General features: G+C 59.6%; 102 protein-coding genes, 1 pseudogene and 1 riboswitch (2 of these 104 running past the window's edge). Of the genes and pseudogenes, 83 read left to right on the forward strand and 20 right to left on the reverse strand.

Annotated elements, in window-relative coordinates:
- The 7 genes from SHEL_RS15420 to SHEL_RS02420 all read left to right on the forward strand — a co-directional run.
- Positions 1-919: the 3' portion of a methyltransferase domain-containing protein gene (locus SHEL_RS15420; RefSeq protein ID WP_012797656.1), read on the forward strand. It extends 299 nt beyond the left edge of the window; 919 of the gene's 1,218 nt are visible here — the last part of the coding sequence; the start codon falls outside the window, past its left edge; its stop codon occupies positions 917-919.
- A gap of 196 nt (positions 920-1,115) precedes the next feature.
- Entirely contained in the window at positions 1,116-3,377 is a 2,262-nt protein-coding gene (locus SHEL_RS15425) for a GNAT family N-acetyltransferase (RefSeq protein ID WP_012797657.1), read from the forward strand.
- Positions 3,378-3,398: 21 nt separating this feature from the next.
- Entirely contained in the window at positions 3,399-3,836 is a 438-nt protein-coding gene (locus tag SHEL_RS02400) for a PaaI family thioesterase (RefSeq protein WP_012797658.1), read from the forward strand.
- 398 nt (positions 3,837-4,234) lie between these two features.
- Positions 4,235-6,886: a Cna B-type domain-containing protein gene (locus tag SHEL_RS02405; RefSeq protein ID WP_012797659.1), complete on the forward strand. Its 2,652-nt coding sequence runs from the start codon at positions 4,235-4,237 to the stop codon at positions 6,884-6,886.
- A gap of 118 nt (positions 6,887-7,004) precedes the next feature.
- Positions 7,005-7,268 (forward strand): PaaI family thioesterase, encoded by a 264-nt coding sequence (locus tag SHEL_RS02410; RefSeq protein WP_169304494.1) that lies wholly within the window; start codon positions 7,005-7,007, stop codon positions 7,266-7,268.
- Between the two features lie 206 nt (positions 7,269-7,474).
- Entirely contained in the window at positions 7,475-8,452 is a 978-nt protein-coding gene (locus SHEL_RS02415) for a hypothetical protein (protein ID WP_012797661.1), read from the forward strand.
- Between the two features lie 108 nt (positions 8,453-8,560).
- On the forward strand, positions 8,561-9,889 hold the full coding sequence (locus SHEL_RS02420) for a M18 family aminopeptidase (protein WP_012797662.1): 1,329 nt from the start codon (positions 8,561-8,563) through the stop codon (positions 9,887-9,889).
- A 196-nt stretch (positions 9,890-10,085) separates the two neighbouring features.
- Here the strand turns inward: SHEL_RS02420 and SHEL_RS02425 are convergent, their stop codons facing one another.
- Together SHEL_RS02425 and SHEL_RS02430 are read right to left on the reverse strand one after the other, a co-directional pair.
- A complete protein-coding gene (locus SHEL_RS02425) occupies positions 10,086-11,141 on the reverse strand; it encodes a cation diffusion facilitator family transporter (RefSeq protein WP_012797663.1) in 1,056 nt (351 codons plus the stop codon).
- 75 nt (positions 11,142-11,216) lie between these two features.
- Positions 11,217-12,311 (reverse strand): aldo/keto reductase, encoded by a 1,095-nt coding sequence (locus SHEL_RS02430; RefSeq protein WP_012797664.1) that lies wholly within the window; start codon positions 12,309-12,311, stop codon positions 11,217-11,219.
- A 332-nt stretch (positions 12,312-12,643) separates the two neighbouring features.
- On the opposite strand from SHEL_RS02430, the gene SHEL_RS15555 reads away from it, so the two are divergent.
- The 5 genes from SHEL_RS15555 (at position 12,644) to SHEL_RS02455 (ending at position 15,813) form a co-directional block, all read left to right on the forward strand.
- Entirely contained in the window at positions 12,644-12,862 is a 219-nt protein-coding gene (locus tag SHEL_RS15555) for a hypothetical protein (RefSeq protein ID WP_012797665.1), read from the forward strand.
- Entirely contained in the window at positions 12,831-13,442 is a 612-nt protein-coding gene (locus SHEL_RS15730) for a cell wall-binding protein (protein WP_012797666.1), read from the forward strand. The genes SHEL_RS15555 and SHEL_RS15730 overlap by 32 nt, the downstream gene beginning before the upstream one ends.
- Before the next feature lie 99 nt (positions 13,443-13,541).
- Positions 13,542-13,904, forward strand: a complete 363-nt coding sequence (locus SHEL_RS02445) for an L-2-amino-thiazoline-4-carboxylic acid hydrolase (RefSeq protein ID WP_169304495.1) — start codon at positions 13,542-13,544, stop codon at positions 13,902-13,904.
- Positions 13,905-14,095: 191 nt separating this feature from the next.
- On the forward strand, positions 14,096-15,268 hold the full coding sequence (locus SHEL_RS02450) for an NAD(P)-dependent malic enzyme (protein WP_012797668.1): 1,173 nt from the start codon (positions 14,096-14,098) through the stop codon (positions 15,266-15,268).
- A 218-nt stretch (positions 15,269-15,486) separates the two neighbouring features.
- Positions 15,487-15,813 carry a hypothetical protein gene (locus SHEL_RS02455; protein WP_012797669.1) on the forward strand — a complete coding sequence of 109 codons (327 nt, stop codon included), beginning with the start codon at positions 15,487-15,489 and terminating at the stop codon, positions 15,811-15,813.
- 51 nt (positions 15,814-15,864) lie between these two features.
- Here the strand turns inward: SHEL_RS02455 and SHEL_RS02460 are convergent, their stop codons facing one another.
- Positions 15,865-17,238: a radical SAM protein gene (locus tag SHEL_RS02460; protein ID WP_012797670.1), complete on the reverse strand. Its 1,374-nt coding sequence runs from the start codon at positions 17,236-17,238 to the stop codon at positions 15,865-15,867.
- Between the two features lie 166 nt (positions 17,239-17,404).
- Between SHEL_RS02460 and SHEL_RS14200 the strand changes: the two genes are divergently transcribed.
- Positions 17,405-18,298: a LysR family transcriptional regulator gene (locus SHEL_RS14200; RefSeq protein WP_012797671.1), complete on the forward strand. Its 894-nt coding sequence runs from the start codon at positions 17,405-17,407 to the stop codon at positions 18,296-18,298.
- Positions 18,299-18,513: 215 nt separating this feature from the next.
- On the opposite strand, the gene SHEL_RS02470 is transcribed toward SHEL_RS14200, so the two are convergent.
- Both SHEL_RS02470 and SHEL_RS02475 read right to left on the reverse strand, forming a co-directional pair.
- On the reverse strand, positions 18,514-19,131 hold the full coding sequence (locus SHEL_RS02470; RefSeq protein ID WP_012797672.1) for a 4Fe-4S dicluster domain-containing protein: 618 nt from the start codon (positions 19,129-19,131) through the stop codon (positions 18,514-18,516).
- A gap of 3 nt (positions 19,132-19,134) precedes the next feature.
- Positions 19,135-21,708, reverse strand: coding sequence for a molybdopterin-containing oxidoreductase family protein (locus SHEL_RS02475; protein ID WP_012797673.1), 2,574 nt, complete (start codon positions 21,706-21,708; stop codon positions 19,135-19,137).
- A gap of 706 nt (positions 21,709-22,414) precedes the next feature.
- Between SHEL_RS02475 and SHEL_RS02485 the strand changes: the two genes are divergently transcribed.
- From SHEL_RS02485 to SHEL_RS15735, 5 genes and pseudogenes are all read left to right on the forward strand, one after another.
- The gene (locus SHEL_RS02485; protein WP_012797675.1) at positions 22,415-22,870 is read left to right on the forward strand and encodes a low molecular weight protein-tyrosine-phosphatase; all 456 of its coding nucleotides are present in this window, start codon (positions 22,415-22,417) and stop codon (positions 22,868-22,870) included.
- Positions 22,870-23,031 (forward strand): hypothetical protein, encoded by a 162-nt coding sequence (locus tag SHEL_RS15220; protein ID WP_012797676.1) that lies wholly within the window; start codon positions 22,870-22,872, stop codon positions 23,029-23,031. The genes SHEL_RS02485 and SHEL_RS15220 overlap by 1 nt, the downstream gene beginning before the upstream one ends.
- 265 nt (positions 23,032-23,296) lie before the next feature.
- Complete coding sequence (locus SHEL_RS02490) at positions 23,297-24,067, forward strand: SDR family NAD(P)-dependent oxidoreductase (protein ID WP_012797677.1); 771 nt, start codon at positions 23,297-23,299, stop codon at positions 24,065-24,067.
- A 224-nt stretch (positions 24,068-24,291) separates the two neighbouring features.
- A pseudogene (locus SHEL_RS15565) lies at positions 24,292-25,104 on the forward strand (aldo/keto reductase); the annotation flags it as partial.
- A 30-nt stretch (positions 25,105-25,134) separates the two neighbouring features.
- Positions 25,135-25,401 carry a 4Fe-4S dicluster domain-containing protein gene (locus SHEL_RS15735; RefSeq protein WP_269471200.1) on the forward strand — a complete coding sequence of 89 codons (267 nt, stop codon included), beginning with the start codon at positions 25,135-25,137 and terminating at the stop codon, positions 25,399-25,401.
- A 120-nt stretch (positions 25,402-25,521) separates the two neighbouring features.
- Here the strand turns inward: SHEL_RS15735 and SHEL_RS02500 are convergent, their stop codons facing one another.
- Positions 25,522-25,890, reverse strand: coding sequence for a hypothetical protein (locus SHEL_RS02500; protein WP_012797678.1), 369 nt, complete (start codon positions 25,888-25,890; stop codon positions 25,522-25,524).
- Positions 25,891-26,652: 762 nt separating this feature from the next.
- Entirely contained in the window at positions 26,653-27,024 is a 372-nt protein-coding gene (locus SHEL_RS02505; protein ID WP_012797679.1) for a phage holin family protein, read from the reverse strand.
- Positions 27,025-27,182: 158 nt separating this feature from the next.
- On the opposite strand from SHEL_RS02505, the gene rlmD reads away from it, so the two are divergent.
- The 20 genes from rlmD to SHEL_RS02605 all read left to right on the forward strand — a co-directional run bounded on the left by rlmD (position 27,183) and on the right by SHEL_RS02605 (position 44,002).
- The gene (gene rlmD, locus SHEL_RS02510; protein WP_012797680.1) at positions 27,183-28,388 is read left to right on the forward strand and encodes a 23S rRNA (uracil(1939)-C(5))-methyltransferase RlmD; all 1,206 of its coding nucleotides are present in this window, start codon (positions 27,183-27,185) and stop codon (positions 28,386-28,388) included.
- A 99-nt stretch (positions 28,389-28,487) separates the two neighbouring features.
- Positions 28,488-29,798 carry an AAA family ATPase gene (locus SHEL_RS02515; RefSeq protein WP_012797681.1) on the forward strand — a complete coding sequence of 437 codons (1,311 nt, stop codon included), beginning with the start codon at positions 28,488-28,490 and terminating at the stop codon, positions 29,796-29,798.
- A gap of 51 nt (positions 29,799-29,849) precedes the next feature.
- Positions 29,850-30,248: a hypothetical protein gene (locus tag SHEL_RS02520; protein ID WP_012797682.1), complete on the forward strand. Its 399-nt coding sequence runs from the start codon at positions 29,850-29,852 to the stop codon at positions 30,246-30,248.
- 421 nt (positions 30,249-30,669) lie between these two features.
- Positions 30,670-30,948, forward strand: a complete 279-nt coding sequence (locus tag SHEL_RS02525) for a hypothetical protein (protein ID WP_012797683.1) — start codon at positions 30,670-30,672, stop codon at positions 30,946-30,948.
- A gap of 27 nt (positions 30,949-30,975) precedes the next feature.
- Positions 30,976-31,638: a hypothetical protein gene (locus tag SHEL_RS02530; protein ID WP_012797684.1), complete on the forward strand. Its 663-nt coding sequence runs from the start codon at positions 30,976-30,978 to the stop codon at positions 31,636-31,638.
- Between the two features lie 96 nt (positions 31,639-31,734).
- On the forward strand, positions 31,735-32,391 hold the full coding sequence (locus tag SHEL_RS02535) for a DUF3267 domain-containing protein (protein ID WP_050749509.1): 657 nt from the start codon (positions 31,735-31,737) through the stop codon (positions 32,389-32,391).
- A gap of 144 nt (positions 32,392-32,535) precedes the next feature.
- Positions 32,536-33,369 carry a 4Fe-4S binding protein gene (locus SHEL_RS02540; protein ID WP_012797686.1) on the forward strand — a complete coding sequence of 278 codons (834 nt, stop codon included), beginning with the start codon at positions 32,536-32,538 and terminating at the stop codon, positions 33,367-33,369.
- A 105-nt stretch (positions 33,370-33,474) separates the two neighbouring features.
- A complete protein-coding gene (locus tag SHEL_RS02545) occupies positions 33,475-34,350 on the forward strand; it encodes a DMT family transporter (protein WP_012797687.1) in 876 nt (291 codons plus the stop codon).
- A 166-nt stretch (positions 34,351-34,516) separates the two neighbouring features.
- Positions 34,517-35,209: a DUF5714 domain-containing protein gene (locus SHEL_RS02550; protein WP_012797688.1), complete on the forward strand. Its 693-nt coding sequence runs from the start codon at positions 34,517-34,519 to the stop codon at positions 35,207-35,209.
- Between the two features lie 131 nt (positions 35,210-35,340).
- Positions 35,341-35,748: a DUF3795 domain-containing protein gene (locus SHEL_RS02555; protein WP_012797689.1), complete on the forward strand. Its 408-nt coding sequence runs from the start codon at positions 35,341-35,343 to the stop codon at positions 35,746-35,748.
- Between the two features lie 499 nt (positions 35,749-36,247).
- Positions 36,248-36,568: a DUF6442 family protein gene (locus SHEL_RS02560; protein ID WP_012797690.1), complete on the forward strand. Its 321-nt coding sequence runs from the start codon at positions 36,248-36,250 to the stop codon at positions 36,566-36,568.
- Between the two features lie 3 nt (positions 36,569-36,571).
- Entirely contained in the window at positions 36,572-36,778 is a 207-nt protein-coding gene (locus SHEL_RS02565) for a helix-turn-helix transcriptional regulator (protein ID WP_012797691.1), read from the forward strand.
- A 156-nt stretch (positions 36,779-36,934) separates the two neighbouring features.
- On the forward strand, positions 36,935-37,942 hold the full coding sequence (gene ansA, locus SHEL_RS02570; protein WP_012797692.1) for an asparaginase: 1,008 nt from the start codon (positions 36,935-36,937) through the stop codon (positions 37,940-37,942).
- A gap of 290 nt (positions 37,943-38,232) precedes the next feature.
- A complete protein-coding gene (locus SHEL_RS14205) occupies positions 38,233-38,859 on the forward strand; it encodes an L-2-amino-thiazoline-4-carboxylic acid hydrolase (RefSeq protein WP_012797693.1) in 627 nt (208 codons plus the stop codon).
- 56 nt (positions 38,860-38,915) lie between these two features.
- Positions 38,916-39,665, forward strand: coding sequence for an alpha/beta fold hydrolase (locus SHEL_RS02580; protein WP_012797694.1), 750 nt, complete (start codon positions 38,916-38,918; stop codon positions 39,663-39,665).
- 21 nt (positions 39,666-39,686) lie between these two features.
- Positions 39,687-40,403 (forward strand): MBL fold metallo-hydrolase, encoded by a 717-nt coding sequence (locus tag SHEL_RS02585; RefSeq protein ID WP_012797695.1) that lies wholly within the window; start codon positions 39,687-39,689, stop codon positions 40,401-40,403.
- A 45-nt stretch (positions 40,404-40,448) separates the two neighbouring features.
- Entirely contained in the window at positions 40,449-40,943 is a 495-nt protein-coding gene (locus tag SHEL_RS02590) for a hypothetical protein (RefSeq protein WP_012797696.1), read from the forward strand.
- Between the two features lie 155 nt (positions 40,944-41,098).
- On the forward strand, positions 41,099-41,530 hold the full coding sequence (locus tag SHEL_RS02595; protein WP_012797697.1) for a GNAT family N-acetyltransferase: 432 nt from the start codon (positions 41,099-41,101) through the stop codon (positions 41,528-41,530).
- A 212-nt stretch (positions 41,531-41,742) separates the two neighbouring features.
- A complete protein-coding gene (locus tag SHEL_RS02600) occupies positions 41,743-42,876 on the forward strand; it encodes an aminotransferase (RefSeq protein WP_012797698.1) in 1,134 nt (377 codons plus the stop codon).
- Positions 42,877-42,931: 55 nt separating this feature from the next.
- Positions 42,932-44,002, forward strand: coding sequence for a pyridoxal phosphate-dependent aminotransferase (locus SHEL_RS02605; RefSeq protein WP_012797699.1), 1,071 nt, complete (start codon positions 42,932-42,934; stop codon positions 44,000-44,002).
- Positions 44,003-44,300: 298 nt separating this feature from the next.
- Here the strand turns inward: SHEL_RS02605 and SHEL_RS14210 are convergent, their stop codons facing one another.
- On the reverse strand, positions 44,301-45,347 hold the full coding sequence (locus SHEL_RS14210) for a PDDEXK family nuclease (RefSeq protein WP_126513728.1): 1,047 nt from the start codon (positions 45,345-45,347) through the stop codon (positions 44,301-44,303).
- Between the two features lie 649 nt (positions 45,348-45,996).
- On the opposite strand from SHEL_RS14210, the gene SHEL_RS02615 reads away from it, so the two are divergent.
- The 13 genes from SHEL_RS02615 (at position 45,997) to groL (ending at position 58,258) form a co-directional block, all read left to right on the forward strand.
- Positions 45,997-46,446: a hypothetical protein gene (locus SHEL_RS02615; RefSeq protein ID WP_126513729.1), complete on the forward strand. Its 450-nt coding sequence runs from the start codon at positions 45,997-45,999 to the stop codon at positions 46,444-46,446.
- Positions 46,446-46,871: a PPC domain-containing DNA-binding protein gene (locus SHEL_RS02620; protein WP_012797702.1), complete on the forward strand. Its 426-nt coding sequence runs from the start codon at positions 46,446-46,448 to the stop codon at positions 46,869-46,871. Before SHEL_RS02615 ends, SHEL_RS02620 begins: the two co-directional genes overlap by 1 nt.
- Positions 46,872-46,946: 75 nt before the next feature.
- Positions 46,947-48,311 (forward strand): CCA tRNA nucleotidyltransferase, encoded by a 1,365-nt coding sequence (locus SHEL_RS02625; protein ID WP_012797703.1) that lies wholly within the window; start codon positions 46,947-46,949, stop codon positions 48,309-48,311.
- 176 nt (positions 48,312-48,487) lie between these two features.
- Positions 48,488-49,270: a CPBP family intramembrane glutamic endopeptidase gene (locus SHEL_RS02630; protein WP_012797704.1), complete on the forward strand. Its 783-nt coding sequence runs from the start codon at positions 48,488-48,490 to the stop codon at positions 49,268-49,270.
- Positions 49,270-50,208 (forward strand): DMT family transporter, encoded by a 939-nt coding sequence (locus SHEL_RS02635; RefSeq protein ID WP_012797705.1) that lies wholly within the window; start codon positions 49,270-49,272, stop codon positions 50,206-50,208. Before SHEL_RS02630 ends, SHEL_RS02635 begins: the two co-directional genes overlap by 1 nt.
- A gap of 102 nt (positions 50,209-50,310) precedes the next feature.
- Complete coding sequence (locus SHEL_RS02640; RefSeq protein ID WP_012797706.1) at positions 50,311-50,949, forward strand: Maf family protein; 639 nt, start codon at positions 50,311-50,313, stop codon at positions 50,947-50,949.
- Positions 50,950-50,952: 3 nt separating this feature from the next.
- A complete protein-coding gene (gene tilS, locus SHEL_RS02645) occupies positions 50,953-52,038 on the forward strand; it encodes a tRNA lysidine(34) synthetase TilS (RefSeq protein ID WP_012797707.1) in 1,086 nt (361 codons plus the stop codon).
- Positions 52,039-52,376: 338 nt separating this feature from the next.
- Positions 52,377-53,435 (forward strand): MBL fold metallo-hydrolase, encoded by a 1,059-nt coding sequence (locus SHEL_RS02650; protein ID WP_012797708.1) that lies wholly within the window; start codon positions 52,377-52,379, stop codon positions 53,433-53,435.
- Positions 53,436-53,486: 51 nt separating this feature from the next.
- Positions 53,487-53,759, forward strand: coding sequence for an ACT domain-containing protein (locus SHEL_RS02655; protein ID WP_012797709.1), 273 nt, complete (start codon positions 53,487-53,489; stop codon positions 53,757-53,759).
- 37 nt (positions 53,760-53,796) lie between these two features.
- Positions 53,797-55,161 carry a PFL family protein gene (locus SHEL_RS02660; RefSeq protein ID WP_012797710.1) on the forward strand — a complete coding sequence of 455 codons (1,365 nt, stop codon included), beginning with the start codon at positions 53,797-53,799 and terminating at the stop codon, positions 55,159-55,161.
- A 74-nt stretch (positions 55,162-55,235) separates the two neighbouring features.
- The gene (locus SHEL_RS02665; protein WP_012797711.1) at positions 55,236-56,096 is read left to right on the forward strand and encodes a TrmH family RNA methyltransferase; all 861 of its coding nucleotides are present in this window, start codon (positions 55,236-55,238) and stop codon (positions 56,094-56,096) included.
- A 198-nt stretch (positions 56,097-56,294) separates the two neighbouring features.
- Complete coding sequence (locus SHEL_RS02670; RefSeq protein WP_012797712.1) at positions 56,295-56,585, forward strand: co-chaperone GroES; 291 nt, start codon at positions 56,295-56,297, stop codon at positions 56,583-56,585.
- A gap of 41 nt (positions 56,586-56,626) precedes the next feature.
- Positions 56,627-58,258, forward strand: coding sequence for a chaperonin GroEL (gene groL, locus SHEL_RS02675; RefSeq protein WP_012797713.1), 1,632 nt, complete (start codon positions 56,627-56,629; stop codon positions 58,256-58,258).
- A gap of 558 nt (positions 58,259-58,816) precedes the next feature.
- On the opposite strand, the gene msrB is transcribed toward groL, so the two are convergent.
- Together msrB and SHEL_RS02685 are read right to left on the reverse strand one after the other, a co-directional pair.
- Positions 58,817-59,974, reverse strand: coding sequence for a peptide-methionine (R)-S-oxide reductase MsrB (msrB, locus tag SHEL_RS02680; RefSeq protein ID WP_012797714.1), 1,158 nt, complete (start codon positions 59,972-59,974; stop codon positions 58,817-58,819).
- A 364-nt stretch (positions 59,975-60,338) separates the two neighbouring features.
- Positions 60,339-61,949, reverse strand: coding sequence for a sodium/proline symporter (locus SHEL_RS02685; protein WP_012797715.1), 1,611 nt, complete (start codon positions 61,947-61,949; stop codon positions 60,339-60,341).
- A 218-nt stretch (positions 61,950-62,167) separates the two neighbouring features.
- On the opposite strand from SHEL_RS02685, the gene SHEL_RS02690 reads away from it, so the two are divergent.
- From SHEL_RS02690 to SHEL_RS02715, 6 genes are all read left to right on the forward strand, one after another.
- Positions 62,168-62,710 (forward strand): metallophosphoesterase, encoded by a 543-nt coding sequence (locus SHEL_RS02690; RefSeq protein ID WP_012797716.1) that lies wholly within the window; start codon positions 62,168-62,170, stop codon positions 62,708-62,710.
- 330 nt (positions 62,711-63,040) lie between these two features.
- Positions 63,041-63,787, forward strand: a complete 747-nt coding sequence (locus SHEL_RS02695; protein ID WP_012797717.1) for a (Fe-S)-binding protein — start codon at positions 63,041-63,043, stop codon at positions 63,785-63,787.
- Between the two features lie 2 nt (positions 63,788-63,789).
- Positions 63,790-65,256, forward strand: coding sequence for a LutB/LldF family L-lactate oxidation iron-sulfur protein (locus SHEL_RS02700; protein ID WP_012797718.1), 1,467 nt, complete (start codon positions 63,790-63,792; stop codon positions 65,254-65,256).
- Positions 65,253-65,939 carry a LutC/YkgG family protein gene (locus SHEL_RS02705; protein WP_012797719.1) on the forward strand — a complete coding sequence of 229 codons (687 nt, stop codon included), beginning with the start codon at positions 65,253-65,255 and terminating at the stop codon, positions 65,937-65,939. The genes SHEL_RS02700 and SHEL_RS02705 overlap by 4 nt, the downstream gene beginning before the upstream one ends.
- A gap of 135 nt (positions 65,940-66,074) precedes the next feature.
- Positions 66,075-67,511: an aldehyde dehydrogenase gene (aldA, locus tag SHEL_RS02710; RefSeq protein WP_012797720.1), complete on the forward strand. Its 1,437-nt coding sequence runs from the start codon at positions 66,075-66,077 to the stop codon at positions 67,509-67,511.
- A 145-nt stretch (positions 67,512-67,656) separates the two neighbouring features.
- Positions 67,657-68,820, forward strand: a complete 1,164-nt coding sequence (locus SHEL_RS02715) for an FIST signal transduction protein (RefSeq protein ID WP_012797721.1) — start codon at positions 67,657-67,659, stop codon at positions 68,818-68,820.
- Between the two features lie 452 nt (positions 68,821-69,272).
- Here the strand turns inward: SHEL_RS02715 and SHEL_RS02720 are convergent, their stop codons facing one another.
- Positions 69,273-70,811: a helix-turn-helix transcriptional regulator gene (locus SHEL_RS02720; RefSeq protein ID WP_012797722.1), complete on the reverse strand. Its 1,539-nt coding sequence runs from the start codon at positions 70,809-70,811 to the stop codon at positions 69,273-69,275.
- A 367-nt stretch (positions 70,812-71,178) separates the two neighbouring features.
- Here SHEL_RS02720 and SHEL_RS02725 point away from each other — a divergent pair, with 367 nt between their 5' ends.
- The 13 genes from SHEL_RS02725 to SHEL_RS02785 all read left to right on the forward strand — a co-directional run bounded on the left by SHEL_RS02725 (position 71,179) and on the right by SHEL_RS02785 (position 92,203).
- Positions 71,179-71,952: a hypothetical protein gene (locus tag SHEL_RS02725; RefSeq protein WP_012797723.1), complete on the forward strand. Its 774-nt coding sequence runs from the start codon at positions 71,179-71,181 to the stop codon at positions 71,950-71,952.
- A 56-nt stretch (positions 71,953-72,008) separates the two neighbouring features.
- On the forward strand, positions 72,009-74,948 hold the full coding sequence (locus tag SHEL_RS02730; RefSeq protein ID WP_012797724.1) for a molybdopterin-containing oxidoreductase family protein: 2,940 nt from the start codon (positions 72,009-72,011) through the stop codon (positions 74,946-74,948).
- Positions 74,948-75,574 (forward strand): 4Fe-4S dicluster domain-containing protein, encoded by a 627-nt coding sequence (locus SHEL_RS02735; RefSeq protein WP_012797725.1) that lies wholly within the window; start codon positions 74,948-74,950, stop codon positions 75,572-75,574. The genes SHEL_RS02730 and SHEL_RS02735 overlap by 1 nt, the downstream gene beginning before the upstream one ends.
- Positions 75,575-75,759: 185 nt before the next feature.
- Positions 75,760-76,488: a TorD/DmsD family molecular chaperone gene (locus tag SHEL_RS02740; RefSeq protein WP_012797726.1), complete on the forward strand. Its 729-nt coding sequence runs from the start codon at positions 75,760-75,762 to the stop codon at positions 76,486-76,488.
- Complete coding sequence (locus SHEL_RS02745) at positions 76,489-77,187, forward strand: ferric reductase-like transmembrane domain-containing protein (protein ID WP_012797727.1); 699 nt, start codon at positions 76,489-76,491, stop codon at positions 77,185-77,187. It begins immediately after the preceding gene.
- Between the two features lie 243 nt (positions 77,188-77,430).
- A complete protein-coding gene (locus SHEL_RS02750) occupies positions 77,431-78,156 on the forward strand; it encodes a TetR/AcrR family transcriptional regulator (protein WP_126513732.1) in 726 nt (241 codons plus the stop codon).
- A gap of 295 nt (positions 78,157-78,451) precedes the next feature.
- Positions 78,452-81,901: a SpaA isopeptide-forming pilin-related protein gene (locus tag SHEL_RS02755; RefSeq protein ID WP_126513733.1), complete on the forward strand. Its 3,450-nt coding sequence runs from the start codon at positions 78,452-78,454 to the stop codon at positions 81,899-81,901.
- A 305-nt stretch (positions 81,902-82,206) separates the two neighbouring features.
- A complete protein-coding gene (locus tag SHEL_RS02760; RefSeq protein WP_012797730.1) occupies positions 82,207-82,953 on the forward strand; it encodes a hypothetical protein in 747 nt (248 codons plus the stop codon).
- 73 nt (positions 82,954-83,026) lie between these two features.
- Positions 83,027-84,649, forward strand: a complete 1,623-nt coding sequence (locus tag SHEL_RS02765) for an isopeptide-forming domain-containing fimbrial protein (RefSeq protein WP_012797731.1) — start codon at positions 83,027-83,029, stop codon at positions 84,647-84,649.
- 79 nt (positions 84,650-84,728) lie between these two features.
- The gene (locus SHEL_RS02770) at positions 84,729-85,739 is read left to right on the forward strand and encodes a class C sortase (RefSeq protein WP_012797732.1); all 1,011 of its coding nucleotides are present in this window, start codon (positions 84,729-84,731) and stop codon (positions 85,737-85,739) included.
- Positions 85,732-86,598: a class C sortase gene (locus SHEL_RS02775; RefSeq protein WP_083762200.1), complete on the forward strand. Its 867-nt coding sequence runs from the start codon at positions 85,732-85,734 to the stop codon at positions 86,596-86,598. The genes SHEL_RS02770 and SHEL_RS02775 overlap by 8 nt, the downstream gene beginning before the upstream one ends.
- 21 nt (positions 86,599-86,619) lie before the next feature.
- Positions 86,620-87,363, forward strand: coding sequence for a pilin N-terminal domain-containing protein (locus SHEL_RS02780; RefSeq protein WP_012797734.1), 744 nt, complete (start codon positions 86,620-86,622; stop codon positions 87,361-87,363).
- Between the two features lie 247 nt (positions 87,364-87,610).
- Positions 87,611-92,203 (forward strand): VWA domain-containing protein, encoded by a 4,593-nt coding sequence (locus SHEL_RS02785; RefSeq protein ID WP_083762201.1) that lies wholly within the window; start codon positions 87,611-87,613, stop codon positions 92,201-92,203.
- 173 nt (positions 92,204-92,376) lie between these two features.
- Here the strand turns inward: SHEL_RS02785 and SHEL_RS02790 are convergent, their stop codons facing one another.
- The gene (locus SHEL_RS02790; RefSeq protein WP_012797736.1) at positions 92,377-93,204 is read right to left on the reverse strand and encodes a M15 family metallopeptidase; all 828 of its coding nucleotides are present in this window, start codon (positions 93,202-93,204) and stop codon (positions 92,377-92,379) included.
- 156 nt (positions 93,205-93,360) lie between these two features.
- On the opposite strand from SHEL_RS02790, the gene SHEL_RS02795 reads away from it, so the two are divergent.
- Complete coding sequence (locus tag SHEL_RS02795) at positions 93,361-94,089, forward strand: response regulator transcription factor (protein ID WP_012797737.1); 729 nt, start codon at positions 93,361-93,363, stop codon at positions 94,087-94,089.
- Positions 94,086-95,303, forward strand: a complete 1,218-nt coding sequence (locus SHEL_RS02800) for a sensor histidine kinase (protein ID WP_012797738.1) — start codon at positions 94,086-94,088, stop codon at positions 95,301-95,303. The genes SHEL_RS02795 and SHEL_RS02800 overlap by 4 nt, the downstream gene beginning before the upstream one ends.
- Positions 95,304-95,470: 167 nt before the next feature.
- On the opposite strand, the gene SHEL_RS02805 is transcribed toward SHEL_RS02800, so the two are convergent.
- Both SHEL_RS02805 and SHEL_RS02810 read right to left on the reverse strand, forming a co-directional pair.
- Positions 95,471-96,733: a sensor histidine kinase gene (locus SHEL_RS02805; protein WP_012797739.1), complete on the reverse strand. Its 1,263-nt coding sequence runs from the start codon at positions 96,731-96,733 to the stop codon at positions 95,471-95,473.
- Positions 96,730-97,437 (reverse strand): response regulator transcription factor, encoded by a 708-nt coding sequence (locus SHEL_RS02810; RefSeq protein ID WP_012797740.1) that lies wholly within the window; start codon positions 97,435-97,437, stop codon positions 96,730-96,732. Before SHEL_RS02810 ends, SHEL_RS02805 begins: the two co-directional genes overlap by 4 nt.
- A gap of 166 nt (positions 97,438-97,603) precedes the next feature.
- Here SHEL_RS02810 and SHEL_RS02815 point away from each other — a divergent pair, with 166 nt between their 5' ends.
- From SHEL_RS02815 to SHEL_RS02825, 3 genes are read left to right on the forward strand one after another with little or no spacing between them, the layout of a single operon-like run.
- Complete coding sequence (locus SHEL_RS02815; RefSeq protein WP_012797741.1) at positions 97,604-98,503, forward strand: ABC transporter ATP-binding protein; 900 nt, start codon at positions 97,604-97,606, stop codon at positions 98,501-98,503.
- Positions 98,503-99,249, forward strand: coding sequence for an ABC transporter permease (locus SHEL_RS02820; RefSeq protein ID WP_012797742.1), 747 nt, complete (start codon positions 98,503-98,505; stop codon positions 99,247-99,249). The genes SHEL_RS02815 and SHEL_RS02820 overlap by 1 nt, the downstream gene beginning before the upstream one ends.
- Before the next feature lies 1 nt (position 99,250).
- A complete protein-coding gene (locus tag SHEL_RS02825) occupies positions 99,251-99,985 on the forward strand; it encodes an ABC transporter permease (protein WP_012797743.1) in 735 nt (244 codons plus the stop codon).
- A 108-nt stretch (positions 99,986-100,093) separates the two neighbouring features.
- Here the strand turns inward: SHEL_RS02825 and SHEL_RS02830 are convergent, their stop codons facing one another.
- Both SHEL_RS02830 and SHEL_RS02835 read right to left on the reverse strand, forming a co-directional pair.
- A complete protein-coding gene (locus SHEL_RS02830) occupies positions 100,094-100,993 on the reverse strand; it encodes a M15 family metallopeptidase (RefSeq protein ID WP_012797744.1) in 900 nt (299 codons plus the stop codon).
- Complete coding sequence (locus SHEL_RS02835) at positions 100,993-102,006, reverse strand: NADase-type glycan-binding domain-containing protein (protein ID WP_041422472.1); 1,014 nt, start codon at positions 102,004-102,006, stop codon at positions 100,993-100,995. Before SHEL_RS02835 ends, SHEL_RS02830 begins: the two co-directional genes overlap by 1 nt.
- A 257-nt stretch (positions 102,007-102,263) precedes the next feature.
- Between SHEL_RS02835 and SHEL_RS14215 the strand changes: the two genes are divergently transcribed.
- Positions 102,264-102,944 carry a PrsW family intramembrane metalloprotease gene (locus SHEL_RS14215; protein WP_012797747.1) on the forward strand — a complete coding sequence of 227 codons (681 nt, stop codon included), beginning with the start codon at positions 102,264-102,266 and terminating at the stop codon, positions 102,942-102,944.
- A gap of 102 nt (positions 102,945-103,046) precedes the next feature.
- On the opposite strand, the gene SHEL_RS02845 is transcribed toward SHEL_RS14215, so the two are convergent.
- Positions 103,047-105,143: a HelD family protein gene (locus SHEL_RS02845; RefSeq protein ID WP_012797748.1), complete on the reverse strand. Its 2,097-nt coding sequence runs from the start codon at positions 105,141-105,143 to the stop codon at positions 103,047-103,049.
- 568 nt (positions 105,144-105,711) lie between these two features.
- A riboswitch (Lysine riboswitch) is annotated at positions 105,712-105,880 on the forward strand.
- A gap of 63 nt (positions 105,881-105,943) precedes the next feature.
- On the opposite strand from SHEL_RS02845, the gene SHEL_RS02850 reads away from it, so the two are divergent.
- Positions 105,944-107,521: a Na+/H+ antiporter NhaC family protein gene (locus SHEL_RS02850; RefSeq protein ID WP_012797749.1), complete on the forward strand. Its 1,578-nt coding sequence runs from the start codon at positions 105,944-105,946 to the stop codon at positions 107,519-107,521.
- 90 nt (positions 107,522-107,611) lie between these two features.
- Here the strand turns inward: SHEL_RS02850 and SHEL_RS02855 are convergent, their stop codons facing one another.
- The 3 genes from SHEL_RS02855 to SHEL_RS02865 all read right to left on the reverse strand — a co-directional run bounded on the left by SHEL_RS02855 (position 107,612) and on the right by SHEL_RS02865 (position 109,690).
- Positions 107,612-108,463, reverse strand: coding sequence for an IS3 family transposase (locus SHEL_RS02855; protein ID WP_012797750.1), 852 nt, complete (start codon positions 108,461-108,463; stop codon positions 107,612-107,614).
- Positions 108,460-108,975: a helix-turn-helix domain-containing protein gene (locus tag SHEL_RS02860; RefSeq protein WP_012797751.1), complete on the reverse strand. Its 516-nt coding sequence runs from the start codon at positions 108,973-108,975 to the stop codon at positions 108,460-108,462. The genes SHEL_RS02855 and SHEL_RS02860 overlap by 4 nt, the downstream gene beginning before the upstream one ends.
- Positions 108,976-109,189: 214 nt before the next feature.
- Positions 109,190-109,690 (reverse strand): nitroreductase family protein, encoded by a 501-nt coding sequence (locus SHEL_RS02865; protein WP_012797752.1) that lies wholly within the window; start codon positions 109,688-109,690, stop codon positions 109,190-109,192.
- 84 nt (positions 109,691-109,774) lie between these two features.
- Here SHEL_RS02865 and SHEL_RS02870 point away from each other — a divergent pair, with 84 nt between their 5' ends.
- The 6 genes from SHEL_RS02870 to SHEL_RS02895 form a co-directional block, all read left to right on the forward strand.
- The gene (locus tag SHEL_RS02870) at positions 109,775-111,193 is read left to right on the forward strand and encodes an MATE family efflux transporter (RefSeq protein WP_012797753.1); all 1,419 of its coding nucleotides are present in this window, start codon (positions 109,775-109,777) and stop codon (positions 111,191-111,193) included.
- A gap of 466 nt (positions 111,194-111,659) precedes the next feature.
- Positions 111,660-112,751, forward strand: a complete 1,092-nt coding sequence (locus SHEL_RS02875; protein ID WP_012797754.1) for a putative NPN-dependent ornithine cyclodeaminase — start codon at positions 111,660-111,662, stop codon at positions 112,749-112,751.
- An 83-nt stretch (positions 112,752-112,834) separates the two neighbouring features.
- The gene (locus SHEL_RS02880) at positions 112,835-113,320 is read left to right on the forward strand and encodes a HEAT repeat domain-containing protein (RefSeq protein WP_012797755.1); all 486 of its coding nucleotides are present in this window, start codon (positions 112,835-112,837) and stop codon (positions 113,318-113,320) included.
- A 281-nt stretch (positions 113,321-113,601) separates the two neighbouring features.
- Complete coding sequence (locus SHEL_RS02885; protein WP_050749617.1) at positions 113,602-113,943, forward strand: ArsR/SmtB family transcription factor; 342 nt, start codon at positions 113,602-113,604, stop codon at positions 113,941-113,943.
- A 30-nt stretch (positions 113,944-113,973) separates the two neighbouring features.
- Entirely contained in the window at positions 113,974-114,192 is a 219-nt protein-coding gene (locus SHEL_RS02890) for a heavy-metal-associated domain-containing protein (RefSeq protein ID WP_012797757.1), read from the forward strand.
- Between the two features lie 9 nt (positions 114,193-114,201).
- On the forward strand, positions 114,202-115,343 hold the 5' portion of the coding sequence (locus SHEL_RS02895; RefSeq protein WP_012797758.1) for a heavy metal translocating P-type ATPase. 775 nt of this gene lie beyond the right edge of the window; only the first 1,142 of its 1,917 coding nucleotides appear in the window; the start codon lies at positions 114,202-114,204; its stop codon lies off the right edge, out of view.

The raw sequence follows: 115,343 nt of genomic DNA on the forward strand, positions 1-115,343 counted from the left end.
CCAGGGCGACGTGTCGGCGCTGCCGTTTGAGGACGGCGCCTTCGACGTGGCCACCGCTTTCGAAACCGTATATTTCTGGCCGAACATCTCGCAGGCGTTCGGCGAGGTGTTCCGCACTCTTGCCGACGACGGCGTGTTCATGGTCGCCAACGAGGTGGACGGATCGCTTCAGTCGGATTACGATGTGCTGGAGCAGGTCGAAGGCATGAGCATGTACGCCCCCGACCAGCTGGAAGCTTTCATGAGGGGCGCCGGATTCACGGACGTCCAGGTCGACGTTCACCCCGACGAGCGTTGGACCGTTGTTATCGGGCATAAACGCGTTGCCAGCGAAGGAGCAGCCATGAGCCTTAACGAACTCTACCGCACGTGCCGGACCTACCGCCTGTTCAAGCAGGATCCGCTTCCCGAGGGCCTGATGGGCGACATTATGGAGAACGTCCGCATAGCCTCGTGCGCGTCCAACGCCCAGAGCCTGAACTACATCGTGGTGACCGACCCCGACATGGTGGCGAAGATGCAGCCGCTGGTGGCTTGGGCGGCCTATCTGCCCCGCGACGTGGCCAATCCCCGTCCGGGCGAGGAGCCCGTGGCGTTCATCGTTGTGGTGAAGAAGGAAGGTTCCGGACGCTTCGCCGACGTGGACGCGGGCATTGTGGCGAACACCATCGCAACCACGGCATGGGAGGCCGGCGTCGGCAGCTGCATTATGGCCGCCATCAGGCGCAAGGCACTCGCCGAGCTGTTGGATGTGGCCGAGAACGACGAAGTACTGCTTGCCGTGGCGCTGGGTTATCCCGCTCACACCAGCACCATCGTCGATATGCCCGAAAGCGGATCGGTCGAATACACCGTCGACGACGACCGCAACTACTACGTTCCGAAGCGCGCGCTTGAGGACATCGCCCGATTCGTCTAACCTGACCAGCGGTTTCGTCTGTATTCCGAGCTTTCGAAGAGCCGGATGCCCGTACGGGGTCCGGCTCTTTTCGACTCACGGGGCACTAGGCCGCACGCCTGGGTTTCTGTTAGCTTGGCGCAGTTCCGCCGCCTGCAGCAAGGTCGCGGTACAATGATTGCTTACCTGTCCGACTCCGTTTCATGGGAGCTCACGTATGATGAATGTGAAGGACATATCCTTCGACGAACTTACCGCTCACGCCGCCAGGCTTGGGCTTGCCTTGCCTATCGAGCAGACCGAAGTGTGGGCCCGCTATCAGGAAACGATTCCCGGTCGCACGCCTTGGGGCGTAATCGCCGTGTGCGTGGGGGACACCCCCATCGCCTTCGCGTCCCTGTTCAAGTACGCCATGCGCGGCTACACGTTCCTGCGTTCGCACCATGGCCTGCTGTGGGCCTACGAGCCCTCCGAACAGGAGGAGCGTGACGCGCTTGAGGCCGTGGCGAAACACGTGCATGCCCGGGAGCGCGGCTTGGCGTTCATTCGTTTCGGGGTGCTGCATGACCTGGACATATGCCGTCCAGTGCTTTCATCCATCCCATACGACACCACCGTGGTAATGGACATTTCCGGCGACCAGGACGAAATTATCGGCCGCATGAAGAAACGCGGCCGCCGCGACGTGCGCAAAGCGCTGCGTGAAAGCCCCATCGTCTGCACCGACGAAACCGAAGCGGGCATGCAGGACTTTTCCGAGTACTACGACGTCATGCGCGAAACCGCCGAGCGCGACGGGTTCTCGCCGTCACCCATGAGCGACTACCAGGACATGCTGCGCATTCTGGGGCCCGACCACGTCCGCCTGTTTGTTGGCCGCATCGAAGGCAAGGTTGTGAATTGGGAAATCGACACCATGAACGACGGCCATGCGGTGCGCTACTACGCCGCCAGCCGCAGCGAGTTCGCGCGTCTGCTGGTGGCCGACCGCCTGCTGCTGCACGCCTGCGTGGAGCTGTCCCGCCTGGGATGCACCACTTTGGACCACATGGGCATGGGCAGCGACGCCTTCCCAGGTCTGAACAGCCTCAATACCTTCAAGACGAAATTCAGCGAGAACGTGGCGCACGTGGCGCCCGACCGCGACCTTCCGCTTCGAAAGGGGTTCTATACCATGCTGAGCACTGCCAAATCCACCGTCGCGAGCCATCGCGAGAAGGCTGCCGCCGAAGCGGCCGCGCCCGCCGCGAAGGGTCCCCGCGAAGATTTGATCTCCGTCATCATCGGCGGCGACATCGGAGCCTACGCCCTGGGCCGCGAGATGCATGAGGCCTTCGGCATCAAGAGCATCTGCCTGGCATCCGCTCCCATCGGAGCCATCAGCCATTCGAAGATCTTCGACGTAAAGTTCATCGAGCGCATCAGCCCCGAAAACATCATTGCGGCGGCCACCGAGATCGCCGAGGCCAATCCGGACAAGAGCATCTTCCTGTACGGCAACACCGATTCCACCATTGTGGCCATCAACGGCGCCCAGGACCGTCTGCCCGCCAACGTGTACAGCCCCGTGCCGCCTAACGACGTGGTTGAGCAGGTGTCCGACAAGGTCACCTTCCATACGCTGTGCCAGAACGTGGGTATCGACGTGCCCAAGACCGAAGTGGTCAAACTGGCCGGCACCGACGCCATTCCCGCATCCGAAATCCCCTTCCCGTCGGTGGCCAAGCCGGCCGCCTCGGCGAAGTACGACCACCTGTACGCCAAGGGCTTCAAGAAGGTCTATTACGTACATGAGCAGGCAGAACTCGACCAGCTGTGGAAGGATCTGCGTGAGGTCGGCTTCGAAGGCGACTTTTTGGTGCAGGAGCTCATCGGCGGCGACGACACCTGGATGGACTCGCTGTCGCTTTACGTTGCCGAAGACGGAACACCCATCATGTTCGGCTCCTCCCAGGTGCTTCTGGAAGATCACGCGCCCACCATGCTGGGCAATCCCGTGGCCATGATCACACGCCCCATGCCCGAGCATTGGGAAAAGGCGGCGCGCCTGCTTACCAGCATAGGCTACAAGGGCTTCTGCAATATCGACATCAAGCGCGACCCAGCCACCGGGCGCGTGCTGTTCCTGGATCTGAACCCCCGCATCGGACGCAATTCCTATTACAACTGCGCTGCGGGCGTCAACCCCATGGAGGTGGCGGTGCTCGACCTGATCGACCATGCGGCCGCCAAGCGGTACGAGGTCAAGGAGCGCATCCTGTATACCCTGGTGCCCCTGTCGCTATTGGACGACCGCTACCTGTCGCCTGAACTGGTGGCCGAGGTCAACCAGCTTAAGGCCGAGGGCAAGGTCTTCGACCCGCAGCGCTACGACAAGGACGCCGGTATCCGCCGCATGATTGACGTCGAGCTTACGGAACGCAACCAGATCCGCAAGTTCGGCCAGTTCTACCCGAAGGCAACCGAGACCTCGTTCTAGTCGCAACCGAAAGGATGCCGCATGCCCCAGCTCGACCTGACCAATGCCGCTCTTCCCGAAGGTGCCACCCTCGAAGAGGTGCAGGCTGTGTTCGTTCGCGACCGCTTCGCGCAGACCGCCTGCAACGAACCGGAGATCCTTATCGCCGAGAAGGGCCACGCCAAGGTGCGCATGGACGTAACAGAGGACCACGTCAACGTGAAGCGGACCGTCATGGGCGGCGCCATGTTCACGCTGGCGGACTACGCCTTCGCCATCGCATCCTGCATCGGCCAGGCGCCCACGGTGTCAGTAACCTCCACTATCGAGTTTCTGAACGCCGGCACCGGCAACGAGATGTATGCGGAATGCACGATGGACAAGATGGGCCGCAGCATGTGCTACGCCGATGTCAAAGTGACCGACGAGAACGACCGCGTGCTGGCCATCGTGAAGATGACCGGGTACCGCCTAGGCTAACGGCTCCTATTCCGCAACCCGAACACCGATCAGCAGCCCCGCAGCCGCGGGGTTGCTGCTTTTTGGGACAAAGGGGACAGTCCCCATTGTCCCACTAGACACATCGAGGGATAGGGGGCGGTTCCCCTCCCTTTGCCCCAATTGCATAAAGAACGATACCGATGTGTCAAAAGGAAACGTACCTATTGACACATTGCCGACACGGTGGGGCATGTCTGTTGTGTGGTGTTTTGCCCGGTTGGGCGCACGCTACGAATGGCGGGGTTGGTGAGCGATTCGTATCCCTTTGGTAATTACTCTTGTTTGCGGGCTACGCATGCAGGCTGGTCCGCAGGGCATGGCGAGCGCCTAAAACAGACGCGAAGCCAGGGGTAAAAAAGACCACAACGGAGGAATACATGAACACAAGGAAACGGGGACCGCGCCTTGTCGCGTCGCTGCTCAGCGTTCTGCTTGCGGTAAACTGCCTGAGCGTTGCAAGCTTGGCATTCGCATCCGAACCGCTTGATTCGGAAGAGCCTGCGGCTGTCGTACAGCCTGTCGATGGGGATACTGCTGTTTCGACGCTGGAAACGGCCGAAAGTGACGAGGCCGAGCAGTCTGCAGCCCAGGACCAGCCGGTTGGAGCCGAGGTCGAGGCTGACACCGACGCCGCAGCCGCAGCCGCTGCGGAAGGCGATTCCCGAAGCCAAGAGGCCGCCGACGAGCAGCCCAAAGCGGAAGCGTCCGACGCCTCTGATGCAAACGACGAGGCCGTGACCGTGCAGGCGGAAGGAACCGACGATTCCGCCGTTGTGACGCTTGCGGTTCAGAACAACGTCATCACCAGTTTCGAAGCTTTGCTTCAGGACGGAAGCGGGCCTGTCGGCAACGTGAGCCAGTGGCAGGTCTTCCGCATGAAAGGCAACTTCGAGCTGCCTAACGGGCAGGTGCATGCAGGCGACACTACCACCATCACCCTTCCCGAAAAGCTGAAATTCAATCAGACCGCGGCATTCGACATCACCGACGAGAACGGCAATGTCATCGGCCAGGCCGTTATTGACGGAGCGAACAAAACCGTGACGATCACCTGGACCGATTTCGCCGAAACGCATTCCGATGTGTCGGGCGACTTTTATTTCTACGTCCAAATTGACCGCAATATGGTGGATGAGGCGGAGGACATCCCGCTGAATTTCGACGTGAGCGGCAACGTGGTGTACGGCGGCGACATCCACTTCATCGGCATTCCCGATCCTGCTCCGTATTACATGAGCAAGAACGGATATCAGGTCCAGGGCAAGCCCAGGTACATCCATTTCCAGATTCCGATCAACACTATCGGTGCAGATATCCAGAACGCGAAGCTGACCGACGGGGTAGTGAACCCCGGCCTGACCATCGACGCGAGTTCCTTCAGGATTCTGGAAGGCACGTGGGTCAAGATCAAGGGCGACTGGGAACTGCAGAACAGGACCGATGTCACGTCCAACTACACGGTTCAGTTCTCCGACGATATGAGGTCATTCACCCTCGACATGGGTACCATTTCCGCCAGCCAGGGCTTCTACGTCATCTACGATACGGTGGCATCCTACGACCTGGTAGACGGCGAGGTCATCCGCAACGACGCGACCTTCACCGGCAACGGCTCGGAGCTGCGTCACATATCTGCAACGGCCACGTACTTTGAAGCCGGCGGATCGGCTGTCGGATACGTGTACGCCATCAACGTGCGCAAGGTGGACGAAGACGGAGCCGCGCTTGCGGGAGCCCAGTTCAACGTGGTGCGCGTAGCCAACGGAGCCGTCGTGGGCACCATCACCACCGACGCGAGCGGCAACGGCTCGCTTTCCGGCCTGCTGAAGGACGACTACCAGCTGGTCGAAACCGTGGCGCCTGTGGGATACACCCTGCTGAGCGAGCCGGTCGACGTGTCGGCAGGTTCGTTCGACAGCAACAAGACGGCCAACGTGGTTGTCGAGAACAGCCTGGAGAGGACGTCCATCCCCGTTTCGAAGGTGTGGGTCGGACCCGCAGCGGGTTCCGTCACCATGAGGCTGATGGCCGACGGTGTCGAAACGGACTCTCTGGTCCTTTCCGAGCGGAACAACTGGCAGGGGTCCTTCGACGACCTGCCGGTGTACGACCCGGTGGACGGGCATGAGATCACCTATCTGGTGACCGAAGACGACGTGGACGGCTATTCGCAGGAATTCACGGTGGCCGAAGATGGCTCGTACGTGTTCACCAACACGAATAACGAAATCGTAATTGTGAACGGCACGAAGACCTGGGACGACGCCGACGACCAGGACGGCATGCGCCCCGAAAGCATCACGGTCCGTCTTTTGGCCGACGGAGTTGAGATAATGCAGGATACCGTTGGCGCCGAGGACGACTGGTCCTGGGAGTTTGCGGCTCTGCCCAAATATGATCTGGTCGACAATCACGAGATTGCCTATACCGTGACCGAAGACGCAGTTGAGGGGTATTCCCCCGAATACAACGGGTTCAACGTTACGAACAAGCACACCCCGGACAAGACCAGCGTCACCGTTGTGAAGGCGTGGGACGATGCGGACAACAAGGACGGCATCAGGCCTGACCAAGTGACGGTGCGCCTGCTGGCCAACGGTGAGGACACGGGCAAGAGCGTCGTGCTGAACGCCGAGAACAACTGGGAGGCCAGCTTCGGCGACCTGGACCTCAAGGCCGGCGGCACGGCCATCGTCTACACCGTGGCCGAGGATGAGGTCGACGGCTACACCGCTGTCATCACGGGCGATGCGCAGACCGGATTCGTTATCACGAACACCCATGAGCCGGTTGTTCCGCCTACGCCGCCGAGTGTGGAGAAGCCGACGGACACGCCGAAGGATACTCCGAAGGACATGCCGAAGAAATCGGTCGAGCAGCCGAAGACCAAGTCCAAGGCAAAACCGTCGATTCCCAAGACCGGCGATGATCTTGCACCCGGCATGCTCGCCCTTGGTGCATTGGCCGTGGCTGGAGCCGGTTGCCTTGTTTGGGCTCGCAGAACGAAGCGCAACCTGCAGGATAGGTAGGTGCTGCGAGGCGTAGATCGCTTTGCGCCCGGCGCTTGAAGCCGACCGAAGGCTGCATCCCCTGAACGAACGGGGGATGCAGCCGTTTTGCATGTTGCCGGCAACGCCAATGGGGCCAGTGCGTTGTCGGACCGTCATGGGCGGCGCCATGTTCACGCTGGCGGACTACGCCTTCGCCATCGCATCCTGCATCGGCCAGGCGCCCACGGTGTCAGTAGCCTCCACTATCGAGTTTCTGAACGCCGGCACCGGCAACGAGATGTATGCGGAATGCACGATGGACAAGATGGGCCGCAGCATGTGCTACGCCGATGTCAAAGTGACCGACGAGAACGACCGCGTGCTGGCCATCGTGAAGATGACCGGGTACCGCTTGAAATAGCGGCTCCTATTCCGCAACCCGAACACCGATCAGCAGCCCCGCAGCCGCGGGGTTGCTGCTGTTTGGGGGCATTTCAGGTGCGCCATGCGTCTCGTTCTGCCGACATGGGCACGTCCGGGCATGCGAGCCGTGCCAGCTTGCGATACACTGATGGATGTGCAAGGGGATATATATTTCGATACTGCCACGTGAGAAAGGGCATGCCCATGAAAGCCGTGCATATCATCATGAAAGTTGTCGGGGCGTTGGTTGCCGTCATCTGCCTGCTGGGTTTCTTCGGCGGTGTGGGAACCATGGTGCAGGGCGATACGGATTTCGATGTTGTGATGCTTACGGCGATGCTTTTCGTCGGCGTGGTCTGCGGTGTCGTGCTGTTCCTGCACGAGCGCATAGGGAACGCGGTCGCTTCGAAAGGGGCATCGAACGCGACGCCGAATGCGGCTCGGGCGCAGAAGCAATCCAAATACCCCAGCGGCATGCTGTTCTTCTCCCTGTACGGCCTGGTTCTCGGTGTGGTGTTGTTCTCGACGCTGGCCATACTTGCCGTCGTGAACCCCGACGCCATCGCGGCACCGATTGCGGTGCTGGTCATGATGGCCATAGCGGTGCTCCTCGTAATCCTGGGCATCCGAGGCGTCCTGAGCTACAGGAACCAGAAGCGGATGAACCCCTCCATGAAGCTGCATCCGTTGGCGATTTTCTTTATCGCGTTGCTCGGCATCGGCACGGTGGTTTCCATTCCCTCTGCACTGTTCGGCACCTTTGAGGAAGCGAATCTGGGCCGGGCGCTGGGCCCTTACGTACAGGAGTCATTCTCCGACGAGGGCATCCCTATGCCGGATGACCCGCATTTCGTGTTCTACGATGCGGACACGCATTCCTTCAGTGTGCCGAACCGAAACGCATTTCCACAAGGAACCGACGACCCGGACGAGGTCAACGTAGTGGTCGTCTACGATGTGGGATTGACCACCATCGGCGAGTGGGTGACGGCGGATACCGGCGAGTACGTGAAGGATGCGGAGGCCCAATATGCCACCATCCAAATCGTTCGGTTGGAAGACTGGGCGCTCATCAGCGAAACCACCGTGTATGAGGACAAGGACTTCGACGAAGGCCAGGGAACCTATTCCCTCGAAGGTATGCACGAAGCGGTGCGGTACATCAACTCGGCCATGGAGTAGCACGGCGCCTTCCGCGAGGTGTCCGGCGTGCATGCGGGAACGGGCCGTTCCGATGTGGCATAATGCACGATGCGACAGCATATTCGAAACGATGCGGAAGGACGCGCCATGGACGCTTTGCAGACTACTCAGGAATTGATTCGGTTCATCGAGGAGTCACCGACGGCGTTTCATGCGGTTGCTGCTATCCGGCAGCGCCTTGACCAGGCGGGGTTCGTCTATCTGTCCGAATGCGACCCGTGGGGTGTCGTGCCGGGCGGCCGGTACTACACGGTGCGCAACGGCTCCAGCCTTGTCGCGTTCGCGGTAGGCGAAAGCGTCCGGCCCGACGATTTCCACTTCCAGATGACCGCGGCCCATACCGACAACTGCACCTACAAGGTGAAAGCGGTGCCTGAGCTGGAAGGCCCCGAAGAATATCTGCGCTTGAACGTCGAGGCCTACGGCGGGATCATCGACGGCTCTTGGCTGGACCGGCCGCTGGGGCTGGCGGGACGCGTCATGGTGCGCGAGGACGGTCGCGTGGTCAGCCGTCTGTTGGACATCCGCAAGGACGTGGCCATCATCCCGAGTGTGGCCATCCACATGAACCGCGACGTCAACAAGGGTGTGGCCTTCAACCGCCAGGTGGATCTGTGCCCGCTGTTTTCCGCAGGTTTGTTGAAAAAGGGCGCGTTCCTGCAGATGGTAGCCGGCGAGCTGGGTGTCGCGCCAGACGATGTGCTGGGTTTCGACCTGTTCCTGGTGAACCATCAGCCGGCCAGCGTGTGGGGCTGGGCGGGCGAGTTCGTCTCGGCGCCGAAGCTGGACGACTTGCAGTGTGCCTATGCCTCGCTTGTGGCTTTCACGGAGACGGATGCGCCTGCCACCTCGATAAACGTGTATGCCGCCTTCGACAACGAAGAGGTCGGCTCCAATACCAAACAGGGGGCCATGTCCACGTTTTTGGTCGACGTTCTGACCCGCGTCAACGCCGCGCTGGGCGGAGCAGATGAGCAATACCGCCGCGCTGTCGCGAAATCGTTCCTCGTGAGCTGCGACAACGCCCATGCGGTGCACCCGAACCACCCCGAGAAGACCGACGCCGAGAACAAAGCGCTGCTCAACAGCGGTATCGTCATCAAGGAGGCGGCCAACCAGAAGTACACCACCGATGCGTTCGGGCGGGCGGTGTTTATGGACATCGTCTCCAGGGCGGGCGTGCCGGTGCAGGTGTTTGCCAACCGCAGCGATTCCGTAGGTGGGTCAACTTTGGGAAATCTGTCGAATATCCAGGTCAGCGTGCATGCGCTGGACATCGGTATCCCTCAGCTGGCCATGCATTCGTCCTACGAGACGGCAGGCGTGGCAGATACCCGTTATGCCGTCGAGGCGCTGGCGGCTTTCTTCGGCGCGGACATCCAGATCGAGTCTGCAGATTTCGCTGTCATCGGCTAGCTGCCGGACATAGGATGCCTTGCGGTCCTGGACACGGTCGCCGTGTCCAGGACCTTTTTGCTGGATGGGCTGTTGCATCTGTAGTCGATTTGGTTTTGGGATTGGCGTGAGGGGTTGTTGGCAAGCGGCATCATACACAAAGAGGGCGTCGGCATATGCCGACGCCCTCTTGGGATTGCGCATGTGTGCGGACGGGCTACATCAGGTCGACCGCACGGGTGTAGCGCAGGCTCTCGGTTTCGATGAAGACGCGGGTCACGTCGGGGAAGCGTTCCACGATACGGCCCTCGATCTCGTCGACGGCATCTACGATGTCGTCGCGGCCGGCGGTTTCGACGAAGGTGGCGTCGATGGTCAGCAGCACGTCATGGGGACCCATGTACAGCGACAGCACGCGGCCGCACTCGATGACCTGGTCGTTGGCCTCGACGATGGCCTCGATTTCGCGGACCTCGGAGCTCTTCATGCCCTCGCCGATGAGCAGGCCCTTCGTCTCGCGTAGCAACACGATGGCGACGGTGCAGAGCAGAAGGCCGATGAGGATGGATGCGGCGCTGTCCAGATACGGGTTGTCCAGCAGGTGGCTGAAGAAGACGCCCGCCAATGCGATGACCAGGCCCAGGAGGGCGGCGGAGTCTTCGAACACCACGGTGAACAGGCTCGGGTCCTTCGCCTCACGGATGAACTGCATGGGCTTGATGTCGCCGCGGGCCTTGTTGAAGTTGCGCAGCGCCACGGAAAGCGATGCGCCTTCTAGAATGATGGAGGCGCCGATGACGATGTAGTTCATGGTGGGGTTGCCCAGCACGGTGTCGGGGCCGACTTCGCGCAGATGGGTGTAGCCCTCGTAAATGGAGAAGCCGCCGCCCAGGGCGAAGATCATGATGGCCACGACCAGCGTCCAGAAGTAGAGCTCGGTGCCGTAGCCGAAGGGGTGTTCCTGGTCGGCTGCGCGTTGTGCTTTCTTCAAGCCCAACAGGATGAGCATGCCGTTGCCGGAGTCGACGATGGAATGGATGCCCTCGGAAATCATGGCCGAAGACCCGGAGATGCCGGCGGCTATGAACTTCACGATGCCGATAAGGATGTTGGCGGCGATGGCGGCCAGGACGGACGACGTGCTTTCGACGTGCTCTTCGGCGTTCGGATTGCGGTGCGACTGCCCGTCGGGGGCCTCGTAGTCGGCGTCGGCGACGGCCTTGGCGGCGGCAGCTTTGGCCGCGGCTTTGGCGGCGGCGGTTGGCGTGGTCATGATGCTCCTAACATCGGGGTTTACATGCCATTATTGTAACGTTTGTTTCGTCTGCGCGCAGGGGCGGACGGACAGTTACGCGAAGTTGTTGATGCCCTCCATGATGCCTGGGATGTCGATGCCTTGCGGGCAATGCTCGGTGCAGGCGCCGCAGCCGATGCAATCCTCGGCGGTGTTGGGGCCCAAAGCGGCACGCACGTGGCGGGAGCGCTGCGCGGGCCGCATGGGAAGAGCCTCGTTGTACAGGTCCATCATCGCGGGGATGTCGATCTGAGCAGGGCAGTTGTCCGTGCAGTAGCGGCAGCCCGTGCAAGGTGCGAGCTTCGGGTTGTGCGAGGCGCGGAAGGCCTTCTCTAACAGCTCCAACTCGTCTTGGTCCAAAGGTCCAAGCTCGGAGAAGGTGTGCACGTTGTCTTGGATCTGCGACAGGGCGCCCATGCCGCTCAGGATCACTTTGACCTGAGGCTTCGACATAAGGAAGCGGAACGCCCAGGAGGGGATGCTGTTTTCGGGCTCGCGGGCGCGCAGCATGGCGTCGCCCGCCTCGCCCAATGTGACCAGCTTGCCGCCGCGCAGGGGCTCCATCACCATGATGGGCAGATTGAATTCGCAGGCGATGTCGTAGAGCTGGGCCGCCGTGCCGTCGAACCAGTCCTGGTAGTTGAGCTGCAGCAGCACGAAATCCCAGTCGTGGTGAGCGGCGAACTTGCGCAGGTTCTTCGGGCTCATGTGGGAGGAAAAGCCCAGGTGGCGGATGCGTCTGGCCTCCTTCTGCTTCATCAGGTACTCGATGGCCCCGGAATGGGTGTAAATGCCGCGGGTCAGGTCCATGACGCTGTGCACCAGGTAAAAGTCCAAGTAGTCGAGCTGCATCTTGCGCAGCTGCTTCTCGAACACCGATTTGGCGGTCACGCCGGTGGCAATCATGAACTTGGTGGCGATGTGGTAGCTGTCCCTCGGATATTTCCGCAGGCAGCGGGCCAGCACGGTTTCGGAATTGCCGCCGTGGTAGATGTAGGCGGTGTCGAAGTAGTTCACGCCGTGGGCCATGGCGTAGTCGATGATCTCCTGAGTGGCCTCCTCGTCGATTGAGCCGCCTTTCGTGGGCAGCCGCATGGCGCCCATGCCCAGTCTGGAAAGGCTTTCGCCCTGAATGTCGGTGTACTGCATCAAACCCCCTCAATATATAAATGATTCCGTAGGGTAGCGCATTGCGGCTGGCCAGGGGTTCGCGGCGGGCGTCTGTCACCAAACGGTATTGTCTGGCTGACCGCAGGCATGCGTCCTGTTTGCGCTCCCGGATTCCGGAGCGGATCGCGAACCGTCGGCCCCGGAAGCTTCGGCGGATATGAAATAAGTTAACTTTGACATACTTTAACCTTGTTCGGGTTCGGCCAATAAAGTAAACTAGGGCTAACTATTGTCAGATCACGCATCAACAACTGGTCACGAAGGATGCTGCGCCCGTGGTGTAGGATCCGAAGGCAACCATCGACGGCGTTGTGACCGCCGAATCCACACAGGTGGACTTCACGCTGGCCAACCTTCCCGAAAATGCGCTCGCGTTCGTGAAGTCGTTCGCGCCTGATGAGGAAGTCGCGTACGGCAACGGCGAGAACCTGGCCGTGTTCAGCCCGTACAACGGCTCCGCGCCGGCCGAAGGTGCGCGAGGGCGTTCCCGCATCCCAGTTGGGTGTTCGCAAGGCGTATGCGGCATCTGACAAGGGCTTCGGCTACGTTGAAGGTCAGCTATCCATTCCCGCAACGCTCAAGGATCTGAAGGCGCAGGCCGCCGGCGATACGCTTACCGTCACGTGGGCCGCTCCGCAGTCCGAATTCAACGTGCCTGATTCCGCTTCTTACACCGTTGAGCTGCTGAAAGACGGCGCTGTGGCGAAAACCGTCGTGGTGGACGCTGCCGAAGGCACAGCCAAGGCCGAGTTCTCCGGGCTCGCAAAGGGCGACTACACCGTGAAGGCGTTCGCAACGAACATCGTCGGACGCAGCGACAAGGTGTCCGTCCAGGCGCATGTGCCCGGTAAGGCGGCGACCCCCGAGAACGGTTGGGCAAAGCAGGACGGCGTATGGTACTACTTCAAGAACGGCGCCAAGGCCACAGGCTGGCAGAAGGTGGGCAACGACTGGTACTACTTCGCCGGCAGCGGCGCCATGAAGACCGGATGGCTGAAGGTCGGCGGCAGCTGGTATTACCTGAAGTCCTCGGGCAAGATGGCCACGGGCTCCCAGGTGATCAACGGCAGGGCGTACTACTTCGCCTCCAACGGCGTGTGGCGCGGATAGTTTTCTAACGTACGGACGGCGGGCTGCGTTTCCGCCGTCCGTTTCCCGTTTGGCCCCAAGCGGCAGGCGGGGGTCTCCTTCGAGGACTGCTACGCCATCTTGAAGGAGGGATTTGAAAACAAGCGGGGCTTGGCGTCGATGTTCTTGGGCACCGGCGAGGCCTATGTGAGCAAGAAGAAGCTTCCTGGCCGCCTGAAGTGGGCCGAAAAGACCCACCGTCGCGAATATCCCAACGACTGGGTGGTGGACATCCGCCAAGACGTGACCGACGCCGATTACGCCATGGACTATACGGAATGCGGCATTTGCAAGCTTTGCCGCGACGAAGGCGTTCCTGACCTGGCGAAATACCTCTGCAAACTGGATTACGTGTTGGCGGACCTCATGGGTCTTGCGCTGACGCGGACCACGACCATAGCCGAAGGCGGCACCTGCTGCGACTTCCGTTACAACCTCCGCTAAGCCGCGAGGCACTTTCGCCTGGCGCCTGTGCGCTACATCTCGAGTACTCATATATAATGAACGCCGCATGTGGTAACTTTTGTCGCAGGATTTCGGAACTGAAACCCAGACGCATAACGACGGGCATATCGCGCGGCTCGGCAAACCGGGCTGCGTACGATATTGCCTTGCACAACAAGGAAAGAAGCACTATGGACACGAAAGAAATCGCCCTGAAGCGGCATAAGGAGTGGCGCGGCAAGATCGAAGTCGCCAGCCGGGTTCGGGTAACCAACGCCGAGGAGCTCGCCGTCGCCTACACCCCAGGCGTGGCGGAGCCTTGTTTGGAAATCGCCAAGAACGTGGACCTGTCCTATGTGTACACGCGCCGTCACAACCTGGTGGCGGTTATTACCGACGGATCGGCCGTACTGGGTTTGGGCAACATCGGGCCCGAGGCGGGCATGCCTGTAATGGAAGGAAAATGCGCCCTGTTCAAGGAGTTTGCGGACGTGGACGCCTTCCCCTTGTGCATCCGTTCCAACGATGTGGACGAAATCGTGCAGACCGTGTCGCTTTTGGCGGGCAGCTTCGGCGGCATCAATCTGGAAGACATCGCAGCACCGCGCTGCTTCGAGATCGAGGCCAGGCTGAAGGAAATCTGCGACATCCCGGTGTTTCACGACGACCAGCACGGCACTGCCGTGTGCTCGGCGGCTGCGTTGCTGAACGCCTGCAAGTTTACCGGTCGCAAGCTCGAGGACTGCAGGGTGGTGTTCAGCGGAGCTGGCGCGGCGGGCATCGCCATTGCCAAACATTTCATGCGCCTGGGCGTGAAGGACATCGTCATGGTGGGCCGCCACGGGGCCATTTACCAGGGCAATCCCGCCAACACCGAGCCTCAAGAGGAAATAGCGAAGGTCACCAACCTGGATCGGCGGCACGGCTCGCTGGCCGACATGCTGACAGGCGCCGACGTGTTCGTGGGCGTAAGCGCGCCGAACTTGGTCACCGAGGAGATGGTGGCCTCCATGGCAAACGACCCCATCGTGTTCGCCATGGCCAACCCCGTGCCGGAGATCATGCCTGACCTGGCACTTGAGGCGGGTGCGGCCGTTGCGGCCACGGGACGTTCCGACTTCCCCAACCAGATCAACAACGTGCTGGCGTTCCCCGGTATCTTCCGCGGCGCGCTGGACGTGCACGCTTCGGACATCAACGAGGACATGATGGTTGCTGCGACGTATGCCATCGCGGGCCTTATTGCCGAGGCGGACGTTTCCTCAACGAACATCATCCCCGAGGCCTTCGACCCCCGCGTGGTGCCTGCCGTGGCTGCGGCCGTCGCCCAAGCCGCCCGCGATAGCGGAGTGGCCCGCATCTAAGTTCCAGCTGCTGTGCGCAGCGCGCATTCGGTTGCCGTGCACAGGGAAACAACCAGACTAGAAAAGCCGTCCATGTGGCGGCTTATTCTGGTCTGACGCTGCATTCGCTCCCGTCGACCTGGTCGACCATGCCGAGCACCTTGCATTGTTTTTTAAGTTGGCGCGATAGCTCGGACATGGGACAATGGCGACGAGGCCGTTGTTGCGGAGGAGTTGAAATGTACAAGCCAAAAGAGAGCGACTGGAAGTTATTGCGGAAGAACCTTCCTGACTGGCAGGAGGCATGCATGGATAAGCTCCTTAAGGAGTACGCCCAGATCATCGCGAAGGACAGTTTGCCGTCCGAGCGTTGGTGGGAGCTGGAAAAGCGGGTCCGGAAAGACAAAAGGAATAGCGGCGTGATCGTCGAAGGCCTGAGCCGCTCAAAGCTTCTTTCTATTCTGCAAAATCTATATGCGGATGGCGTCATCGGCGACGAGGACCTGAAAGAGTTCAGCGACGAGCTGCAAGAGACGATGAGGACTTGGGCAAACTTGGGCAGATAGCTCCGGCGCCGTTCATCTGGCATTCAACAAGCCTTGGCTCGGTCGAGGCTGTTAGATGTGGCAAGTGTCGTCGAAGTCGGTTGCGTCGACAATGTCAAGAGCAAGCTCGCGGAGGCGCGACGGTCGACCAGATTGCCCCCTTTCGTCAATGTTGTAAGAAATGGCCAGCTCGGCGTCGGGGACTACCGGGCACAGCATACGGGCCAGCGAGGGATGGAACGTCACGATGCCGTCGTCAAACGCCCATCGGTCGCATCGTATGCCTTCATATCCAAGCTTCGCCGCTGCGCGCTGCGCGTCCTCGCCGAACAGCTTGCAGGTCTTCAGGAAGAAGTCATGTTCGGATAGCTGGTGCATGGGCGTCGCTTCGGCCATGGGGCGGTTCGCAAGGTTCACCTGGCTGGAGAACTTGTTCTCCAGCGAGCAGTAGTGCACGCCCATGCGCAGGTTTGCGTCCGTTGCGAATTCCAGCAGATCAAGACAGGTATCTTCGCTGCCGGCAATGGGCAGTCCGCCAGCGTACTCCCAGTTGTAAGCAATGCGGTACGGCGGATTTTTCACCTGATAGCCGCGATGTGCGAACGCCTCCCAGTTGTGCATGGGAAAACACAGCTCCAGCAAGTTGATGCCATCGCAGCCCCGCCCGTCCAGCGCTTGAAGCAGCTGCTTCATATTCTCGACATCGCCGGGGAGCACCGGCATCTCAACCATAACGCGAGGAAGATAGCGCCTCGCCTCGGAAATGCGCTCGAGCACGGGGTCGCCCATGTAGCCCTCGGGGTCGTCCTGTTTCACGCTGAAGCGGATCTCCTGCAGCCCCGCCTGCGCCAGCGACGCCAGCACGCCTGCGTCCGCGAAGTCGCCGTTCGTATATAGCCTTGTGTACGCATCAGGAAACAACTGGTTTGCCAAACGGAAAAACTCGATGGTCTCTGAGCGATGCAGCAGGGGCTCTCCACCTGTCAGCGCGATGTCGCGCAGCTTCTCGCTGCGTTGGGCGCGTAGACGCAGCTGGGTGGCCAAATCGTTCGTTTCACGACATTGCTTCTGGTAGTTGCGCTGGTTTGGGTTGAAGCAGAAGAAACAGTTGCGGTTGCATGCCACATCGAACAGAAACGTGGTAGTGCCTTCGCCCTTTCGACAAGCCTGGCATGACGGGGAAAGCCAGCCGCAGCACAGGCTTCGACGGTTGTTGCGCACGGCGATGCCGCGTTCCGTCATTTGCGCCTCATCGTCGGTGAAGGCAAGAATCGGGCTGGGGCGTTCGGGCTCGATGTCGACGCCCATGTTGCGGATCTGCTGCACCAGGTCGTGTTCGATGTCTACGTAGGTTTGTGCGTATCGGGCCAGTTCGGGCGTTTGGATTTGTGCAATGGTTCTCGCACTTGCGCGATACGGCAAACGTTGTCGGCTATCGGTCTTCATACAATATCTCCCCTTGAAGACGATGGCGCATCGTTCGGTCTGTTTGCGTTAAATCCGACCAATGCGCTTTTGTCTGCTTGTTCCAGCGTACTTTCGTCTTGACATACAGATTATCTGCCTCGGATAATAAATTCAAATACATTTGTTCATAGGAGGTAATAACCTAATGTCTATGATTAGCAACAATGTGAAGGTGTTCGTGGCCGTGGCGGAAGCCAAAAGTGTCACTGTGGCGGCAAAGCGCCTCTATATCTCGCAGCCAGCAGTGAGCAAAGCGGTCAAAACTTTGGAAGACGATCTGGGCACCAAGCTGTTTCGCCGCAGCAAGCGTACTGGGCTTGCGCTTACGACTGCCGGCGAGGACATCTTGAAACTTGCATACGCGCTTATACGCACGGAAAACGATATGTATCAAACCGCGTTTCGCGAGAACAACGTCATCGGCGGTCGCGTGACCGTGGCATCGCTTCCCATTACCACCACCATGTGGCTCGCACCCGCTCTTCAGCGATTCAAAGCGCGGTATCCGCAGGTCGCAGTTGCTATTCGCGAGGATGGGGTGGAAGAGATCGAAACCATGGTAAAGGACCAGGTGGCCGATTTCGGTCTGGTGGATTACACCGATCAGGAGCTCGAACATCGCACATTGCTGCCTGAGCAGTTTTGCGGCGTTGTTTCGTCGAAATCGCAGGTGACGAGCGTGAGCCTGGTTGACGACCAAGATCGTCTGATCATGAACGACATGTCACGCGACTTCCTGATTCCGCTTCTGCCGCCTGACGCCGGGCATTTCGAGACAAGCCTCATTGTGCGCGAGCCCGAATCGGTCATACGCTTGGCCGAGCACGAGTGCGGCATAGGCATCGTGGCGCCGTTCGTTATCGCTGCGTCGGGGCGTGACGTGAGTGCTATACCTATCACTCCGGCTGTGTACATGGATTTCGGTATTGTGGCGAACTCGTTCGAGTCCTTGAGCCCGGCAGCTGCCGAGTTGGTGCGTTTTATCGAGGAGGTTGCGACCGAACAGCTTGAAAGCGGTCTCATCCAACGGCTTGGCTGACGTTTCGTTCGGCCGGGCTGGCGTCGCGAAAAGTCTGCACCGGGCATCGGCAAGCATGGACCCAACGCCCCATGTCATCGAGGTGGCGTGGGGCGATTTGTGCCCGTTGCGCCAACCGAAGCGAAGGTTTGGACACTCGATATGTTAGAGCCCGAAGCCAGGCTTTTGCCAGGAGCTTCGGGCTCTTTGGGGAGGGGATTTGTGCTAATCGCAGCTTACAGCAGGTAGAACACTGAGGGATTCGTGCCGGCCTCGGGCATCAGCTGCTCGTTTTCGCGTTCTGCGATAGCGCGGCTCACGGCGCTATCAGGATCGTCCAAATCGCCGAAGATGCGAGCGCGCGCCGGGCAGAGCACCATGCACGCGGGCTCTTCGTCACGTTCGAGGCGCTGGTGACAGAACGAGCATTTCTCGACGGTGTTCTCACGATGCGTCGGGGCGTCCGCGAAGCCGGTTGCGACGTCGATGTCCCATGCGGGAGGTTCGGCCAGGTAGGTGCGCACATTGTAGGGACATGCCTGGATACAGCTTTGGCAGCCGATGCACAGCTCGCCGTCGACGATGACGACGCCGTCCTCAAGCTTCTGGGTGGCGCCGACGGGGCACACGGCCTCGCACGCGGGGTTCTCGCAGTGTTGGCACGCTACCGGGCGAAACGCCATGGCGGGTTCGTCCGTCGTGCCGCCAGCGGCGTCGGTGTAGCTGCCCGCTTCGTTGTCGATGCGGTTATACCACACGTTTTTGGGCAGGTTGTTAGCCGATTTGCAGTACACGGCGCAGGTTTGGCAGCCCATGCAGCGGGCAAGGTCGATGACCATTCCGTAACGAGTCATGGTTTAAGCCTCCTGGTACTTCTCGATTTGGCACAGGCAGTCGTAGTAGTTCTCGCTGGCGTCCAGTTGGTGCGTGGCGCGCGAGGACAGGTTGGAATAGTGACCCTTGATAAAGTCGCCCTCCTGCCAGCCATGGGGCACGTTCACCGTGCCAGGGAACAGGCCGGCGTCGAAATGCGCGGTCAGCACCACTTCGCCGCGATCGTTGAACGCGCGGACCACGTCACCGTCGGCAATGCCGCGGGCTTCGGCGTCGTCGGGGTTCACGTAGATCACGGGCTCGGGGTACAGCTCCTTCAGCCACGGGGAGTTGCTGTACGTGGTGTGGATGCGCCAGCGGGAATGGCACGACAGGAAGATGAGCGGGTACCGTTCGGCCAGCTCGTTGGCGGGGAAGTCTGCCGATCCCACGTTCCAGGCCTCGGCCGGCGGCGCGAAGTAGGGAAGGTGCTCGTCGGGCATCTCCTCGCCCCAATCCAGACGCGGCGCCGGGTTCTCGACGTAGAAGTTGAAGCGACCCGTGTCGGTGGCGCACACGTCCGTTCCGTCGTAGTCGTCGTCCTTGGCCAAGCGGATCTGGCCTTCGGCAGCCAGGCGGTCGAAGGTGATGGCCTCGCCGTTCACGTCAACGGCCTCGGCACCGTCGATCATGTTCTTCAGGACCTCTTCCTGGGTCTCGTCGTAGAACTCGCCGAAGCCCATCTGCGTGCCGATAAGCTTGCAGATGTCGAAGTCGCTCAGGCTCTCGCCAATGGGGTCGATGGCCGCGGGCCCGTAGTGCACGTAGTGCTGGCGGTTGGGCTTGAACTCTTCGGGCTGCTCGAACCAGAAGGAGCAGGGCAGCACGATATCGGCGTAGCGGGCCGTTTCGCTCATGACGAAGTCGACGACGACCAGGTAGTCGAGCTTCTGCACGGCGCCCAAAATGGCCTGACGATCGGGGATGTTGGCCAAGGGGTTGGCGGAATGCACGATGGCGCCGCGGATGGTTGCGGGCTGTCCGCCGTAGGTGCCCTCGCTCATGATTTCGGGGAACTTCAGGACCGAATAGGCGGGGCCGCGACGGTTCTCGGTGGCGCCTTCGATGGTGACGGCGCCGGTCTCGTCGGTGACGACGTTGCTGGCCTCGGGGTATCCGTAGTAGTCCTTCGCCATGAAGCGCTCGTCGGAGCTGTAGAACGAAAGGCCGGTGCCGGGCTTGCCGATGTTGCCGGTCAGCGTTACGAGCGTTGCCATGGCCTGAATGGCAGTATGGCAGTTCAGTGAGTGCGACATACCCAGACCGGGCTTGATGAGCGTGGGCTGCTCGGCAATGATGTCGGCCAGCTGTTTGATCTCGTCTTCGGTCAGGCCGCACACGTCGGAGGTACGGTCCAGCGGCCACTCGGCGGCGCGGGCGGAATACAGGCTGAACGCGGTGGTGCACTCGATGCCTTCAACCGTGTAGGTGCCGGTCAGCGCCGGGTCGGAGGCGTCGCTGGCGGGCGCGGCGGCGTCGGCTGCGGCGTCCCAGACCACGTAGTCCCAGTCGTGGCGCGGGCTGCCGTCGGGCTCGGTGTTCGCGGCGGTCAGATTCACGTCGGCTGCGCGCAGGTAGGCACCGGTGTCGCTGCGGACCAAGAACGCCCCGTCGGAGTACGATTTCATGAACTCGGCGTCGTACTTCTCGTTTTCAATCAGGTAGTTCGCAATCCCTAAGCATAGCGCGGAGTCGGAATTGTAATGCGGGCGCAGATGGATGTCGCCCTGAGCTGCGGTGCGGGTGAAGCGCGGGTCCACGACGACGATCCGGGCGCCAGCCTCCTTGGCATCGCAGATGTAGCGCCAGGTGTGCTGGTAGCAGACCGAGGTGTCCTCGCCCCAAATGACGATGTTCTTGCAGCGGTGCAGGGCCGACGTGCTGTCGCCGTAATGCCACTTGCTGACGTTGAAGCCAACGGGGTACATGAAGCCCCAGTCGGCGCCGGTGGTCAGCTGCGAGCAGCCGGTGAAGAACGCCAGGCGGCTCCAGCAGGAACCGAATGCGCCGTTGAGCTGGCCGAACTGTCCGAAGTTGGTCCACTTCGCAAAGGCGGCGGGGCCATCCTCGTCAATAATCTGCTGCCACTTTTCGACAACTTCGGCAATGGCTTCGTCCCAGCTGACGCGCTCCCATTCGCCCGCCCCGCGCTCGCCGGTGCGGCGCATGGGATAAAGGATGCGCTCGGGGTCGTATTCGCGCTGCACGTTGGACAGGCCGCGCAGGCAGATGCGCGAACGCCCCTTGGTTTCTGCGTCAGCGTCAGCATAGATCTTCGGCTCGACGAACGTCACGTTGCCCTCGCGCACGGTGAGCTTGTAGGCGCAGCCGGAGTCGCCGCAGTTACAGCGGCAGAACGAGTCGTAAGTCTCGCCCTCGTCGACCGGCGCGGCAGCGGTTCCGGTACCAGGTTCTTCTGCATTGACACTCTCGTCATCTGCCTGGTCGGGTGCACAAGCGGCAACGCTCGCCAAACCAGCGAGTGCGACCGTCGCTGCAGAGCCCTTCATGAACGAGCGCCTGGAAACAGCGCGCTGAGGTATTGCAGTATGCGTCATGGTCTCCCTTTCTAGAATTACGCAAGCCCTGATCGGCGCCGATACATAATCTCTGTGCTTGCGTTCCCCCTGCAAAGGCCTGTTTAACCTTTGCGACGGGAAGAAGGTACCAAGTGAAGAACATCACATCAAATACATAAGCATCTATTAGTTCATAACCAGTAAGTTAATTTTTTTAGTGAATTGGGCAATGTGCCGAAAGTAATCCTCTGACGTCGTCTTTTCGCCGTCGGGAAACACAGGTTCAAGCTTCTTGTATATGCGCCTCGAGCAGATGGGGCTCGTGAGCCACCTCTGCTCCTGGATCCACAGACGCGTGAGCAGTTCGCATGTGTGAAATCGGGCAATTTGCAAGCCTGTCTGGACCGGTTCGTCTGCCTGCATCGCGTTCAAAGGGAAGAGGAGAAGTGCTGGTGACCGCGAACAGCACCGCGACCAACGTGATTGCGTCCATGGGGACGAGGGGAAGTGGCCCGTTGAGGAAAGGGTAGTTCGCCACTTGGCCTTATCGGGCGGCGCTTGCTTGCGCAAATGGTAATAATTCATCACCCGACTCGCAGTCCCTTATATTTGGGGCATAATGACGCCTCGAGGTTTGAACTACTACGCGCTTGATTGACCAGGCGATGTTTGCAACCATATCCGAGTGGTTCAAAATATATGCAGGCCATTGCCCTGAAACCTATGATGCTCAAGGAGTTTGAGAATGATCCGTATCCTGTTCGTGTGCCACGGCAACATCTGCCGGTCGACGATGGCCCAGTACGTTTTGCAGGATATGGTGGACAAACGCGGTCTGACCTCGCAGTTCGCCATCGATTCCGCAGCCTGCCGCAACGACGAGATAGGCTCGCCCGTGGACCCGCGCACCCGCCGCATGCTGGAATCGCAAGGCGTGCCCTGCGGCAACCATATCGCCCGCCGCCTGCGCCGCGACGAGGCCGCCGACTGGGACATGGTCGTCGGGATGGACGGCGAGAACATGCGCGACTTGAAGCGCCAGCTTCCTTCCGACGCTCAGGCGAAGTGCTTCAAGCTTATGGAATTCGCAGGTCAGAGCCGCGATGTGGCCGATCCTTGGTATACGCTGAACTTCGACGAAACCTACGACGACGTAGTCGCCGGCTGCCAGGGCCTGCTGTCCTACCTGGGGATCAAGTAGTGCGCCCGGAACGTGACAAGAAGGCGTGGCTCGAAGCCGCCCGCGGCAAGGCGGCCGGCTCCCGCGGTCCTGCGGCGGGCCGAAACGCCAAGGGCATCGGCCCCAACAAGGCATCGGGACATAAGGGCGGCATCTCGCGCCAAGGCTCGAAGCGCGGCTGATTCGCGTTTATCATTGCGACACAAATGGTCAGGCGATTGGTTTCCTTCGGCATGAGGCCTTCGTTGCGTGTCGCCCTATAGTATACCTATAAAGCATAGTAAGCTATCAAGTATAAGTATTTGTTTATACAAGCGCTTGGGATTACGATGATGTTGCGGCTCGAATCGAGCTGAAGCCGGTGAGATGCACCGGCGCGACTCGGGTCCTGGTAAGAACCCGATTCAGATTCACGCATGCATACGCAATCGAATGAAAGGCGCGACAATGGAAGCGAAAATGCTTGATGGCAAGGTAGCAATCATCTCGGGGGCCAGCTACGGCATGGGATTGACGATGGCGGAGCTGTTCGCCAAAGAGGGGGCGAAGGTCGTCATGACGGCTCGCGGCCCCGAAAAACTGGACGCGGCCGTGAATAGCCTGCGTGAACAGGGGCTTGAGGTTACCGGCGTTGTGGCCGACAACAAGAACCTCGATGATGTGAAGAAGGTCATCCAAACAGCCCTCGACGTGTACGGCGACTTGGGCATCGTCATCAACAACGCCGCCATCGGCGAGCAGAAGATGATTGACGAAACCGATGACGAGTGGCTGGAGCACGTGTATCAGACCAACGTGTTCGGTCCCTTCCGTTTCATCCGCGAAGCCTTGAAGGTATTCATGCCGAAAAACGAAGGCTGCATCATCAACATCTCGTCGGTCAACGGCGAGCGCCCGTTCTGCGGTGCGTCGTACACGTCTTCGAAGGGCGCCATCAACACCCTGACCAAAAACGTGGCGATGCGCCTGATCGACACGAATATCCGCATCAACGCGGTAGCTCCCGGTGCAACGGTCACGCCTGCGCACCTCGCGAACAAGGCGGGGGAGCAACCTGGCGGTGCGAAGATGCTCGAGTACAGCAAGCATTTCGTGTACTTCCCCGGTCCCGAATGCGACCCCATCGACCAGGCGAACGCATGCCTGTTCCTGGCGTCTGACATGGGCAAACATGTAAAAGGCCAGGTTATTCAGGTGTGCAACGGCGCTTTCCTGTAAGGTGTACGGGGCTTCGAAGCGCCTTTCCGTCAGGTGAATTCGTTGCTCCATTGGCGATATCCTGGGTCTGAGGGTAGAATGCATTGCATGATCGGCGAAAGCGGGCTCACGGACGCGATGCGTGAAAGCCGCAAGAAGGCGGACCGCACGGTCTTTTATGGTCCACGAGCGAAACGTATAAGATATCAAGGGGGAACTTTATGATCTACAGGGATTTTCAGGGGATGAAGCTGTCTGAGCTGGGCTTCGGCGCTATGCGTCTGCCGGTTATCGACGGCGACGACAGCAGGATCGACGAGGCTGCAACCCTGCGCATGGTCGATACGGCCATGGAAAACGGGATCAATTACTTCGACACCGCATGGGGTTATCACGGGGCGAACTCCGAGCCCGTCATGGGCAAGGCGCTGGCCCGCTATCCGCGCGACAGCTACTACGTGGCCACGAAATTCCCCGGATACGATTCCGCCAACTGGGGCAAGGTGGAGGAGATCTTCGAGCAGCAGTTGGAGAAGCTAGGCGTCGACTACTTCGATTTCTACCTGTTCCACAACGTATGCGAGATGAACATCGACGCATACCTTGACGATGAATAATACGGTATTTACAGCTACCTGATGGAGCAGAAGCGCAACGGACGTATTCGTCACCTGGGCTTTTCCTGCCACGGTAGCATGCCTGTGCTCAAGCGTTTTCTGGACGCCTACGGTAAGGACATGGAGTTCTGCCAGCTTCAGCTGAATTATCTGGATTGGACCTTCCAGGACGGTCGTGAGAAGGTGGCCCTTCTCGATGAGCTGCAGATTCCCGTGTGGGTGATGGAGCCTTTGCGCGGCGGGAAGCTGGCGGGTTTGGCTCCAAAGGCCGAGGCGCAGCTGAAGGAGCTTCGTCCGGACGAGGAAATTTACGCATGGGCGTTCCGATTCTTGCAGAGCATTCCTTCGGTTACGGTCGTCCTTTCGGGCATGTCCAACCAGGAGCAGCTGGAAAAGAACCTGGCCACGTTCGCGGAAGACAAGCCGCTGAGCCAGACGGAGATGTCCGCGCTGCTCGGCATTGCCGACGAGATGCTCCACGAAGGCACGGTGCCTTGCACGGCATGCCACTATTGCGTGAGCCACTGTCCGCAGGAACTGGACATTCCCACCCTGTTGAACCTGTACAACGAGCATGTGTACACGGGCGGCGGGTTTATCGCGCCTATGGCGCTCGGCGCGCTTCCGGCCGACAAGCGGCCTGAAGCCTGCATCCAGTGTCGGAGCTGCGAAGACGTTTGCCCGCAGCAGATCAAGATTTCGGAGGTTCTGGAAGACTTCGCCGCGCGGCTCGGATAGGATCGTCGGACGGAAGACGTCGGGCCGGAATCCGTCGGTTACAGCCATCGGAATCCTGAACAACGAAAAGCCCCCGGCCAGCCGGTCGGGGGCTTCGCTTTGCGGAGTTGTTCGAAGCGCTTATTGCTTCTCGAAGTGGATGACCACGCCGTCCTGGTCGATGGTCAATCCACCGTTGCCGTCGTCGGTGAACTCGATGCTCTCGTCGGTGTTGTCGGTCACGATGACGCCGGATTCGGTCTCTTCCCACTCGCCGGTGGCGTTTTCGCCATCGACCACGACGTCGACGGAGCCGTCGGCATTCAAGGTGAGCTCGAAGGTGCTCATGACTTCGGCCACATCGACGCTCATGCCCTCATACTCGGCGGTCGTTGCGGCCCAGTCGCCGACGTAGGGGCTGTCGGCGTACTTGTCGCCACCGCAGCCGACCAGGCAGAACGCCATGACGGACAGGCACACGGCCAAAGCGAGAATCAGCTTGTTCTTCATACATACCTCCTTGTGTATTTTCAAGACAACTTCATTGTAGCGTCAACACGAAGCCAATCCGGGGGACATGTGGCGCATTTTGGGGAGCGGACCGTCTGGTTCGCTTTTCATCCTCGCGAAACGCCGAAAAGAGCAGGTTTAATTAGGCATTTTGGCAACAGTGTCGTACGAAACGGCTCTCGGCAGCGTGGGACGGGCACCGAGGTATGCGGCCTGCAAGCGATTCGACTGCGAGACGGCGGCAGGCTGCTCAGCGTTCGCAAAGACGCCGGTACCAACTCGGAAACGACGTTTTGTCATGCCGACCAGGTCGTCGGCGGGGCTTCTGCAATCCGATCGGCGCTTGGGAGGCTGCCGGGGGAATGCGTTTCCGTCCGATCGGCGCCATGGAGGACATAGGCAATGCTCCTCATCCCGAAAATCGCCTTTTGTGCCAAGAATTTCCCGTCATGTACGACTTGGGAGAGGCCATGTGGCGTGGGTTCTCTGGCTGCCAAAGTAGTCGTATGCAAAATACCAGTTCAGGGGCTCGATGCAGTTTAGGCGCGAAACGGAGCGTTCGCGAAGTCGTGCATAACTCGATTTTCTTGGCGCAAAAGGCCCTTTTCGGGAAAAGTTGCAGGCATGCCGGGCCCACGGCGCCGTTACGAAGGAGGCGCGTCCGTAAAGGTTCGGGAACGTGCTGCGCGCGAACGAAAAAGGCCCCGCCGTAACGGGACCTTGGAGGATGTGCCGAGAGGGCTCGGGCGGGTGCCGAAGGGGCTACTCGTCGAGGCCGGCCACACTGTTGACGATGGCGCTCACGATGCTGATGACGATGGCTGCAAAGAACGCCGAGCCGAACGAGTTGATGTAGATTCCGATGCCGAACATGCCGTTGGACAGCCAGCCTGCAAGCATGAGCACCAGCGCATTGATCACGATAGAGAAAATTCCCAAGGTGAGCAGCGTCAACGGGGTGCCCAGAAACTGCATGATGGGTTTGATGGAAACGTTCAAAAGTGACAGCACGAACGCCAGAACGCCTACGGCGACCAGCGTGTCGGTGGTGGCCGCAACGGAGATGCCGGGCACGATCCAAATGGCGGCGGCAACCGCGATTGCGGTAACAAGCCAACGTACGATGAAGCTCATGGCGACTCCTATCAGGAGGTGCGCGCGAGCAGGAAACAATCGCGACGCACAGTGAATCACAGGTTTCCTGCATGCATAGCATCTCATATTCCGATGATTTCGCGGGGCGGTTTTGCCGAGCCGTTACCGATGCCGCCATCTCGTTACAATGCTGAACCATGAAGAAGAAGCCGACATACTCCTGTCCCATCGACAACCGCTGCGGCGGGTGCTCTTGGCTGCGCGTGCCCTACGGCCAGCAGCTGGCCCGCAAGCAGCAACATGTCGACGAGCTGTTCGCCGACCTGATTGATGACGGGACCCAATGCCTGCCCATCTTGGGGATGAAGGTGCCGCTGCACTACCGCAACAAGGTGGTGTCGCCCTTCGTGGGCATCTACGACAAGCGCACCAGACGCCGCCGCATCCTGTGCGGCATGTACGAGCGCGGCACCCACTGGGTTATCGACTCCAGCGAGTGCCTGATTGAAAACGCCCAGGCCAAAGCTATCATCCTGACGATTCGCGACCTCATGCCGAAGTTCCGCATCGAGCCGTACGACGAGGACCGCGACGAAGGCTTCCTGCGTCACGCCCAGGTGCGCGTGGGGCACAATTCCGGCGAGGTCATGGTCACGTTGGTGACCCGCACCGAGCAGTTCCCGACCGCGAAGAAGTTCGTGCGCGCCCTGGTGTCGCGCCATCCCGAGATTACCACCGTGGTGCAGAACGTGAATTCGCGAAAGACCAACGTCATCATGGGAGACAAGGAACGCAAGCTGTACGGGCCGGGGTTCATCCTAGACACGCTGTGCGGGCTGTCGTTCCGCATTTCATCTACGTCTTTTTACCAGGTCAACTCTACACAGACCGAGGTGTTGTACAGCACGGCCATCCGTATGGCGAAGCTGACCGGCACCGAAACCGTCATGGACGCGTACTGCGGCACGGGCACAATCGGCCTGGTGGCGGTCCGCGGCATCAATGGCGAGCCGGGCGCGGCGAAGCTCATCGGGGTGGAGGAGCGGGCCGACGCCGTGGCTGACGCTCGCAACAACGCGCGCCACAACGGCATCGACAACGCCGAATTCGTGGCGGCAGATGCGGGCGCCTACATGCGCGAGCAGGCCGAACAGGGACGCAGCGTCGACGTGCTGTTCATGGATCCGCCTCGTGCGGGTTCCACGCCCGACTTCCTGAAGGCCGCCTGCAGCATCTCGCCGAAACGCATCGTATATATCAGCTGCAACCCCACGACGCAGGCCCGCGACGCGAAATACCTGATCGAGCATGGGTATCGCATCGACGTGCTGCAGCCTGTCGACATGTTCCCCCATACCGACCATGTGGAGTGCGTCATCTCGATGTCACGAAGTGCGCTGTAGTCGCGGCAATTTCGGAAGTTCTACCGCCATTCGATAGCCGGCCGGTTGTGGAGCCGCCGGCCGAGCCCTACAATTCCAGATGTGAGGAGCGTGGTGGCAATGAACGATTATGCATTCGGGAACTACATCTTCCATCTGCGGAAACAGGCGGGACTGACACAGGCGGAACTCGCCAAGCTGGTCGGGGTGACCAACAAGGCGGTATCCAAATGGGAGGTCGGCAAATCGAAGCCGAGCGTCGAATCGGTTCGGAAGCTGTCGGGGCTGTTCCACGTCAGCGTGGACGAGCTGCTGAGGCAGAGGGACGCCGGGCGCAGGGCGGAAATAACCAAGGTCGTCATCACGGGAGGTCCCTGCGCGGGCAAGTCCACGGCTATGAGCTGGGTGCAGAACGCGTTTACCCAGATGGGGTACGTTGTGTTGTTTGTTCCGGAAACCGCTACCGAGCTGATTACGGGCGGCGTGGCTCCCTGGACCTGCGACTCGAACAGCAGCTATCAGAAGTGCCAGCTCCGTTTGCAGTTCGAGAAGGAGAAGGTTTTCGAGCAGGCGGCGGAAACGATGGATGCGGACAAGGTGCTGATTGTGTGCGACCGCGGCACCATGGACAACAAGGCCTACATGGATGATTTGGAGTTCGCCCAGGCCCTCGAGCACTTCGGCACGAACGAAGTTCAGCTGCGCGACAGCTATGACGCTGTGTTTCACCTGGTGACGGCAGCAAAAGGTGCAGAGGAGTTCTATACGAAGTCGAATAACGCCGCCCGTACCGAAACGGTGGAAGAGGCGGCGGACCGTGATGACAAGCTGATCGCGGCCTGGACCGGCCATCCGCACCTGAGGGTCATCGACAACTCCACGGATTTCGAAGACAAGATGCGGCGGCTGGTCGCGGAAATCTCGTCGTTTCTCGGTGAGCCGGAGCCTTACGAGATCGAACGCAAGTTCCTGATCGAATACCCCGACGTCAAGTGGCTGGAATCGCTGCCGAATTGCCAGCGCGTGGAAATCATCCAAACGTACCTGCGGTCGGACAGCGACAAGGAGGTCCGCGTCCGCCAGCGGGGATTCGAGGGGCATTACATATATACCCAGACCACGAAGCGGACCATCAGCGACGTGAAGCGCGTGGAGGTGGAGCGCAGGCTTTCGGAGGGGGAGTACATTCGCCTGCTGATGAGCGCGGACACGAGCCGGCGCCAGATTCGCAAGGACCGGTATTGCCTGACGTACGAGAACCAGTATTTCGAGATCGACATTTTCCCGTTTTGGCACGACAAGGCGATTGCCGAGATCGAGCTCAGCGACGAGAACGCGGACATCGCATTCCCAAAGCAGATCAAGGTGATCAGGGAGGTTACCGACGACGAGTCGTTCAAGAACGCTTCGCTGGCGAAAATAGCCGACTAGGGTTCGGAGGTGCGGTTCGGTAAGGCAAGCGGCGGGAGACCGGGGGCGAATGTGGAGCAGAGAAAAGAATACAACGACCTGTGGATGATTCTGCAGCATATGGATAAGGCCGAGGTCGATCTGCTGCCGGACAGGTATCTCGCGTTTGTCGAAAAAGCCATGGTGCCCGGCTGGAAATCGGACATCGATCCGGACATCCCTATCGACCACCAGCCGATCTCGTCTAAGACCAGGGACGTTTTGGCATGTCTGAACTTGACGTACTGGGCGAAAAGTCCCCAAGAACGTCGCGAGTTCGCCGAAAGGCTCAACGCGAATGAACGGGCGTATGCCGGCAAGGAGCCCGGTCCGATGACCGAAGAGGAATACCAGGACCTGTTGGAGGTTTTCGACGACTGGAACGACATGTTCGGCCCGATTCCCTTCTGGTCTGAGAGCCGAGGTCGGTAGCCGGCGTTTCGTCGGTGTGGCGTTCGCGGGCGGGCGTCGTTCGAGAAGTCGGCGATTTGTCGGTTCGGACGCGTCGAATCTTAGTTCAGGTGCTCCAAGGATTGAAATTTCGTTGCAGGATGGGATTGCCGGTGCTTGATAAGGCCATGCGGCATGGTGATATGCAACGCAGCTCGGGTTCATGCAGCCCGCGCGCGGTTCCGTACGACGCGAAATATCCGGCGAGCATCTTGCCGAAGCCGGGTTGTTTAGTCATGGGGCGCATTCGCTTGAGCTGGGTGTTCGGTCTGCGTTCGGCGCAAACAGCAGCTCATCTTCCGGGGTGCATCCGTAAGCGGTATTGTTTTGACAGGCTCGGTCTCGTAGAATTGACCGAATACGCCAGTCCGACGTTGGCGAATCGGAAGGGGATAGAAGCGCAATGGACGAATATACCGAATGCGACCAATGTAACAGACGGTGTCCTGTGGACGCGCTGCGGTGCGGACGCGGCCGTGCGCGCTATACAGAACTAACGGGGAAGGAATACACCCCGACCAAACCCATCGAAGAGGACGACGGCGAGGCGTACCGTCGCATGATTCGTGAGCGGCGTGCCCGCAGGATGAAGAAAGCCCAGGTCGGACAGCAGGCAGACAATGCCGATTTGGTTGTGCGGGACGTGGCCGAGGCCGCATCTTCCCAAGGCGATTCGGCGTAGGAGAGCAAACGCGGGAAGGCGAGCGGCATGCGGGATGCAGCGAACAGGATCGTGTCTGAGTGGCGGAGCAGCTATCTGTTCCAAACGCTGCTGTCCTCGTCGTTCTCCACGGCAGCTACCGCGGGGTTCGCCCTGTTCAACGGCGCCCTGGGTGTCATGCACCAATCAGCCTGGTGCTATGCCATCGCACTGTATTACTTCATCCTGACCGTCATCAGGCTGGGCATCCTGCGCTGCGAGGTCAAAGGCCGCAGTGAGACCGCCCGCCATTTCGAAACCAGGCAGAGGCGCACCTTCTTCCGTACGCACATTGCATTGCTCCTGATGAACGTCTCGATGTTCGGGCCGGTCATCCTTATGGTGAAGGGTGACCACACCTTCACCTTCGGCCTGATACCGGCCATCGCCATGGCTACGTACACGACTTACAGGGTCAGCAAAAGCATCTTCCACCTGCGCAAAGCGAAGCGGTCGGACAACATTATGGTTGCCGTGCTGCGGACCATCGACTTTCTCGACTCGATGGTCGCCGTGTTGGCGCTGCAGAACGCGATGATTTACGCAACGGAAGGCATGAACGCTGAGATGCAGACGCTCTCGGGCGGGACGAGCACGGGCATCCTGCTGGTCATGTTCGCGATGACGGTGCTGTCGTTTCTGAAATACCGTAAGCTCTGGGCGACTCGATAACGGCGCGCCGCGTGCGGTCGCGGACCGTTTTTTGCAGGTCTGAGGTCTGCGTGGTATGGTTCGTCCGAGCACGAATCTGACGAAAGGAGTCTGGGCGTGGGTACACGTCAATACGGAAACCAAGATGAGCGGGAGAAGTCGCGGCCGTTGTCGCAGGCGGAACAGAAGAGGCTCCAGAAGTTCGAGGCACTGTCCGATCAGATGGTGGGCCAGGGGTTTCGTCGCGTGAATCTGACTATCAGCATCGTGAAGGCGAACATGTTCGCCATCGTGTTCCTTATTCCGGTGGCGATTGTCGGCATGGTGCTGTTCTTCCTGGTCAACAAGGAATCCGCCAATTTCGACGGCATCCCGTTTCTCGTGTTTATCCTGCTGTTCCTGGTACTTGTCGTGGTGCACGAGCTCATTCACGGGGCCAGCTGGGCGCTGTTCACGAAGGGGCACTTCAAGGACATCGAGTTCGGGTTGATGAAGAAGTACCTGACGCCGTACTGCACCTGTACCGTGCCGCTTGAAAAGGGACAATACATCTTCGGTGCGCTCATGCCGTTGGTGCTGGTGGGCCTTGTGCCGCTGGCAGCGGGCGTCATTTCGGGTAGCTTTCAGGTGTTGCTGCTGGGTATCATCATGACGGATGCCGCGGCGGGCGACATCATGCTCGTTTGGGAGCTGCTCAGGTACAAGACCCAAGCTGCCGAACTGGTATGCATGGACCATCCGACCCAAGCAGGCTGCGTCGTGTTTGAGCGTTAGCTTCCGTCGCTTTGCCTTGTCGACAATTCGGCTCCATTGACGCAGGTCCGATGCGCAGGCGCGTGCATCCGTGGTACAAACGAGCAGGCAGGCCGGCATCTTTAGGCTGCTTCACCATTGGACACCCAGGGGATGGACGGTGCTATGGACAAAGAGCTGATCCGCCAGGCTGCGGCGGAGCTTTACAAGCAGCTGCCAGGCAACATTCTTGACGAAGCCATGGACATCTTGCCCGAGCATGTGGGCACCCGCATGTTCGACGAGCCCCTCGTGGGGTTCGGCGGGGCGGACGACGCTCTGTTCGACGAGTACAAGAAAGTCGGCGTCATCGGGCCGTGGCACATGAGCCCCGCCGAATGGCTGCCCCAGGCGAAAACGGTGGTCTCGCTGTTCTTTCCCGCAAGCCTCGAGGTGCGCCAAAGCAACCGACGCGCCAAAGAGAAGGCTTCCGACCTGTGGGCGTACGCCCGCATCGAGGGGCAGGCGTTCATCGGGTCGTACATGGCCGCGCTGCAAGGGTGGTTCCGGGAGCTCGGCGTCGAAGCCTGCGTGCCTGCGCTTGATCCGCGGTGGCTGGCCGTGCGGGCAGGCGAAGGCATCGAGGGCTATCCGGAGATTCGCGAAGACACTTACGGCAGCAACTGGTCGGAGCGCCACGCGGCGTACGTGTGCGGGCTGGGCACCTTCGGTCTGTCCAAGGGCCTCATTACGGAAAAGGGCATGGCGGGCAGGTTCGGAAGCATTTTGATAGATGCGAAATTGGCTCCTGACCTGCGGCCTTACTCGGGTATTTACGATTACTGCACCCGGTGCGGAGCCTGCATCAAGCGCTGCCCCGTTGCGGCCATCGACTTGGAGCACGGTAAGGACCACACGGTCTGCGGGCCGTTTCTTGCGCTGTCGCGCACCCTGCTGGCGCCCCGCTACGGATGCGGATTATGCCAGACCGGCGTGCCCTGCGAGACCCGGATTCCATAAGATTCGCGGCGGCGTGGGCACCTTGTAGCCGTCGATGCGGGTGTTATAATCGCGTTTATGCAATCGTGCCGAAGGCGCGGCGCCAGGGAATCGGAATGCCGGGAGATGGATCGTTTGGACAAGAAAGCCCTCGTCAAGTACCTGTGCGCCCTTCTGCTGTTCGGTTCCAACGGCGTCGTGGCCAGCCGTATCGCAATGGGCAGCCACGAGATAGTCTTCCTGCGAACGCTCATCGGCAGCGTGTTCCTGATTGCCGTGTTCCTTCTGGGCAAGGGCACCTTCCATATTCGGGAATACAAGCGGGACGCCCTGTTCATCGTGCTGTCAGGCGCCGCCATGGGCCTGAGCTGGCTATTCGTGTTCGAGGCGTATCGCCTGATCGGCGTTGGGTTCAGCACGCTGCTTTACTATTGCGGTCCGGTCATCGTGATGATCCTTTCGCCGGTCATCTTCAGAGAGAGACTTACGAAGCCGAAGGTCGTCGGGTTCGTCATCGTGCTGGTTGGCCTGGTGCTCGTAAACGGAAAACTGGTCGGGACGGGCAATGTCTGGGGGCTGTTCTGCGGCGCCATGTCCGCGGTCATGCTGTTCCTCCTTATCACGTTCAACAAGCAGAGCACGCACATCGTGGGGATGGAGAATTCGGTCATCCAGCTGACGGCGAGTTTTCTGACCGTGGCGGTGTTCGTGTGGGCCAAACAGGGCTTCGCCTTGGACGTACCTGCCGGATCGTGGCTCTGGGTTTTGATGTTGGGCCTGGTCAACACAGGGCTCGGATGCTATCTGTACTTTTCGGCGCTGTCGAAGCTGCCGGTGCAGACGGTGGCGGTGTGCGGCTATCTGGAGCCGCTGTCGGCAGTGGTGTTCTCGGCGGTGCTTTTGGGCGAGCGCATGACCCCGTTGCAGGTGGTCGGCGCGGTCTGCATCATCGGCGGCGCCATGATCGGCGAGCTGGTGAAAGAGCGGGCGAAACGACCGTAGACTCGGTCGCGGCGCCTGCGGTGCCTGCCGGGGCGTTTTCCGCACCTTGCGTCAATCGGCATCGGGGCGCTGGTATCATGGTGTCGTGCTTTATGGAAATGCCGCTCAGGCTTCTGGCTTCGGCGGTTTTCAAGGGGAATCGCACGCGACCGCAAAGAGGTGACGCATGAAAGAAGAATGCCTGATCTGCAAGGCGCCGCTGGAATATCTCGAGGCCGACGAGCTGATGGAGTGCGCTATCTGCCACAAGCAGGAACCGAGCAAGACCCGCTGCGTCGAGGGCCATTACGTGTGCAACGAATGCCATACCGCCGGGCTGGATTCCATCGTCGGGGTGTGTTTGGACGAAACGTCGAAGAACCCCATTGAGATTACGAACAGGATGATGGCCCTGCCGTTCTGCCATATGCATGGGCCCGAACACCACGTCATGGTGGGTGCGGCGCTGCTGACGGCGTACCGCAACGCCGGCGGCGATATCGACCTGCCGCAGGCTCTAGGGGAAATCATGAGCCGCGGCCGGCGCGTGCCTGGTGGCACCTGCGGGTTCTGGGGCGCGTGCGGTGCGGGCATCAGCTCCGGCATGTTCGTGTCTATAGTGACGAAATCCACACCCCTGGCCGAAGAGCCTTACGTGCTGTGCCATCGAATGACGGCAAAATCGCTGGATGCCATAGCCGACATGGGCGGTCCGCGCTGCTGCAAGCGGAATTCGTACATAGCCATCCAACAAGCCATCGATTTCGCGAAAGAGCAGCTCGGGATTGAAATGGAGTCGCAGAAGGTCGTTTGCGAGTACTCGCGGCAGAACAACCAGTGCATCGGGAGGCGCTGCCCGTTCTCGAAGGCCAATGCGTAGCAAAGGTCCTGGTAGCGGGCCTTTCCGATTGACGTTCGGGGTCTGGCGGCGGTGCCGCCCGTTTCCGCAGGAATGGGTCGGCGTACACGCAACCTGCGCCAAGATGCGCAGGCGAACAAGAGGGGGAATCCATGTTGTTTACGCCCGAGATGGTGGCGCCATGCGGTTTGGACTGCAGCCTATGCGCCCAGGCCCAGCTCAAGGACGGTCCGTGTCCGGGTTGCAAAAAGGATGACGACAACAAGCCGTATTTCTGCGCGGTGCTGTGCGAGATCATCAACTGCGAAAAGCGCATTCAGAGCGGGTACGCGTATTGTGACGAGTGCCCTGATTTTCCATGCGAGCATGTGATGGAGAAGGAGACGCGCTACACGTCGGCGTATCCGCGGCGCGAGTCTCCCCTTGAGAACCTGCAGATCATTCGCGAACTGGGGATGGATGAATTCTTGCGGCAAGAGCGGGAGCAATGGACCTGTAAGTCCTGCGGCGGACCCATCAGCGTGCACACGGGGGTCTGCTCTGCCTGCGGCGGCAAATAAGCGCGCCACGTGCGCCTGCGGCGGAAACCGAAACGATGATGCATAAGCTGCGGCGTCGGTCGGCTGGGGCTGACGCGGCATCGCTTCGGCGCGCCGGCTTTGGCGCCTTCGCCCGAGTATGTTGACGATATCGTAGGATTGTCCATCCAACCAAGGTATGCGGTCTTACTGTGCAACGAGATTTCGATTTCGTGCGCACTTAGGGGGATAATCTGCGCAATTCGGTCTGTTTCTTGCCGCCTGCAAGAAACCTATTTTTTCGTGACCTGGGATTATGTAAAAACGGAAACTTGTGTTTCTGCCGAGAACCCGTAAAAAACCGTTTCGCAGGGGCGTTTTCGGCGGATTATCCCCCTAAGTGCGCACGAATTCGCATCCCCGTTGCAAGTGCGGTTGAATCTGACAAGAAAACTTGGCAAATTGTATTGACAAGTGTACTTGGCATGCCTATGATGCAAACTGTGACAAGTTTACTTGGCAAATCGTAGGAGGTGTCATTATGGATAAAGAGCAGATTCTAGAAATGAGCCGACAAGAGAACAGGAACCGAGATGAGATGGAGCAGGCCACATTCCATAAAGCCGGGCAACGGGCGGTGGCCGTCGGCGGCCTGGTGTGCGCGGTCATCATCGTTCTGGAGTGGCTGCTGGCCAATCGCGTCAGCCTCAGCATTTGGGCGGTGTACCTGTCCATGACGGGCACCATTCTCCTGACCAAGTACTTCACCCTGAAAAAGCCCCATGAACTGGTGTTCGGCATCGTGCAGTTGGCGTTGGCGGCAGTGTTTCTAGTCCTGCACGCCATGCAGATGGCGGGGTAGGCCATGGACGACAAATTGGTTCTCAAAAACCGGTTGAAGGAAATCCGCGCCGAGCAGAAGTTGTCGCAAGCGCAGCTCGCCGCAATGGTGGGCGTTTCCCGCAACACCATTAGCTCCATCGAAACGGGCCAGTTCAACCCCACAGCGAAGCTTGCCTTGGTCCTATGCATTGCCTTGGACAAGAAGTTCGAAGACATCTTCTACTTCTAGCGGCTTCTGCAGGGCAGCCGTGTAAGCGTCGGCCGGATCGTTTCCAGACGCAGGCAACGGCGTTTCAACTGCCAAGGAACCTGGCGCGCTGCTATACTTTTGCGTTGGATATATAGGCTTGCCGCCTTGCGTTTGGCATGGCTGATCGGAGACGTTATGAAGAACATCCTCATCATCTACACCGGCGGAACCATCGGCATGGTGCGCACGCCCAACGGCTACGCGCCGCAAAGCGGGTATTTCCTGTCCGAGCTGGAGGCCATACCAGCGCTGCGCTCGCCAGAAATGCCCAGGTGGGAGCTGCACGAGATGTCGCCGCTACTGGATTCGTCGAACATGACGGTGAAGGAATGGAACGAGGTGGCCCAGCTCATCTACGACAACTACGGCGCCTACGACGGCTTCGTTGTGCTGCACGGCACCGACACCATGGCCTATACCGCCTCGGCGCTGTCGTTCATGCTTGAGAACCTGGCCAAGCCCGTGGTGCTGACCGGTTCGCAGATTCCCCTGTGCGAGGTGCGCAGCGACGGCGCCGACAACCTGATAACGTCGCTGCTCATTGCGGCGGACGATCGCGTCCACGAGGTGTGCCTCTACTTCGGCGGCAATCTGATGCGGGGCAACCGCACGACCAAATATTCCGCCGACGGGCTGGCCGCGTTCCATTCACCCAACTTCCCGCCGCTGGCGGAGGCAGGCATCACCATCCGTTACAATCCGACCGCGCTGCGCCCAGAACCCGAGGGTGACCTGCGGCTTCAGCTTATGGAGAACGTGCCTATCGGCGTTATCAAGGTGTTCCCGGGCATCCAGTTCTCGCTGTTCGAGCAGATCATGACTGAGAAGCTTCGGGGTATCGTCATCGAGACGTTCGGCGCTGGCAACATCCCTGGCGATGGAAGCGCGCTGCTGCCCATCATTCGCCGCGCCTTCGAGAACGGCACGGTGCTCACGGTGTGTTCGCAATGCCCGCAAGGCGCGGTGTCGCTTGGGGCCTATGAGGCCAGCAGTTCCCTTAAAGGCGCGGGTGCCGTCAGCGGTTTGGACATGACCACCGAGGCGGCCGTAGCCAAGCTGTATTACCTGTTCAGCTGCGGTTACGACAAAGACACGGTCAAACAGATGATGGGTTGCGACCTGCGCGGCGAGATGACCGTGTAGGTTCTGCCGACAGATTTCGCGGCGTTCGACGTACACAGGGGCGGTCATCTGCGAGCCAGATGGCCGCCTTTTTTGCGGTTGACAATTAAATCGCGTGCAGATGCATCCGAACCCATGGCAACTGCGGTTTCGACATGCCCCGCATGTCGTTCTAGACGCTTGCCGGGTGCTTGTCGTGCCGTCGCATGCTCCCGCCGTGGCGAACCTCGGGTCAGAATATGGTATAACGTGAAAAGTAAGTCGAGACATACAACTTACACCAAAACCGGTACGGAATGAAAGGACGGGTCATGAAGTACGGTTTGATTGGGTCGTTGGTTCCGATGCTGTTCGACAGGACGGCCTACGGCTACACGCAGCGTGTGCTTCCGGAACTCGACATGAAGGCGTTCAAACGGGCGCATCATCAGGAGTATCGCGAAATGGTCGAACGGACGCCGGGCGTGGGCTCGATGAAGGACAATATGTTTGCCATGGTGATGTACATGGCGTGCTACGGATTCAGCTATTACAAAGCCTCGCCCGACGTCATGACGCTGGAAATCTTCGACGGCATGATCGATGCGCTCTGCACCAGCGACATCATGAAGCGGGCGTACAAGAACAAGGACTGTTTCGACCAGAAGGAAATCGACAAGTACTTGCGCGGCGCGGCTCGGTCGCAAAAGCGGGAATACCCGATGGACTGGGTGTTCGACTTCTCGTACGACCTGTCGGTGCCGGAGTATTTCGTGACGCATCGCGAATGCGGCATCTGCAAAATCGCGCAGCAGGAGAACATGACGTTCCTGACGCCGCACATGTGCGTGATGGACTATCCGACCATCGAGTACAAAGGCGGCCGCCTCATCCGGACGAAAACCCTGGGGCAGGGCGACGACTGCTGCGACTTCCACGTGGTGCGCAAAGCAGATTAGCTGCAGATCAGGGGTTGGAAGCGCATCATTCGGAGTTTTGAGAAAGGCTCGGCGCTATGAACGTGCATGAATTCGGACAGAAAAACGAAAAGGTCGTGGTCCTTATCCACCCCTCGATGGTGGCGTGGGATTATTTCGAGCGGGTTATCCCTTTGCTCGAGGATGAATTCCGCGTGATGGTGCCGGCGGTGCCTGGCATGGACCTGACCGACGACTCGGAGTTCACATCCGTCGAGGCCATCGCGACGGATCTCGAAAACTACCTTTTGAACAGGGGCATTCGTGACGTGCGCGCGTTGTACGGGTGCTCCATGGGTGGAAGCATGGTGCTGCGCATGGCCGCCAACGGCCGTCTGAACGTGGCCCACTACATTATGGACGGCGGCATCACGCCGTACCAGCTGCCCAGGATTTTGACCCGGTTCATCGCGGTCCGAGACTTCTGCACGATTTACTCCGGCAAGCTCGTGAGCGAAAAGATGCTCATGCGGGCGTTCAGCTCCACAGAGTACAGCGACGAGGATGTCAAATACATCGCAAACGTGCTCAAGCACTGCACCGCGAAAACCATCTGGCGGGTTTTCGATTCCTGCAACAATTTCGCGATGCCTAAGGAGCCGATGCGTTTCGACGGTGTCATGCACTATTGGTTCGGCGAAGGGGAGCGGAAGGCCCGCGACTGGGACATCAAATACATGCGGAAATTCGTTCCCGACACGATGTTTCATGAGATGAAGGGCGTCGACCACGGTGATTTCGCATACTTCCAGGCCGAGCGGCTGGCCGAGGCCATTCGGCAGCTGTAGACGCGCACGGAGGTTGGGCCCATGAAGATCATCAACGCCGGCGATCGCATCATGAACACTTGGGTTTACAGCATTCCCGAAGGGTTCGTCATGGTGGACACGGGCTATCCAAACAAGCTGAGCAACGTGGAGAAACGGCTGGCTTCGCATGGTATATCCTGGCCAGACGTCAAATACGTGTTCGTGACCCATGCCCACGACGACCACGTGGGCTTCCTGAACGAGCTGCTTGGGCGCTGCCCCGACATCAAGGTGATTTTGAACCCGGCGAGCATGACGGTGCTGCGTCGCGGTCAGAATTCCTTCGAAGGCGGTTACAGCACGTTGGGCGCGTACCTGTTCAGCGGGGTGCTGGCCTTGTGGGGTAAGGGAAAACACCTGTTCCCGCCGCTGGAAGAGCGCTTCGACGACCGGCTGCTGTTCATTACGGACGAGAGCAGGCGGGCGCTCGAGGGGCTTTTGCGCGGTAGGATTCTTTTCACGCCAGGGCATACGGGAGATTCCGTATCGCTGCAGGTCGGCAATGTTGTTTTCTGCGGCGACGCGGCAATGGAGGGCTATCCGAGCAGCCACCACGTGACCATTTGGGTGGAAAACGTGGCTCAGTTCGGACGGTCTTGGGACACGTTGTGCGAAGGCGGAGCCGAAACGGTGTACCCCGCGCACGGCAAGCCTTTCGACATGGGCGAACTCGCCGAGTGCCGGAGCTTTGTCGACAGCGTGAAACTGCGGAGTTAGGCGCGCGATCCCATTGGTTCGGCCCGTGTTCGGAAAGGATATCTCATGCTGGCGTTAAGAGTTGTGATTGAGGGACTTGGCCTGGGATTTCTGCTCTGGCTTGTGTGCGCCGCGGGCATTCGCAACGGCGCGGTTGGCATGGTCCACCTGTACGGGCAGGACGTGCAGGACCGTGTGGTGGCGTTGGGTCTGACGACAGCGGAGGCTATCCGCAGGCGCGGCATTGCGTTCAGGTCCTTGTGCCTGCCCGGCTACATCATCTACGTGCTGACCTGCGTGTATGCCTTCAATGGGGCGCACGGGTTCTTCGCCGGCTTTTGGCAGATGTTCGCGATTCTTTCCATCATGAACCTGATCGACCGCTTGCTGATCGACGATTACTGGGTGGGCCGCACCGACGCCTGGATCATCCCGGGGACGGAGGACCTGCGCCCTTACATCACGGTTCAGGACAAGAAGCAGAAGTGGGTTATGGGCACGGTGGGCATGGCGGCGGTCTCGGCGCTGCTTGCAGGCGTGATGTGCCTGTTCGTCGGTTAGCGCTGGCGTTTGGACTGCGTGCGCGGCAACCTTCGCCGAGCGTTCATGCGGCCGCTTGCGTGGATTTGCGGAAACGGGGATGATAGGATACCCTTGTGAGGAAGGGCCGCCGAACGGCTCGGCTGCCGAACGGTTCGATGGAAGCGAGGGTTGCCATGGAGCTGGTTTCGAAGTACTTCAACGAGCTCACAACGACGGAACTCTACGAGATTCTGAAGGCTCGCGTGGCCGTGTTCGTCGTGGAGCAGACCTGCCCTTATCAGGAGGTCGACGGCAACGATTACGATAGCCTGCATGTGTTTTATGAAGAAGAAGGCCAGGTCAAAGCCTATCTCAGGTCGTTTTTCATTTCGGACGACGTCGTGCAGATGGGCCGTGTGCTGACAATCGACCGCGGTACGGGGCTTGGCGGCAGGCTTCTGCGGGAAGGCATCGAGCAGATTCGCGAGAAGCAGCATCCGCGGCGAATCTACATCGAGGCCCAGCGCTACGCGACGGGATACTACGAGCGGGAAGGGTTCGAAATCTGCTCGGAGGAGTTTCTCGAAGACGGCATTCCCCATGTCCAGATGATATTGGATTTGTAAATAAAACAGCATACAAGTATTGTTCGTACGAACATGCGAACTACAGATATGTGTGCATACGCTTGATTAGAGTGCCAAAACAGATTAAATGATTTGTAAATCAGTCTAAAGATATACCTTTGAACCTCGGTACGTTCTCACGTAGTATGAACCCATCGGAAAACGCGACAGCAGGCGAGGGAGTGCTCGCTACGAGAGATGAGGAATGCGCCATGAAGATTGCTGATTTCAAAGTTGAACAGTGGATGAACGAATGGGAAACCAAGTGCACCTACAATGTGGCTGAAACTTGCACGTACTCGGTAACGCTGGATCAGCTGTTCGAGATTTGCGGGGGCAGTCGCGAGGAGTTCATGGACCGTTTTGCCGAGCGTCGCCTGACCTACGGCGACATTGAGGGCAACCCGAAATTCCTCGAGGGCATCTGCGGGCTGTACGAAACCGTCAAGCCTGAGCACGTCATTCCCACCCACGGAGCCGCCGGCGCCAACCATCTGGTGCTGACCACCCTGGTCGAGCCTGGCGACGACGTCGTCTCCATCATGCCCACCTACCAGCAGCTCTATTCCATTCCCGAGATGTGCGGCGCCAACATGCACATCCTGCACCTGGAGAAGGAAGACCACTACCACGTGGACGCCGCCAAGTTGGACGCGATCTGCGACGAGAACACGAAGGTCATCTGCATCAACAACCCCGACAACCCCACGGGCGCGCTGCTGTCCAAGGAGGAGATCCAGACCATCGTGGACATCGCCCGCAAGTACGACGCCTGGCTGGTCTGCGACGAGGTGTACCGCCTGCTGGTTCAGGATTCCGACGCCTTCACCACCAGCCCCGTTGACCTGTATGACAAGGCTGTGGTCGTGTCCTCCATGTCCAAGGTGTGGAGCCTGGCTGGCATCCGTTTGGGTTGGTGCATCACCAAAAGCCAGGAGCTGCGCCACGACCTGCTGAGCCACCGCGACTACGATCTCATTTCCTGCGGCATGTTCGACGAGGAGGTCGCAGCCTACGCCCTTGAGCACGCCGACAAAATCCTGGAGCGGAGCCGCCGCATCGTGCGCCAGAACCTGGCTGCCGTCGACGAATGGATCGCGTCCGAGCCGCACCTGTCTTACGTCAAGCCCGAGGCCGGCACGACCTGCCTGGTCTACTACGATTACGACATAGACTCCTACGATTTCTGCATCAACATGATGAAGACCACGGGAGCTTTGGTCACGCCGGGCGACGCCTTCGAAGAGCCCCGGTCTTTCCGCCTGGGCTACGCCTACAGCGACAACACGGACGACCTGAAGCAGGGTCTTGCCGCCATCAGCGCGTTCTGCCGCACGTTGGAATAGACGATTCCTGCCCCGGGGGTGAGCCTTCGGGGCCGATGATTTGAAAGGAGTTGTTGTGGCCAGCCCGTTTCTGAACAGCCGTTATGCCGACATTACTCCGTATGTGCCCGGCGAGCAGCCCAAAGATCGCGCGTATGTGAAGCTCAACTCCAACGAGACGAGCGTGGCGCCGTCGCCTGCGGTTCGCGCCGCCTTGGACGACGCCTTGGTGCGCGGGCTCGGTCGTTACGCCGACCCCCATTGCATGCCGCTGCGCGCGGCGGTTGCGGAGCATTTCGGCGTCGATGCAGCGAATGTGTTCGTGGGCAACGGTTCCGACGAGGTGCTCGGGTTTATCTTCTTGGCGTTCTTCGGCGGCGACGCGAAGGTGTGTTTTCCCGACGTGACCTACGGTTTCTATCGCGATTACTGTGGCACGTTCGGGGTGGATTACCGCGAGGTGCCTCTGCGCGAGGATTTTTCGCTGGACGTCGAGGCGTTTGTCCAGGCTGAAGAGCATGTGGTCATCGTGAATCCCAATGCCCCGACAGGCCTCGCCATTTCGGTGGCCGACATCGCGCGCATCGCCGAGGCGCACCCCGACCGCCTGCTGGTGGTGGACGAGGCCTACGTGGACTACGGTTGCGAGACCTGCGTGCCACTGGTGGCAACCCATCCGAATCTGATTGTGGTGCAGACTATGTCGAAGTCCCGTAATCTGGCCGGCGCGCACATTGGGTACGCCATCGCAAGCTCCGAAATCGTGAGCGACCTGAACGATGTCAAGTTCAGCTTCAATCCTTTCAACATGAGCGATCCCACCATGGTCATCGGTATTGCCGCCATGAAAGACGTCGATTACCTGCGGGAATGCACGAGCCGTGTCATCGACGAGCGCCAGCGAACCACAGCTGAGCTGGAGCGGCGAGGGTTCACTGTGCTACCTTCGCTCACGAACTTCGTTTTCGCGACGCATCCGACGCTGCGCGCTGCAGACTGGAATGACGGCTTGCGGCAACGCGGTGTGCTGTGCCGCTACTATGCGCAGCCGCGGATCGACAACTGGCTGCGCATAACCATCGGTACGACCGATGAGATGGATGTATTTCTCGCCGCCACCGACGAGGTGCTCGCGACGCTTGCGTAATGCGGTTCAATCACAATCAAACGAGGGCCGAGGCAATGTCTCGGCCCTCTTTTTGTCTCCCCGTGCAACGAAAATCTGGTTTCGTGTGCACTTAGGCGGATAATCTGTAAAATCAGACGCCCTCAGATGCTGTATGCTCCCGCAATTCACCTCACTATGGTTAAATATGTGGCGTAACTCACGCTCAAACTCCATGCGAGCCCTCGATGGTGCGCCTCAAAGTGGTCTTGGATTGCAGATTATCCCTCTAAGTGCACACGAATTGGATTTCTCGTTGCACAAGTGACCTTGGAAACTCTCATATGACGAACGAGGGTGCCTGATACAAGGGGAACGAGCCCGGAGTCAAGAGGTCCGGATGGACAAACTCCTGTTTTGGGAGGATGAGCTCGCGCAGGTCGTCGCGCATCATCAAGGACGCGTGGGATGGTGTACGCTTTCTTAGCTGCAGGGCGTTGAAAAGATCCCGCGCTGCAAGGTCCATTGCCTTTCGGTTGTACACGTCTGCTGAGGTGACTCGCTGCACGATGCATCCCTTGGAGGTGAGAATTCTGTCTTTTCGTCCGTCGCGGATGCTGGCATCTTTCGTGAAGTGCTGTCCGCCGTCAAACTCCCAGATGGCAATGATTTTGGTGCCATCCGGCAAAGTCCGCTCCCATACGATGTCCCCGTCGAATCCGGTGCGTCCGTCGTAGGGCCGCTCCGACTCGCTCAGGCCAAACCATTTGTTGCACACCGGGATGGGTGCGCCGTAGCCTCCCATTCTGACCGGAAGGCAAACGATGATTATGACTTTGGTTTCCATGGGTGACCAGGAGTTCTTAACTACGAACTTCAGGGCATGCATGGCCCTGGTACTTCCTCTTGTGCCCGGGAATCGCTTGATGAACGCCTCGATCTTGGCGGGTGTTGTCAGCGGGGCGGGCCTGGGTCCGTTGGGAAAATAGTATGGGCCAACAGTGTACGACCCGCACAATTCCATGCCAAGCTCAACAAGTTTTGCTTCGGGAAGCTTCAGCGCATATAGCAGATAAAGGAACTCGGGCGTAGGAATGCAGAGGTCATTGTCTACAATGCGGATCATGTCTCCTGTGATTTCTCCTGTCCAAAGACGATATTTGAAATCGTCGCTTTTGCGTATGGCAGATTCATCCGTGACAAGGACGGTCGTGTTGGGGAAATCACAGATGGCATTGTGTCTGGCAAGGTTGACATCCGACAGTTCGGACAGCGTTGCGTGTGCGTTGATATCCTTCATGAGGAGGCGGGCCTCGCGGCCATGCAGCGGCGCATCGAACGTCGCGAAGCGATTGGCTCGATACACATCTAGAGCGGTATGGTACACATCTAACCTCATGGAAAGTAGCGTACGCCCCAAACCTTGCCGATTTGTATGTAGACTTTGCATCAAAACATGCCCAAAACCTGGACTGAATCTGAGCCAAGCCTGAATTCTTCCTGAGTATTAAAAGAAAGCCCCAGGTCAAATTGCTATAGTCTCTACGTCTCTCAAATTGTATATCGTCGGTGCCGTTTGGGAGGTCTGCTATCTCGGTCGGAGGGGCTATGCGGCGTCTTTTCTGCTGGGACCCCGCCGAGCGACCTTTGCGTGGGCTTGTGCAACGAGAATCGCAAATCGTGTGCACTTAAGGGGATAATCTGTCGGAATGGACCCCATCTGATGGTATTTCAGACGACACTCAGCTATCTTTGAACAAAGATATGCAACATAATGCAATGAAATGTGGCGTAAAATGCTTGCCAATGACTGAGATGAACTAGCGGTATTGCAGACTATCCCCTTAAGTGCACGCGAACATGATTTCTCGTTGCACGGCGGGGGAATTGGGGCCGAATCGCGTGGCGGGCGGCGACCGACGGCGGGTATATAATGCATGAAATAGGCTGGCGGGCCGCGCAGATACCTGCAGGCACCCCATGAACACGGGTTTGCTCAGGCGGGCATTTCGGCGCTGCGAAACGAACGGCGGTGTGTGATGGAAAACATGGTTGATGAGCTGCTGAACAGTCAGTATTGGGTTATCGACATGCTTCCGAAACAAGTGCCGTCGAACTCGGGCGGCCAGTTTTTCGAGGTGGAGCGCCTGGTGCTGAACTCGTCGCGCATAGCCGCTCTGCACGACCGGTTTGCCAGCATATTGCTGAAACTGAACTGCTACTATGACATCGATGTGAACTGGGGTGCGGATGACGGATGGCAACACAATCCCGAGCCGTCGCAGCTGGCGGAACGGATTGCGACAATGCCGTCGAACGGATACGTCCGTATGGTGCTCCCTGCGGAGCCCGCGCTGATCACCATCAGCGGCGACGACATGTGCATGACGTTGTACGGCGCGTCAAAAACCCTTGTTGAACTGGTAAAACCGTTGGCTCAGGCCGAGGGGCTGTTCGTGTGGCAGCCCAACGTCGAGGAGGCATGATGCAATACAGAAGAGAAGGCGACCGCATTCTGATCAGGGTCGACAAAGACGAGGAAATCGTCCAGACGATTCTGGACGTGTGCCGAAAAGAAGCAGTACGCGGAGGTGTCTTCGTCGGCATCGGCGGATGCGACTGGGCCAACGTGGGGTCGTACGTTCCGGAAAAGGGCACGTTCAAGGACCACGAAGTGGCGGGCGTGCTGGAAATGGTCTCCCTGAACGGCAATGTGACCGAAGAGGACGGGGAGCTGGCCGTCCACGCCCATGTGGCGTTCTCGTCGTTTGAAGGCGATGCGTGCACGACGGTCGCGGGGCATCTGCTGAGCGCGCACGTCTGCTTTACGGCCGAAATCCTCCTGACCGTGACCGGGCCGATCGGAAAGGTGCTCGACCCCCGTGCGGGCATCATGGTGTGGGATCTGTAGCGGAATCCGAAAGGCTTGGCGTGGTCTGCGGCGGCACCCTGTGCGCGCCAGCGGACAACGCAAAAGGTGGTGTGCATGCAGTACGACAACGCCGAAATGGCACGCAAGATTGCGGAGCAGGTCGACCGGCATGGCGGTCGGACGTTCTACGTCGGCGGCATGGTGCGCGACCGCCTGCTGGGCCGCGAGAACAAGGACATCGACATCGAGGTGCACGGCATACCCGCCGATGAGCTGGGCCGTATACTGTCCGAGCTGGGCGAAGTGACCGCGATGGGCGCAAGTTTCGGAATCTTCGGACTGAAGCATTACGATGTGGACATCGCCATGCCTCGCAAGGAGAATGCGACGGGGCGCGGGCACAAGGACTTCGAGGTGTTCACCGATCCGTTCCTCGGGCCCGAAAAGGCGGCCATGCGTCGCGACTTCACGATGAATGCCCTGATGGAAGACGTGCTGACCGGCGAGGTGCTGGATTTCTTCGGTGGGCAGGAAGACATGCGGCGCGGCGTCATCCGCCACGTGAACGACCGCACCTTCGCGGAGGATCCGCTGCGCGTGCTGCGGGCGGCCCAGTTCGCGGCGCGGTTCGGCTTCCGCGTGGCGGACGAAACCGTGGCCCTGTCCAGCCGGATGGACCTGTCGGCGCTGTCCAGCGAGCGCATCGTCGGCGAGATGGACAAGGCCATGCTGAAGGCGGCCAAGCCGTCCATCTTCTTTAACGAGATGCGCGCCATGGACCAGCTGGATGTGTGGTTTCCCGAACTGAAGGCCCTCATCGGCGTCGAGCAGGAGCCGGCGTTCCATCCCGAAGGCGACGTGTGGAACCATACGATGCGGGTGGTCGATCTGGCTGCGGGGTTGCGCGGCCAGGCGTCGAACCCGAGGTATTTCATGTATGCGTCTTTGGTGCATGACCTGGGGAAAATCGTGACAACCCAGGTGATTGACGGGCGCATCCGCGCGTTCGGGCACGAATACGAAGGCGTCCCCATCGCCAAGACGTTCCTCGGCCGGCTGACGAACGAATCGGGACTGATTCGGTACGCGACCAACATGATGACGCTGCACATGCGGCCCAACATGCTGGCGGCGCAGCACGCAGGCCGAAAGCCGTACATGAAGCTGTTCGACGAGTCGGTATCGCCCGAAGACCTGTTGCTGCTGTCCGAGGCGGATTTCTGCGGCAGAGACGTCGATTCCAGCACGTATACGTACGGTGCGATTCTCCAGGAGAACCTGGCGTTTTACCGAGATGCGATGGCGAAGCCCTTCGTGCAGGGCCGCGACTTGATCGATGCGGGTTTCGAGCCCGGGCCGGATTTCGGCGAGGCGCTCGAACTAGGCCATAAGCTGCGGATATCGCTGGTGTCGAAGGAGCATGCGTTGCCGCAGGTGCTGGCGTTCCTGCGCAGGTCGCGGGGCATTCGAAACGACTGATACGGACGCGTGGGGGCGCAACGGCGCAACGGCGAAGCGCCCGGTTTGGGTCCGGTCGTGAGGGCGGCCCGGCGTAGCCCCGGCGCAACGGCGAACGCGCCAATGCGGGAAACTGTTTGAAGCGTCGGATGCATCTGCATTGCGCAGGTATAATGCCCACTATGAAAAAACTGCTCATGACAATTCTGAAGTTCACGGTGTTCTTCATCGGCTGGGCCGTGATGGCGGCCTTGGTGCCTGTGCCCGATGTCGGCGACGCCGCGCTGTGGCGCCTGTGCGCCGAAGCCGAACCCTTGGGCGTCCTAATCGTGTTCACGCTGGCGTTTTGGCTGATGGAGCGTCGGCGCGTGAAGCTGCACCTGATAGGCGAGGCGTCTCGGGCGACGCTCGTGGGCGTGCTCGGCGGCGTGATTTGGACGGGCATCGTCGTGAACATGCTGTTCGCGTTGGACGCCATATCCATCGATACGGCCGACGGGGCGTCTCCGCTGGTCGTTTGGGCGGCGGCGCTGCTGCTCAACACCGTAATGCAGGAGCTGCTGATTCGCGGATACCTTTACCGCATGCTGGACGCTTCATACAACAAAGCAGCGGCCGTGCTGGTCACCACGGCGCTGTTCACGTTCCTGCACGGCGGCGCCATCGAAGCGGGGCCGCTGGCGGTGGCCAACGTGGTGGCCATGAGTTTGCTTATGTGCGCGGTGCTCGAATGGACTGGGTCGCTCATCGCGCCCATCTGCATGCATTTCATCTGGAACTTCGTGTGCGGTCTGGTGCTGGGCGGCATTTCTCTGGCCGACGACTACCCGAGCATATTCGTTATGGCCGCAACGGGCAACCCGCTGCTGTCCGGAGGTTCGTACCTGATTGAAGCCAGTGTGGTGACGCTGGCAACGAGCCTGGTCATGGCCTTGGTGTTCGCCATTCTGACTTTCGTGCGCGTTCGGAAGGGGAATTAGTGTCAAACGGGGCTGAGCACACGCAGGCTGCAGGCGCGATTGAGAAGGTGGCTCCGCTGTTCGTCTTGTTGGCAGCCACGTTGTGGGGCACTATGGGCATCTTCGTGCACGGTCTGGACGAGGCGGGCCTGCAAACCATGGACAAGGTTTTCCTGCGGTCGCTTGTGGCAGTCGCCATGATTGCGGCGTACATGCTCGCCTTCGACCGTTCGGCGTTCAAGGTCCGGCCGCGCGACCTGTGGTGCTTCTTCGGGACGGGCATCTGCAGCATGGTGTTCTTCAACTTCTGCTATTTTCAGACCATCATGCACGTGTCCATGTCGTTGGCAGCGGTGCTGCTGTATACCGCGCCGGCGTTTGTGCTGGTCATGTCCCATTTCTTGTTTAGCGAAAGCCTTACGGGGCGAAAGATTCTGGTGCTGGCCATCGTGTTCGTCGGGTGCGTGCTGGCAACAGGCGCGCTGGGTGGCGACCTGTCGGTGGCGCCGCAATGGGTTCTGGTCGGCCTAGGCGCGGGCTTCGGGTATGCACTCTATTCGATTTTCGGCCGGTTCGCTCTGGACAAAGGCTACAGTTCGGCGACCATCACCCTGTACACGTTCGTTTTCGCCACGGCGGGCTCGGCTCTGGGCGCCCATCCCGTACAGGATGTGGCGCTGGTGGCGTCCGACGGGGGCCTGTTCCTGCTGATTTTGGCATTAGGCCTGGTCAACACCGTGTTGCCGTACATTCTCTACAACAATGGCCTCAAGCATATGGACACGGGTAAGGCGGCCATTCTTGCGACGATTGAGCCAGTGGCGGCCACTTTGTTCGGCATCGCGTTTTTCGGAGAAGTTCCCTCGCTGGCAGGCGTTATCGGCATGGCAATGGTCATCGGCGGCATCGTGCTACAGTCTTTGTCCGAAGGCCGCGACGGCGAAGCAATCAATCGGTAACAGCCTGCCCAAACCCTGGCGTATTCATGGTGAAGGGCTGACGCGCTGTTGCGGCGGGTACAATGATGTACGTGTGAAGAACCGAAATGCAATCGAGGACACATGGCACAGAGTTTCGATATCTTTCTGGCAAGCGGCAGCCCGCGCCGCCGCGAGCTTCTGACGCGCGAGGGCGTGGACTTCTCGGTCCGCACTGCCGAGGTTGACGAGTATTTGACCATCGACGAGCGTCGCGATCCTGAACAGGCTGCAAAGTCGTTGGCCGAACGCAAGGCCCGCGCATCGGTGGAAGCCCTGCTCAACCAGGACGGATACACCGGCATGGCGGCGGTCATCGCGGCGGACACCATGGTGGTGCTCGACGGCGAAATTTACGGCAAGCCTGTCGACGAAGACGACGCCATGCGTATGCTGGGCGAGCTGTCCGGACGAACGCACCAGGTCATTACGGGCGTTTCGGTGTGGCTGATGCATGCGCCGGCAGATAATCCCGAGGAGCTGTCGCTGGGCTTCCGCAGTTTCGCCGAAACGAGCCACGTGCGTTTCAAAGACCTGGACGAAGGGATTATCGCTTGGTACGTGGGTACGGGCGAGCCCATGGACAAGGCGGGTGCCTACGGCATCCAAGGTCTCGGCGGCGATTTGGTGGCCGATGTCCGCGGCGACTTCGACAACGTGGTCGGCCTGCCGGTAAAACGGCTGGTGGCGGACTTCGCCGACGTGTTCGGATTGGAGGAATAAGGCATGGCCGAACGGATGGCGCTGATCGACCGCGTCCGTACGCTGATCGACGATCGGTCTATGGTAAGGACGGGCTCGCCAGTGCTGCTTATGGTAAGCGGCGGGTCGGACTCGACGGCTCTGGCCTACGCCGCCGCCGAGCTGCGCGACGAAGGCCGACTGGGCACGGTGACCATGCTGCACGTGAACCACAAGCTGCGGGGCGAAGCCTCCGACGGCGATGCTGCGTTCACCCGTAGACTTTCCGCTCACCTGGGCATTCCTCTGTTCGATTGTGAAATCGACGTGCCGGCGCTGCTAGCTAACGGCGGCAATATGGAAGCCACCGCGCGCGAGGAGCGTTACCGCGCCGTGCGGGAGGCCCTGGAAAGCACCTGTTCACACACGGGGTATGACCTGGAGGACGCCAGCGCGTTCACGGGACACACCGCTGACGACAGGGTGGAAAGCTACTTCATGCGGACCATCGTGGGCACGGGACCCGGCGGGTTGCGCGCCATGAGCCACGTCTCGTGGGTCAACGGCTGTCGCATCTGCAGACCGCTGCTGGAGTGTTCCCGTGATGAGCTGCGGGAATACATTCGCAGCCGTCCGGGTGCCATCGCCGACGAACTGGGCAACCTATGGCGCGAGGACGCCACCAACGGCGATACGGACCATTTCCGCTCGTACGTGCGCCATGAGCTGGTGCCGCGTGCCATGGAGCGCAATCCGCAGCTGCTGGCCACGCTGACGCGCACGATGAACCAGATCGCCGACGAAGACGACATGCTGATCGCCCGCACGAAGGACCTTCTGGTACGTTTCGGAGTGCCGCTGGGGTCGAGCCCCAGAGAAGGGTTCATCATGTCGCCCGAAATCGGAATGGAGCCGAAGGCCATGCAGCGCCGTGTGGTGTATCGCCTGCTCAGCCTCATGCTGCCTCCTACGGCGCGCATCGAATCGGCCAGCGTGGAAGCCTGCGTGGAGGCCATCGGAAACCACGGGTACGTGGCCAACATCCAGGGCGACATCGCCGTCTCCTTCAACAAGCACGGCCTGCGCCTGGAACCCATGGCGGCCTTCCGAGCCCGTCGCAATCGCGTCTAACCTGGGGCAACGAACGCGGGACATCGGGGACGGAGGGTATTGTCCCTTCGTTGACACGCGTCGGTGGGACAATGGGGCATCGTAGCCCTTTGTCCCGAAAGACAGGGCGAGGACCGTTTCCCTTTGCCCGGCATTGCGGCAGAATGGGACAAAAGGGACTGCCCCATTGTCCCAAAGAGCGGGATGAGGGTCGGCCACTTTGCCCGGCATTGCAGCAGCCGTTTCCCCTTGGAACCCCGCATATGATACGTGCATGCTCGCTGGCGGGATGATTTCTCGAATTGCGTCCTGCAATCGGATATGATTGTTGGCGGAATTCGACCGGAAAGAAGCAAAACATGTCTGAGTCTGAAAACATGCCAATCAAAGTCGGCGATGCCGGTGCGCTCGAGGTGATCGACGAGAACATCGTCAAACTGTGCGCCGACCCGGAAATATACAAGATTATCGTTCCCTTCGAGAACTATTCGACCAGCGCGACGAACTGCTATGTGATTCGCGACGCAGGTGAGGTCCTGATTGTGGACACGGGCGCCCCCACCGACGAAGCGTGCGAGGTGCTCGTCGAAAGCCTGGGCAAACTGGGCGTAGACCCTCACAAGGCGTCGTATTTCCTGACCCACTTCCATCTGGACCACGCTGGCCTGGTGGACCGCCTGGTCGACCGCAGTATGCCGCTGTACCTGAGCTATGCCGACTTCATCCACATGGTGCGCGCCCGCACGGTTTCGTACCGCAACGAGGTTATCGAGCGCATGGGTAAGGAAAACATCGCCGACAGCCACGAGGAATACACCATGCGGTTCGGTGTTGGCCTGGACAGCTTTGACGAACACGGCCGCAACCTGCACCTGATGGAGGAAGGCGACGTCATCAAGGTGGGCACGCTAGAACTGCAGGTCATGCTCACGGCTGGCCACACGCCGGGCCACTTGTCGCTTTACGAGCCTAAGAGCCGCAGCCTGTTCTGCGGCGATCACATTCTGTTCGTCATCTCGCCGGGCCTGGCCCTGCGACCCGATTTCGACAACACGTTGGATACCTACATCTCCAACCTGCGCCGCGTGCAGGAACTGGCTCCGGTCCGGCTGCTGTACTCACACGGTCGCCTGCGGGGCGACTGGAACGAACGCATCGAGTGGCTGATCAAGCACCATCTGGACCGCGTCGAGGAGGCACAAGGCATTATCGAGCGTGCGCCTGGCATGTTCGGCAAGCAGATCATCCAAACCATCAAATGGAACGTGCCTTACGACAACTGGGAAGACATTCCTGTCATGCAGCGCTGGTGCATCCTGGAGGAAGGCATCGTTTTTCTGGATTATCTGGTCAATCGGGGGAGTATCATCCGCGAGGAAGACGAATCGGGTTTGTACCGTTATTATGCATCACATTAGTTTCATGCACCACATTCTTACTGTACGGGCTGTCAACTGAAAAGGGGCATTATGAACAAGGCCATCATCACGGTCGTCGGCAAGGACACGGTGGGCATCATCGCACGTGTCTGCACCTATCTCTCCGAGCACCAAGTCAACGTTCTGGACATCTCCCAGACCATCATCGACGGGTTCTTCAACATGATGATGATCGTTGATTACACCAATGCCACTGTCGAATTCGCCACCATGGTCGACGAGATGGAAGAGCTGGGCGAACAGATCGGCGTGCGCATCCGCTGCCAGCGCGAGGAAATCTTCACGAAGATGCACCGCATTTAGATTTCGCCGCTGACGTGCGAAGATAAGGAACCGTTACATGCTGAACATAATGGAGGTCCACGAGACCAACAAGATGATCGAGCAGGAAAAGCTCGACGTCCGCACCATCACGATGGGCATCAGCCTTCTGGATTGCGAGGGCAGCACCGTCGATGAGCTGTGCGAATCCATCTACAAGAAGATCACCACTTACGCGAAGGACCTGGTCTCCACGGGCCAGGCCATCGAGCGCGAGTTCGGCATTCCCATTGTGAACAAGCGCATTTCCGTCACGCCCATCTCGCTGGTGGGCGCCCGCGTGTGCAAATGCCCGGAGGACTTCGTCAAGATCATCCACGCGCTGGACCGTGCCGCATGCGATATGGGTGTGAACTTCCTCGGCGGCTATTCAGCCCTGGTCAGCAAGGCCATGACCCCGGCCGAACGCATGCTGATCGAGTCGATTCCCCAGGCTCTGGCCGAAACCGAGCGTGTGTGCGCCAGCGTCAACGTGGGCTCCACGAAGACCGGCATCGATATGGATGCCGTGCGTCTCATGGGCGAGATTGTGAAGAAGACTGCCGAAGCCACCGCCGACCGCGACTCGCTGGGCTGCGCCAAGTTGGTTGTGTTCTGCAACGCGCCTGATGACAACCCGTTTATGGCGGGTGCTTTCCATGGTGTGACCGAGGGCGACGTCGTCATCAACGTGGGCGTTTCCGGCCCGGGCGTTGTGAAGAAGGCTCTGGAAGCCGCCCGTGGCGAGAGCTTCGAGGTGCTGTGCGAAACCATCAAGAAGACCGCGTTCAAAATCACCCGCATCGGCCAGCTGGTCGCCCAAGAGGCGAGCCGCAGGCTGGGCGTGCCTTTCGGCATCATCGACCTTTCGCTGGCGCCGACCCCTGCCGTGGGCGACTCCGTCGGCGAAATCCTCGAGGAAATCGGCCTGGAGCAGGTGGGCGCACCCGGCACTACCGCGGCGTTGGCCCTGCTCAACGACCAGGTGAAAAAGGGCGGCATCATGGCGTCCAGCTACGTGGGCGGCCTGTCTGGCGCGTTCATCCCCGTGTCCGAGGACAAGAACATGATCGACGCCGCCACCGCCGGCGTGCTCACGCTGGAGAAACTCGAGGCCATGACCTGCGTGTGCTCTGTGGGCCTGGATATGATCGCTGTTCCCGGTGACACGCCTGCGACCACCATCGCCGGCATCATCGCAGATGAGGCCGCCATCGGCATGATCAACCAGAAGACGACCGCGGTCCGCCTGATTCCCGTTATCGGCAAGGGCGTCGGCGAGGTCGCCGAATTCGGCGGATTGCTCGGCTGGGCTCCCATCATGCCGGTGAACCCGAAGGGCTGCGAGACTTTCGTCACCCGCGGCGGACGCATCCCGGCGCCGGTCCACAGTTTCAAGAATTAAGTTCCGAACACATAGTGCGGAGCATGTGCGGTTGACGCATGTGCTCCGTTTTTTATTGCGAGAAAGGTTTCAGCATGTCGTTTGTCGAGGTAGAAACGTTGGACGACCCTCGGTTGGACGCCTATGCGCGTTTGACCGAGGCGCAGCTGCGCAACAAGCTGGAACCTGAAAAAGGCATCTTCATCGCTGAAAGCCTCAAGGTCATCGACCGGGCACTTGCGGGCGGTATGGTGCCCCTGTCTGTGCTGATGACGCCCGAGTGGATGGACGCCGCCGCCGACATGCTCGAACGTATCCAGCAGGCGGGGGAGGGCGGCGCCGACGTACCTATATATGTAGGGCCTGCCGATGAACTGCAGAAACTGACTGGCTTCAAGCTGACTCGGGGTATTCTGTGCGCCATGCGGCGTCCGAAGATGCCGAGTGCCGAAGACCTGCTTGCCACCTGCAGAAACGGAGGACCGGCCCGTCGGGTGGCGGTGCTGGAAGGCATCGTCGACCACACGAATGTCGGAGCCATTTTCCGTTCGGCGGCCGCGCTCAACGTGGATGCGGTTTTGGTCACGCCGACGTGTTGCGACCCGCTTTATCGTCGTGCCGTGCGCGTTTCCATGGGTACTGTGTTTCAGGTGCCATGGACCCGTTTGGGTGAAGATGTGCACGATTGGCCTGGTCAGGGACTTGAACGGCTGCATGCTTTGGGGTTCAAGACGGCTGCCATGGCCCTGTCCGACGATTCCGTATCCTTGGGAGATCCCACCTTGGCTGCCGAGGAGAAGCTGGCATTGGTATTCGGGACCGAAGGGGACGGGTTGAGTCCTCGCACGATTGCGACCTGCGATTATACGGTCCGCATTCCGATGTCGCATGGTGTGGACAGCCTCAATGTGGCTGCCGCCAGCGCTGTGGCGTTCTGGGAACTCTGCGCACGGTAAATAAATCGAAAATCTAGCCGTTGATGCCCAAAGATGACGCGAAAGCAACATTTAGTCTTAGGCACTTAGATTTTCTGAAAAGGCTCTTGCAACTCATCCAACGGGTGCTAGACTGTAGCACTGTTAGCAGTCGAGCACGTCGAGTGCTAGCACTCTGAACATTTGGTAATTAAGGTTTTACTAGAAAGGTGAATCCTCATGAATCTGAAACCTTTGGGAGATCGCGTTATCGTCAAGCGCGACGAAGCTGAAACCGCTACCGCCTCTGGCCTGCTGATTGCTTCTTCGGCAAAGGAGAAGCCCCAGACCGGCATCATCTTGGCTGTCGGCGAAGGCAAACTGGACAAGGACGGCAAGCTCATTCCTGTTCCTGTGAAGGAAGGCGACCGCGTTCTGTACGGCAAGTTCGGCGGCTCCGAAATCACCGTTGACGGTGAAGAAGTCCTGATTCTGAGGGCTGACGACCTGTACGCCGTGTACACCGACTAACTGTTCTTTGGTATCAAGCCGCTTGAAAGGAAGCAACTCCAATGGCTAAAGAGATTAAGTACAATACCGACGCGCGCAGCAGCCTTGCCGCCGGCGTCACCAAGCTTTCCGACGCCGTCAAGGTCACCCTTGGCCCCAAGGGCCGTTATGTCGCCCTTGAGCGTTCCTATGGTGCTCCCACCATCACCAACGACGGTGTGACGGTCGCTCGTGAAATCGAACTCGAGGATCCCGTGGAGAACATGGGTGCCCAGCTGGTCCGTGAAGCTGCCACCAAGACCAACGATGGCGCTGGCGACGGCACTACCACCGCAACGCTCCTGACCGACGTCATCGTCACCGAGGGCCTGCGCAACGTTACCGCCGGTGCAAACCCGCTGGCTATCCGCCGCGGCATCGACAAGGCCACCGAGGCCATCGTCAACCAGATCAAGGCTGACGCAATTGAGATTTCCGACCAAGAGCAGATTGCCAACGTCGGCACCATCTCCGCAGGCGACGCAGCCATCGGTCAGAAGATTGCCGAGGCCATGCAGATCGTCGGCAAGGACGGCGTCATCTCCGTTGAGGATTCCAACACCTTCGGCATCGACATCGACACCGTCGAGGGCCTGCAGTTCGACAAGGGCTACATCTCTCCCTACATGGCTACCGATATGGAGCGCATGGAGGCTGTTCTGAAGAACCCTGTCATCCTGCTCACCGACCAGAAGATCAGCAACATTCAGGAGATTCTGCAGCTGCTCGAGCAGGTCATGCAGTCCGGTCATCCGCTGCTGATCATCGCTGAGGACATCGAGGGCGAGGCTCTGGCCACCATCCTGTTGAACAAGCTGCGCGGCACCTTCCAGTGCGTTGCCGTCAAGGCTCCTGGCTACGGCGACCGTCGTAAGCGTATGCTCGAGGACATCGCCATCGTCACCGGTGGCACGGTCATCACTGCCGACTTCGGCATGACCCTGTCCGAGGCCACCGTCGACATGCTCGGCAGCGCCAAGACCGTCAAGGTCAGCAAGGACAACACCACGATCATCGACGGTTCCGGCGACGCAAACGCCATCAAGGAGCGCGTTGACCAGATCAAGGCCGAAATGGATGTCACCGAATCCGAGTTCGACCGCAGCAAGCTGCAGGAGCGCCTGGCCAAGCTGGCCGGCGGCGTGGCCGTCCTGAAGGTCGGCGCTGCAACCGAGTCTGAGCTCAAGGAGAAGAAGTCCCGCATCGAGGACGCTCTGCAGGCAACCCGTGCAGCCGTCGAAGAGGGCATCGTCGCTGGCGGCGGCGTGGCTCTACTGGACGCTCTGCCGGCTCTGGATGCCGTCGAGTGCGAGAACCATGACGAGGAAGTCGGCGTTGCCATCATCCGCAAGGCTCTGGAGGCTCCGCTGCGCACCATCGCTCAGAACGCTGGCTACGAAGGCAGCGTTATCGTCGAGCGCATCAAGGGTATGGAGAAGGGCCAGGGTCTGAACTGCGCCACCGGCGAGTATGGCGACCTGGTTGCCATGGGCGTCGCCGATCCTGTGAAGGTCACCCGCACCGCTCTCCAGTCCGCTGTTTCCGTTGCCGGCCTGATCCTCATCACCGAGGCAACCGTCAACGAGATTCCGAAGGACGGTCCGGACCTGTCCGCTCTCGCTGGCGCTGCCGGCGGTATGGGCGGCATGATGTAATCAAGCCCAAAAGAAACGAGCCCCTTCGGGGGCTCGTTTCTTTTGGAGCGAAGTTGACGCTGCGGGGCGGCACGGCCACCGATATTCTCCCTGCGAGCAGCCCTCACGTACGCCAGTACGCTACGGGCTGCTCTCGGGGAATCTCGGTGGCCGTGCCGCCCCTCGCTGTCTCACCATGGGCGTTCCGCAACAAACGGAGACCGTCCCGCCGGGGCGCTGTTGCTTCGCAAAGCGCGCCCCTTCACTGCCTTGCTCGCGGAGACCGTCCCGCCGGGGCGCTGTTGCTTCGCAAAGCGCGCCCCTTCACTGCCTTGATCGGGGAAGGCCGTCCCGCCGGGGCGTTGTTTGCCTTCGGCAAAAGCACGCCCCTTTGGTGCCTTGCTCGCGGGGGCCGTCCCGTCGGGGCGCTGTTGCTGCGCAAAGCGCGCCCCTTCGGCGTCCCGATCGCGGAAGGATGTTCCGTTCGCAGAGGCTGTTCCGGTGGGGTGGGTTCGCTGAGATGTGTCCCTAGTGGCACAGTTTTGTGTCAGAAGGACGCGTCCCTAGTGACACACGGGGCTATTCCCAGCTGTAGGTTTCGCAAAGGGGCATGTATTCGGCGTAGCCTTCGGCTTCCATTTCCTCGTACGGTATGAAGCGGAGGGCGGCGCTGTCAATGCAGTAGCGTAGGCCACCTTGGCTTGCAGGCCCGTCGTTGAACACGTGGCCCAGATGGGAGTCGCCGACTCGGCTGCGCACCTCGGTGCGGTTCAGACCCCAGCTATTATCAGGCACTTCGACGAGAACGTCGGGATCGATGGGCTTTGTAAACGCCGGCCAACCGCAGCCTGAATTGTATTTGGCAGACGATGCGAACAAGGGCTCGCCGGTCACAATATCGACGTAAAGGCCGGGTGCCGTGTTGTCGTGGTAGTCGTTCTGGAAGGCGGGCTCGGTACCATTATTCTGGGTCACCTCATACTGCATGTCGGTCAGATTGTCCTGAATCTCATCATCGGACGGACGCGAATACAGGCTGGGATCGACCTTGATTTCGGAGGGCTGTGTCTCGTCGGCCCCTTCTTCCAGCTCAACCTGGTCAAGCGAGCTGAAGTCGATGTGGCAGTATCCGTCCGGGTTCTTCTGCAGATAATCCTGGTGGTACTCCTCTGCCAGATAGAAGTTCTCAAGCGGACCGAGCTCCGTTGCCAAGGAGCTTTCGTATTGCTGCTCGACCTCGGCAAACACCAACTGGATGGTCTGCAGGTCGGCTTCGTCGACGTAGTACACGCCGGTGCGGTACTGCTCGCCTCGGTCGTTGCCCTGTTCATTCACGCTCAAAGGGTTGATGATCATGAAAAACTGCCTGGTCAACGTGGTAAGGCTGATAATCGAGGGGTCGTATTGCACATGCACGGTTTCTGCGAAGTGGGTGTCTCCGTAGCAGACCTCCTCGTATGTGGGGTTTTCGGTCGTTCCGTTCGCATATCCCGAGGTCACGTCGTATACGCCAGGTATTCGGGAGAAATATTCCTCGACGCCCCAGAAGCACCCGCCGGCAAAGTAAATGTCTTTCAGGTTGTTCGTATCTATCTGGGATTTCATAGCTTCTGCCTCCGATTTCTGTTCGCCGGCGCTTTCCTTGGGCGGCAGGTCCGACGCCGTCGTCGCGCATCCGACCAGAATCGTCACCAATGCGCCCAAAAGAACGATGATGCTGAAAAGGTGCTTGTCCACGCTCAGCTCCGTTCAATCGTATGTATCCTGGTCAACATTGTAACAAGCTTGGGTTTAGGCATGCGTTGGGGAGGCATCTTGTAAACCTTCGGAGATATTTGCGACAGAAGTTTTGAACAAAGGCTTTGGGGCAGAAGGCCTACGGCATGAAATGCTTGCGGGTGCTTTGAGGATGAAGGTGCCCACGCGAAGACAACGCACTATGCCCAGGGCGCGTTGTGGCGAAAGCATCCGCATGAAGTCGCTGGAACATGTCCGGGGCACTATGGGGTGAGGGCGTCAGGGTCGACCGGGTTTGAATGGACTGTAGAAACAAAAAGGCCGGGCGGAAAACCCGGCCTAAATGATGGATGGGGTTGTCGGCCTACGCGGTGACGTCGCCTTCCAGAACCAGTTCCAGGTTGCGCTCGCCTTCGATATCGTTGTCCATGTAGTGATCGAACTCGTCGTAGATGCTCTGATCAGGCTCTTTGGTCAGAAGCGAGACAACTACGATGGCGATGCAGCCGCACAGGAATGCGGGGCCCAGCTCGTAGATACCGAAGATGCCGCCGATGGGCTTGATCAGATTGTGCCAGATGAGCACCATGCCCGCGCCGGTCAGCATGCCGGCGATGGCACCTGCTTTGTTGGTGCGGCGCCAATACAGGCTGAAGAGCATCAGCGGGCCGAAGGATGCGCCCAGGCCGGCCCAAGCATAGGACACGACCGTGAAGATGACGGAGTTGGAATCCCATGCCACGACGATACCGAAAATGAGCACCAGCGCCAGGGTGATGCGGGAAACGATGAGCACCTGGTCGTCGGTGGCGTCCTTCTTGAACAGCGCGCGGTAGATGTTTTCGGCCACGGACGATCCCGTGATCAGCAGGTACGACGAAGCGGAGGACATCGATGCAGCCAGAATGCCGGAAACCACGATGCCGCAGAGGAATGCGGGAAGCATCATCTTGGACAGGACGATGAAGATGGTCTCGGCGGAAGAGGAGGTCAGAAGCTCGCTGGGGATGATGTAGCGGCCGATCAGTCCGATCATGACGGCGCAGAACATGGAGATGACGACCCACACCACGGCGATGTGACGAGAGGTCTTGATTTCCTGCTGAGAACGGATGCCCATGAAGCGGACGAGCACCTGCGGCATGCCGAAGTAGCCAAGGCCCCAGCTCATGGTGGAGATGATGGTGATGATACCGTAAGTGGCGGGCTCGTCGAACAGCGGCATTCCGTTCTCGACCATCTGCGTGCCGGTCTCGTCAACCATCGGCACGGCCATGGTGGTCATGGACAGATAACCGGGGATGTCGCTCAGGAAGGCCACGGTGTTTTCGAGGCCGCCGGCCATGGTGATCGAGCCGATGACCACGACGGCCAGCGCGAAGAACATCAGGCAGCCCTGGACGAAGTCGGTGGCGACGACGGACAGATATCCGCCGACCATGGTGTACAGGAACACGATGAGAGCGCCGAGGACCATCATGGAAGCGTAGTCCAGACCGAACAGGGTGTGGAACAGGCGGCCGCAGGTCACAAAGCAGCTGCCGCAGTACACGCTGAAGAAAACGAGGATGATGACGGCGGCGATGGTACCGATTGTCTTCTTTTCGTCATGATAGCGGTTGGAGAAGAACCCGGGGATGGTGATGGAGTCGTTTGCCACCACGGAGTACCGGCGTAGGCGCTCGGCCACGAACTTCCAGTTGAGGTACGTGCCCAGAGCCAAGCCGATGGCCGTCCAGCCCACGTCGGACGCGCCCGTGAAGTAGGCCAGGCCGGGCAGACCCATGAGCAGGTAGCCCGACATGTCCGAGGCTTCGGCGGAAAGGGCCGTGAACCAGGGGCCCACCTTGCGGCCGCCGAGGAAGTACTCGGAGGTCGACGAGTTGGAACGCTTCGCATACACGAAGCCGATGGTCAGAACCACCACGAAGTAAATCAGAATCGCAAATACGATGATTGCGTCGCTGTTTTGCATGTTTTCCCACCTTGGTTGCATATTCAATCAGTCATAAAAAGGCCTGATGCATATTACTACAATTGGATGCAGTGCAAGCCGAGGCAAACGAAACTCTTTCATGAGCGGCGCGGTAACCACGTAAACATTACACGTCGCTGTTTACTATTCAGCAAAGGGGGTTTCTCGAATTCATGTATCATATGGAACGTGAATTCGGCCAAGAGAAGGGAGCCTCCATGGATTATTTCACCAGCGACCTTCACTTCGGCAGCGTCGATGTGGCCCAGCTGTCGAACAGGCCCTTCGACAGCATCCTGGACATGAACGAATGCATCATCCGCAATTGGAACGAGCGCGTGAAGCCCGATGACAAGGTCTATATCATCGGCGACTTCATGAACCGCGCCGAAACCAATCCCGAGCATTACCTCTCGCAGCTGCCCGGCCGCAAGCACCTCATCATCGGCAACCACGACCACGGTTGGACGCAGCGCATCGACGTGGACGAATGGTTCGAAGCTGTCGAGTACATGACGGAGATTCTGAGCGGGGGACACCTGATCACGCTCTGCCACTACCCGCTTATGGAATGGCACGGCGGCCGCCACGGTGCGTTCCTCATCCACGGGCACCTGCACGACCGTCGCGACGCGCCGTTCTGGCCGCTGCTCCAGCGCTACAAAACCGCCTTGAACGCAGGTGTGGACATCAACGGGTTTGCGCCGGTCACCTTCGGCGAGCTTGTGGAGAACAACCGCCGCTGGAAGCAGATGGACTAGCTGCCGAAAAGCTGGGCGAATTTGGTGCGGGACTTGCTATATCCGCTGGTCAGATTATGAATCGTTGTCCGGGCGCGAACGCTGATCGCGACCAGGTTGCAACGTATCCAGTACCCGTTCGCCCACCCTTTGGCGCCAGCGGGGCTAAGCGGCGGAAACGCATCTTGCGGCCTGCCGAATCATAAAAAACATGCATCAAGTTCTTCAACGCAAAGCGCGCCATCAACTGCGAATTGAATTACAATAAGAAGCGACATGTCGCGGGGGCCTAGCGGCTGCCGTGGATGTCTTCTTGCTTAGGAGTCCTCATTCAGCAAGGGGGTATTTGCCATGAAGATTGCTCTTTTTCCGGGGTGCATGGTCGACATGATCTACCCGGAGACAGGCATTGCGGCTGTCAATGTTCTGGAGCGGCTTGGCTGCGAAATCAGCCTGCCGGATAAGCAAGTGTGTTGTGGGCAGGGACTTGTGAACTCAGGGTACGCGGACGGCACGAGGTCCGTGGCCAAAAACACCATCAAAGCCTACGACGCCTGCAAGGAAGACTTCATCGTGTCTCTAACGGGTTCTTGTATGAACGCCATCGTCAACGACTATCCGCCGTTGTTCGAAGACGACCCGGTCTTTTCCGCCAAGCTTCGCTCAGTCACGTCTCGTTTTCGCGAGTTCACCCAGTTCATCGTTGACGAGCTGGGCGTAACCGATGTGGGCGCAAGCTTCCCGCACACCGTCACGTTCCATAAGAGCTGCCACAGCACGCGTCTTTTGGGCATCAAGGAGCAGCCGCTCAAGCTGCTGGACAATGTGGCGGGCCTTCAATATATAGAGATGGAACACGCCGACCGCTGCTGCGGCTTCGGCGGAACGTTCTCCTTCAAAGAGCCTGAGATTTCCGGCGAAATGGTTCGCGAAAAATGCCGGACCATCATCGAATCGGGGGCCGAGGTGGTCACCGGCGTCGACTCGCCGTGCCTGATGAACATCAAGGGCGCCCTCTCGCGCATGCGCAGCACCGGCGAACTGGACCGCGACATCCGCGTCATGCACATCGCCCGGATTCTGGATGCGAAGGAGTAGCCATGGCCATTCTGTACAACACCGACCAAAACCTCCGCGAGCGCGCATCGTCCTGCATTGAAAACGACTTCAAGCACAATGCCATCGAAACCGCGCAGGAGACCTTCTACGTCAAGCGCGGGCAGCTGGTTGAGGAAATGCCCGATTGGGAAATCATCCGCGACCGCGCCGCTGCCATCCGCAACGACGTGACCAAGAACCTCGACTTCTACGTCAAGCAGTTCGCCGAGCGGGCCGAAGCCAATGGATGCATCATGCATTACGCGCCCGACGGGGAAGATGCGCTGTGGGAGATCCTGGGTATTTTCGCCGACCACGGTGCCGCCCATGCGGTCAAATCCAAGAGCATGATGTCTGAGGAAATCGGGCTGAACGAGGTGCTGGAGCAGGCCGGCGTCGACATCATCGAGACCGACTGCGCCGAGAACATCCTCCAGACCGCCGGTGACAAGCCGTCCCACATCGTGGTGCCGGCCCTGCATTTCGACCGCGAAGCCATTGCCGAGCTCTATCGCAAGAAGCGCGGTTACGAAGGCTCTTCGGTTCCCGAAGAGATCACCCACTTCCTCCGTTCCATCCTGCGTGAGGAATTCCTCGCAGCCGAAGTCGGCGTGCGCGGCTGCAACTTCGCCGTGGCCGAGACGGGTTCCACCACGCTGGTCACCAACGAAGGCAACGGCCGCATGGTCGACACCTACCCGAAGGTCCAGATTATCCTGGTGGGCATCGACCGCATCGTGCCCGACCTGGAGGCGCTGGACACCATGATGTGCCTGTTGCCCCGCAGCGCTGTGGGTGCCAAGATGACCGCCTACTTCTCCGTGGATTCCGGCCCGCGCAAGCCTGGCGAGGTCGACGGTGCAGAAGAGGTCCACATCGTCATTATGGACAACGGCCGCCACACCCTGATCAACACCGAGTTCGAAGCCATGCTGCGCTGCTGCCGCTGCGGAGCCTGCCTCAACATCTGCCCCGTGTATCGCCACATCACCGGTCACGGGTACGGATCGATCTACCCCGGCCCCATGGGCATCGTGCTTACGGCGGCCCTGGAAGGGTATGACAACCTGGGCGGCATGCCCTTCGCCTGTTCGCTGTGCGGCGCCTGCGCGGAGCATTGCCCGGTCGAAATTCCGCTGCACGATCTGATCAGGCAGCACCGCATCAACATGGTCGAGGAGCACAAGAATAACCCGGTGGAGGTTCCCATTTTCAAGGGCTTGGAGCTCATGTGGTCGAACCGCGCCGTATACGGCACCGCCATGGCGGCAGGCCGGCCCATCATGAAAGCCCTGGCAGACGGCGAGAAGGGCGCCATGGACGAAAGCAGCGCCTGGATTCCCATCGTCAAAGGTTGGACTTCTAAACGCGATTTCGATGTGTTGGCCCCCGAACTGTTCCGCACGTGGTTCAAGAAGCACAAGAAGGAACGCAATGCGGGTTCTGAGGAAGGAGGGCAAGACCGATGATCGGCAACAAGACCCTTGAAGACCTGTTGAGGCCCATATCCGAAAGCCTTGGGCGCGCCGAAGTTCCGTCGCAGGTCAACCGAGATAAGGATGCGTATCCTCTGCCGCGTCGCGTGACCGACGGCATGGATGCCGCCGCGCTGACGGACCTGTTCGCCTCCGAGGCGGGAAAGATCCGCGTAACCGTGCACCGCTGCGCAGCGGGCGAGGCCCCTCAGGTCGTGGCCGGCATTGTGGCCGAAGAGCCCGGCGACGTCGTGCTCGCAGGCGACAATCGGCTGGCTGCCCTGGACCTGGTTCCCGCCGTCACGCAGGCTGCCGCCGGCAACGCCGTGACCGTTTGGAATCCGAATGATGCCAATGCGGTGGCTTCGGCCGAAAAGGCCCGGTACGGCGTGACCTTCGCCGCGGCTGGCATCGCCGAGACCGCCACCGTCGTGCAGCCCGCCAGCACCTTGTGCGGCCGCTCCGTAAGCCTGCTTCCGCTTACGCACATCGCCGTTGTGGATGCCGCCGACATCGTTGGCACTATGGCGGATTACCTGCGAACCGTGGACAAGGATGCGCTGCCGTCGCAGATCTGCTTCATCAGCGGGCCTTCTGCCACGGCGGACATCGAGCTTGTGCGTGTCGAAGGCGTGCACGGCCCCATGTACGTTCACTACGTCATTCTGGAAAATTAACAACCGCGGGACCTGGTCGTGCCCGAACCAGGTCCGATGCTGCTTATTCGGGCATTGCTAGGGTTTCATGTCCGGCGGATCCGGATGGGAAATGGACAAGGTTCATGTACGACTGACACTAGGAGGTTATTGTCCATGAAGCAGTACCAGCTCTACATCAACGGTGAATTCCTCGACAACGGCGATCGTGAGATGCTCGACGTTGTCAACCCGGCAACCGAGGAGGTCATTTCTCAGGTGCCGAAGGCCACGGAGGAGGACGTGGCTGCTGCCGTCGACGCGGCCTACGAGGCTCAGAAGGCTTGGGGCAAGGTCCCGGCCATCGAGCGCGCCGAATGGCTCAACAAGCTTGCCGACAAGGTCGACGAGAATCGCGAGCTGTTTGCCCAGACCAATACCGCCGAAATGGGCAAGCGCATCAACGAGTCCCGCGACGAGGCCACCTGGCTGGGCGTGTACTTGCGCTACTACGCGAGCCTGGCCCGCACCATCAAGGGCGAGATCATCACGTCCGACTCTCCCAACGAGAACATCTTCCTGTATAAGAAGCCCATCGGCGTGTGCGCCGGCATCATGCCCTGGAACTTCCCGCTCTTCCTCATCGGCCGCAAGGTCGCTCCCGCTCTGGTCTGCGGCGATACCGTCGTGCTGAAGCCGTCCAGCGACAGCCCCAACGGCTGCTTCGAGTTCGCGAAGCTCTGCGACGAGATCGGCCTGCCCAAGGGCGTCGTGAACGTCGTCTCCGGCTCCGGCGCCGTCGTCGGCAACGGCCTGTCCGGCAACCCGAAGGTCGCCATGGTCTCCATGACCGGTTCCACGCCCGTTGGCAAGCAGATCATGAAGAACTGCGCCGAGAACGTCACCAAGGTCTCCCTCGAGCTGGGCGGCAACGCTCCGTTTATCGTCATGGACGACTGCGATCTGGACGCGACCATCGAGAACTGCTTCAACTCTCGTTACTACAACTGCGGCGAGGTCTGCAACGCGGCCGAGCGCGTCTATGTCCAGGCTGGCATCTATGACGAGTTCGTCGCCAAGATGACCGAGCGCGTCGCAGCCGCCAAGGCCGGCGACCCGCTGGACGAATCCGTCGACATGGGCCCGATGGTCAACGCCAAGCAGCGCGAAATCGTTCTCGACCTCATCCAGAGCGCCCGCGACGAAGGCGCCAAGATCGTCGTCGGCGGTAACGCCATCGAAGGCAAGGGCTACTTCATCGAGCCGACGCTCATCGTCGACTGCGACCATGACATGCGCATCATGCGCGAGGAGATTTTCGGCCCGGTCATGGCAGTCTCCAAGTTCGAGACCCTGGACGAGGCCATCGAGAAGGCCAACGACACCAATTACGGCCTGACCTCCTCCATCCACACCACCGATTTCGACACCGCCATGCGCGGCCTGAACGAGATCAACTTCGGCGAGATCTACGTCAACCGTCATCACTTCGAAGCCTTCCAGGGCTTCCATGCAGGCGTCCGCCAGTCCGGTCTGGGCGGCGACGACGGCGAGCACGGCCTTGAGGAATTCCTCGAGACGCACATCGCCTACGTCGACTACAAGCTGGGCTAACACCCGCAATCATATGGGCCGCAGGCGGTGCTTTTGCCGCCTGCGGCTCCCGTTGATGGAAGGAACGTTCTTTTCATCAGGCAAAACAAGATTGATGGAATGATGCGTTTCTATTATTTCTGTTTTTGCGAGTAGGGAGTTTCATATGAAGGGTTTTGTCGCAACATCCACCGCCGCAACTGCCGCTGAAGCCGGCAAAGATGTAGCCGCGAAGATTGCGGCCGGCATCGAGGGCGCCAAGGTGGCCATGGCTTACGGCAGCTGCGCATACGACTCGGCAGAGCTTCTGGCTGCCGTGGCGGCAGAGCTGCCTGGCGTGCCTGTGGTGGGCAACACGTCGTTTACCGGCATTATCACTCCCGAAGGATACGTGGGCGGCGACACCCCGTTCTTCGGCATCTTGGCTCTGGGCGGCGATGACCTGGTCGTCGGCACGGCCGGCGCTCCCCGCGGCGAGCAGTGTCCCCGTAAGACCGGCGCCGAGCTGGCAAAGGCCGCTATGGCCGCAGCCGGCAAGGACTGCGCACCGGCCTACTGGTATATGGTCGCCTCTCCCGCCGAGGAGGAGTACTACATCAAAGGCGTGACCGACGTCATCGGCCGCGTTCCCTTCTTCGGCGGCTCCGCTGCGGACAATTCCATCGCCGGCGAGTGGTGGATGTACAACGGCACCGAAACGTTCCAGGACGGCTGCGTCGTCGCGTTCTTCTACACCGACGCCCCGTTCGCCAACAAGTTCACCGGCGCCTATGCCGAAACCGACGACTTCGGCGTGGTCACCAAGATGAACGGCGACCGCGGCATCGCCGAGATCGACGGCAAGCCGGCTCTGGAAGTTTACGCAGGTTGGCGCGGCATGCCGGTCGACCAGCTCATGGGCGGCGACCTGCTGGTTGCTTCCATCGTGAGCCCGCTGGGCTTCAAGGATCGTCTGGGCGACCTGACGCTGATCCGCCATCCTATGGGCGGCAACGAGGACATGTCCATCGCCGTGGGCGGCAAGGTCGTCGAAAAGACCTGCGTCGTTCGCATGGAAGGCGACGTGGATTGCCTGGTCAACTCCGTGGCCAAGACAGTGGGCGAGCTGAATGAGAAGGCCGGCGCCAAGCCTGCAGCCTACTTCTTCGTGCATTGCGGAGGACGTCGTGCCGCCATCGGCGACCGCATCGACGAGGTGGCGGATGCATTCGTGAAGGCTGCGGACGGTGTTCCGTTCCTGGTCGAGTTCACTTTCGGCGAGTACGGCTTCGAGGACGACGGCCTCAACGCTGTGGGCGGCCTCATGCTGTCCTTCACCGCGCTCGGCTAAGGCTTCACGCACATAGCACCAGATAGGGAAGGGGCCTTGCGCCCCTGGGACAAAGGGGACAGTCCCCTTTGTCCCATTTTTTTGCGGCTAGTGTGTCAGTAGGGATGTGTCCCTACTGACACACTTTTGAGTCAGTAGGGACACATCCCCGTCCAGCCAGTCTGCTCCTCTGGTCCGAAACCAGCTTCTGCGCCAAGAAAAACAAGTAGTGTACGACTTTTCGGCGCCGCTTCGATATCGAGATTACCCATCTCTGAAGAACCCCAGGTCAGACGCGTGCCGATACGACATGCGCAACCCGCATCTTCATGAGGTCGTACACTAGTTGATATTCTTGGCAGAAAACGAGGTTTTTGGGGCGAGGAGCAGAGCGCGACGGAATCGCGCGCCCGCCCCAGCAGGCTCGCCGAAAACGGGACAAAGTGCTACGTCCCCGTTGTCCCGCGGAGGGGCTACATGTCGCGATAGCGGTCAACCAGAGCCATCAGGTCGTCTTTGCTGTGAACGTCCAGCTTGCCGTATAGGTTGCGCGTGTGGGTGCGCACGGTGTTCCAGCTGATGCCCATCTCGTCGGCCACCTTCGAGGATCCGTAGCCCATGGCCAGGTAGCGCAGCACGTCCTTCTCGCGGCGGGACAGCTTGAACTCGTCGGCGATGAAATCGATGGCGATGTTGAACTTGCCGCGGTGCGTTTCGATGGCGACGGAGGAATCGATGCGCTTCTTCAGCAGGTCGGACAGGGGAGTCTGACCCTCGACGCGCTCCTCGTAGAGCTGCTTGAACTCTTTCTCGGAGAAGATCATGAAAGCGGCGAACAGGGTGAGGAACGAAAGCCCGACGAAAATGCCCTGCGTGACCATGGAGCTCGAAATCATAGGCAGCAGATAGGCGCCCACTGCCCAGCCTGCAGCGCTAAACGCCTGGTAGAAGCCGACTCCGATGCCAACGACGATCATGGCGGAAATCCTCCGTTGATACACGACGAAGAACAGCAGGCAGCAATACACGAAGTCGAAGATGCGCATGCTGAACGGCACCGTTTGGTAGAAGGCGTGGTTGTTGATGCCAACTACGGGCGCAAGTGCGACAAAGAACCCGGCAACCACCATGACCATGGTGAAGATGCGGCCGAAGTTGACGTTTTCCGTATCGGATCCAACTGCCAGCAGCACGAAGGACGCAGCCGCCGGCACCTGGAACAGCAGCACGAAAGACGACAGAAGCACGGTGTTGTACAGGGCAACCAACGTGCTGGCCCAGCCTTGCACCACTGCAGCGGCAAAGGCAAGAATGGAAACAGATGCGACCAGCTTCCACAACGGTTTGGGGAAATGCTCGAAATCGAAAGACGGCTGCCGGGTAGTTTCGGAAACGGGCGCATACATGCTGATGGACACGAACAGTCCCGAAAGCAGCGGCAGCAGAATGAGCATTGCGGTGCCTAAGACCTGCGGGCCGTCGTCGAAAAGCCTCCATTGAGGAAATCCCAGCGCAACGAAATACGTTCCCACGCAGATGAAATAGGTGAACGCCATCTGCAGAATGGCGTTGCGGGGCAGAAGCCGGCCGAAGGACTTTCCACATTCGACCAGGATGGGTGCAAACCCCATGCCCGTCATAACGCATCCAGCGATAAAAACGGCGCTCCATGTGTCTGCGCCGACCGCGCGTTGCAGGAAATACGGTCCGGCAAGAATAATCAGCAGGCAGCCGATCGACGAAAATGCACCGCTGAGCAACGGGGTGGACTGCCTGTCAGCTAGGCCTGAAAGGCGCTTCGCGTTGAAGCCGATAAAGATGAGCGCAACGGCCAGGGCGATGGTTGTTTCGGTGTACATGCGCGTTACGGCTGTAGAGCTGTAGTCGGGCGTGGAAATCCAAACCATACCGTCGAAGACCATGCGCGACCAAGCGAGCCAGAAACCGAATGCGATGGCCGCCATGCTTGGGCATGAGGCTGCCAATTGCGTGACAATGCGGGTCTTAGGCATGTGCAATCCCCTCCCTTTGCGTCATGCCTTATTGATAGGCTGCAGTGCAGTATACCGCAATCTTTGGGTGGGGAAACGGAAACAGGGTATGAGGCGGGAAACTTTAATCAATCGGTTGAACTGGAAAAACGTGTTGGGTGAGATTTTTCACCCATACGTGCGTGAGGTTCGAACCTCTGTTTTTCGCCCTTTTGCTGCAGGATGGCGGTTTCCAACCGACGGATGAAAGCATAGGGTGTATTCGGAATCAACTGCAAACGCAAGGTTGCAGAACCGTTCCGGCAATCAGGGGGATAGCCGGGCGGCGGATGCGGGTTGAGCTGGCTCCTCGCATCGTTTTCAAGCACCTTGCACAGGAGGGGGATGTATGGCAGAGGATTTTGAGCGCCTGATGCGCACCAACGAGCAGTTGGCGGCAGAAAGGAAGGCGCAGGACAACGGATTCGCCGATCTGGCTGAAAACGACGAGGCGAAACTGGAAGAGCGCGAAACCCTGGAAGAAACCGCGGAGCTGTCCTTCGAGGAGAAGCTCGTCATCCTGAACCGCGCCGTCACGCGCCAGCCGCTGAACCGCGAGCTCATGCTCAGGATCCTGTCGTTCTGTACGGAAGAGAAGAAACTCAACGACGTCGAGAATCACGTCATGTCGTTCCCCGAGTATTCCCGTGCCACCGAAAACCCGGTTTACATGACCAAGGTGCTGGTCCGTTGCGACGGTCTTGAGGAGATCGAGCGCACGGCGGAGGGCAAGCGGGTGCTTCCCGAAGACAAGGAAGGCCTGACCGAGGACGAAATCGACGACCTTGTTGCAACCACCAATTTCATCACCACCGAAGTGGGAGCCCAGGTTGTAGCCGACCACAGCCCCGCTGCGCGACTGGCCGCGCTTCTGGAAACCAGTCCCGAGCGCGCCGAAACCTTCCAAGAGATGCTGGAATTCGTGGCGGAAAAGCCCCGCACCTACGGCGAGGTCACCGATCTTCTGAAGGGCCGTCCCGTTCTGCAAACCATCATCAACGGGCGTACGGAAACCGTGCAGCCCAGCGTATTCATCGACAAGCTGGAACGCGCCGGCGTTCTTGTTTGGGATAACGGTTGGAAACTTACAAAGGAGGGGGAAGCGTTTTTAGCCAATAAGTAGGAGGAGGAACCTCCCGCAAAGGGAGGACAGACGAGAAGAAAGGAAAGAGGGGGAAGATGACAAAATCTAATCTGACTCGTCGAAGCTTCATCAAAGCGGCAGGCTTTACGGCGGCTGCTTCGGCCATCGGCGCGTCGCTGGCCGGCTGTATGCAGTCCGATGGCGGTTCCGCCGAAGGCGAAGGCTCTGCCGACGGCAACGTAAAGTCCTCTGAGGGCGTTACGTTCTCGACGCACATCGACTACGACACGAAGCTGCGCACCTCGTGCCATGGTTGCATCCAGATGTGCCCGGCCATCGCCTACCTGAAGGACGGCGTGGTCGTCAAGCTCGAGGGTGACCCCGAGGCGCCCGTGAGCCGCGGCTCCCTGTGCATCAAGGGCCTCAACCAGGTCCACACTATGTACAGCCCGCGCCGCGTCCTGCATCCGCTGCGCCACATCGAGCGCGGCACCAACAAATGGGAGCAGATCAGCTGGGACGAGGCCATCGACGAGGCCGCCCAGCACATCGCTGATGCCATCAACGAGTACGGCCCGTATTCGTTCTTCGCAAGCGTCGGCGGCGGCGGCTCCTATTCGTTCATGGAGGCCATGACCCTGCCTATGGCTCTGGGTTCGCCCACCGTGTTCGAGCCGGGCTGCGCGCAGTGCTACCTGCCCCGTTGGGCTCTCTCCAAGCTGTTCTACGGCGGCGACGACCAGTCCATCGCCGACAACGCAGTTCAGGAGATCTTCCGTCCTGGCGACGACAACAAGGCCGAAGTGGTCGTGATCTGGGGCGCCCAGCCGTCCGTTTCCGAAACCGCTGAATCCGGCCGCGGCATGGCCGAGCTCCGCGCTGCGGGCGTCAAGACCATCGTCGTCGACCCGAACTTCAGCCCTGACGCGGTTCACGCCGACATCTGGCTGCCCATCCGTCCGGCAACCGACACTAAACTCATCCTGTGCTGGTTCAACTACATCTTCGAGAACAAGCTGTACAACGAGCAGTTCACGAAGTACTGGACCAACCTGCCGTTCCTGATCGACCCGGACACCAAGCTGCCCGTCAAGGCTCAGGAGCTGTTCCCGGACTTCGAGCAGACCACGCCCGAGCACACGCCGGCTTATGTCTGCTACGACCTGAAGACCAACGCTGTTGCTCCCTTCGAGTACAGCGCTCCTGCCGACAGCGCCGTCGACCCCGAGATCTTCTGGGAAGGCGAGTTCAACGGCAAGACCTACAAGACCGCCGGCCAGATTTACGCCGAAGAGGCTGCTCCTTGGACGCTTGAGAAGACCGCCGAGGATTGCTGGCTTGAGGCCGACAAGATCGAAGCTGCCATCCGCATGTACACCCATGCCGACGACGGCGGCCCGATTGACCATGTTGCCGGCATCGCCAACGGCGTTGCTTCCGACATGACCGAGTCCGCCAGCCAGGTGCCTATCGGCCTGATGGGCCTCGACTCCATCATGGGCTACATCAACAGGCCCGGCGCCACCATGACCCAGAAGGGCGGCGGCTACTTCACCGACGCGACGGGCACCCAGTCGCTCAAGCGTCAGTACACCTTCAACAACGGCTTCGGCGGCATGTTCAGCGCCATGTACGGCATCGGCGCCGTCATCGGCCTGTCGGATGAGCAGAACGAAGCCTGGGCACGCGGCGAAGAGACCCCGGCCGGCGTCGCCGACGTCAGCCAGCAGGAGCTCGCCAACCAGCTGCTCCTCGACCGTATCGGCATGAAGGACCACAAGGGCCTGTATGCTTGGTGCCACAGCCACATCCCCAGCGTCCGCGAAGCCATCGCAACCGGCGAGCCCTTCAAGCCTCGCGTCTGGTTCGACATGTCCGGCAACAAGCTGGCCATGCTCGGCAACGCCAAGAGCTGGTATGAGGTCTTCCCCGAGGTCGACTACATCATCACCCAGTACCCGAACATCACGTCGTTCCAGTTCGAAGCTGCCGACCTCATGTTCCCGCTGCGTGAGTGGCTGGAAGAGCCCATGGTCAACATGACCCAGCTCGACACCCAGTGGCTGCAGAACGAATGCACCCACATCGGCGAGACCGTATCCCACAGCATCCCCGCCGCTCAGGTTCTGGCGAAGGTCGCCGAGAAGCTCGGCGGAGACCTGCCTGGCTTGAAGCCCGGCTATCTGGGCAACCCCACCGAGCAGGCGAACAAGGATTCCGTCGCCGCCACGCTGGGCGCTCCCAGCTGGGATGAACTGATCGCCAACACCGACCAGTACGTGCCGCACATCACCGAGGGCTACTTCAACTACAACCAGCACGAAGTCCTCGCCGAGGATGACGACAACCTGCCCATCGGCTTCGCCACTGAGTCCCGTAAGATCGAGACCTACTGCCAGATTCTGCTGCGCACGGCCCGCACCGGCTATCCGTACTGCTACCCCAAGCCGCAGGAAGCCTGCGACGACTACAGCCCGATCTGCGTGCCCATCGAACCCTGCGAGAGCCCCTATTCCGAGGCCGAGCAGCAAATCGCCGACCGCGAAGAGTACCCGTTCGTGCTCACCAGCGGCCGTGTTCCGTACTTCCATCACGGCACCATGCGCCATGCCGCGTACAGCCGCGAGCTGTTCCCCTGCGCCGAGATCCGCATCAACCCGGCCAGCGCTGCCGAGCTGGGCATCGAACATATGGACTGGGTCAAGGTCACGAGCCGCCGCGGCGAGATCCATGCCCGCGCATGGCTCACCGAGGCCATCAATCCGCATACCGTTTGGATGGAGCGCTTCTGGAACCCCGAGGCATTCGACGAGTCCCAGGCCAATCCGGACGGTGGCTGGCGCCAGATGAACGTCAACGTGCTCACCAAGAACACGGCGCCGTTCAACGAGGTGTTCGGTTCTTACACCAACCGCGGCTTCACCGTTAAGATCGAGAAGTCTGAGAAGCCCGAGAACGTGTGGGTCGAACCCGAGGAGTTCCAGCCGTTCATGCCCACCCTGCAAGGCGAAGCTAGGACGGAGGATGTATTCTAATGAAGAATTGTCTCGTTATCGATCTCGAGCGCTGCACCGGTTGCGACACCTGCGTAGCAGCGTGCAAGCATTGGCACAACATCGACCTTGGCGTGTATCGCAACCGCGTTTCCGCCATCGGCCCGATGGGAACCTATCCTAACGTAAGCATGTACTGGCTGCCCATGCAGTGCCAGCAGTGCGAGAATCCCGGCTGCATCGCCGTCTGCCCGACGGGCGCCAGCTATCGCGACGAGGAAACCGGCGTTGTTCTGATCAACGAAGAAGAATGCATCGGTTGCCAGAGCTGCATGACCGGCTGCCCCTACGGCGTGCGTTGGTACAACGCCAACACCAACAAGGTCGACAAGTGCACCCTGTGCTTCGAAGACCACATCGCCGAGCCGGATGCTCCTTGGGAACCCGCATGCGTGCATAACTGCTGCACCGGCGCCCGTATCTTCGGCGACCTGGACGACCCCGAGAGCCCCGCAGCCAAGGCTGTCGCCGCTGCCGGCGAGGAGAACTGCCACAAGCTTGACGACATCGACGGTGTCGGCCCCTCGAGCGTGTACATTCTGAGCCGTACGGCCGAATGGCAGCCCTGGAGCGATCCTTCCATCGAAGTCAGGCGTTACGAGAAGTAGCTTTCATGTCGGAACGGCCCGGGATCCCACTCCCTCCAGCCCGGGCCGTTCGGCAACCGTGAGCGAATTCGAATCCGACGCGGAGCATGCACACCTCCTCGCTCCGCGTCGGATGGTATGATTGAAAGCCTCCTATATATGTATGTATACGGAGGCCAAATTTGACGAAAGACCCAGGGGAAGCAATGTCCGAGGAAATCAAGCAGGCTGAAGCCGAAACCAATGCGCCGTACGGAGAAATCATCGACGCATTGCGCGGACGCAACGCCTTTTACGATATGTTCGCGAACGTGTACTTCAAGCCGCTGACGGCCGAACAGGTCGAGAACTTCGCCAACACCGATTTTTCGGCGTACGAAGACATTAACGAGCAGTTCGCCGACGGCGTGAACGACATCCGCCGCTATCTGGCCAAACGCAATTCCGGTACCCGTCAGGAGCTGGCTGTCGATTACACTGGTGCATTCGGCAGCACGTCGTCGTGGAAGGGCCGCTATGCCGCGCCGTACGAATCCGTCCACACCAGCGAAGAGGGGCTCATGTACCAGGGCGCCTACCACGAGGTGTTCCAGCTGTACAAGCAACATCATGTGGTGCGCGCAGAAGGGTACGACTACCCGCATGACCACCTGTCGTTCATGTGCGAGTTCCAGGTGATTCTGGCCGAACGGGCCATCGAGGCCATGGAGGCCGGCAATCCGGAAGAGGCGCTCAAGCAGATCAAAGCGTCCCAGGGATTCCTGGAGGACCACATCCTTTCGTGGTTCGACGATTTGGCCGACTTGGCCGTGAACCTGCTGCACACGCGTTTTTACCGTGGCATCCTGAAGATTTCGAAGGGCTTCTTCCTATTCGATCAGCAACTGCTCGCCGACATCGCGGAGGTGCTTGAGGAGCAGGTCCAGGAGGCGTAAATGAACACCATCATCATTCTCGCCGTTACCATTGCGGCATGCTTTGCTCTTCGTAATCCCATCAAGAAGGCCCCCATGGCCTTCTATGTGCTGTCGGTTTTGGTTGTTGTGGCGTTTCTCATGCTCGACCAGCTGGGCGCATCCCGCGCTGTAAGGCTGGCGTTCTTCTGGACCATGCAGAAGTGTCTGGTGCCGCTGGCTTTGTTCATCGTGGTCATGTACATCGGCGTATTCTCACGCTCGTCCAAGGTGTCCCTGTGGCTGAGGCCCATTCGCGCCGAGCTGTCCATTATCGCGTGGATCCTGTCGCTGGGTCATGTGGTGCGCTACCTTCAATCGTATCTGAACCCCCTGTTCAGCGGTGTGTCCTTAAAGGTGAACATCATTCTGGGCATCATCGTGGCCATCGTCCTGTTCATTCTGCTTATCCTGCTCGGCGTGACGTCCTTCAGGTTCGTCAAGAAGCGCATGTCCACCGACGCTTGGAAGAACCTGCAGAAGCTGGCCTATCCGTTCTTCGCGCTTACCTATGTGCATCTGCTGTTCCTGCTTATGCCCAGCGCAATGCACGGCGGCAAAGCCGCTACGTTCTCGGTAGCCTTGTACTCGGTGATCTTCATCGCGTACTTCATCCTGCGTCCGCTTCGCGCGATTCAGGACCGCAAAGCCGCATCGGAGCCGGCAGCTGTTGAGGGATAACCGCAGCATCGCATAATCACATTGTCTGTACAGCGAAGGGGCTTCGGCCCCTTCTTTTTTTGCGCTGTCGGTTGTTGTGGCATGCGTGGACGGCGTCTGCGGTGCAAAACGCAAGGTAGGAGTGTACATACATAGAACGAAACACAAATAAACGGAATATAATATATCGTATAGTAAGACAGTAGGAAAAAGAATAGGTGTGTCTTGACATATAAAGAAGCGCTTTGATACTTTGAATCCTGGGTGGAATACTGCAGCCTGCAAAAAATCAAGCACTACGCATTGCGAGGTGAAAGTATGGGACAGGAAACTGACGAAATCGAAGAGCAAAAGAGGGTGCGCAAGCACGCGCCGTATGGGTCGAAAAGCCATGTGCGGTCGGATGCGAAGGCGTCCCGGCGCGAATCTATCGTAAGGGCAGCCCGCGAGTTGTATAACGAAAAAGGGCTCGAGCATACGAGCATCAAGGATATTGCGAATCGAGTCGGAGTTACCCGATCGCTTTTCTATCATTATTTTCCGAACAAGCAGAGCGTTACGGCTGCGGTTTTCGACATGTACACCGACGAGCTGACAGAAGACGCCCGAATCAGATACGAGTCCCTGGAGGTTATCGATCTTGAGCGTCTGGGGGCATCGGCGGTCACCAACATCCGCAACCGCATCGAGAACCCCAGTTCGCTTCGAAGGGCCCTTTACAGCAACGAGGCGGCAGGGCTGTATATCGATCTGCTTGACCGCACGGCCGATAAGATGGCAACGCTCTTCGTAAACGAATTGCTCCCGCGGTGCGTCTATCGCGGTGCGTCCTTCGAAGTGCCCGAAGACATTCATGAGCGAATTTACATGCTGTACGCCGGAACCGTTGGACTGATTCACGCGCAACGCGGTCTGTCAAACCAAGCGCTTGTTTCCATCGGAGTGGGGGCGGTGCTGAGCACTAACCCATCCCTCCACGGATGCGGATAAAACCCTTCGGCACGACTTTGCATGGCCCAAGACGAGCATTGAGGGCGCGATTTTACAAAACGGGCTAAAAGTTCGTCTTGCGGTCCATGCGGTTCGGAACAAGAAGGCTGGATGTGCCAACGGAGGGGCAAAAAAACGGTGCGCAATATTAAGAATTTATAAGAAATGATGATTGTTAAACCAAAGTATTTGCATTGGTTGACGCATCGGCCTTTTTACACACTTGTTGCGAAAAACCCCATTTGAAAAAATGAATTAGATGTAACAATATACGGAGCAGTAGGTGTTGTTCATTATGACTAAACGGGGAATTTCAGTATTTCTGGCCTGTCTTTTGGTACTAAGCCTGATTCCTGGCGGAGCGCTGTCGCCTTGGGGCGGTGTTCTCGCCGTTGCGGACGAACCCGCCGAAGGGGCGTTCGAGCAACCCTTGGATGACGCGGAAGGTGACGAGCCGACCAACGAAGGGGAAGAACCTGCTGTTGAAGAAGACCCTGAGGCGCCTGAGGGTGACGATGGCGATCAGCCGGCCGAAGCCGATGGTGAAGAAACGGAGCAGGCTGACAACCCTGAAGAGCAGGCTGACAACCCTGAGGGCGAGAAAGCCACGGAAGACAAAGAGGCCAACAAGCCCGATGACGCCGAAGCTCAGGCAAACGACGCCATGCTGAAGGCTCCGCCGCTGCGCGCGCCCAATGCGCCTGGTACCATCAAAACGCTGGATACGGCCAGCCTTGGCATCGTGATGAACCTGTTCGACTACGAGGCCGAAGACTCGTTGAACAACAGCTTCAATAACGATAATGGCTATAACCAAGCCACTCAAAGCGGTATCAATTACAGGAAGAGCAGAGACAACCAGTTAAAGTTCTATGGAACCGGTGATGGTCGGGCATTGAACTATAACGCGCATACAGGTAATTTTGGAAACCCAGGAAACGGAATCAACCAGTTCACTGGCGTTGGCCGAAGCGATGGAGGGCAGTTCTATACCGTCCAGGTGGCCAACCAGGGCATCTTGAATTCCACGCTGACGGCTACTGACGGCACGGGTTACCCCACGCTCAACACCTATGCGAGCGATAAGTCTTTGGAGTATCTGTTCAATCCCAATACGAGTGCAACCGGGAAGACGACCTACAAGAACGTCAACCATCTTTTCAAGCTCGAAAATGAAGGAACTGCTCAAGAGCGTATGGTCTACGACAGCAACAAAAACTACGCCTATTATTGCGATGAGGGCGAGACGAAAGACAACGGGGATTTCATAGTCTACGACGGCACGTATGACCGAGCAAATGGCTCTAAATCGGGAATGAAGTACGGATTCTTCCCTTTCAATGACTGGGGTACCGCGTCGGATTGTATCAACCCAAACGAAACTAACAATGTGCAGGTTACTTGGGACCCCAATAACCATCCTGACCACCACCTCGGTTTGACCATGACAACTCCGTTGACCATGCCCCTCGATGGCCAAATTACCAAAAACGGACAAACCGCCGATATGATCTTCGAATTCAGCGGCGACGATGACATGTGGGTGTTTATCGATGGCAAGTTGGTGCTTGACATCGGCGGTATCCATCAGCCTGTCTCGGGAACGATCAACTTCCATACGGGCGAGGTCTCGCTTGGAAGCGGCACATCTACGCAGGTGGATGCCAATAACAATTCGTATACCCAAACCAAGTACTCCTATGCTGCAAACAACATCGTCAATACAAACGTTCTTGGTGACACAGCATGGTTGTGGACCGAAAACGACCATGAAGGCATTCTCGGTTCCAGAAACAGCGCCGAGAATCGCGCCGGCACCGACCATGTGCTGCAGGTGTTCTATCTGGAACGCGGCGGCTGCGACTCGAATCTGAAGATTAGTACCAACATCCATCTGATGACCAAGAAACAGGTCTCGGTTAAGAAAGAGTGGGAAACCACGCCTACCACGTATCCGACCACAAAGGTTCAACTCATTCGCAAAGCTGTGGGTCGCGAAAACAAGGACGATGTTTCGTATGCCGCTGTTGGTGCTCCCGTGGAGCTGAATAGCGGGAATAGCTGGGCAAATGCCTGGTCTGACCTTCCGAGCGAAGGCTACAACGCAACTACCATTTACGACGAGGATAATCCGAGCAATAACGTCTATTGCGACTACACGTATATGGTTATGGAAGTGCCCGTTGATGGTTACGCCCCCAGTTATACGGACTCCACAAACGCAAATCTTGAAGTCACGGAGATTACTTATCAGACCGATGGCGGAAAGGCGACTGGCAAGGTCGTCTCGACCGACATGAGCAAAATGCCTATCACCATCACCAATGTCGAGACTTATATCGACGTCGAAAAGCAATGGCTGGACGAAAACGGCGGTGTTGAAAGAGCAACGGTTCATGACAACGATTCGGTTTATGTGCAGCTGTATAAGCAGACCTACGACAGCACCAACGAAAAATGGGGCGACGAAACGGCCGTAGGTGATCCCGTCCAGTTGAAAAAGGATGCCTGGACGCACAAGTTCCCGATTTCTGAAACCGGAGAGAACGTGCGCTACCTAGTTAAGGAAGGCGTGCTGGATGGCGAGACATTTGTTCCGAAAACGACGCTGAGCACGACCAATGGTTCCTATGCGTGGCAGTCTACCAACTACTACACCACGACGCCGACCTTCAATGGTTCTACGGTTGCGTGGGGAGACGAAACCGCCGCTGGCACAACGGGTTATGTGTGCGTGCCCGAAAACGGCCGCGCCAGTGCGGTCATTACGAATGCACCCTCGTACATCACGGTTGAAAAAAAGTGGGTGGATGCCGACGGCAACGACGAGACCGAAAAACACGCCAACGATTCCGTATGGGTGCAGCTCTACAAGGAGACCAAAGAAGCGAATGCCGAATGGCTCGAAACCCTGAATGGCACTCCCGTTGGCGATCCCGTTCAGCTGAAGGGCAGCGCTTGGTCGTCGAAGATCGTGATTCCTGCAACGGGAGAGAACACCCGTTACTACGTTGAAGAAGGCACGATGGACGGCAGCGGGTTCCATAAGTCGACTACGCTGACGACTTCCGAAAATAAGAAGTACACCTGGAAATCCACCACGTACTATGTGAGCGATAGCAAAGATGCCCAAAACACTGACTACTTCGTTATTCCCGACGGTGAAACCGGTCATGCGGTTGTGGTGAACGAACCGGAGCTCACGAAAGTCACGCTGCTGAAGAAGGATGCCGACAACAACGATCCGATGCAGGGCGTTACGTTCAAGCTGCTGAAGGATAAGGAAGGCGGAGCAACCCCGGCTTTCGATGCGGCTCTGGATACGGAAGTTGTTAAGGACAACTTGACCACGGGGTCCGGCGGCAAGGTTGATTTGCCCAGCTTGAAGCCAGGCACTTACTGGTTGGTTGAGACCGCAGCCCCCGAGGGATACATCGTTCGCGATGTAAACCACCCCATAGGATTCGTCGTTGCCGACGATGGCAAGGTCAAGTTGATCGATAGTACCTACGACACCGAGAAGACGAAACCCAGCATCAGCGGTTCGGACACTACGTGGACGCTGACCGCCAAGAACGTTCGCGTGTACTCGCTGCCGGAAGCCGGCGGTCCGGGCATTTACCTGTATCTGCTTATTGGCGCATTCATTGCGGGACTAGCTGCCATCAATATGCGCTTCGGTTGGATTGACGCGCGCCGCAGGCGTTCGTGCACGAACGGCGAGGATAGCTTCCCCGGCGCATAGTCGGGGAGGGGAAAGTTTCTTCTCAGGCAAGAACCCGCATGTTGTCTCCCTGGCATGCATCCGCCGATATGCGTTTGGAAGATGTGTTCTGGAGCCTGAAAAGACCATCGAGCAAGCGAATTCGTTGACAAAACAACGGTTCTGCATTGAACAGATAGTGCTATACGTCAGCGAATATGTAGGAATATGTATAGATAAAGACGTTCATTGACAAAAAAGGAAATATGTAGACTTGTACGTAGGCAATGACAAATCTAAATTGAACCCTGAGCATGGATTGCTATGCATCAGTAGGGGGGGATAACGTGAAAACGAGCAAAGTACTCGCTGTCATTGTCGCGTGCCTTCCGGCTGCTTCTCTCGTACCGTCGCAAGCACTGTTCAGTGCGGGTTTGGCTTCGGTCGAGGAACTCGCTTCGACCAAAATCGATGGCGCAATCGCCTACGTCCCCGTCGAGGGTGATGGAAGCGAAAACGCCGGTTGGACAGATGCCGCCGATGTGAGCGGAGACGCTGCAGAGGATCCAGAAGAAACAATACCCGAATGTCCCCCGGATGATTCTCAAGCGGAATTGGTGGAAAGCGTTCTGGCCGAACAAGAATCGGATGATTCTGTGATACTGGACGAATCTGTCGATACGCAATCTATTACATATGAAGACGATGCCATCTTGGCTACTGCGACTGCTCCCGTTGGCGTGCTGCCGGTGGGCACATCGTTGTCGGTAATGGAGGTCTTGCCGACCGATGCCGATACTGCTGACGCGTATAAAAAAAAGCTTAAAGACGGTGCTGGGAATGATAACAGCAAGTATCTGGTTATCTTTACCGACGGCAAGAACCACCTGAACGTCCAGGTTGGCGAGGGTGTTGTCGAAAACACCATGATTTACGAACTTCCGGCTGCCGGCGGACCGGGTGTGTACCCGTTCCTCCTGGTGGGAGCCTTTGTTTCTACGTTCATGGCGTGGGCAGTCCGCGACAAACATCGCAGATACGCCACCGCCTCTAGACGCTTTGCGTTAGCAGGCGTAATCGAAGGCGGTGATTGATGCACTAACCCATGATCAATAACCGGAACATCAGATTGAATTCTATTGGTAAGAAGGAAAGGAGATTCGAGAGATGACTAAATGGAAGAGCAAGCTCGCCGGCGTGCTCGCAGCTGGAGCTCTGGCAGTCGCTTTGGTGCCTGCCGCGGCTTTCGGTGCAGGGGCATTGACAGCCGACACGACGATTAGCGTGACAGGAATTGAAGACAATCCAGCGGCGAAAGTTACGGCATACAAGGTTATCGAGGTCGATCAAAGCAATACCAAAACCGATGGCACTGCAGGTTGGCGCTTGGTAACTGGCTTTGATAATCTTGAGGGCATTACCTTGGAAGGGCTTATTGGCACTGGCCAAACGATCAGTGCAACTGAGGCAGCCACCCTTGCAAATGCTGCAAGTGGTGAGGGAATCACGCTTTCTAAGGATGGCGAAACCACTACTTATAAGGCAACGGGTGTCGAGCCTGGCGTATACGTAGTTAAGGTTACGGGTACGGGCGCCACGGTGTATAACCCGATGATTGTGTCGGCGGATTACAGCCAAGACGACCCCAACACCAATACCGTTGCTGATGATGCAAAATACACCGGTAGCACGGCTGTTGCCAAGAGCAGCACACCGCCTGTGACGAAGAAGACGGTCGACGCCAAAGACCAGACCTTCCAAATTGGCGACACCATCGGATTTGAGGTCACGACGACGGTGCCGTATTATCCGGCCCCCTACTACACCGCGGATAAGACGCACTTTGAAGTAAAGGACACGATCGACGCTGATCTGTCCTTCGACGCCGATAGCGTCAAAGTGCTTGATGGTACCACTGAGCTTACGAAGACCGAGGACTATACTGTCTCCGTTAAGGGCCAGACCATGACCATTGCGTTCACTGCTGATTATCTTCAGAGGGCGTCTCGTGAGACGACTGGTCCGGCGGATGTGAAGATTACCTACGACGCAAAGGTAGTTAACGACGCAGCTAAATTTGCCGAAAACGTAAACGAGCGCACCAATGATGTGCATGTGGAGTACAGCAACTCTCCGACCTCCGATGGCGAATCTGATCATGTGAAGACGCATCATTACACCTTCGGTCTCGACGCTGATCTGGCTGGCAGTGCTTCGGGTTCGTCCAAGGAACTGCGCAAGGTTTCCGTTGATGCAGCTGGCAACGCAATGTACGAAGTCGTGAATCAGAGCGACTGGAGCAAGAACACCCCTCTGGAGGGCGCGGTCTTTACACTGACTGGAAAATCCACCGACGGCATAGAATATGAAAAGGAATTCACGACGGATTCGGATGGCCACATCAGCTTTACCGGTCTTGATGCAGGTGTGGAATATACTCTGAAAGAGACTTCTGCTCCTGCTGGCTACCAGCTCGATAAGACTGAACACAAGGTCAAGATCACCGCAACGTATGTAGAAGGCTCTGACGTCCTGAAGTCCTATGTCGTAACGGTTGACGGTACTGCGATTGCCAACGTCACTGTGACGAACGACGCTAACGAAGAGATCACTTCAACTACGTATACAGATAACGATCAAACCTTCCAGTTCAAGAACGTGAAGGCTGGCGTGCTGCCCTCTACCGGTGGCAACGGCATCTACTTCTACGTGATCTTCGGCGCTGCTGTGGCTGTCGTGTCCTTCGTGGGCATGCGCGTGTACAAGAAGCGTGCTGCCGCAACGAAGTAACACCCACTAATTGACGACGAGCTTGGACGCGCGACCCTACCCCTACTGATGCGCGTCCAGGCTTGCCAGGAGAGAGAGCATGACCCTGAACCTGAAACATATTGATTGGAAAATGGCTGCGTTGGTGGTCTTCTTCCTTATTGGCATCGGGATCATGCTCTATCCATTCGTGTGCAACGCCTACTACCAGTATCAGGCCGACAAGTGGATGGACGAATACTCCGCAGTCATCGAAGATGGTGACAACGAGGAATACGCCCAGGCCATTGCCGAAGCCCAGGAATACAACCAGGTATTGGTTGGTCAGACGGTTCCGGACGTCTTCGCTATTCGCGAAGGCACCACCGATAAAACGTACGAAAGCATGCTCAACGTGCTTGGCAACCAGATCATGGGCTCGATTGAGATTCCTGTTATCGATGTGAACCTGCCCATCTACCACTACTCGACCGTCGAGTCGTTGGAGATGGGCTGCGGACACATCTTCGGCAGCAGTCTGCCCGTGGGCGGTGACAGTTCGCATGCGGTCATTACGGCCCACCGCGGCTTGCCGACTGCGAAGATGTTTACCGACCTGGACCAGCTTGAAAAGGGCGACAAGTTCTACCTCCACATTCTGGACCAGACGCTGGCGTACGAAGTCATCGAGACCGAAACCGTGGCGCCCGATGAGACCCGTTCGCTCGCCATCCAAGAAGGCGAGGACCTGGTCACGCTGGTTACGTGCACGCCTTACGGCGTCAACACGGACCGCCTGCTGGTGCACGCGCAGCGTGTTCCTTACGAACCTGGTGACGAGAACGCGCCGGTCAAGCACCACATGTCGTCGGTTATCGCCAACCTGCTCAAGGGTGCATGCATCCTGGCCGGTGTTCTGGCTGCGACCATTCTGGCTTGGGTGCTGCGCAAGCGCCGCGAACATGCGCGTAGATTGGCGGAATACTCCGTCGGATCGCGTGACGGTGCTGCAGTGGGCGCAGCGTCTGAGACGGATGCACACGAGAACGAGAACGTGTTCTACGAGGTGGACATGCCTCGGACGAACGACGGTCCTTTGGGTACAACCAACTGGAGGAACCTAGATGAGTAAAGGTCGGGGCGGCCACGAGGCGAAGCGCCCGTCAAAACTCATTCCGGTGCTCTTGACGTTGTTCTTCCTGTTCGGGGTGGGCGTTATGGCATATCCGTTCGCGTGCAACGTGGCCAATGAGTACGCAAACGCGCGCGCGGCGGCCGCTTACGGCAATGCAATTGCTGAAACGCCCAACGAGGAAACCCAGGCGGCCTGGGAAGCGGCCCGTGCGTACAACGAGGCGCACACGGCCAACACGATTGTGGACCCGTTCGACGAAGAGGGCGAATACCCCGAATCGGAAGACGGCTATTGGGAAGTGCTCGATCCCACGGGAAACGGTGTCATGGGGTACATCGACATCCCGAAAATCGGGCTGAGGCTGGCTATCTACCACGGCACGAGTGCGAAGGCGCTCGAGCAGGGTGTAGGGCATTTGCAGGGAACGAGCCTGCCAGTCGGCGGTGCCGGGACGCATTGCGTGTTGTCCGGGCACCGCGGGCTGGCCACAGCCAAGTTGTTCACGGACTTGGACCAGCTGGAGGTTGGAGACCAATTCTATCTCCATGTGCTGGACCAGGTGCTCGCCTATGAGGTGGACCAAGTGCTTGTGGTGACGCCTGATCAGGTTGATGCTTTGGCGATTGTCGAAGGCGAAGACCTGGTGACGCTGGTCACGTGCACGCCGTATGCAGTCAACACGCATCGGATGCTTGTGCGGGGCCACAGCGTCGAATACGTGCCGTACGAGGAGCGCACGCCGGTTCAGGCAGCGGCGGCTTTCGAGCCGTGGCAGCTGGCTGTAGCGGGCGGCGTGATCGTGCTGGTGTTGCTGGCGGCATATATCGCGGTCACAAGAAGGCCGTCGAGAAGATAGGACTTAGGGAAGGCAACGGGAATGTTGAAGAGTGAAATGTGCAAGAGCGCGACGGTGCACATGGCCGCTGCGGCTGTGGCAGTCGCGATGGCGGTTATCTTCATGTGCGGCTTACACGGAGCTGCGTATGCTGCAGAGGCGGATGCGGGTGGCGCCGCTTATCGAGGTGAGGCAACGTCGTTGACGCTGGAGATGGTCTACGAGGACAACGGAACGTCCAAGGTCATTCCGGGTGTCACGTCCCAGGCGTACCTGGTTGCCACCCTTGATCAGGCGTCGAACACCTACACGCTGCTGCCCGAATACGCAGCTGTGGGGGCCGATTTCAACACGGAGATGAGCGCATCCAAGATGATGGAATATGCAGCTCAGATGGCCGAAATCGCACAGTCTTCCGGTGCGAAGGGCATCTCTGCGACCTCCGATGCCAAGGGCATAGCGGCATTCGGCAATGTCGAGCCCGGCGTGTACCTGGTGGTTCAGACGGGTCGCACGGGCGAAGCGACCGGCTACAAGAGCTACGACCCGTTCCTGATCAACGTGCCGCAGTTCGAAGACGGCAAGGCAACCTGCGACGTTGTGGCGTACCCGAAGCCCACGCCCGAGAAAGCGCCTGTTCCCGACGAGCCGAAGAAACCTACGCCGCATAAGGCTCCGCAGACGGGTGACGACGTGAACCTGTGGCTTTGGGGCGGCTGCGCCATTGCAGGTGCCGTGATAATCGTGATCGCCCTGATTGCCCGTCGCCGCATCAACAGGGGATAGGCCTGATAACAATCGGTTAGGTTAATGCAGTCTTTGTAAAAAGGCTGCATTTGCTGCAGTTTGGACGGGGATGGTACCGGTTCGTCGACGCCACCTGCATGGCAGGCAGAGCGAATCGACTGAAGACTCCAAAAGCAGTTTGCTGAAAAGAATAAAAAATAGAACGATATACGGGTAGTGAAGTCATACACGCTAAGTATGGGCAATCGAATATGTCCAAAGTCGGATCAAAGCCGACAAGGAGAAGGTGCGCAGCAAGCACGAAATGCGCGCGAAAGGCGTGTTAGTAGGTCTTTTGTCATGCCTGCTTGTAATGTCGCTGGTTCCGGTGGGCGCGTTCTCCTCGGTTGGCGTTGGGCTGGCCTCTGCCGATGAGCTGGAGGAATCGGAAGCGCTTGAGATGGAAACGGCGACCGAAGAGGATGTTGCCGTTCAAGATGAGCAGCCCGAATCGGATGCCGACGTCGAAGGTGTTGACGCGGAGCTCGAAGAAACGGCTGACCTGGAGCTTAAAACCCTGGAGTTCGAGAGCGACGAGCTGGTGGTGACGGCGGTCGAGACCGTAGAGGGCGCATTGCCCGAAGGCGCCAGCATCGAAGTCGTGAACCTGACGCCGAATTCCGTCGAGAACATGGAGGCGTTCGATGCGGGTGGAGCCGAGGCGGAGCAGGCTCAGGCAAACGTCGACGCATATCTGGATGCGATCCAGAAGGTTCAAGAAGATGTCGTAGACGAGGATCGCGCAGTCGCGGGCGCCCTGGTGTATGACATCCGGATTCTTGACGCTGACGGCAATGAGATTGAACCGTCCGACACCATTGCGGTCTCCTTGCAGCAGAAGCAGGCCGTGGAACTTACGGCGGAAGCCACCGATTCCGACGGCATTGAAGTGGCCCACATTTCCGATGACGGAACGGCCGAACCGGTTGACGCGACGGTGGAGACCGACAAGCACGGCTGCGTTGAATCCACCGATTTCGAATCGGACGCATTCTCCCTGTACGTGATTTTCGATACGGACAGCACGTCTCGCAACAAGCCGCAAACCATTGGCGATGTGGGTTGGATTCGTTTCGGCGAAGGGTTGAGCTCGCTGAGCGCCACGAACACGTTGCCTGGGGATGGCAATGATACGAACGGTTGGCGGAAGTATCTCAAGATCAACGTGTATGCGCTTAAGGATGGAAAGAGCTCGTCGTCGCGCAATCCCAGCGACTACGAATTGAAGGACTCGTTCGCCTATCTGAGCTTTTGGGATAACCTCAATGAGGGGTTCACTGTTGAGAGCTGGCAGTTGAGCAGCGACGTTCTATGGACGAGTTTCAGGATGGCTCATACGAGTGAAGCAACGGTCTTCGATGAGCCGAAGATTCAGGACAGCTATTACGCCACCCAAGGCTATGACGTGCTTGGGTGGGACCCTAACATTCTTGGCTTCCATTCGGACACGAATGAGCTGAACGTATACATTGACAATTCGAGCGTGATGCCTCCCACGCCCGCTGAGAGCAAGGGCACGGCGTACATCGTCAGGTATTACCATGCGGATGGCTCGTATAGCCAGGAGGACGGCCTGCTGACCGAACCTGGCCAGACGTTCAGCATCGATCAATCGGGCAAGGTCAACGCTGGCGAAGAATTCTCGGGCATGACCATTACCACGGGCAACCAGGCAATTGAAGCCGACACAAGCGCGGGTACTGCCACCATCAGCTACGATGCGGGCGTGCGCCTGGTCAAAGCGAACGTGTATTACAAAGGGAAGCCCGCGGAAGGCGACGGCCCTGAGGCTGGCAGCGCCGATGGCTTCGACACCGAGATCAAGGACGGTAAGAAAGTCTACGACACGACCCGCGAAGGGCTGCATACCGACAAGAACGCCAGCGTGACGGAGGGCTCGACCGACGGTCGCACCTTCGACCTGACGCTTGAGGCGTGGAATGTCGGCGAGAACATGGCCGATATCGGCATGGTGCTCGACTCGTCCGGCTCCATGGTATGGGCATCCGACAACTTGGAAATGATTCAGAAGAGCAGATCCGACTGGACGTCTTTGATTGGCAATTACACCGAATACCAGTATTTGTCTCAGGATCAGGTTGATAAGATTCTGGACAAAACGAAGACTGACAACTCCAAGCTGAATTACAACGGGTATTACTACTATGTATATGATCCGGTTTCGACTGTGCTGGAGTACGTGCCGTTGGGGTATGCTGATGGGACAACTGGGGCTAACGGAGCGTTCGTCATGGACGGGCACACCATGGCAACTTGTCCGATTTCGCACCAAAGGGGTTGGTACTACGTAAACTCTGCAAGCAAAGATGTGTATGCGCAGAATGAGCCATATACCGCTAAAGAATACCGTGGCGCACAAGATGGATACTATGCTGGAGAAACGCACTGGCTGCCCAATCCGGGAAACAGTTCTGCAAAGTTCTATATCGACAACTCCGGCACTCTAAAATGCCGCTTCCAATTTGTTCAAAATAGCTGCTCGCCTGTATACATGAAGGCTGATGAAGCATCCACGAAATCCGAGGTTTTGCAGAACTCTATTGCACGATTTGCAGCAACGCTGGGCTATCTGTCTCCTGGAAGCCAGATTGCCATGACCCGATTCAGCGTGGATACGTTCTCCAATGCTGAATGCGCACTGTTGAACTGGACGAATGATACTGGTGAAGTGACTGCGGCGATGAACCAGGAGTACGGTAATCCGCTGGCAGAAGGCGGTAGGGCCAACCAGACCTTGGACGGATTGAGGGTGTACAACTATGGCATCACGGGCTCCACGCACACGTATCGCGGCATTGAATCGTACATCGAGAATATGACGAACGGGGCGTCCGGAGGTTACGTTCCCAATGCGCCCCAAGGAAACAATTCCAGGTATTTGATCATCTTCACGGACGGCAAGGACAACTCGGGCAATCTGCAGAAGTCGATGGATGATACTGACGCTTTGAAAAACAACGGATACACGATTATCACTGTGCTCATGCAATCGGCCGGCATGACATCCGAAGACGTTGAACACTCGACGACGTTCTTGAAGCGACTGGCATCCAGTAACGCTTCAGGTGAAAAGTATTTCTACACGGCCATGTACAACGACCCGGAAGGCCTTGTGAAGGTGTTCCAAGATATCGCTCACGAAATCGCCAAGCCGCTGCAGGGGTATACGGTGCAGGACTACATCGACCCCAGGTTCGACCTGCTCGATGAAGAAGGCAACCCCATGACGGTGCTGAACGAGGATGGCACCTTCCCTGAGCGCGTTATCACGACTGCGGACGGAAAGCGCGCGATGCTTGCTTACGATACCGACAAGAAGATGTTCTACATCAAGTGGGAAGAGCAGGAGATTCCGACCTCAGCGGTGAACGCCGACAAGGCCATGCTGTGGACGTCGACCATCACCCTGCGCGCGAAGGACGACTTCATCGGCGGTAACGAGATTCTGTCCAACGGCAACGAGTCCGGTCAGAACAAGGTGTTCGACCCCGAGAACTCCCACAACCCCAGCAAGGACTTCCCCAAGACCACGGTGGACCCTGCGGTGCTGAATACGGATGTGGCGCACTATGAGGACACGGTGTTCTTGGGCGAGACCATCGTTCCGGCAACGGTGCTTTCCGATTATGTCGACTCAAAGATTGCGGATGGTGATTTGTATTTGGAGTACCTGGATCGCGCAGGCGACCAGGACAGGCAGGATTACATCGCCAAGCTGAAATCCGACGGCACGGTTACCATCGATTACCGTTATCTGGCAAAGGACGGCGATGATACGTCTTATGCGGGTGGGAACAAGCACGAAGGCGACGTCATCGGCACGCTGACATACACGTGGGAGCCGGTCACCGTGACGGAAGAGCCTGCGGCTCGCACGCCTGACGGAAATGAGTCCGCGGGCAACGCCTGGCGTTCGACCAGCGGTTTCGAAACCGACCAGACAGATACGCCTTACGGCTATCGCTTGCGCGTGACCTATACGCCGAAGAGCGTCGCCGACCGTGTGAACCCGGTGAAGAGCATGATCGACAACACGAAGCGCTTGCGTGAAGATGTCGGCACGCCGACTACGGAGCCGGTGAACGTCGATGCCTATCAGGTGTTCAACGTGGTGGAAGGCAAGATTCTTATCGAGAAGAAGATTGCGACCAAGTTTATCGAATCCGTTACGGAAGCAAACGGCAAAGGCACGTTCATCTTCACGTTGAAGAAGGACGGCAATAACTTCGGGACGTACACCCTGGACATCACGAATCCGAGCTCGGATTGGAAGCAGAAGGTCGAAGGCGATTACACCCTGATTTACCAATGGGTGGACGATCTGCCGCAGGGCGTGTACACCCTGAGCGAATCCATCGACCAAGGCAGCTTCATGACCGCAAGCATTCAGGCTGTGACCGTTGATTCGGATGACGACGCAACAGGCAAGCTGAACGGCTTCAGCAATTACGTCGAGAACACGGCCGATTACGCTGCGAAGTACACGAACACGACGTCTGACGAAACCAACGTGGCGACGTGGTATATCGGCAAGGTGCAGGATTCGGTCCCGGGCACGTGCTCGTATGAGGCCACCGAGCCTACGCTTGCAAGCGTTCTTGACTCCGCGTACGACGTCGACCCGGCGAAGGTCGCTGATGACACCACCGCCAAGAACTATCTGAATGCTCAGGTGGGCGAGGGTGTGGTCGAAAACACCCTGGTGTACAACCTGCCTGCAGCAGGCGGACCGGGCGTGTATCCGTTCTTGCTGGTTGGTTCGTTCGTCGCGGCGTTCATGTTCTTGCGTCTGCGTGACAACCGCCGTCTAGCTGCATAGCAAGCACCCGAATGCGGCAACGTTCTGCGCCCTGGGATGGACATCCGTCCCAGGGCGCAGTTGGTTTCAGTTCCATGTTTTGAGGGTCTTTCGACGGTGGATTGCGGCGGCCGCGAAGGATGTCGCTGGGTATTTGGCAATCGACTCGCGCGATGCAGGTGCGTCTAGGTCGGCTAGCTGGGCAGGTCGGCGAGGTATTCTTCCAGACATTGGCCGCTCTCGTGCATGTCCCGAGCCGCGTCTTCTCCAACATACCGAAAATGCCAGGGCTCGTAGTCGATTCCGGTCAAGTCTTCTTTCCCTTGCGGATACCGCAGGATCCAGCCGTACTCCCAACTGTGCTCGGCCATCCACTGATGGACCGCCGTGTTGGTTTCCCATGTGCCCTGCTCGCTGGTCACGTCAATGGCCAGACCCGTTTCGTGCTCGCTTGTTCCAGGTTCGGCGACAGTCCTGAGCGCCTGCTGCCGGGCTTCCTTTTCCGTCAGGCCCGCCGCCGTGCCTTCTGCAATCTTGGCGTCAAGCACTTGTTGTTGCCGTTCTCGGGATCGGTATGACGAGTTCACCTTCGGCCGAAGGCCGGCGGAACGGGCATCGTCGAACATGCGCTGCAGGTCAGGATAGCAACGCTCGTCCACAAACTGGCCGTCGCGCAGCTCGATCAAGTCAGGTTCGGTGGGTTCCATTGGGTTGTCGGCGTTTACCAGCACCAGCCGCCAGTCATCCTGGCCGCCGGGCTTGTTGTCGAACCACGACGACACGCACCCCGCGGGTCCTGTCGTGAAGGCCTCCGAGTTCGCATCCCGGTTCGACATATCCACTAGGGCAGCACCTATGCCGACGGCGATGGCCACCACGAAAACCAGGCAGGTCAGTAGGATCTTCGTCAGCAGACGACGCCGCCAGCTCGAAGCCGGCGTATGCGCATGCATCGTCTCAACGTTTCGATGGCGGTTGTAGTGGGAGCCGTACCTGGAGTAGTTTTGAACGTTTTCGTCCATACGCACCTCCTCGTGTCCAGCCGTATGGATTCGTTCACAAGGTACGCGCAGGCCGCCTTAATCTTCCCATGTCAAACCCTTATCTTTTCCTTAAGATTCCATTGCGGGCCGGTTACGCGCTCGGCATTGCGCGCGCACCTCGGATACAATGGCGTCATGAACGCGAATCCGAACAGCGCATCCAGGCCAAAAATCCTGGTCGTCGACGACGACCAGGGCATCACGACGCTTGTCGCCGAGGTACTGGCCAGCGCGGGCATGGACGCCGCAGCTTGCCATTCCGGCTACGATGCCTTGGACGTGTTCGCCAAGGAACCTTTCGATTTGGTGCTGATCGACATCATGATGCCCGGTATGGACGGTTTTGAGCTGTGTGCGAACCTGCGCCAGGTGACCGATGCCCCCATCGTGTTCCTGACCGCGAAGGATGGCGAAAGCGACCTGGTCGTGGGCCTTTCCCTTGGTGCCGACGACTACATCGTCAAACCCTTCCGTCCGCGCGAGCTCGTCGCCCGCATTCGGGCCAGGCTTCGTACGCCGAGTGCAGGTGCGTTCGAACCGTCGGACGTGGTGGTTACGAGGGACTTCGACATAAACCGTCGCACCCACGAGGCAATGCTCCATGGCTGCCGGCTTGATCTGACGCCCAAGGAATTCGCTGTGCTGCTGCATCTGGCGGAGCGCGCGGGCGAGCCTGTTTCGGCCCGCGACCTGTACGAACGCGCGTGGGGTGAAACGTACGACGCGTCAGCCGGCAACACCGTCATGGTCCATATTCGGCACCTTCGCAAGAAGTGCGCCGATGTCGATTCGTCGCAAACGTTCATCGACACCGTATGGGGAGTGGGCTATCGGCTGCACGGTCCGCAAAGGAGCACTGCATGACGTCGAACGGAGCAGAAAAGAACGTGCAGGGGCAGGCGCTTCGGCGCAGCCTGTATGTGACGCTTGCCGCTTGGACTGCACTGTACATCCTGGTTTTTCTGGCCGCCGTCGCCTACTTCGAGTTTTCCGAAAAGGGCGAGGTGGCGGAGATGATTGCCGCCCGCACCTCGACGTACTACGTGCTGAAAGAAGACGAGGCGGAAGACTACCTTGAGACACTGGACGTGCCGCGAGGGAATTTCCAAACCGTGAGCAGCAACGACGGCGAGGTGGTCGTACGTGACCTGACCACATATTATTTTATCCGGTCGCTTAAGTGGCCCATTGCCGTGGCGGTGTTCTTCATCGGATACGTGGTGGTCGTGTGTCTGCTGATAACCAGATCGGTGGGGTATTTCAACGAGCTTTCGGAGGCCCTTGCAGGGGTTGTGCGGCACAGGGACCAGCCGGTGCGGCTGTCTCGCGAGCTGGCGGTTATCCAAGGCGAGCTGAACGAGGTTCGCGAAGCGGCGCTGGCGGACGAACGCGCGGCAGGCGAGGCCGAGCGGCGCAAAAACGAGCTGGTTGCATATCTGGCGCACGACATCCGCACGCCCCTCACGTCGGTGGTGGGGTATCTGTCCCTGATGAACGAAGCCCCCGATCTGCCCGACGAGCAGCGCAAACGATATGTGTCAGCTGCGCTTGCAAAGGCGGAGCTGCTGGATACTTTGACGGCGGAGTTTTTCGAGATCACACGGTACAATCTGGCGACCATTCCCATCGAGCGGACGGATGTGGGTGTGCGGCTGTTTTTGGAGCAGATCGCCGAGGAATTCCTTCCCGAAATGCAGCGTCGCTCCATTACGTCACGCGTTGATGCGCTTGAGGATGCCGAGATTCGCATCGACCCCGACAAGATGGCCCGCGCCATCGGAAACGTCGTACGCAACGCAGTGGCTTATGCCGACGACGGTTCGGAAGTGGTGCTTTCGGCACGACGGGCAGACGATGCAGGGTGGGAGATCGTCGTTTCTGACCAGGGCAGGGAGATTGCGCCCGAGCATCTGGAGAGCATCTTCGACCGATTCTACCGCGAGGATAATGCGCGCTCGTCAAGCGGCAATGCGGGGCTCGGGCTTGCAATCGCCAAGGAAATCGTCGAGGCTCATGGCGGCTCCATTCGTGCTGAAAGCGCCGACGGCACCACCCGCTTCATTATCCTGCTGCCTTAGTGGCGCGGCTTTTGCATCGCGTTTGCTTTCCGCGGTGGGCGAACAGTCCTGAAGCCGATGCTGGATGTCCGGTCAAGCCTTGTGGAGTCTGGAAACGACAGGTATCCGCGTCTGGGTCCACAACTTTTGCCGAAAACGGCCTTTTCGGGGAAAGGAACTGCATCGCATCACGGAGCAAGCGGCAGACGGATCTCGACGCGTGTGCCGCCGCCTTCGGATTCCATGAAGCGCGCCTCACCTCTGCAGGAAGATGCGATGCGGCGGACTATGACCAGGCCAAGGCCGTGTTCGGGCAAGTCGCCTGACGGCGGGCGTTTCAGCTCGTGGAGCATGTCGGCGTCAAGGCCTCGCCCGTCGTCTTCCACCGTGAGCAGACAGCTACGCTTGCGGAAGATCCTTCGGGGCGCTTCAGTCAGGCTTATGTGCACCGAGCAGCCATTGGGATTGTGGCGAACGCTGTTCCTTACGAGGTTGACCACCATGCGCCGGAACAGCGATGCGCTCCCCATGACCGCAAACGTCTCGGCGCGCTTGTCCACATCGACCGTGATGGGGTGCAGGCCGTCCGCATCGTCGTTCATCGCATCGACGGCAACGGCGCGCACGATGGGTGCGAGCATGACCGGTTCGGCATCAACCGGCTCCATGGCATAGCTCAGCCGGTTGGCTGCGTTCAGGTCGCCGACCAGGGAGGCGACATCGCCGATCTTGGACGCTATCCGCGAAGCCCGAGCCCTTCGGCTTTCGTCAAGCACGTCGTCGCCCGCCAGCGTGTCGGCGTCGGCAAGCGCCACAGCCAACGGCGTGCGCACGTCATGGCTCACAGCGGCGACCCATTCCCTACGGGCATGGTCGCGTTCGGCCCATGACCTGCGCGCATATCCTCTCACCACGACGATGGCCACTATCACGTTGGCCGCGAACAACGCCACGAACAGTATTCCTGTCAGCACGATGGTGTTCATGTTGGTGCTGAAGCTGTACTTCCACTCCGCCCCCTTGGGCGAGCCCATCACCAATATGCCGTCGTCCCGGACGCGTGTCACCACCGGGTAGTCAGACAGGTACCAACGGGAGAAAGACGCCACGTCTGACATGGTGTAGTGCCGGGGCACGTCTTCGGGCAGGTCGAAGGCCCATACGACGGAACCCTCCTCGTCGATGAGCATCGCCCACTGCTCGCGCGTGCGCAGTGCGGCGCTCACGTCGTCGGGCAACGTGTATTCGCCTTGTTCCAATGTAAGGCCGTCGGCAAGCTGCTCCATGTTGGGCGGCGCCAAAAAGCTCCTCTCGTCGTGGAGCGAGCCAGACAGGGTCGTGAACACCAGCATGACCAGCACATTCACGACGAGCGCTGCAAAGGCGAAGCCCACGGCGAATTCTACGATGCGTAGCCCCTCGCGGGCCTTCGCCAAAAGCGGCCGCCTCATCGGGAACCGTCCTTGGCCAGGCGGTACCCAAGTCCGCGTACGGTCAGAATCCACTGCGGGTCGGACGGGTCGTCTTCTATCTTCTCGCGAAGACGTCGCACGTGGACCATAAGCGCGTTGGCGTATCCAAAGCTGGTGCCCCACACGGCCTGGGCCAAGTCGTCGCTGGTCACAATGGACCCACGGCTTCGCACGAGCCGGCTGAGCAGGGCGTGTTCCTTAGCGGTAAGCGTTTCGCCCGACCCGTCGGCACGCGTGACTTCGCCTGACCCCAGGTCCACGGTGCAGTCTCCGAGAGCCACAAGGTGCGGCTCCGCGGCGGCGCCATAGGTGCGCTTCAGTACGGCTGCAAGACGAAGCACCAGTTCACGAGGGAGAAACGGCTTGGTGATGTAGTCGTCCGCACCCAGGCCGAGACCTCTCAGCCGGGCCTCGTCCTCGTCGCGGGCCGACACGATGATCGCAGGGGCCTGGCTTGTCTGGCGAACGGTTCGCAGCAGGTCGAAGCCGTTTCCGTCGGGTAGCATCACATCAATCAGCATGGCGTCGGGCGACCACGTGGCAATGGCCCTGAGCGCGTCGGCAACCGTGCCCGCATGGCGCACCTGGCGCCAACCTTCCCGCGCGACAAGCTCGCAGATGACATCGCGAAGCGACGGGTCGTCTTCGATCACGAGTATGCGCGCATCGTATATATCTCGCATGAGTTCCCTTCCGTTTGCGGCTCTTACCAGCCATTATCCACAACCGCGACGCCTTTTCGGGGCAAGCTTGCGAAACGTAAGGTTGCCGAAAGATACACGCAAGCTCACCGCAAGCGGCACCTGCCACCATGGGGCATGCTCAGATAAACCGAGAAAAGGAGACGAAATGGAAGCGAGCATTGCAACCCATGGTTTGACAAAGGCCTATGGGGACGTGGAAGTCGTCAGCGGGCTGGACATGGTGGTGCCCGCAGGATCGGTGTACGGTTTTCTGGGGCCGAACGGCGCAGGAAAAACCACCACGATGAAGATGCTGCTGGGGCTTGTGCACGCCTCATCGGGCACATCCACGGTGTTGGGGGAAACGGTTTCCGAAAAGACCCGCACGAAGCTGAACGCCCGGATCGGGTCGCTTATCGAAAACCCCAGCTGCTATCCGCACCTTACCGCGCGGGAGAACCTCGAAATCGTCCGCAGCCTGCGGGGGCTTCCCGAATCGGCCATCGACGAGGCGCTTGCCACCGTTCATCTTACGGGCACGGGCACCAAGCCGGTGCGCGCGTTCAGCTTAGGCATGCGGCAACGCCTAGGCCTGGCCACGGCTCTCATGGGGCGGCCCGAGTTGCTGCTTCTGGACGAACCCACCAACGGGCTCGACCCTGCGGGCATCCAGGAGATTCGCGAACTCATACGCGCGCTGCCCGGCGAATACGGATGCACCGTGCTGGTGTCGAGCCATCTGCTTTCGGAAATCGACCAGATGAGCGACCATGTGGGCATCATCTCGCGCGGCCGCATGGTGTGGCAGGGTCCTATGGGCAACCTGCACGCCCAGGCGCGCCGATGGCTGTCGCTGCGCACGACCGACAACGAGCGCGCGGCGCAATTGCTGGGCGCTTCGTACGGCAACGAGGGTTGGCTCAATGTGGTGGCGGCCGACGATGATCTTGTCGCCTGGATGACGTTGTTGCTGGCTGCGCATGGCATCGCCGTTTTGCGTCTTGAGGAGCGCCGCGAAGACCTGGAGGACATCTTCCTGCAGCTGACGGGGAAGGGGGCGCTGTAATGAGCTACTTGGGTCTGGAATTCTCGAAGATCAAGCGCAAGCGTGTTCTGCTTATGGCGGTGCTTCTTGTGGCTGCTGCGTTGGCCTGGGTGCTCATGGGCGCCTGGCAAGACGGCGAGGGAAGCGAACTGGGCTGGTCGGGGATGTTTTTCTCGATGCCGGTCATCAATTGCGTGCTGATGTCGCTGTTGGCAACGGTGGTTGCGTCGCGCGTGGTGGACGTTGATCATGAAGCCGGCGCTTTCAAACAGCTGCTGTGCCTGCAGTCGACCGGCGGGCTGCTTGCCGCCAAACTTGCGTGCGCGGTTCTGATCATGGTGTTTGCGGTCACGCTCGAGCTTGCGGGCGTGTTCGTCATCGGCCAGGCGATGAGGTTTCCTTCCGTTCCGGGGTTTTTCGCATGGGCGTCGCTGTTTGCGTCGCAGCTCGCAGCCAGCGTCTGCATGCTGATTCTGGTTGGCGTCGTGGCCCTGAAATGGGAGAACCAGTTCGTGGCCGTGGCCGTGGGGTTGGCTCTGTCGTTGGCGGGTCTGTTCTCGAACTTCTTGCCGACGGCGCTGCAACGCCTGGTGCCTTCGGGTTATTTCACGCTGCTTTCGACGTTGCGGATCGACTGGAATGCGGAATCCACCGCGCCTGTGTTCTACCAGAGTGCGGTTCCGTGGCCGGATTACGTGATTGTCGTGCTGGTCTGCGTTGCGGTGTGCGCATTGGGCGTCGCGGTTTTCTCCAGAAAGGAGCACTAACATGAGGACCTCTGCAATCCGGGCCGAGCTGATCAAACTCAGGCGAGCTCCCATCTGGGTGGCGTTCGTCGCGCTGCCGCTCATCGCTGCGGCCATCGGCACGTTCAATTACGAAAGCAACATCGAGATTCTGCAGCTCGGTTGGCTGGATCTATGGACGCAGCACACGTTGTTTTTGAGCATGTTCTTCCTTCCGGCTTTGGTGGGCGCTTCGTGTTCGTGGCTCATGCGGCTGGAGCATTCCGGCGGCAACTGGAACCTGCTGGTGGCGTCGCCTGTCGGCGTGATGCGGCTGATTCTTGCGAAACTGCTGGTCGGATGGCTCATGTTGGGAGTTGGCCTTGTTGCAGTGGGTGCGCTCTTCGTGGGCTTCGGCAAGCTGGCGGGCATGTCCGGCATGCCTGATGCGCAGTATGCCGTGTGGCTGCTGTTCGCCTGGGTGGGCGGTATTGCGTGCGTTGCGTGGCAGTTGTTCTTCTCGTTGGTCATTCGCAGCTTCGCAGCGCCGGTCGGCATTGCGGTCGCAGGCGGTCTTGCAGGTTTCTTCATGTATGCCCGTGGAATTTGGTTCGCATGTCCGTATTCCCTCATGACCAGGGCTTTGAACAGCAATGGTATTGAAGCTTTGACTTCGGGCGATGCCGTCGTGCTTGTGGTGGTGGCGGTTTTGTACACGGCTGTCGCGGTAGGCTCGTCGGTGTTCCTCCTCTCGAAAAGCGACGTTCGCGGCGCGTAACGCTCGTTCGGGCGGACGCGGCAGCCCGCCGCCGCATGTGACAAACACCCGAATCTTGCTTGTCGCATTTCGTGTGCATCGACCTGCGTCGAGGCAGCGGGGCGAGCGCTACAGGTGGTACTCGAAGTGCTGGTAGTCGATGGGGTCGGTCCAGTCGCCGCCCCAGACGAAGCCCGCCTCGGCGAACAGCTGGAAGCATAAATCGCCGCGGTTGATCTTGTAGTCGAAGTCGCGGCTGCGGTCGGCGTACTGCGCGGCGGAGGCCGGCGCGATGGAGCCCTGGGCCACCTTCACATAGGGGTTGTAGTAGGGGTTGATGTCGATGGCTAGCCCCTGCGCGTGGTATGACATGACCGTCGTGCCGGGTATGACACGGAAGTTGAACGCCGAGGTGTTGTTGTCTTCCATGGACGCGTCGTCGTCGGCGCCGTAGTCGTCCACCAGGTGCATCTTCTCGATGGGGTAGCCCGCGCGGTACAGCTCGTGGAATATGCCGCACACATCGTCGGCCACGGCCGCGTTCATGACCAGCTCACCGATGAGGATGCGCCCTTCGATGTCCACGTGCAGCACGCGGATGTAGCGAAGGTCCTCGCGCGGCACGGCGCAATCCTCCTTGTAGGAAAGGCCGTACATGCGCTGGAACAGGGCATCGTCGATTTCCGTCACGTAGAAGCAGGCGTCCTCGCCGTATGCGGCCACCTGGTCGGCGGAAAGCTGGGTGCCCGCCGGCAGGCTGGCCAAATCCGGTAACGGCGGCTGGGGCATGCGGTCGGATACTGCCTCGGCGGTGCTTGGCAAGTCGATGTGCGAAGCGGATTGGCGGTTGGCTGCGACGGTTTCTGCACGCTGCAGCACCTGTTCGAAAACGGGGTCGAAAGTTGCCGCGTCAAAGGTGTTTTCGGCATGCGCGGCGCAACCGAACAGCAGCGTGCACGTTGCCAGCGCCGCTGCAAAAATGGGACAAAGGGGACTGTCCCCTTTGTCCCAATGTGCATGCTTCGGCATCAGTAGAACTTGATCTCGGCGAAGGAGCAGTCGTTGTACATCGAACCCGTGTACACCGAGTCGATGGTGATGCGGACCGACGTTGTGGCCACGGGCTGGCTCAGTGTAATGGTCTGCCACGCCCCCATGGTGTCGGAAAGCGTGGTGCTGACTGACGTGCCGTCGCTGAACGTGATGGTGATGTCCCGCGGGCGGTTGTTGTTGTAATAGACCTCGTCGGATTTGGGGTAGCCGCCGACGATGTCGATGCTGCTCACCAGCTGCGGCGAGCTGGCGGAAAACTCGAGCCATTCCCCGGAGCCGTCCCCGTCGGCGCCTTCGTTCCACGCGGTGCTCGGGTTGTCGTCGATGGTGTTGTTCTTTCCGTAATACGAGGTCACCGAGTCGCCGGGCAGTTCTGAGGATTCGGAAAGGTCCGTAAACACGGGCGGAGTTTGGGCTTGGATCTCAGGTTCGGGTGCAGGTTCGGGCTCGGGTGCGGCCGCAGCTTCGGCCTCGACGGCCGCTTCCTCTTCAGCCTTGGCCTTCTCTTCCGCCTCGGCTTCGGCCTCGGCCTTGGCAGCGTCCTCTTCTTCGGCCGCCTTCTCCTCGTCGTCTTTGTTCTTCACGGTTTCGGTCTTGGTTTTGTCGGCGTCGTCGTTTTTGGAGCCGCTGTCATCAGGCGCGATAACGAACATGACCACCGCTGCGATGGCTGCGATCAGAATGACCGCGGCGGCCGCCACTGCGATGATCGTGCTGCGCTTGGGGCCTTCGGGTGAGGGCATGGGCGGATCCACATATCCGGTGTTGGTCCCCATAGGCATGGTGCCGTCGTCGTAGGAATAGCCGCACTGCAGGCAGAACCTGTTCGTGCCCACGCGGGGCGTTCCGCAGTTGGGGCAAGTGCCCGGCCCTGCGGGTTGGGCGGATTGCGCTGCGGACGTCGGGGCGGTCGAGCTGCCGCATTTGGTACAAAACGGCTGGCCCTCGGCAATGGGTGCGCCGCAATTCGTGCAGAACGAGTTTGCCATGGTGGCTCCTGGGGTTAGTTGGCTGTACGTTCGTTCCATTCTAACACTGACAAACGCGGCAACGGCGAACGTGAACGAATACGCGGCATCGGAAGCCCTTGCGCGGCAGGTGTCGCCGCCAAGCTGAGGGCTTGTTCTGGATCGTCTTCGGCATTGGTCTAATTCTCGAACAAAACCGCACCTGATGCACGCAGTCGGGCTTCAGGTGCGTTACCATGAACATGGTCGATTTCCAAGCGTTACAGGAGGTCTTGCACATGGTCTTGCTCTTCGGCGTCATCCCCCCGCTGCTGCTGTTGGCATACGTCTGGCGTATCGATAGGGTGGAGAGCGAACCTGTGGGCCTCGTGTTCAAGGTCCTGCTGTTCGGCGGCCTGTCCACCATAGTTGCCGTGCTGTTCGAAACCGTCGGCGACATCGTCCTGGGGCTCTTCGGCATCCCCGAGAACACCTATCTGTACGCGTTTCTGGATTGCTTTATTGTGGTGGCCATTTCCGAAGAGCTCGTCAAGCGCTGGGCCATGATGAAGGCCGTCTGGCGCCGACCGGAGTTCAACTACTTCTTCGACGCGATTCTGTACAGCGTGGCGGCCGCCTTGGGCTTCGCGCTGATCGAGAACGTCGAGTACATCGCGCTGTTCGGTGGCGAAGTTGCCTTGGGCCGTCTGATTCCCGTCCACACCATCTGCGGCGTGTTCATGGGTTACTTCCTGGGCATGGCGAAAATGTGCGAGATCCACGGCAACCTGTCCGGCCGTCAGACCTACATGGTCATGAGCATGCTCATCCCCGTGCTGATCCACGGGTTCTGGGACTTCGCGCTCACCACCGGCTCGGACCTCCTGACCGTTCTGGCCCTGCTCATGGTGCTGTGCCTGACCATCTACGCGTTCGTGATGGTGCACAAGCGCGCCAAGGCCGACCATCCTCTGTGGTAGGCGCCCGCTCGTTTGCGACTTAGCGTTGCAATGCGAAAGCCCCGGCTGCACGGCTTCTTTCGGAAGCGCGGCGGCCGGGGGCTTTTTGTATGCGGCGGGGTGTTATTTCAAAAGCGGGGTCATGGGACCCAGGCTCATGACGGTGACCTGCTTGGTCGCACGCGAGATGGCCGTGTACAGGCGCCGGCGCGACAGCTGGTTTTCCGGATAGATGGCCGCCGATGCGTCGGCCACCACCACGCGATCGAACTCCAGTCCCTTTGCCAGCGGCAGGTCCAGCAGAATGACGCCATGTTCGGGAAGTTGCGCCTCGTGCCGCATGACCTGGGGGCATTCGTCGCCGAGCAGCTGTTCCAGGCGCTTCTCCTGGCGATGCCCCGACACGATGATCGCAGTCAGGCCCTCGCTGGGCGCGTTTGCCACGATGCCCTTGAGCTCCGCGACGTATTCGGCCTCCTCGGCGCATTCGACCAGGCGGGGCGGGGTGCCTTCGCGCTGCACCGAGCGCACCTGCACCTGTTCTTGCGAATCCATCAGACTGCAGAACAGCTCCGTGATCTCGGGCGTCGAGCGGTAGCTGGTCATGAGCCGACACTCGTCTACCTGCCCACGGGTCAGCCGGAACACTTCGCGCACCTCGTCGAAGGAGGCCGTGCCGGGCCTGATGGCCTGGTTCTCGTCGCCCAGCAACAGGAAGTGCGCGTTTTTGAAGTAGCGCGCCAGCACCATGAGCTGGGCCGCCGTATAGTCCTGCACCTCGTCCACCATGACGAAACGGGCGTGGCGGTTCGACAGTCCCGTGACGGCCATCTTCAGGTGCAGCCACTCGATGGGGGAAAGGTCCTGCGTGCCCAAAAGCCGCATGCCGATGCGGTTTAGGCGCAGCCATTCGGCGTTCTCGATGGCGTCGAAGGCCGGCGCGTATTTGACCTGCAGATACGTTTGCGCGTACTCGCGGAAGTCGTCTTCGTCCTGCGGATGGATCTGCATGCCGAAGATCTGCGACTGCTCCTCCACACTCAGGTTGAGCATCTCGCCGTGTACGGCTTCGCTGGTGCACAGGCTTGCCAGGCGGTTCTCCAGCCGCTCGTTCAGGTCTTCGCACACCAGCGCGAACAGGCGCGGACCTGCGGGAATGCGCTTGTGCTTGTTGATGGCGCTGCGGATCTGGTTGGCCGAGATGACACTCTGGTCGCCCAGGCGGATGTCCCGGAAGTCTTCCTGGTCCAGCTTCAGGTTGACCACCGCGGCGTCGATCGCCTTAAGCGACTCGGCGGTGGCGTGCGCATCCTGGCCGCTGGCCTGCACGCCCAGGAAATCCATGAGCTGGGCGTAGGTGCGGGTCTGCGGGTTGCGTTCGCCCATATCGGGCAGCACGTTGTCGATATACTTCTGGAACACCGGGTTGGGGGTGATCAGAAACACGTCGTCGGGGTTCAGGTTCTCCCGCTCCTGGTAGAACAGATAGGCGATGCGCTGCAGCAGCACCGAGGTCTTGCCGCTGCCGGCGATGCCGCCCACCAGCAGCGCGGGCACGTCGTCATGCCGGATGACCTGGTTCTGCTCCTTCTGGATGGTAGTGGTGATGGCCTGCATCTTGTCGGAGCGTTGTTTGGACAAGGCCGACATCAGCAGCGGGTCCTCGATGGCCACAGTGGTGTCGAAGTACGCGTTCAATTTGTCGCGATTGATGTCGAACTGGCGGCGGCACAGCAGGTCAACCTGGATGGTGCGCCCGTTGGCCTTGTACGACGTGCGACCGTTCTCCTGGTTGTAATAGACCTCGGCCACGGGGCTGCGCCAGTCCACGATAAAGTGGCGTCGCTCGTCGTTTGTCATGCCGGCCACACCCAGATAGATGTCCTTGACCGGCTCGCCCGGCCTGAACTGCAGGCTGACCTTCGCGAAGTAGGGTTGCTCGAGCAACTGCACGGCGCGACGCAGGCGCTCGGCGTTGATGGTGGACGAGAAGTTATAGCTGTCGATGATGCGGTTCATGGACTCGTAGTCGGCCAGCGTTTCCATGGTCATGTCGTCGCTGGCGAAGTCGAGGGCCAGCTCATCGCGCATGTCGCCGATGGTTTTGGCGGCGTCACGGCTGTTGGCCTCCATTTTGGCGAGCATCTCGTCGCGTATGCCGACCAGCTGCCCGTAGGTTTCGGTCAGATGCTGCTGCTCTTCTTCGAAAATAGGATCCATGTCGCTCCTTGGCTTCTTAAAAATTCGGGGTAAACATTGTAACGGTTTCCAGGCCCGCATGCGAGCACGGCGGCCAAGCCGTCCCATTCGTTACGTTCGCTGAGTCCGTCGACGCTCGGACCCGCGCCCGTCCGACCCCGGGACGCAGCGATTCTTGCGCTCCTGCCAAACCTGAATCCCCGATGAGGTAGGAAACGCGCGTTTTCTATATGCCCGGTGCCCGTTCGGCGGTTTTTGAAGGGTTTAAGGTCCTCTTTTCGGGGTCGCGAGGTCTCAAAACGGGGGTTCAAGCGCTTGAAACGGCGCGACGATATAGAAAACTCGCCTATCCTACCTCAAGGGGTCAGAAAAACTGGTGGGACGCCCGTTCCAGCAAGCATCCGTCCTCGTTGGTTATACATAAATGTACAAACGTATAACAAATACCGAAAACGGCGCAGCGTCTCACGATTCGCCAGGCCTGTGTGACAACGAACCCGCCGCCGACGATGCCGACGGGCACAACCGGTCCGAGTCGCTGGTATCCATGGTCAAACTGGGCTATAATCGCGAACACTGTAATGTAAACAGGCATGATAGAGGCGCGGTTTTCATCAGTAGCCCTTTAGGGGTGCGCGGAAACGCACAGGGCGAAAGGGACAGCCGCCGAAGGGCCTGCCGGGGTTTCCGTCCCGCAGGTGCCTGGGGTGCAGGAGAACATCCTGCGCACTGCCGCTTGACGGAGAGCTATCATGACCGGCGTGGATTCCATCCTCACAGGTCATGGTAATCATGACCTGGGCAGACCTAAAGGAGAGGTAATGGAATTCGCAGGAACCTTCTGGGCGCTCGTACCGCCGCTGGTGGCCATCGTCTTGGCCCTCATCACTAAGGAGACCTTCAGCTCGCTGTTCGTCGGCATCCTTGTCGGCGCGCTGCTGCTGGCCAACTTCAACATCATCGACACGGTCAACTACATCATCTTGGGCACGATCGGCGAGGGTGACGATGCCATGGGCGTCGGCTTCATCAACGCCATCAGCGACCCGTGGAACGCCGGCATCTTCATCTTCCTGGTGATGCTCGGCATCATCGTGGCCCTCATCAACGTGGCTGGCGGCTCCGCCGCATTCGGCGCCTGGGCGGCCAAGCACATCAAGACCCGCGTGGGCGCTTCGCTGGCCACCTTCCTGCTGGGCGTGCTCATCTTCGTTGACGACTATTTCAACTGCCTGACCGTGGGCGCCGTCATGCGTCCCGTTACCGACGTGCAAAAGATCAGCCGTGCGAAGCTGTCCTACATCATCGACGCGACCGCAGCCCCTATCTGCATGATCGCCCCGATTTCGTCCTGGGCCGCCGCCGTTTCGGCCACCGCTGCCGACCTGGACACCGGCATCACGGGCATCCAGCTGTTCGTGCAGGCCATCCCCTATAACTTCTACTCGCTGCTGACCATCGTGTTCGTAGTGGGCATCTGCATCCTGGGCTTCGATTACGGCCCGATGGCCAAGGCCGAGTTCGAGGCCTATAAGAACGGCCAGCTGGGCAGCCTGGGCAACGAGGAGGTCGTCGACAACAAGCGCGCCTCCCTGTGGGACATGCTGGTGCCGGTCATCCTGCTTATCGTCTTCTGCATCTTGGGCATGCTCTACATCGGCGGCTTCTGGGATCCCGAGGCCGAAGGCTACATGAGCCTGACCTTGGCTTTCGGCAACACCGACGCCTCCGTCGGCTTGCCTTGGGGCTCGCTGATCGCCGTCATCCTGTCCTTCATCTACCTGGTGGCCCGCCGCGTCGTGTCCTTCAAGGACGCCACCGGCTGCTTCGTCGACGGTTTCAAGGCCATGGTTCCCGCCATGCTGATCCTGACCTTCGCCCTGACGCTGAAGCTCACCACCTCCGCCCTGGGCGCCGACGTCTACGTCGCCGGCCTGATGGAGGGCGCCGCCGACAGCCTGTTCAAGATGCTGCCTGCCATCATCTTCCTGGTCGCCGTGGGCCTGGCCTTCTCCACCGGCACCAGCTGGGGCACCTTCGGCATCCTGATCCCCATCGTGCTGCCCATCTTCAGCAACGACCCGACCTTGCTCACCATCGGCATCTCCGCCTGCCTGGCCGGCGCCGTCTGCGGCGACCACATCTCGCCGATCTCCGACACGACCATCATGGCTTCCGCCGGTGCGAACGTGAACCACGTCGACCACGTGTCCACGCAGCTGCCCTACGCGCTTACCGTCGCGGGCGTTTCCTTCGTCTGCTTCATCATCGCCGGCTTCGTGCAGAACCCGTTCATCTGCCTGGCGCTGGGCGTCGTCCTGGTCATCGCCACGCTGTTCGTGCTGCGCGCCACCGTGGGCAAGAAGTCCCTGGAGGATCGCGCCGCCCACGCCGCATAGCGACGTTTGCCGCGTAGCATTTGCGCACTAAGAAGCCCCGATCCGGCAACTGAACTGCACCCCAGTTCTTGGACGGGCCAATAAAGCGGCCTAAGCCGCACACAGGGACTGATTCCGGAACTCCTCCGGGGTCAGTCCCTTCAGTTTAACCTGACGCCTCCTCGTGTTCCAGTGGACGATGTATGCATCTAAGTCGCGCTTGAACTCCTCGAAGCTCGGCCACGTCTGGTTCCGGAAGAATTCGTCTTTCAGGTGGCCGAACACCTGCTCCGTCGCGCCGTTGTCGATGCAGTTGCCCTTCCTGGACATGCTCTGCACGACGCCCGCCTCTTTCAGCCTGTTGCACCATCCGGCCTGCTGGTACTGCCAGCCCATATCGGAATGCAGGATCGGGGCAGAGCCCTCCGGTTTCTTGGAAAGCATCTGGTCGAGCAGCTCGATTTGCTGGGCCATGTTGGGGTGCAGCGATGTCGACCAGGCGACGATCTCCTTGCTCCCGAAGTCGTAGACCGGCGCGAAGTAGGCCTTGCCCCAAGGCTGTTTGAACTCGGTGACGTCGGTGCCCATCTTCTCCCACGGAGCGTCGGCGGCAAAGTCCCGACCGATGACGTTCTCGAACGTCTCGCCGACCACGCCCTTGTACGAGTTGTACTTGTGGTAGTCGGTCTCGCGGCGGATGCCGCAGCCGATGCCCATCTCGTGCATCATCTTGAGCACGGTCTTGTCGGCGATGACCGCATCCTGCTCGGCGCGCAGGCACATGGCGATCTGCCTGTGGCCGCATCCGTTCGCGGTCCTCGAGAATATCTCGCCGACCGCCTCCCACAGCTCCGGCCTGGTCGGAGCCTTCGGGTGCGATATCGCGTAGTAGTAGCTCGACCTGGCGAGCCCTGCGCACTCGAGCAGGTCGGAGAGGGGGTATTGCCCTGAAAGCTCGCTCACGGCCGCGGCCTTCTCGCGGTTCGAGAGCGCTTCTCCGCCTTCAGGGCTATCGATTTTTTTAGGTAGGCGTTCTCCGCCTCGAGCTTCTGTATCCGGCGTTCCAGCTCCTGCTCGCGCGTCAGCTTCCTGGGCGGCGAGCCGGACCCCCTGGGCCTTCCCTTCGGCTTGGGCCTGAGCGCCTCGGGGCCGCCTTCCCGGTATGCTCTCATCCAGTTCTTCAGCGGAGTCATCGAGGCGATCCCGAACTTTGCCATAGCTTCCGCCTTCGACACGCCATCGTCGACGACAGCTCGTGCCGCAGCTACTTTGGTCTCAAACGAATACTTGGTGTACTTGTGCCCCATAACCATCAGCCCTTCGATGCCAACGGATCTGTAGGTGTCAATCCATTGTCTCACGGCTTCGTAGGGAACTTCGATTAAATCTGCGATGGTTCGGACTCCGTATCCCTCGTCGTAGAGCTCCGCGGCTCTCGACCTTGTGACAGCATCATAGATTGTCCTTCGGGTCATATAAGAAGCCTCCCTTTTCTCATGTCCAAGAAAAGGGAGGCAGTTAACAACCCGGGTCGGGGCTTTTCTTCATGTGGGGAAGGTGCTGCGGGCGGGCGGCCGCCGTTCCGATGCGGGCGCGTCCTCTCGGCGTTCGGGAAGGCGCTGCGGATGCAACCGCGGCCACGACCAGGACGCTTTCTCTCGGCGTTCGGGAAGGTGCCGCGGACGCGCGTTACAGCCAGTGGACGCGGGATTCGTCGTAACGCTCGGCGCCGTGGGCGGCCACTTCGCCTTCGGGCCACCCGCAGGCGATTTGCGCGAAGGGACGCAGCCCCTGGGGATTGCCCAGCGCCTCAAGCGTGGCCGCCATGCGGTCCTCGAAAGGTTCGACAGCCATCCAAACGCAGCCCAGCCCCAGGTCGGCGGCTTCAAGCAGCAGGTTTTCCACCGAGGCTGCCATGTCGTGGGTGTCGCATTCGGGAAAGCGCGTGCCCTCTGTCCGGCAGCAGGCCACGAACACCACGGGCGCCCGTCCCGAGGGCTTGGCGTAGGGCGAGGCGTCGGCCAGCTTCTGGCGTATGTCGGCGTCGCGCACCACGAAGTATTCCCAGGGCTGCTGATTTCCGGCCGAGGGTGCTGCCATGGCGGCGCGTAGCAGGCGTTCCACCAGCTCGTCGGGCACGTCCTTGTCGGCGTAGGTGCGTACGCTGGCGCGTTTGTAGATAGCTTCCATTCCTGCTCCTTCCGATGCGATTGACGCTACAATTGTAGCCCATCGGGTGCAGTTGGCGCGGGGCGCCGCCAGGAAAGAGGGTCCGTGGCCGCAGGGACGTTCGACATATCGGAGTTGCGCGAAGGCGCCATGCCGTCGCGACGCGAGATGATGCGCCTGGTGGCAAGCCTGAGCATGCCGGCGATCATGGCCGAACTGAGCGTCATCATCATGCAGTACATCGACGCTGCCATGGTGGGCAGCCTGGGCGCGCAGGCCTCCGCATCCATCGGCCTGGTGGAAACCACGCTGTGGCTCACCGAGGGGCTGTGCTTTTGCGCAGCCACGGGATTCACCGTGCAGGTGGCGCAGCTTGTGGGCGCGGGCCGCGACGACCGTGCCCGCAACGTGACGCGCCAGGCCATTCTGGTGCTGACCGCGTTCAGCCTGGTAATGCTGGGCATAAGCGCCGCCATATCGGGCAGCCTTCCCGCTTGGCTCGGCGGTCGGCCCGAGCTTCTGGACGATGCGTCGCGGTATTTCCTCATTTTCTCCTGCGCGCTGCCTGCCATGCAGATGATTCGCCTGGGAACAGGTGTTCTGCAATGCAGCGGCGACATGCGCACGCCGAGTGCCCTCAACATCCTGGGCTGCGTGCTGGATGTGGTGTTCAACTGGTTCCTCATCTTCCCGACGCGGGACGTGGACCTGTTCGGCGTGGCGTTTGCCATGCCGGGCGCGGGGCTGGGCGTGACAGGCGCAGCTGTGGGTACGGCGGCCTCGCAGGTTGTGGTCATGGTGCTGATGATCTACTTCGCGCTGATCAGGAATCCTAAAATCAACCTGCGCATACCCGGCAGCTGGCGGTTGGAACGCCGCACGGTGGCGACGGCGGGTAGGCTGTTTGCGCCCATGGCCCTGGAGCGCATCGTCGAGAACAGCGCCTACATCGCCACGACGGTTATCGTGGCACCGCTCGGGACCACCGCCATGGCCGCGCACACGCTGGCGATCACCGCCGAGAGCCTGTGCTACATGCCGGGTTACGGCATCGGCGCGGCGGCCACCATGCTGGTGGGGCAGGCGCACGGTGCGGGGCGACGTGACTTGACCCGCGGGTTCGCGAATTTCGCGGTGCTGTTGGGCATGCTGCTCATGGCGGCGGCGGGCGTGGTGCTGTTTGTGGCGGCGCCGTACATCATGGCATGGCTTACCCCTGACCAGCAAGTTCGCGAGCTGGGCACGCTGGTGCTGCGCATCGAGTCCTTCGCCGAGGCGTTCTACGGCGCGCAGATCGTGGTCAGCGGATCGCTGCGCGGCACGGGCGACATCCTGGGGCCCACCGTCATCAACCTGGCGTGCATGTGGGGGTTGCGCATTGCCGCGTCGGTTCCGTTGGCGCTGGTCATGGGGCTGCCAGGCGTGTGGATTGCCATGGCTGCGGAGCTTGTGGTGTGCGGCGGCATCCTGCTTGTCCGGCTGCGTCGCGGCAAATGGCTCGACCGCAAGGTACTGGCCGGATAGCCGATTGCGACCGCGGGCATCCACCCGGTGCGCCGCGGCGGACGAAACCGCAGGCGCATGTGGCACTGCAAAATGAAGGCAAATCGAGCCCTTCTGGCCGTGAAGCGGGCTTTCTATCTGTATGCGCGTTGGTTTTCGAGGGGTGATTCTGTGCTCGATTTGCCCAAAACACCTTGTGTTTGTATGCGGGTTTGAATCCGGGCCTCTCGGACAAGTGCTCGGGGGCCGAACTCCAACGGCGGCGTGCCCAATGTCGGCAGGCTGCTCCGAGACCTGGGATGCGTGCGTGGCCATCGGTTTACCGACGGAAGCGCAAGGCCGGCCCCGCGGAGTGGGATGCGCCAGAAAACGTGGACGGCTTGTCAGAATCGCTGGAATCGGTTTCTGCTGCGCGGCTGCATGATACAATCGTTGCCCACCTTCCGGGGATACATGTGTAACAGGTACTTGATGGAAGATACTCACTATGGCTTTTGCTTTGAATACGTATATGGCGCCCGATTTCGAATGCACGACTTTCGAAAACGCTCCCGATGTCGTGATGAAACGCGTGGCGGCGGACGGCGTGGCTCCCGAGAACTACCATGCCATGAGCATCTTTCCCGAGTATTTCAAGATCGACGGCCAATGGCACCTGGCCGAGGAAAGCCGCATGGACTGCGTCCCCGTGTGGGAAGACGGCCGCGTGCACGTGCGCGAATTCCGGCACCTGCGCGTCGGCGACCTGGTCATTTGCGGTCGGCAGGAAACCGGTGAGGAAGGCATCTACGTGCATCCCGACGGATTCCGAACCGCCGAGGCCATGGCCGAGCGCTTCGCGTTCCGCCAGAACCGCTCTCGCGAAACCGCTTACTCCAAGGTCTACGACGACCTGTACGAGCTCCTCAAATACGAGCGCGACAACGGTTACATCGTGTGGGTCATGGGGCCGGCGTTCGCCTTCAACGGGTACTCCCGCGAGGCCTTCGCCCGCGTGGTGGAAGGCGGCTACGCCCATGCCGTGCTGGCAGGCAACGCTCTGGCCACCCACGATTTGGAGGCCGCGTACCTGGGAACTGCCCTGGGCCAGGATGTGAACACCCAGATGAACATGGCGGGCGGCCACTACAACCACCTCGACACCATCAATAAGATGCGCGAATCGGGCTCTATCGGGGCGTTCATCCACAAGCAGGGCATCGACAACGGCATCATGCACGCGCTGGAAACCCGCCACGTGCCCTATGTGCTGGCTGGATCCATCCGCGACGACGGCCCGCTGCCCGGGGTGTACGGCGACGCGTACGCAGCTCAGGACGCCATGCGCGAACACGTGAGCAAGGCCACCACGGTCATCTGCATGGCCTCGATGCTGCACTCCGTCGCCACCGGCAACATGACGCCGTCGTTCCGCGTGCTGCCCGACGGCACGGTGCGCCAGGTGTATTTCTACTGCGTCGACATCGCCGAATTCGTGGTGAACAAGCTGGTCGATCGCGGGTCGCTGGCATCCAAGGGCATCGTCACCAACGCCCAGGACTTCATCGGTCTGGTGGCCAAAGGGCTCGACCTGCTGTAACGTTGCGCAATGCGGAGGCTGCGCCGCAGGTAGGATTCCAGAAAACCGGCGAAGGGCCTGGCTGATGGGAGAGGAGTCCGATCATGGCGCCCGATAGAAAACCCGATATTGCAAGCGCCGACCCGCAGGAGCGGGAGCTTGCTGCGCGCGACGATTCGCTTTCGGCCGACGCGTTGCGGAAAGCGTCCTTCGATGCGGATGCGGACGTGCGATGCACGGTGGCGAACAATCCCAACACGCCGATCGACGCGCTGGAGCGGCTTGCCCGTGACGAGGACCCGGATGTGAGGGAAGATGCCGCGCTGCGCTCGGAGCTATCGGCTCGAACGCTGACCGAGCTTGCCGCCGACAATCACTACAGCGTGCGCTGCGCCGTGGCCCAGAACCCGAACACGCCGCCCGAAGCGCTGCGTCTTTTGTGCGACGACGAGGACCCATACGTCCGCCTGTATGTCGCATCCCATGAGAACACCCCGATTGACGTGCTGAAACGCTTGGCGTTGTCGTTTGATGCCCACGTTAGGCGCACGGCCGAAGCCACCCTGGACACCGTTTTGCGCGCGGAGTGACGGCACCGACGGGTCGAGGGCGACCGCGCCGTAGGCAATGGCGTCGCGCCTGGGCACGTTTCGGCTGGGCGACTGTGCTGCAGCTGGACGTAATCGCCCGCGCGACCTGCCCGAGATGTCGCGAAGCCCCGCCTTCCACGGGGCGCCCATCCGATATGTTTCTGACGCACGTTTCGTATTGACTTATGCCGGAAGACTCCTATAATATCTAAACAAATGAACAAATGCTCAGATGTTTAGAAGGAGGCATCGTGGATACGGAGAACGCAACACCTTCCGAGATGCCGCAGCCCGAGGCGCCGCAGCCCGAAGCCTGCCCGGCGGGCCTTCCTTTCGTTCCCGATGAGGAAATGCTCTACGACCTGGCCGACCTGTTCAAGGTGTTCGCCGACACGACGCGCATCAAAATCCTGTACGCCCTGATGGAAAGCGATCTGTGCGTCGCCGACATCGCCGAGGCGGTGGGCGGGGTGTCGCAAAGCGCCGTCAGTCACCAGCTGCGCATCCTCAAGCAGGCGCACCTGGTCCGCTTCCGCCGCGAAGGTAAGCAGGTCATCTACGCCCTGTCCGACAACCACGTGTACACCATGTTGTCCCAGGGTCTTTCCCATATTTGCGAATAAGTTCTCAGAACATATTAGAAAGGAACCATCATGAAGAAGATCATCAAGCTGGACGGCGAAATCTGCGCCAACTGCGCCGCGAAGATCCAGGATCGCATTAACAAGCTGGACGGCGTGAACGACGCCAAGGTGAATTTCATGACGCTGAAGTTCACGCTTGATGCCGCTGACGACAAGTTCGACGACGTGCTGGCCGAATCCATCAAGATCTTCGAAGCCGTCGAGCCGGACTGCGAAGTGCTGGCGTAACGCACGGCCATGGCTTCGAGTCTGACAAAGAAGCAGCGTAAGACCCGCAACCGCATCGCGGTGGCGCTGGGCATTTTCCTTCTGCTGGAAATAGCCTCTCACCTGGGCGCCTTCGACGGGCCCTACGGGTTGTGGATCGAATTCGCGTGCTTCTTGGTACCGTATTTGATCGCAGGTTACGACGTGTTGGCGAAGGCGTGGCACGGCATAGTGCATCGCCAGCCATTCGACGAGAACCTGCTTATGAGCATCGCAACCATCGGCGCCTTCGCTCTGGTGTTCTTCCCCGAGGCGGAGCCGCACATGGCCGAAGGTGCCGCGGTCATGCTGTTCTACCAGGTGGGCGAGCTGTTCGAAAGCTACGCGGTGGGCAAGACCCGCAAATCCATCGCGGCCATGATGGACATCGCACCCGATTACGCCAACATCGCCGGGCCCGACGGCACGTTGGAGCAGGTTGATCCCTACGACATCAAACCGGGTGACGAGATTGTCATCAAGCCGGGCGAACGCGTGCCGCTTGACGGCGTGGTGGTGTCCGGCAAGTCGCAGCTCGACACGTCGGCGCTCACCGGCGAGTCGGTGCCCTGCGTGGTTGAAGAGGGTGTCGAGGTGGTCAGCGGCTGCATCAACATGACCGGCCTGATCACCGTGCGCGTGAGCAGGCCTTTCGGCGAATCCACCGTATCGCGCATCCTGGAGCTGGTGGAAAACGCCAGCGAGAAGAAGGCCCGCACCGAGAACTTCATCACCCGGTTCGCCCGCTACTACACGCCCATCGTGGTGGGCTTGGCGGTGCTGATCGCCGTGGTGTCGCCGCTGGCCTTCGGCTCCAACTGGAGCGATTCGGTCCGCAGCGCGCTCATCTTCCTGGTGGTCAGCTGCCCGTGCGCGCTGGTCATCAGCGTTCCGCTGTCGTTCTTCGGCGGCATCGGCGCGGCGTCGCGGGCGGGCATCCTGGTCAAGGGTTCCAGCTATCTGGAAACGCTGGCCAGCACCGAGGCCATCGCCTTCGACAAGACGGGCACGCTCACGAATGGCACCTTCAACGTGGTGGCCGTGCATGCCGAAGAGAACGTGGACCCCGACCTGCTGCTGAGCTACGCCGCCCATGCGGAGGCGTACTCGGACCACCCCATCGCCGTGTCCGT

The sequence above is a fragment of the Slackia heliotrinireducens DSM 20476 genome, from assembly GCF_000023885.1.
Taxonomy (GTDB): Bacteria; Actinomycetota; Coriobacteriia; order Coriobacteriales; family Eggerthellaceae; genus Slackia; species Slackia heliotrinireducens.

Excerpts from the sequence above, each read along its gene's own strand:
- SHEL_RS15425 (WP_012797657.1), top strand. The coding sequence starts at position 1,116 with ATGATGAATGTGAAGGACATATCCTTCGACGAACTTACCGCTCACGCC.
- SHEL_RS02400 (WP_012797658.1), top strand. The coding sequence starts at position 3,399 with ATGCCCCAGCTCGACCTGACCAATGCCGCTCTTCCCGAAGGTGCCACC.
- SHEL_RS02405 (WP_012797659.1), top strand. The coding sequence starts at position 4,235 with ATGAACACAAGGAAACGGGGACCGCGCCTTGTCGCGTCGCTGCTCAGC.
- SHEL_RS02415 (WP_012797661.1), top strand. The coding sequence starts at position 7,475 with ATGAAAGCCGTGCATATCATCATGAAAGTTGTCGGGGCGTTGGTTGCC.
- SHEL_RS02420 (WP_012797662.1), top strand. The coding sequence starts at position 8,561 with ATGGACGCTTTGCAGACTACTCAGGAATTGATTCGGTTCATCGAGGAG.
- SHEL_RS02425 (WP_012797663.1), bottom strand. The coding sequence starts at position 11,141 with ATGACCACGCCAACCGCCGCCGCCAAAGCCGCGGCCAAAGCTGCCGCC.
- SHEL_RS02430 (WP_012797664.1), bottom strand. The coding sequence starts at position 12,311 with ATGCAGTACACCGACATTCAGGGCGAAAGCCTTTCCAGACTGGGCATG.
- SHEL_RS02450 (WP_012797668.1), top strand. The coding sequence starts at position 14,096 with ATGGACACGAAAGAAATCGCCCTGAAGCGGCATAAGGAGTGGCGCGGC.
- SHEL_RS02455 (WP_012797669.1), top strand. The coding sequence starts at position 15,487 with ATGTACAAGCCAAAAGAGAGCGACTGGAAGTTATTGCGGAAGAACCTT.
- SHEL_RS02460 (WP_012797670.1), bottom strand. The coding sequence starts at position 17,238 with ATGAAGACCGATAGCCGACAACGTTTGCCGTATCGCGCAAGTGCGAGA.
- SHEL_RS14200 (WP_012797671.1), top strand. The coding sequence starts at position 17,405 with ATGTCTATGATTAGCAACAATGTGAAGGTGTTCGTGGCCGTGGCGGAA.
- SHEL_RS02470 (WP_012797672.1), bottom strand. The coding sequence starts at position 19,131 with ATGACTCGTTACGGAATGGTCATCGACCTTGCCCGCTGCATGGGCTGC.
- SHEL_RS02475 (WP_012797673.1), bottom strand. The coding sequence starts at position 21,708 with ATGACGCATACTGCAATACCTCAGCGCGCTGTTTCCAGGCGCTCGTTC.
- SHEL_RS02485 (WP_012797675.1), top strand. The coding sequence starts at position 22,415 with ATGATCCGTATCCTGTTCGTGTGCCACGGCAACATCTGCCGGTCGACG.
- SHEL_RS02490 (WP_012797677.1), top strand. The coding sequence starts at position 23,297 with ATGGAAGCGAAAATGCTTGATGGCAAGGTAGCAATCATCTCGGGGGCC.
- SHEL_RS15735 (WP_269471200.1), top strand. The coding sequence starts at position 25,135 with ATGCTCCACGAAGGCACGGTGCCTTGCACGGCATGCCACTATTGCGTG.
- SHEL_RS02500 (WP_012797678.1), bottom strand. The coding sequence starts at position 25,890 with ATGAAGAACAAGCTGATTCTCGCTTTGGCCGTGTGCCTGTCCGTCATG.
- SHEL_RS02505 (WP_012797679.1), bottom strand. The coding sequence starts at position 27,024 with ATGAGCTTCATCGTACGTTGGCTTGTTACCGCAATCGCGGTTGCCGCC.
- rlmD (WP_012797680.1), top strand. The coding sequence starts at position 27,183 with ATGAAGAAGAAGCCGACATACTCCTGTCCCATCGACAACCGCTGCGGC.
- SHEL_RS02515 (WP_012797681.1), top strand. The coding sequence starts at position 28,488 with ATGAACGATTATGCATTCGGGAACTACATCTTCCATCTGCGGAAACAG.
- SHEL_RS02525 (WP_012797683.1), top strand. The coding sequence starts at position 30,670 with ATGGACGAATATACCGAATGCGACCAATGTAACAGACGGTGTCCTGTG.
- SHEL_RS02530 (WP_012797684.1), top strand. The coding sequence starts at position 30,976 with ATGCGGGATGCAGCGAACAGGATCGTGTCTGAGTGGCGGAGCAGCTAT.
- SHEL_RS02540 (WP_012797686.1), top strand. The coding sequence starts at position 32,536 with ATGGACAAAGAGCTGATCCGCCAGGCTGCGGCGGAGCTTTACAAGCAG.
- SHEL_RS02545 (WP_012797687.1), top strand. The coding sequence starts at position 33,475 with ATGGATCGTTTGGACAAGAAAGCCCTCGTCAAGTACCTGTGCGCCCTT.
- SHEL_RS02550 (WP_012797688.1), top strand. The coding sequence starts at position 34,517 with ATGAAAGAAGAATGCCTGATCTGCAAGGCGCCGCTGGAATATCTCGAG.
- SHEL_RS02555 (WP_012797689.1), top strand. The coding sequence starts at position 35,341 with ATGTTGTTTACGCCCGAGATGGTGGCGCCATGCGGTTTGGACTGCAGC.
- SHEL_RS02560 (WP_012797690.1), top strand. The coding sequence starts at position 36,248 with ATGGATAAAGAGCAGATTCTAGAAATGAGCCGACAAGAGAACAGGAAC.
- SHEL_RS02565 (WP_012797691.1), top strand. The coding sequence starts at position 36,572 with ATGGACGACAAATTGGTTCTCAAAAACCGGTTGAAGGAAATCCGCGCC.
- ansA (WP_012797692.1), top strand. The coding sequence starts at position 36,935 with ATGAAGAACATCCTCATCATCTACACCGGCGGAACCATCGGCATGGTG.
- SHEL_RS14205 (WP_012797693.1), top strand. The coding sequence starts at position 38,233 with ATGAAGTACGGTTTGATTGGGTCGTTGGTTCCGATGCTGTTCGACAGG.
- SHEL_RS02580 (WP_012797694.1), top strand. The coding sequence starts at position 38,916 with ATGAACGTGCATGAATTCGGACAGAAAAACGAAAAGGTCGTGGTCCTT.
- SHEL_RS02585 (WP_012797695.1), top strand. The coding sequence starts at position 39,687 with ATGAAGATCATCAACGCCGGCGATCGCATCATGAACACTTGGGTTTAC.
- SHEL_RS02590 (WP_012797696.1), top strand. The coding sequence starts at position 40,449 with ATGCTGGCGTTAAGAGTTGTGATTGAGGGACTTGGCCTGGGATTTCTG.
- SHEL_RS02595 (WP_012797697.1), top strand. The coding sequence starts at position 41,099 with ATGGAGCTGGTTTCGAAGTACTTCAACGAGCTCACAACGACGGAACTC.
- SHEL_RS02600 (WP_012797698.1), top strand. The coding sequence starts at position 41,743 with ATGAAGATTGCTGATTTCAAAGTTGAACAGTGGATGAACGAATGGGAA.
- SHEL_RS02620 (WP_012797702.1), top strand. The coding sequence starts at position 46,446 with ATGCAATACAGAAGAGAAGGCGACCGCATTCTGATCAGGGTCGACAAA.
- SHEL_RS02625 (WP_012797703.1), top strand. The coding sequence starts at position 46,947 with ATGCAGTACGACAACGCCGAAATGGCACGCAAGATTGCGGAGCAGGTC.
- SHEL_RS02630 (WP_012797704.1), top strand. The coding sequence starts at position 48,488 with ATGACAATTCTGAAGTTCACGGTGTTCTTCATCGGCTGGGCCGTGATG.
- SHEL_RS02640 (WP_012797706.1), top strand. The coding sequence starts at position 50,311 with ATGGCACAGAGTTTCGATATCTTTCTGGCAAGCGGCAGCCCGCGCCGC.
- tilS (WP_012797707.1), top strand. The coding sequence starts at position 50,953 with ATGGCCGAACGGATGGCGCTGATCGACCGCGTCCGTACGCTGATCGAC.
- SHEL_RS02650 (WP_012797708.1), top strand. The coding sequence starts at position 52,377 with ATGTCTGAGTCTGAAAACATGCCAATCAAAGTCGGCGATGCCGGTGCG.
- SHEL_RS02655 (WP_012797709.1), top strand. The coding sequence starts at position 53,487 with ATGAACAAGGCCATCATCACGGTCGTCGGCAAGGACACGGTGGGCATC.
- SHEL_RS02660 (WP_012797710.1), top strand. The coding sequence starts at position 53,797 with ATGCTGAACATAATGGAGGTCCACGAGACCAACAAGATGATCGAGCAG.
- SHEL_RS02665 (WP_012797711.1), top strand. The coding sequence starts at position 55,236 with ATGTCGTTTGTCGAGGTAGAAACGTTGGACGACCCTCGGTTGGACGCC.
- SHEL_RS02670 (WP_012797712.1), top strand. The coding sequence starts at position 56,295 with ATGAATCTGAAACCTTTGGGAGATCGCGTTATCGTCAAGCGCGACGAA.
- groL (WP_012797713.1), top strand. The coding sequence starts at position 56,627 with ATGGCTAAAGAGATTAAGTACAATACCGACGCGCGCAGCAGCCTTGCC.
- SHEL_RS02685 (WP_012797715.1), bottom strand. The coding sequence starts at position 61,949 with ATGCAAAACAGCGACGCAATCATCGTATTTGCGATTCTGATTTACTTC.
- SHEL_RS02690 (WP_012797716.1), top strand. The coding sequence starts at position 62,168 with ATGGATTATTTCACCAGCGACCTTCACTTCGGCAGCGTCGATGTGGCC.
- SHEL_RS02695 (WP_012797717.1), top strand. The coding sequence starts at position 63,041 with ATGAAGATTGCTCTTTTTCCGGGGTGCATGGTCGACATGATCTACCCG.
- SHEL_RS02700 (WP_012797718.1), top strand. The coding sequence starts at position 63,790 with ATGGCCATTCTGTACAACACCGACCAAAACCTCCGCGAGCGCGCATCG.
- SHEL_RS02705 (WP_012797719.1), top strand. The coding sequence starts at position 65,253 with ATGATCGGCAACAAGACCCTTGAAGACCTGTTGAGGCCCATATCCGAA.
- aldA (WP_012797720.1), top strand. The coding sequence starts at position 66,075 with ATGAAGCAGTACCAGCTCTACATCAACGGTGAATTCCTCGACAACGGC.
- SHEL_RS02715 (WP_012797721.1), top strand. The coding sequence starts at position 67,657 with ATGAAGGGTTTTGTCGCAACATCCACCGCCGCAACTGCCGCTGAAGCC.
- SHEL_RS02720 (WP_012797722.1), bottom strand. The coding sequence starts at position 70,811 with ATGCCTAAGACCCGCATTGTCACGCAATTGGCAGCCTCATGCCCAAGC.
- SHEL_RS02725 (WP_012797723.1), top strand. The coding sequence starts at position 71,179 with ATGGCAGAGGATTTTGAGCGCCTGATGCGCACCAACGAGCAGTTGGCG.
- SHEL_RS02730 (WP_012797724.1), top strand. The coding sequence starts at position 72,009 with ATGACAAAATCTAATCTGACTCGTCGAAGCTTCATCAAAGCGGCAGGC.
- SHEL_RS02735 (WP_012797725.1), top strand. The coding sequence starts at position 74,948 with ATGAAGAATTGTCTCGTTATCGATCTCGAGCGCTGCACCGGTTGCGAC.
- SHEL_RS02740 (WP_012797726.1), top strand. The coding sequence starts at position 75,760 with ATGTCCGAGGAAATCAAGCAGGCTGAAGCCGAAACCAATGCGCCGTAC.
- SHEL_RS02745 (WP_012797727.1), top strand. The coding sequence starts at position 76,489 with ATGAACACCATCATCATTCTCGCCGTTACCATTGCGGCATGCTTTGCT.
- SHEL_RS02755 (WP_126513733.1), top strand. The coding sequence starts at position 78,452 with ATGACTAAACGGGGAATTTCAGTATTTCTGGCCTGTCTTTTGGTACTA.
- SHEL_RS02765 (WP_012797731.1), top strand. The coding sequence starts at position 83,027 with ATGACTAAATGGAAGAGCAAGCTCGCCGGCGTGCTCGCAGCTGGAGCT.
- SHEL_RS02770 (WP_012797732.1), top strand. The coding sequence starts at position 84,729 with ATGACCCTGAACCTGAAACATATTGATTGGAAAATGGCTGCGTTGGTG.
- SHEL_RS02775 (WP_083762200.1), top strand. The coding sequence starts at position 85,732 with ATGAGTAAAGGTCGGGGCGGCCACGAGGCGAAGCGCCCGTCAAAACTC.
- SHEL_RS02780 (WP_012797734.1), top strand. The coding sequence starts at position 86,620 with ATGTTGAAGAGTGAAATGTGCAAGAGCGCGACGGTGCACATGGCCGCT.
- SHEL_RS02790 (WP_012797736.1), bottom strand. The coding sequence starts at position 93,204 with ATGGACGAAAACGTTCAAAACTACTCCAGGTACGGCTCCCACTACAAC.
- SHEL_RS02795 (WP_012797737.1), top strand. The coding sequence starts at position 93,361 with ATGAACGCGAATCCGAACAGCGCATCCAGGCCAAAAATCCTGGTCGTC.
- SHEL_RS02800 (WP_012797738.1), top strand. The coding sequence starts at position 94,086 with ATGACGTCGAACGGAGCAGAAAAGAACGTGCAGGGGCAGGCGCTTCGG.
- SHEL_RS02805 (WP_012797739.1), bottom strand. The coding sequence starts at position 96,733 with ATGAGGCGGCCGCTTTTGGCGAAGGCCCGCGAGGGGCTACGCATCGTA.
- SHEL_RS02810 (WP_012797740.1), bottom strand. The coding sequence starts at position 97,437 with ATGCGAGATATATACGATGCGCGCATACTCGTGATCGAAGACGACCCG.
- SHEL_RS02815 (WP_012797741.1), top strand. The coding sequence starts at position 97,604 with ATGGAAGCGAGCATTGCAACCCATGGTTTGACAAAGGCCTATGGGGAC.
- SHEL_RS02820 (WP_012797742.1), top strand. The coding sequence starts at position 98,503 with ATGAGCTACTTGGGTCTGGAATTCTCGAAGATCAAGCGCAAGCGTGTT.
- SHEL_RS02825 (WP_012797743.1), top strand. The coding sequence starts at position 99,251 with ATGAGGACCTCTGCAATCCGGGCCGAGCTGATCAAACTCAGGCGAGCT.
- SHEL_RS02830 (WP_012797744.1), bottom strand. The coding sequence starts at position 100,993 with ATGCCGAAGCATGCACATTGGGACAAAGGGGACAGTCCCCTTTGTCCC.
- SHEL_RS02835 (WP_041422472.1), bottom strand. The coding sequence starts at position 102,006 with ATGGCAAACTCGTTCTGCACGAATTGCGGCGCACCCATTGCCGAGGGC.
- SHEL_RS14215 (WP_012797747.1), top strand. The coding sequence starts at position 102,264 with ATGGTCTTGCTCTTCGGCGTCATCCCCCCGCTGCTGCTGTTGGCATAC.
- SHEL_RS02845 (WP_012797748.1), bottom strand. The coding sequence starts at position 105,143 with ATGGATCCTATTTTCGAAGAAGAGCAGCAGCATCTGACCGAAACCTAC.
- SHEL_RS02850 (WP_012797749.1), top strand. The coding sequence starts at position 105,944 with ATGGAATTCGCAGGAACCTTCTGGGCGCTCGTACCGCCGCTGGTGGCC.
- SHEL_RS02860 (WP_012797751.1), bottom strand. The coding sequence starts at position 108,975 with ATGACCCGAAGGACAATCTATGATGCTGTCACAAGGTCGAGAGCCGCG.
- SHEL_RS02865 (WP_012797752.1), bottom strand. The coding sequence starts at position 109,690 with ATGGAAGCTATCTACAAACGCGCCAGCGTACGCACCTACGCCGACAAG.
- SHEL_RS02875 (WP_012797754.1), top strand. The coding sequence starts at position 111,660 with ATGGCTTTTGCTTTGAATACGTATATGGCGCCCGATTTCGAATGCACG.
- SHEL_RS02880 (WP_012797755.1), top strand. The coding sequence starts at position 112,835 with ATGGCGCCCGATAGAAAACCCGATATTGCAAGCGCCGACCCGCAGGAG.
- SHEL_RS02885 (WP_050749617.1), top strand. The coding sequence starts at position 113,602 with ATGCCGCAGCCCGAGGCGCCGCAGCCCGAAGCCTGCCCGGCGGGCCTT.
- SHEL_RS02890 (WP_012797757.1), top strand. The coding sequence starts at position 113,974 with ATGAAGAAGATCATCAAGCTGGACGGCGAAATCTGCGCCAACTGCGCC.